Source organism: Photobacterium sp. R1 (assembly GCF_054600795.1).
The window spans coordinates 1-115,343 of sequence record NZ_BAAHZP010000013.1; the positions used below are offsets into that span (position 1 = coordinate 1).

110 protein-coding genes (1 of these 110 running past the window's edge) are annotated in these 115,343 nt (G+C 49.4%); 35 read left to right on the plus strand and 75 right to left on the minus strand.

All coding sequences use genetic code 11. The features are described from left to right. The first annotated feature begins 914 nt into the window (after positions 1–914). On the plus strand, positions 915–1,370 hold the full coding sequence (locus tag ACYP03_RS18560) for a GNAT family N-acetyltransferase (RefSeq protein WP_459781558.1): 456 nt from the start codon (positions 915–917) through the stop codon (positions 1,368–1,370). Positions 1,371–1,611: 241 nt separating this feature from the next. Beyond that, positions 1,612–2,349 carry a hypothetical protein gene (locus tag ACYP03_RS18565; protein WP_459781560.1) on the plus strand — a complete coding sequence of 246 codons (738 nt, stop codon included), beginning with the start codon at positions 1,612–1,614 and terminating at the stop codon, positions 2,347–2,349. 225 nt (positions 2,350–2,574) lie between these two features. Here the strand turns inward: ACYP03_RS18565 and ACYP03_RS18570 are convergent, their stop codons facing one another. From ACYP03_RS18570 to rimK, 12 genes are all read right to left on the minus strand, one after another. After that, positions 2,575–3,231 (minus strand): Qnr family pentapeptide repeat protein, encoded by a 657-nt coding sequence (locus tag ACYP03_RS18570; RefSeq protein ID WP_330961015.1) that lies wholly within the window; start codon positions 3,229–3,231, stop codon positions 2,575–2,577. A gap of 361 nt (positions 3,232–3,592) precedes the next feature. Next, positions 3,593–3,886, minus strand: a complete 294-nt coding sequence (locus ACYP03_RS18575; RefSeq protein ID WP_248142827.1) for an antibiotic biosynthesis monooxygenase family protein — start codon at positions 3,884–3,886, stop codon at positions 3,593–3,595. 81 nt (positions 3,887–3,967) lie between these two features. Continuing rightward, positions 3,968–4,327 (minus strand): hypothetical protein, encoded by a 360-nt coding sequence (locus ACYP03_RS18580; RefSeq protein WP_330961013.1) that lies wholly within the window; start codon positions 4,325–4,327, stop codon positions 3,968–3,970. 70 nt (positions 4,328–4,397) lie between these two features. Continuing rightward, the gene (locus ACYP03_RS18585; protein WP_459781693.1) at positions 4,398–4,769 is read right to left on the minus strand and encodes an ASCH domain-containing protein; all 372 of its coding nucleotides are present in this window, start codon (positions 4,767–4,769) and stop codon (positions 4,398–4,400) included. 236 nt (positions 4,770–5,005) lie between these two features. Next, entirely contained in the window at positions 5,006–5,449 is a 444-nt protein-coding gene (locus ACYP03_RS18590; RefSeq protein WP_459781561.1) for an NUDIX hydrolase, read from the minus strand. A gap of 98 nt (positions 5,450–5,547) precedes the next feature. After that, positions 5,548–5,880: a DUF3332 family protein gene (locus ACYP03_RS18595; RefSeq protein ID WP_330961010.1), complete on the minus strand. Its 333-nt coding sequence runs from the start codon at positions 5,878–5,880 to the stop codon at positions 5,548–5,550. A gap of 181 nt (positions 5,881–6,061) precedes the next feature. After that, entirely contained in the window at positions 6,062–6,457 is a 396-nt protein-coding gene (locus ACYP03_RS18600; RefSeq protein ID WP_248142832.1) for a DUF2391 family protein, read from the minus strand. A gap of 102 nt (positions 6,458–6,559) precedes the next feature. Continuing rightward, positions 6,560–7,954, minus strand: coding sequence for a magnesium transporter (locus ACYP03_RS18605; RefSeq protein WP_248142833.1), 1,395 nt, complete (start codon positions 7,952–7,954; stop codon positions 6,560–6,562). A 20-nt stretch (positions 7,955–7,974) separates the two neighbouring features. Continuing rightward, on the minus strand, positions 7,975–8,556 hold the full coding sequence (locus ACYP03_RS18610; protein WP_248142834.1) for a mechanosensitive ion channel family protein: 582 nt from the start codon (positions 8,554–8,556) through the stop codon (positions 7,975–7,977). Beyond that, a complete protein-coding gene (locus ACYP03_RS18615; protein WP_330961009.1) occupies positions 8,556–9,512 on the minus strand; it encodes a CorA family divalent cation transporter in 957 nt (318 codons plus the stop codon). Before ACYP03_RS18615 ends, ACYP03_RS18610 begins: the two co-directional genes overlap by 1 nt. A gap of 51 nt (positions 9,513–9,563) precedes the next feature. Then, the gene (locus ACYP03_RS18620; RefSeq protein ID WP_248142836.1) at positions 9,564–10,607 is read right to left on the minus strand and encodes a succinylglutamate desuccinylase/aspartoacylase family protein; all 1,044 of its coding nucleotides are present in this window, start codon (positions 10,605–10,607) and stop codon (positions 9,564–9,566) included. Beyond that, positions 10,594–11,499: a 30S ribosomal protein S6--L-glutamate ligase gene (rimK, locus tag ACYP03_RS18625; RefSeq protein WP_248142837.1), complete on the minus strand. Its 906-nt coding sequence runs from the start codon at positions 11,497–11,499 to the stop codon at positions 10,594–10,596. The genes ACYP03_RS18620 and rimK overlap by 14 nt, the downstream gene beginning before the upstream one ends. Before the next feature lie 328 nt (positions 11,500–11,827). Here rimK and ACYP03_RS18630 point away from each other — a divergent pair, with 328 nt between their 5' ends. After that, entirely contained in the window at positions 11,828–12,808 is a 981-nt protein-coding gene (locus ACYP03_RS18630) for a DUF3187 family protein (RefSeq protein WP_248142838.1), read from the plus strand. On the opposite strand, the gene ACYP03_RS18635 is transcribed toward ACYP03_RS18630, so the two are convergent. Beyond that, on the minus strand, positions 12,780–13,691 hold the full coding sequence (locus ACYP03_RS18635; protein WP_248142839.1) for a LysR family transcriptional regulator: 912 nt from the start codon (positions 13,689–13,691) through the stop codon (positions 12,780–12,782). The genes ACYP03_RS18630 and ACYP03_RS18635 overlap by 29 nt on opposite strands. A 117-nt stretch (positions 13,692–13,808) precedes the next feature. Here ACYP03_RS18635 and ACYP03_RS18640 point away from each other — a divergent pair, with 117 nt between their 5' ends. Then, positions 13,809–14,903, plus strand: a complete 1,095-nt coding sequence (locus ACYP03_RS18640) for an HlyD family secretion protein (RefSeq protein WP_459781563.1) — start codon at positions 13,809–13,811, stop codon at positions 14,901–14,903. Continuing rightward, positions 14,896–16,479, plus strand: coding sequence for a DHA2 family efflux MFS transporter permease subunit (locus ACYP03_RS18645; RefSeq protein ID WP_459781564.1), 1,584 nt, complete (start codon positions 14,896–14,898; stop codon positions 16,477–16,479). Before ACYP03_RS18640 ends, ACYP03_RS18645 begins: the two co-directional genes overlap by 8 nt. Positions 16,480–16,572: 93 nt before the next feature. Here ACYP03_RS18645 and ACYP03_RS18650 read toward each other — a convergent pair whose 3' ends face one another. The 9 genes from ACYP03_RS18650 to ACYP03_RS18690 all read right to left on the minus strand — a co-directional run bounded on the left by ACYP03_RS18650 (position 16,573) and on the right by ACYP03_RS18690 (position 25,389). Further along, the gene (locus ACYP03_RS18650; protein ID WP_459781565.1) at positions 16,573–18,282 is read right to left on the minus strand and encodes a hypothetical protein; all 1,710 of its coding nucleotides are present in this window, start codon (positions 18,280–18,282) and stop codon (positions 16,573–16,575) included. Between the two features lie 93 nt (positions 18,283–18,375). After that, complete coding sequence (locus ACYP03_RS18655; protein WP_459781567.1) at positions 18,376–20,088, minus strand: hypothetical protein; 1,713 nt, start codon at positions 20,086–20,088, stop codon at positions 18,376–18,378. Positions 20,089–20,283: 195 nt separating this feature from the next. Beyond that, the gene (locus ACYP03_RS18660) at positions 20,284–20,775 is read right to left on the minus strand and encodes a methylated-DNA--[protein]-cysteine S-methyltransferase (RefSeq protein WP_330961003.1); all 492 of its coding nucleotides are present in this window, start codon (positions 20,773–20,775) and stop codon (positions 20,284–20,286) included. Beyond that, positions 20,772–22,178 (minus strand): DNA-3-methyladenine glycosylase 2 family protein, encoded by a 1,407-nt coding sequence (locus tag ACYP03_RS18665; protein WP_459781568.1) that lies wholly within the window; start codon positions 22,176–22,178, stop codon positions 20,772–20,774. The genes ACYP03_RS18660 and ACYP03_RS18665 overlap by 4 nt, the downstream gene beginning before the upstream one ends. 123 nt (positions 22,179–22,301) lie before the next feature. After that, positions 22,302–22,616: a YbjQ family protein gene (locus ACYP03_RS18670; RefSeq protein WP_248142846.1), complete on the minus strand. Its 315-nt coding sequence runs from the start codon at positions 22,614–22,616 to the stop codon at positions 22,302–22,304. Positions 22,617–22,680: 64 nt separating this feature from the next. Beyond that, positions 22,681–23,382 (minus strand): dienelactone hydrolase family protein, encoded by a 702-nt coding sequence (locus ACYP03_RS18675; RefSeq protein ID WP_459781695.1) that lies wholly within the window; start codon positions 23,380–23,382, stop codon positions 22,681–22,683. Between the two features lie 507 nt (positions 23,383–23,889). Then, on the minus strand, positions 23,890–24,384 hold the full coding sequence (locus ACYP03_RS18680) for a MarR family winged helix-turn-helix transcriptional regulator (protein WP_330961002.1): 495 nt from the start codon (positions 24,382–24,384) through the stop codon (positions 23,890–23,892). 87 nt (positions 24,385–24,471) lie between these two features. Further along, a complete protein-coding gene (locus ACYP03_RS18685; RefSeq protein ID WP_459781570.1) occupies positions 24,472–24,897 on the minus strand; it encodes a DMT family transporter in 426 nt (141 codons plus the stop codon). Between the two features lie 6 nt (positions 24,898–24,903). Further along, on the minus strand, positions 24,904–25,389 hold the full coding sequence (locus ACYP03_RS18690) for a DMT family transporter (RefSeq protein ID WP_248142849.1): 486 nt from the start codon (positions 25,387–25,389) through the stop codon (positions 24,904–24,906). A gap of 244 nt (positions 25,390–25,633) precedes the next feature. On the opposite strand from ACYP03_RS18690, the gene ACYP03_RS18695 reads away from it, so the two are divergent. The 5 genes from ACYP03_RS18695 (at position 25,634) to ACYP03_RS18715 (ending at position 30,645) form a co-directional block, all read left to right on the plus strand. Beyond that, positions 25,634–25,966, plus strand: a complete 333-nt coding sequence (locus tag ACYP03_RS18695) for a YegP family protein (RefSeq protein ID WP_459781571.1) — start codon at positions 25,634–25,636, stop codon at positions 25,964–25,966. 194 nt (positions 25,967–26,160) lie between these two features. Continuing rightward, entirely contained in the window at positions 26,161–26,928 is a 768-nt protein-coding gene (locus ACYP03_RS18700) for a (Fe-S)-binding protein (protein ID WP_248142851.1), read from the plus strand. Next, positions 26,921–28,384, plus strand: coding sequence for a LutB/LldF family L-lactate oxidation iron-sulfur protein (locus tag ACYP03_RS18705; protein WP_459781573.1), 1,464 nt, complete (start codon positions 26,921–26,923; stop codon positions 28,382–28,384). Before ACYP03_RS18700 ends, ACYP03_RS18705 begins: the two co-directional genes overlap by 8 nt. Continuing rightward, positions 28,381–29,037 carry a LutC/YkgG family protein gene (locus tag ACYP03_RS18710; protein ID WP_459781574.1) on the plus strand — a complete coding sequence of 219 codons (657 nt, stop codon included), beginning with the start codon at positions 28,381–28,383 and terminating at the stop codon, positions 29,035–29,037. The genes ACYP03_RS18705 and ACYP03_RS18710 overlap by 4 nt, the downstream gene beginning before the upstream one ends. 645 nt (positions 29,038–29,682) lie before the next feature. After that, positions 29,683–30,645, plus strand: coding sequence for a TDT family transporter (locus ACYP03_RS18715; protein ID WP_248142854.1), 963 nt, complete (start codon positions 29,683–29,685; stop codon positions 30,643–30,645). A 30-nt stretch (positions 30,646–30,675) separates the two neighbouring features. Here ACYP03_RS18715 and ACYP03_RS18720 read toward each other — a convergent pair whose 3' ends face one another. Beyond that, complete coding sequence (locus tag ACYP03_RS18720) at positions 30,676–31,875, minus strand: MFS transporter (RefSeq protein ID WP_459781575.1); 1,200 nt, start codon at positions 31,873–31,875, stop codon at positions 30,676–30,678. Positions 31,876–31,973: 98 nt separating this feature from the next. On the opposite strand from ACYP03_RS18720, the gene ACYP03_RS18725 reads away from it, so the two are divergent. Both ACYP03_RS18725 and dkgB read left to right on the plus strand, forming a co-directional pair. After that, positions 31,974–32,858 (plus strand): LysR family transcriptional regulator, encoded by an 885-nt coding sequence (locus tag ACYP03_RS18725; RefSeq protein ID WP_459781697.1) that lies wholly within the window; start codon positions 31,974–31,976, stop codon positions 32,856–32,858. A 112-nt stretch (positions 32,859–32,970) separates the two neighbouring features. Continuing rightward, complete coding sequence (gene dkgB, locus ACYP03_RS18730; protein WP_459781577.1) at positions 32,971–33,777, plus strand: 2,5-didehydrogluconate reductase DkgB; 807 nt, start codon at positions 32,971–32,973, stop codon at positions 33,775–33,777. On the opposite strand, the gene ACYP03_RS18735 is transcribed toward dkgB, so the two are convergent. Both ACYP03_RS18735 and ACYP03_RS18740 read right to left on the minus strand, forming a co-directional pair. Beyond that, positions 33,774–35,207: an ATP-binding protein gene (locus ACYP03_RS18735; RefSeq protein ID WP_459781579.1), complete on the minus strand. Its 1,434-nt coding sequence runs from the start codon at positions 35,205–35,207 to the stop codon at positions 33,774–33,776. The two genes, dkgB and ACYP03_RS18735, sit on opposite strands and share 4 nt — an antisense overlap. Then, the gene (locus ACYP03_RS18740; protein ID WP_459781581.1) at positions 35,185–35,862 is read right to left on the minus strand and encodes a response regulator; all 678 of its coding nucleotides are present in this window, start codon (positions 35,860–35,862) and stop codon (positions 35,185–35,187) included. The genes ACYP03_RS18735 and ACYP03_RS18740 overlap by 23 nt, the downstream gene beginning before the upstream one ends. A gap of 163 nt (positions 35,863–36,025) precedes the next feature. Here ACYP03_RS18740 and ACYP03_RS18745 point away from each other — a divergent pair, with 163 nt between their 5' ends. Then, positions 36,026–36,508, plus strand: a complete 483-nt coding sequence (locus tag ACYP03_RS18745; protein WP_248142859.1) for a GlcG/HbpS family heme-binding protein — start codon at positions 36,026–36,028, stop codon at positions 36,506–36,508. 95 nt (positions 36,509–36,603) lie between these two features. On the opposite strand, the gene ACYP03_RS18750 is transcribed toward ACYP03_RS18745, so the two are convergent. The 5 genes from ACYP03_RS18750 to ACYP03_RS18770 all read right to left on the minus strand — a co-directional run bounded on the left by ACYP03_RS18750 (position 36,604) and on the right by ACYP03_RS18770 (position 39,769). Then, a complete protein-coding gene (locus tag ACYP03_RS18750) occupies positions 36,604–36,858 on the minus strand; it encodes a hypothetical protein (protein WP_459781583.1) in 255 nt (84 codons plus the stop codon). Positions 36,859–36,954: 96 nt separating this feature from the next. Beyond that, positions 36,955–37,203 carry a hypothetical protein gene (locus ACYP03_RS18755; protein WP_459781584.1) on the minus strand — a complete coding sequence of 83 codons (249 nt, stop codon included), beginning with the start codon at positions 37,201–37,203 and terminating at the stop codon, positions 36,955–36,957. Between the two features lie 263 nt (positions 37,204–37,466). Further along, the gene (locus ACYP03_RS18760; protein ID WP_459781585.1) at positions 37,467–38,210 is read right to left on the minus strand and encodes a carbonic anhydrase; all 744 of its coding nucleotides are present in this window, start codon (positions 38,208–38,210) and stop codon (positions 37,467–37,469) included. Positions 38,211–38,705: 495 nt separating this feature from the next. Continuing rightward, positions 38,706–39,305, minus strand: a complete 600-nt coding sequence (locus tag ACYP03_RS18765) for a pentapeptide repeat-containing protein (protein ID WP_459781699.1) — start codon at positions 39,303–39,305, stop codon at positions 38,706–38,708. Between the two features lie 137 nt (positions 39,306–39,442). Beyond that, positions 39,443–39,769 (minus strand): MerR family transcriptional regulator, encoded by a 327-nt coding sequence (locus ACYP03_RS18770; protein WP_459781587.1) that lies wholly within the window; start codon positions 39,767–39,769, stop codon positions 39,443–39,445. 293 nt (positions 39,770–40,062) lie between these two features. Between ACYP03_RS18770 and ACYP03_RS18775 the strand changes: the two genes are divergently transcribed. The 5 genes from ACYP03_RS18775 to ACYP03_RS18795 all read left to right on the plus strand — a co-directional run bounded on the left by ACYP03_RS18775 (position 40,063) and on the right by ACYP03_RS18795 (position 43,838). After that, positions 40,063–41,229, plus strand: a complete 1,167-nt coding sequence (locus ACYP03_RS18775) for an MFS transporter (protein ID WP_459781589.1) — start codon at positions 40,063–40,065, stop codon at positions 41,227–41,229. 106 nt (positions 41,230–41,335) lie between these two features. After that, positions 41,336–41,869: a hypothetical protein gene (locus ACYP03_RS18780; protein WP_459781592.1), complete on the plus strand. Its 534-nt coding sequence runs from the start codon at positions 41,336–41,338 to the stop codon at positions 41,867–41,869. A gap of 25 nt (positions 41,870–41,894) precedes the next feature. Continuing rightward, positions 41,895–42,659 (plus strand): AfsA-related hotdog domain-containing protein, encoded by a 765-nt coding sequence (locus ACYP03_RS18785; RefSeq protein WP_248142867.1) that lies wholly within the window; start codon positions 41,895–41,897, stop codon positions 42,657–42,659. Between the two features lies 1 nt (position 42,660). After that, positions 42,661–43,332: an HAD family hydrolase gene (locus tag ACYP03_RS18790; protein ID WP_459781595.1), complete on the plus strand. Its 672-nt coding sequence runs from the start codon at positions 42,661–42,663 to the stop codon at positions 43,330–43,332. Further along, complete coding sequence (locus ACYP03_RS18795) at positions 43,329–43,838, plus strand: DUF2165 family protein (RefSeq protein WP_459781597.1); 510 nt, start codon at positions 43,329–43,331, stop codon at positions 43,836–43,838. Before ACYP03_RS18790 ends, ACYP03_RS18795 begins: the two co-directional genes overlap by 4 nt. A 144-nt stretch (positions 43,839–43,982) precedes the next feature. Here ACYP03_RS18795 and ACYP03_RS18800 read toward each other — a convergent pair whose 3' ends face one another. From ACYP03_RS18800 to ACYP03_RS18825, 6 genes are all read right to left on the minus strand, one after another. Continuing rightward, the gene (locus tag ACYP03_RS18800; RefSeq protein ID WP_459781599.1) at positions 43,983–44,321 is read right to left on the minus strand and encodes a hypothetical protein; all 339 of its coding nucleotides are present in this window, start codon (positions 44,319–44,321) and stop codon (positions 43,983–43,985) included. 154 nt (positions 44,322–44,475) lie between these two features. Next, positions 44,476–45,582, minus strand: a complete 1,107-nt coding sequence (locus tag ACYP03_RS18805) for an ABC transporter ATP-binding protein (protein ID WP_459781601.1) — start codon at positions 45,580–45,582, stop codon at positions 44,476–44,478. 5 nt (positions 45,583–45,587) lie between these two features. Then, positions 45,588–46,445, minus strand: a complete 858-nt coding sequence (locus tag ACYP03_RS18810) for a carbohydrate ABC transporter permease (RefSeq protein WP_248142872.1) — start codon at positions 46,443–46,445, stop codon at positions 45,588–45,590. Then, the gene (locus tag ACYP03_RS18815) at positions 46,442–47,362 is read right to left on the minus strand and encodes a carbohydrate ABC transporter permease (protein ID WP_330960983.1); all 921 of its coding nucleotides are present in this window, start codon (positions 47,360–47,362) and stop codon (positions 46,442–46,444) included. Before ACYP03_RS18815 ends, ACYP03_RS18810 begins: the two co-directional genes overlap by 4 nt. 135 nt (positions 47,363–47,497) lie before the next feature. Next, on the minus strand, positions 47,498–48,718 hold the full coding sequence (locus tag ACYP03_RS18820) for an ABC transporter substrate-binding protein (protein ID WP_459781701.1): 1,221 nt from the start codon (positions 48,716–48,718) through the stop codon (positions 47,498–47,500). 422 nt (positions 48,719–49,140) lie between these two features. Next, entirely contained in the window at positions 49,141–49,872 is a 732-nt protein-coding gene (locus ACYP03_RS18825; RefSeq protein ID WP_248142875.1) for a response regulator, read from the minus strand. A 264-nt stretch (positions 49,873–50,136) separates the two neighbouring features. Here ACYP03_RS18825 and ACYP03_RS18830 point away from each other — a divergent pair, with 264 nt between their 5' ends. After that, positions 50,137–50,661, plus strand: coding sequence for a GNAT family N-acetyltransferase (locus tag ACYP03_RS18830; RefSeq protein WP_459781604.1), 525 nt, complete (start codon positions 50,137–50,139; stop codon positions 50,659–50,661). A 48-nt stretch (positions 50,662–50,709) separates the two neighbouring features. Here the strand turns inward: ACYP03_RS18830 and ACYP03_RS18835 are convergent, their stop codons facing one another. Continuing rightward, positions 50,710–51,699, minus strand: coding sequence for an NADP-dependent oxidoreductase (locus ACYP03_RS18835; protein WP_459781606.1), 990 nt, complete (start codon positions 51,697–51,699; stop codon positions 50,710–50,712). 118 nt (positions 51,700–51,817) lie between these two features. Here ACYP03_RS18835 and ACYP03_RS18840 point away from each other — a divergent pair, with 118 nt between their 5' ends. After that, positions 51,818–52,747 carry a LysR family transcriptional regulator gene (locus ACYP03_RS18840; RefSeq protein WP_459781608.1) on the plus strand — a complete coding sequence of 310 codons (930 nt, stop codon included), beginning with the start codon at positions 51,818–51,820 and terminating at the stop codon, positions 52,745–52,747. Here ACYP03_RS18840 and soxR read toward each other — a convergent pair. Continuing rightward, positions 52,742–53,179: a redox-sensitive transcriptional activator SoxR gene (gene soxR, locus ACYP03_RS18845; RefSeq protein WP_248142879.1), complete on the minus strand. Its 438-nt coding sequence runs from the start codon at positions 53,177–53,179 to the stop codon at positions 52,742–52,744. The genes ACYP03_RS18840 and soxR overlap by 6 nt on opposite strands. A 102-nt stretch (positions 53,180–53,281) precedes the next feature. Between soxR and ACYP03_RS18850 the strand changes: the two genes are divergently transcribed. After that, entirely contained in the window at positions 53,282–54,475 is a 1,194-nt protein-coding gene (locus tag ACYP03_RS18850) for an MFS transporter (protein ID WP_459781703.1), read from the plus strand. Between the two features lie 50 nt (positions 54,476–54,525). Here the strand turns inward: ACYP03_RS18850 and ACYP03_RS18855 are convergent, their stop codons facing one another. Continuing rightward, on the minus strand, positions 54,526–55,437 hold the full coding sequence (locus ACYP03_RS18855) for a LysR family transcriptional regulator (protein ID WP_459781610.1): 912 nt from the start codon (positions 55,435–55,437) through the stop codon (positions 54,526–54,528). Positions 55,438–55,547: 110 nt separating this feature from the next. On the opposite strand from ACYP03_RS18855, the gene ACYP03_RS18860 reads away from it, so the two are divergent. From ACYP03_RS18860 to ACYP03_RS18880, 5 genes are all read left to right on the plus strand, one after another. Beyond that, positions 55,548–56,654 (plus strand): alkene reductase, encoded by a 1,107-nt coding sequence (locus ACYP03_RS18860; RefSeq protein ID WP_459781612.1) that lies wholly within the window; start codon positions 55,548–55,550, stop codon positions 56,652–56,654. A gap of 27 nt (positions 56,655–56,681) precedes the next feature. Continuing rightward, positions 56,682–57,701: a zinc-binding alcohol dehydrogenase family protein gene (locus tag ACYP03_RS18865; protein ID WP_248142883.1), complete on the plus strand. Its 1,020-nt coding sequence runs from the start codon at positions 56,682–56,684 to the stop codon at positions 57,699–57,701. 313 nt (positions 57,702–58,014) lie between these two features. Then, entirely contained in the window at positions 58,015–58,785 is a 771-nt protein-coding gene (locus ACYP03_RS18870) for a TIM44-like domain-containing protein (protein WP_459781614.1), read from the plus strand. 55 nt (positions 58,786–58,840) lie between these two features. After that, the gene (locus tag ACYP03_RS18875) at positions 58,841–59,623 is read left to right on the plus strand and encodes a Tim44 domain-containing protein (RefSeq protein WP_459781616.1); all 783 of its coding nucleotides are present in this window, start codon (positions 58,841–58,843) and stop codon (positions 59,621–59,623) included. Positions 59,624–59,660: 37 nt separating this feature from the next. Continuing rightward, positions 59,661–60,377, plus strand: a complete 717-nt coding sequence (locus ACYP03_RS18880) for a Tim44 domain-containing protein (RefSeq protein ID WP_459781618.1) — start codon at positions 59,661–59,663, stop codon at positions 60,375–60,377. A gap of 59 nt (positions 60,378–60,436) precedes the next feature. On the opposite strand, the gene ACYP03_RS18885 is transcribed toward ACYP03_RS18880, so the two are convergent. The 9 genes from ACYP03_RS18885 to menB form a co-directional block, all read right to left on the minus strand. Further along, the gene (locus ACYP03_RS18885) at positions 60,437–61,594 is read right to left on the minus strand and encodes an MFS transporter (RefSeq protein ID WP_459781620.1); all 1,158 of its coding nucleotides are present in this window, start codon (positions 61,592–61,594) and stop codon (positions 60,437–60,439) included. Positions 61,595–61,606: 12 nt separating this feature from the next. Continuing rightward, the gene (locus tag ACYP03_RS18890; RefSeq protein WP_459781623.1) at positions 61,607–63,166 is read right to left on the minus strand and encodes an ABC-F family ATP-binding cassette domain-containing protein; all 1,560 of its coding nucleotides are present in this window, start codon (positions 63,164–63,166) and stop codon (positions 61,607–61,609) included. A gap of 419 nt (positions 63,167–63,585) precedes the next feature. Further along, a complete protein-coding gene (locus ACYP03_RS18895) occupies positions 63,586–63,732 on the minus strand; it encodes a hypothetical protein (protein WP_248143375.1) in 147 nt (48 codons plus the stop codon). A 131-nt stretch (positions 63,733–63,863) separates the two neighbouring features. Further along, on the minus strand, positions 63,864–66,458 hold the full coding sequence (locus ACYP03_RS18900) for an alpha-amylase family glycosyl hydrolase (protein ID WP_459781625.1): 2,595 nt from the start codon (positions 66,456–66,458) through the stop codon (positions 63,864–63,866). Between the two features lie 368 nt (positions 66,459–66,826). Beyond that, on the minus strand, positions 66,827–67,684 hold the full coding sequence (locus ACYP03_RS18905) for a hypothetical protein (RefSeq protein WP_248142890.1): 858 nt from the start codon (positions 67,682–67,684) through the stop codon (positions 66,827–66,829). A 137-nt stretch (positions 67,685–67,821) separates the two neighbouring features. Next, positions 67,822–68,202, minus strand: coding sequence for a hypothetical protein (locus tag ACYP03_RS18910; protein WP_459781627.1), 381 nt, complete (start codon positions 68,200–68,202; stop codon positions 67,822–67,824). 146 nt (positions 68,203–68,348) lie between these two features. Next, a complete protein-coding gene (gene menE, locus ACYP03_RS18915) occupies positions 68,349–69,818 on the minus strand; it encodes an o-succinylbenzoate--CoA ligase (RefSeq protein WP_459781629.1) in 1,470 nt (489 codons plus the stop codon). After that, positions 69,815–70,792 carry an o-succinylbenzoate synthase gene (gene menC, locus ACYP03_RS18920; protein WP_459781630.1) on the minus strand — a complete coding sequence of 326 codons (978 nt, stop codon included), beginning with the start codon at positions 70,790–70,792 and terminating at the stop codon, positions 69,815–69,817. The genes menE and menC overlap by 4 nt, the downstream gene beginning before the upstream one ends. Positions 70,793–70,809: 17 nt before the next feature. Next, positions 70,810–71,676 carry a 1,4-dihydroxy-2-naphthoyl-CoA synthase gene (gene menB / locus ACYP03_RS18925; RefSeq protein WP_459781631.1) on the minus strand — a complete coding sequence of 289 codons (867 nt, stop codon included), beginning with the start codon at positions 71,674–71,676 and terminating at the stop codon, positions 70,810–70,812. 456 nt (positions 71,677–72,132) lie between these two features. Here menB and ACYP03_RS18930 point away from each other — a divergent pair, with 456 nt between their 5' ends. Together ACYP03_RS18930 and ACYP03_RS18935 are read left to right on the plus strand one after the other, a co-directional pair. Continuing rightward, entirely contained in the window at positions 72,133–75,600 is a 3,468-nt protein-coding gene (locus ACYP03_RS18930) for an alpha/beta fold hydrolase (RefSeq protein WP_459781633.1), read from the plus strand. Between the two features lie 46 nt (positions 75,601–75,646). Continuing rightward, positions 75,647–76,852 carry a metallophosphoesterase family protein gene (locus ACYP03_RS18935; protein ID WP_459781635.1) on the plus strand — a complete coding sequence of 402 codons (1,206 nt, stop codon included), beginning with the start codon at positions 75,647–75,649 and terminating at the stop codon, positions 76,850–76,852. 111 nt (positions 76,853–76,963) lie between these two features. Here ACYP03_RS18935 and menH read toward each other — a convergent pair whose 3' ends face one another. The 3 genes from menH to ACYP03_RS18950 are packed head-to-tail and all read right to left on the minus strand — an operon-like array spanning position 76,964 to position 80,869. Then, positions 76,964–77,770 carry a 2-succinyl-6-hydroxy-2,4-cyclohexadiene-1-carboxylate synthase gene (gene menH, locus ACYP03_RS18940; RefSeq protein ID WP_459781638.1) on the minus strand — a complete coding sequence of 269 codons (807 nt, stop codon included), beginning with the start codon at positions 77,768–77,770 and terminating at the stop codon, positions 76,964–76,966. After that, positions 77,760–79,538: a 2-succinyl-5-enolpyruvyl-6-hydroxy-3-cyclohexene-1-carboxylic-acid synthase gene (menD, locus tag ACYP03_RS18945; RefSeq protein ID WP_459781640.1), complete on the minus strand. Its 1,779-nt coding sequence runs from the start codon at positions 79,536–79,538 to the stop codon at positions 77,760–77,762. Before menD ends, menH begins: the two co-directional genes overlap by 11 nt. Further along, positions 79,538–80,869, minus strand: coding sequence for an isochorismate synthase (locus tag ACYP03_RS18950; RefSeq protein ID WP_459781704.1), 1,332 nt, complete (start codon positions 80,867–80,869; stop codon positions 79,538–79,540). Before ACYP03_RS18950 ends, menD begins: the two co-directional genes overlap by 1 nt. Before the next feature lie 241 nt (positions 80,870–81,110). Here ACYP03_RS18950 and ACYP03_RS18955 point away from each other — a divergent pair, with 241 nt between their 5' ends. Next, complete coding sequence (locus tag ACYP03_RS18955; protein ID WP_330960957.1) at positions 81,111–81,350, plus strand: hypothetical protein; 240 nt, start codon at positions 81,111–81,113, stop codon at positions 81,348–81,350. 138 nt (positions 81,351–81,488) lie between these two features. Here the strand turns inward: ACYP03_RS18955 and ACYP03_RS18960 are convergent, their stop codons facing one another. From ACYP03_RS18960 to ACYP03_RS19010, 11 genes are all read right to left on the minus strand, one after another. After that, positions 81,489–82,940 carry a bifunctional 2-methylcitrate dehydratase/aconitate hydratase gene (locus tag ACYP03_RS18960; RefSeq protein WP_330960956.1) on the minus strand — a complete coding sequence of 484 codons (1,452 nt, stop codon included), beginning with the start codon at positions 82,938–82,940 and terminating at the stop codon, positions 81,489–81,491. A gap of 42 nt (positions 82,941–82,982) precedes the next feature. Continuing rightward, the gene (gene prpC, locus ACYP03_RS18965; RefSeq protein WP_330960955.1) at positions 82,983–84,170 is read right to left on the minus strand and encodes a bifunctional 2-methylcitrate synthase/citrate synthase; all 1,188 of its coding nucleotides are present in this window, start codon (positions 84,168–84,170) and stop codon (positions 82,983–82,985) included. A gap of 196 nt (positions 84,171–84,366) precedes the next feature. Beyond that, entirely contained in the window at positions 84,367–85,236 is an 870-nt protein-coding gene (gene prpB, locus ACYP03_RS18970; RefSeq protein WP_248142901.1) for a methylisocitrate lyase, read from the minus strand. Between the two features lie 28 nt (positions 85,237–85,264). Beyond that, positions 85,265–85,987 carry a GntR family transcriptional regulator gene (locus tag ACYP03_RS18975; protein ID WP_459781705.1) on the minus strand — a complete coding sequence of 241 codons (723 nt, stop codon included), beginning with the start codon at positions 85,985–85,987 and terminating at the stop codon, positions 85,265–85,267. A gap of 252 nt (positions 85,988–86,239) precedes the next feature. After that, the gene (locus ACYP03_RS18980; RefSeq protein ID WP_459781643.1) at positions 86,240–87,031 is read right to left on the minus strand and encodes an SDR family oxidoreductase; all 792 of its coding nucleotides are present in this window, start codon (positions 87,029–87,031) and stop codon (positions 86,240–86,242) included. Positions 87,032–87,098: 67 nt separating this feature from the next. Further along, entirely contained in the window at positions 87,099–87,602 is a 504-nt protein-coding gene (locus tag ACYP03_RS18985) for an Mpo1 family 2-hydroxy fatty acid dioxygenase (RefSeq protein WP_248142903.1), read from the minus strand. Between the two features lie 170 nt (positions 87,603–87,772). Continuing rightward, the gene (locus ACYP03_RS18990; protein ID WP_330960951.1) at positions 87,773–88,699 is read right to left on the minus strand and encodes a DMT family transporter; all 927 of its coding nucleotides are present in this window, start codon (positions 88,697–88,699) and stop codon (positions 87,773–87,775) included. Beyond that, positions 88,692–89,879: an ATP-grasp domain-containing protein gene (locus ACYP03_RS18995; protein ID WP_459781644.1), complete on the minus strand. Its 1,188-nt coding sequence runs from the start codon at positions 89,877–89,879 to the stop codon at positions 88,692–88,694. The genes ACYP03_RS18990 and ACYP03_RS18995 overlap by 8 nt, the downstream gene beginning before the upstream one ends. Continuing rightward, positions 89,876–91,093 (minus strand): ATP-grasp domain-containing protein, encoded by a 1,218-nt coding sequence (locus tag ACYP03_RS19000; RefSeq protein ID WP_459781646.1) that lies wholly within the window; start codon positions 91,091–91,093, stop codon positions 89,876–89,878. Before ACYP03_RS19000 ends, ACYP03_RS18995 begins: the two co-directional genes overlap by 4 nt. 12 nt (positions 91,094–91,105) lie before the next feature. Beyond that, on the minus strand, positions 91,106–91,987 hold the full coding sequence (locus ACYP03_RS19005) for a 2Fe-2S iron-sulfur cluster-binding protein (protein WP_459781648.1): 882 nt from the start codon (positions 91,985–91,987) through the stop codon (positions 91,106–91,108). 23 nt (positions 91,988–92,010) lie between these two features. After that, the gene (locus ACYP03_RS19010; protein ID WP_248142908.1) at positions 92,011–92,688 is read right to left on the minus strand and encodes a hypothetical protein; all 678 of its coding nucleotides are present in this window, start codon (positions 92,686–92,688) and stop codon (positions 92,011–92,013) included. Positions 92,689–93,190: 502 nt separating this feature from the next. On the opposite strand from ACYP03_RS19010, the gene ACYP03_RS19015 reads away from it, so the two are divergent. From ACYP03_RS19015 to ACYP03_RS19025, 3 genes are all read left to right on the plus strand, one after another. Further along, positions 93,191–93,772, plus strand: coding sequence for a chloramphenicol phosphotransferase CPT family protein (locus tag ACYP03_RS19015; RefSeq protein WP_459781650.1), 582 nt, complete (start codon positions 93,191–93,193; stop codon positions 93,770–93,772). 183 nt (positions 93,773–93,955) lie between these two features. Then, on the plus strand, positions 93,956–94,561 hold the full coding sequence (locus ACYP03_RS19020; RefSeq protein ID WP_248142910.1) for a LysE family translocator: 606 nt from the start codon (positions 93,956–93,958) through the stop codon (positions 94,559–94,561). Positions 94,562–94,575: 14 nt separating this feature from the next. After that, positions 94,576–95,358 carry a phosphotransferase gene (locus ACYP03_RS19025; protein WP_459781653.1) on the plus strand — a complete coding sequence of 261 codons (783 nt, stop codon included), beginning with the start codon at positions 94,576–94,578 and terminating at the stop codon, positions 95,356–95,358. Positions 95,359–95,445: 87 nt separating this feature from the next. Here ACYP03_RS19025 and ACYP03_RS19030 read toward each other — a convergent pair whose 3' ends face one another. Further along, the gene (locus ACYP03_RS19030) at positions 95,446–95,760 is read right to left on the minus strand and encodes a chaperone modulator CbpM (RefSeq protein WP_459781654.1); all 315 of its coding nucleotides are present in this window, start codon (positions 95,758–95,760) and stop codon (positions 95,446–95,448) included. Next, complete coding sequence (locus tag ACYP03_RS19035) at positions 95,757–96,776, minus strand: DnaJ C-terminal domain-containing protein (protein ID WP_459781655.1); 1,020 nt, start codon at positions 96,774–96,776, stop codon at positions 95,757–95,759. Before ACYP03_RS19035 ends, ACYP03_RS19030 begins: the two co-directional genes overlap by 4 nt. Before the next feature lie 175 nt (positions 96,777–96,951). Here ACYP03_RS19035 and ACYP03_RS19040 point away from each other — a divergent pair, with 175 nt between their 5' ends. After that, entirely contained in the window at positions 96,952–98,793 is a 1,842-nt protein-coding gene (locus ACYP03_RS19040; protein WP_459781657.1) for an MFS transporter, read from the plus strand. A gap of 143 nt (positions 98,794–98,936) precedes the next feature. On the opposite strand, the gene ACYP03_RS19045 is transcribed toward ACYP03_RS19040, so the two are convergent. Together ACYP03_RS19045 and ACYP03_RS19050 are read right to left on the minus strand one after the other, a co-directional pair. Further along, entirely contained in the window at positions 98,937–100,409 is a 1,473-nt protein-coding gene (locus ACYP03_RS19045; RefSeq protein WP_459781659.1) for a PepSY-associated TM helix domain-containing protein, read from the minus strand. 105 nt (positions 100,410–100,514) lie between these two features. Next, positions 100,515–100,886, minus strand: a complete 372-nt coding sequence (locus tag ACYP03_RS19050; protein WP_459781661.1) for a hypothetical protein — start codon at positions 100,884–100,886, stop codon at positions 100,515–100,517. Between the two features lie 840 nt (positions 100,887–101,726). Here ACYP03_RS19050 and ACYP03_RS19055 point away from each other — a divergent pair. Beyond that, positions 101,727–102,140, plus strand: coding sequence for an aegerolysin family protein (locus ACYP03_RS19055; RefSeq protein ID WP_248142917.1), 414 nt, complete (start codon positions 101,727–101,729; stop codon positions 102,138–102,140). Positions 102,141–102,607: 467 nt separating this feature from the next. Here ACYP03_RS19055 and ACYP03_RS19060 read toward each other — a convergent pair whose 3' ends face one another. From ACYP03_RS19060 to ACYP03_RS19085, 6 genes are all read right to left on the minus strand, one after another. Next, entirely contained in the window at positions 102,608–102,898 is a 291-nt protein-coding gene (locus tag ACYP03_RS19060; protein WP_459781663.1) for a hypothetical protein, read from the minus strand. Positions 102,899–103,810: 912 nt separating this feature from the next. After that, entirely contained in the window at positions 103,811–105,271 is a 1,461-nt protein-coding gene (locus ACYP03_RS19065) for a P-loop ATPase, Sll1717 family (protein WP_459781665.1), read from the minus strand. 437 nt (positions 105,272–105,708) lie between these two features. Further along, positions 105,709–108,123: an AAA family ATPase gene (locus tag ACYP03_RS19070; RefSeq protein ID WP_459781666.1), complete on the minus strand. Its 2,415-nt coding sequence runs from the start codon at positions 108,121–108,123 to the stop codon at positions 105,709–105,711. 784 nt (positions 108,124–108,907) lie between these two features. Beyond that, complete coding sequence (locus ACYP03_RS19075; protein WP_330960934.1) at positions 108,908–110,149, minus strand: RtcB family protein; 1,242 nt, start codon at positions 110,147–110,149, stop codon at positions 108,908–108,910. A gap of 205 nt (positions 110,150–110,354) precedes the next feature. After that, positions 110,355–111,242, minus strand: coding sequence for a DMT family transporter (locus ACYP03_RS19080; protein WP_330960933.1), 888 nt, complete (start codon positions 111,240–111,242; stop codon positions 110,355–110,357). Between the two features lie 116 nt (positions 111,243–111,358). Then, positions 111,359–111,859: a GNAT family N-acetyltransferase gene (locus tag ACYP03_RS19085; RefSeq protein WP_248142925.1), complete on the minus strand. Its 501-nt coding sequence runs from the start codon at positions 111,857–111,859 to the stop codon at positions 111,359–111,361. Between the two features lie 150 nt (positions 111,860–112,009). Between ACYP03_RS19085 and ACYP03_RS19090 the strand changes: the two genes are divergently transcribed. After that, the gene (locus tag ACYP03_RS19090; protein ID WP_459781669.1) at positions 112,010–113,032 is read left to right on the plus strand and encodes a GlxA family transcriptional regulator; all 1,023 of its coding nucleotides are present in this window, start codon (positions 112,010–112,012) and stop codon (positions 113,030–113,032) included. On the opposite strand, the gene ACYP03_RS19095 is transcribed toward ACYP03_RS19090, so the two are convergent. The 3 genes in view from ACYP03_RS19095 to ACYP03_RS19105 are tightly spaced (at most 32 nt apart) and all read right to left on the minus strand, a layout consistent with a single transcriptional unit that may run on beyond the window. After that, positions 113,013–113,873: a dienelactone hydrolase family protein gene (locus ACYP03_RS19095; protein WP_459781671.1), complete on the minus strand. Its 861-nt coding sequence runs from the start codon at positions 113,871–113,873 to the stop codon at positions 113,013–113,015. The two genes, ACYP03_RS19090 and ACYP03_RS19095, sit on opposite strands and share 20 nt — an antisense overlap. Beyond that, positions 113,873–115,087, minus strand: coding sequence for a trans-sulfuration enzyme family protein (locus ACYP03_RS19100; protein WP_459781674.1), 1,215 nt, complete (start codon positions 115,085–115,087; stop codon positions 113,873–113,875). The genes ACYP03_RS19095 and ACYP03_RS19100 overlap by 1 nt, the downstream gene beginning before the upstream one ends. Before the next feature lie 32 nt (positions 115,088–115,119). Further along, a protein-coding gene (locus tag ACYP03_RS19105; RefSeq protein ID WP_459781676.1) for an MFS transporter crosses the window boundary here: on the minus strand, positions 115,120–115,343 show its end. 1,021 nt of this gene lie beyond the right edge of the window; only the last 224 of its 1,245 coding nucleotides appear in the window; its start codon lies beyond the right edge, outside the window; its stop codon occupies positions 115,120–115,122.

The window sequence follows — 115,343 nt, forward strand, 5'->3', positions numbered from 1 at the left end:
CAAGTAAATGATGGGTTGTCGCCAGTTAATGCTGAAAATCGGCTTAAATCTGTGTCCGGAATTTGTTGACCACTACAATAACGTCTACAGCTACTAACACACGCCATCTGCTTGTCAACAAAAACCCCCTAAGCCAACAGGGCGATAATTAATGTGGCAACTTCCAAGGAAATAATAAAAAAGATATTCGACTCTGACTTTACTAAATAGTTGTTCCTAATGGCAGCTCTCTCAGGGAAAGGAACTCAGTCCAAATTGCGAAATCTGATCATTTATCTCCGCAGCATTTCAGGGAAGGCCATGCTTCCAGTCAATATCGACACCTCTGGGAAGGATAGGTGACAGTGACTTCTTCCGTTGAATCGTTTGATAGTACACAACTTTGTATCATATGCTCGCTCACCTGATCGCGATTTGACCGTTTTATTGAGTTTGGTTTAGTAGCGTTGGTATCACTTCGCTATCAGTAAGACTTGAAAACAAAAGTTCTGACCAATTGATTTGATGTGTAACTATCAATAACAGGATGAAGCTTGTGACAGACTCGCGCTGTTTTAGGACATGCTATTTCCATTTTCCAATAACCTTCATCGAAAACTGTCAGGCCATTTGCATCAGTAGTCTTATGGCGATTTACATCTCGGGCTACCATTTTAGCGAAGATATCGACAGACCGTAAACGGATGCTCGTAAATAACAGTGAATCATGAGACAAGCTCGGACTCAGTTGTCGAGTATGATTCGCTGAGCATCGAAAAAAGCAACATCCATCTCTGAGTTTTTTAGCGAGTTCGTCTCAGTGGTAGCGGCAGCCATACAATCCAAATAGCGCAATCCAAGGGTCAGAATCCGGAAGACCAAAAGTGGCAGATGTTAAATAATATCCATGCCATGAATGATAAATACAGGACCATGTGAACGAATACTTAAAGTTAGATTTGCTGACTCTGGCGCAGTTATCGCAAGACGCTGGCAAGCCGATTGACGAAGCCTTATATCTGAAATCCCTCCACAAAGCGGATCAAGACGAACTCCTGTTTGAATGCAGAAAACAAGGGTTACTTCAGGGATATTTCACACTCAGAAAACTAGATGAATCAACTTGGTTTATCCCGATGTTCGTCGTCCATCCGAAGCACCGAAATAAAGTTGTATTAACTTCTCTGTTTACGCAACTGGCTCGTTTCATCAAAAAAAATTCCGTTCAAAAAATAGTCAGTAATGTATTCAGAAACAATACATTATCGGTCAACTTTCATCAGCGACTTGGCTTTGTCATCACGCGAGAAAACGAACTGGGGTATGAATTCCAGTTAACCATCAATGAAAAAGTGCACACCCAATGGAAGCACCTCGAAAAAGATCGCTAACTACAGAGTAAGGCAGCTCCCTTTACAAGCAGACTGTATTTTGACCATATAAATGAACTATAAATCAATCGCTTGCCTTAAAGAGGATCTGCATAGATACTAGCGCAACATTGAGCTATGCAATCAACTGATCATGATTTGTTGGCATCTCATCTCTGTTTATCAGACTGTTTGGGGCCGGCTCAAGATGCCGTGGACATGGCTCAGCTTTTTACACTCTTCGAAAGACAAGGTATATCAAGTGAAGATGAAACTTTTTTCTGTTGTCAGTTTAGTCGCATTAGTCGGTTGTGGTGGCACTACAACAGAAGATCTCGGAAATACAGAAACCGTTTTTCATGGAAGCAGCACTGGATATTCCAGTGAGATTTCAGATTGGTTTGACATTGAAGTTGGACTGTACAATCAGATTCAAAACTCGGTAGAGAAATCAAGCATTCGGATTACATTTGACATCAATCAAAACGCAATCTTCGATGACGGGGATATTCGGATCATTGCCGGTAACGCAACTGACTTCACTCAGATACTGGGCTCATGGGCTTATAATTCTGATTACATCGTTGAACTGAACAATGGTGGTTCTCCAGTGATCCTCCGTGAGCCAAAAGGATTCATTATTCGCGATTCGGAGACTCAGTATGTCAGTAATCTGGGAGGTGTAAAAACCGACATTGAAAAAGTTAACGGAAACGTTACTAAGCAGAGTTTAATCCTGCGTACAAACAGAAATATTTCTGGCTCGACTCCGGAAGTCATGCAATTCGTACAGCAAGCGAGATTGATTGATGCAAACACACCAATCAATATTGAGTTAACCGATGGGTTGAGTGATGCGAGTTCTGACTATGTCCCAGAACGTAATCTCTTTACTCAGCAGCCTGTGCTTTCTTTGAAAGACCCTCAACATGATTATGTTGGCAATAGTTCATGGGTTGATATTAAATCCGTAAACTTTACATCCAGCCGAATTGAATAATCAACATACAAGTGATATCAGCTGATATTTAGTCGCTGAAATTCAACGCCGCCAATGGTTCATTGGCGGCATTCTATATCACACCAAACCTGATATGAAATACCGGGACTTTTATTTAAATCCAGAGGTTTTGCTTTACCTGAACGAAGAATCGTTCGTTCAAACACGATTTATCTGATTGACATCAATCTGATTTCAACAGCAAATTTTTCAACAACAAAGCTATCAACATGGTAATACAATCACCCCAAGTGGTTGCAACAACTGCTCTTGCTGCCAGTCGCAAATTTTAACACCGCTTAAATCGACTGTTCTGGGATCAAGACCGTCGAGTTCTGAATGACTGAGATCAGCGCCCTGGATGGAAAATTGTCCCCAGCTGTCTTCTGAAAATACGCTTCTGCTCAGATCAGAGCCTTTGAATGATGCGCCACGCAGGTTGGCCCCAGTCCATTTATTTTCAAATAAATCGCATTTTTCAATACACTGCCGTTCAAAGTTTGTATAAGACAAATTGCAGCCTGTCATATAAGCAGCACAAAAATACATCTGATGACTGACCTGATTCACAAAACTTGCCTGAATGAAATTCGCACCTTTCAGGTCACAGTCTCTGAATTCAATTCCAAAACAATTTGCCCCGCTGAAATTCGCCAGTGACAACTGACAGTTTTTAAAGCTGGCTTCCCTCAAGTCACAATAATCAAAATGGCAGCCTTCAATGGCTCCCTGCTCGATAAAGAGACAATCTTCAAATTGTGTCTCTCTCAGTTTCGCCCGGCTGAAATTACAACGATAGAATTTACAGTGCTTGAAGGATAAATGGCTCAGATCCTGATTTGAAAAATCAACCTGTTCAAATATTTCATTTTCTTTGGTCATGCGTCGTCTCCTGAAAACCCGGGCCAGAGACTAGCACTGAAAAAACGAACGACCAAGAAAAACAACCCCTTTAAAAACAGCAAATTAACACCTCTTCAAATCGCCATTTTAAGGCACCAAATCAACCCACAGAGAAGCGTTTAAAGAGATGTGCGACCGCTTGAATGAAGAAAAAAGTTTTGCCGAATACAGCGCGATACAGGGATTATCTTATTTTCATGATATACAGGAAATTCCGGCCTGCATCTGAAAGGCAGATGGGTACGCTTTTGCCATTGAAACTTGTCATTCACAACGCGAAAGCAAGATAAGGTGCAGTCAGTCCCGCCTGACAGCAACGCTGGACTCAATTGCTGCCCCCTTACTCCTGGAAGCTGTACCGGCGCTTCACTTCCACAACCTCGACCGTATAAGCGGCATACCATTTTTCACGGCCCAGTTGTTGCGCCAGTGTGTGCTGACTGTCCTTGTGCCAATTTTGGATATCCTCTTCAGACTGCCAGTAAGAGATTGCGATTTCCTGTTCACCTTCTGTCACTGCGATAAAATCCTGACAGTCATACTTGGTAAATGCCAGCTCCCGCATCACTTTCACCATGTCCGAATAGTGGCTGTCCTGCTCACCAGTTTTTGCTTTAAAAATGACAGCAAACATCGTGGCTCCATTGCTTTTGTGATTCTATTGCACGATCTACAGTAATCCTGAACGCCTGAATGGCACTCAGGATTCGGTCTCTTACTCTGATTCCAGCCAAACATTCACGAATTCACAGTCTGGCAAACCATGACCACTCGCTTTCGGAATTGTGCTGGAAGTCTTGTAATAAAATCCGACTTTTTTATTTGCAGCCTTGGCCGTTAAGAATAAAGACAATAAATCTTTATCGTCCGCAGACAGCAACACCCGAGGCAAATGATTACTGTCAGCGCGACAATCCCCTGCATGTTGCAAAGCATTTTTCAGCTGAATAAAGTGCCCGCTATTGGTTTTATTGGCACTGACAGCAACCCAGTCAACAACATTATTCCGGGATATTTCTGCATTTGACGTCAACGGGAACAGCATAAATGAAAGCAACACAATCTTTTTCATCATTGAACTTTTTCTCCTTCGTGATTGATATCAAACAATTGGTGCAAACAACTTCATCCAGTGAAACTGAAACTTACCTTTCAACACAAGCTGCCACAGCAGTGGCTTCTGACATTGAAAGCTCATAAAACTTTCTTTTTGCCATTGCTTTGACCGGATGTGATAACTTTCTGATATTGCCAAGTTCCCAGGCGAGATAACCCGCCACAAATTCGGACTCATCACAACCCGCTTGACGGCATTCCGATTGAACCCAGGATTTACAACCGACAATATCAACAATCGCGACCACTTCACCGTTTGGATCTATCTGACCGGCCTGAGTTAAGCGAATCTCATTCTGGACAAGCGCAATATTTTTCATCGGTAATGTGTCAGGTTGCCAGGAACGAATTTCTAACGTCTTCTGACCATTGGCAATGATGTTTCCCCAGGGGGATACCACAGAGAATGCTTTCAATTTTCCTCCCTGAAACAGGCATTATTTTGTCATTTGAAGATCAATGACTTGTAACCGATTCTTCAATTCAACCGCTAAGATACAATACAACATGATTCATATCGACCAATTGTGACTGAATCTGTCATGCTGAAAGCCGGAAATGAATTAATTCCCTTCATGATGTCCGGATCACCTACAAAAAAACGGCGGGAGATCCGCCGTTCATTGGTACTGATGAATTATTCGGACAATATCCGCTGCCGCGCCTGTAATGCCACATCAGCAACCTTTTCAATCAAATCGCTTTGCTGACGGACAATCTCAGAAACTGACATCCATCGGCAATCACTGGCGTCATCACCGGGTTGCAACTCTCCGTTCAGATACCGGCACAGTACTGGAACCAAAATGAAGTGGTGATGACAGTTATCTGCATCAAACTCATTGACTTCTACCACTTCCAGCAATTGCTCTGGCTCAGCCGCAACGCCGGTTTCTTCTCTGAGTTCACGTACGGCTGCATCATACAGACTTTCCCCGGGCCAGACCGAGCCACCGGGAAACCCCCAGCCACCTTTTTGGGGTTCATTTTTACGTTGGACCAAAATCAGCTGATCGGCTTGATAAGTCACCGCAAGGACGGCCACTCTGGGTGTGGAGAAAGGATGGTCTGGCTTTGTCATGACTGGCTTCCAAAAATATCTCAGAGCGCCATGATAAAACATGTTGCAGGACGAGCATACCTTCCGGCCCGTACAGACCGGAAAGTAAGAGAAAAGAGTCAGTTCAGCGGTTTAATCGGGGCAGTTTTAAACTCTGGATCCAGTTGATCATTAATCTTGATGTAATCTTTCCCTTTCGCATCGTAAATTGACGGTTGCTGAGTCACGACGTTTTGACCCGTCCAGAACTCAATTGGATTCAGGACCACATAATCAGCCACCGTTGCGACAGCGTATACCGGAGACATCAGAATTGTCAGGCCGCCCCGGGCGTAACGGTTGTCCACAGCGTCCATATTCAATTCCATTGTTGCCTGAGTGGCCGCCATTTGACCCGCACAGCCCGTCAGCAAAGTCACCAGAGAAACAGCAACAAAAGCCAATTTTTTCATATTGATTACTCTAAAAATAACAGGCCTGAATTGTACCAACCCGCTTTTTTATTGAAATAAAAGAAGTGTCAAATCTCCGCAAAATTCAGCGAAAATTCAGAGAAAAACAACGTTATATTCATGAGAGAAATCTTGCGGGGGGAATACTTTTTCCAGATGGATAGGGTTGACTCAATAGCACCTATTCCTTATCAAAACTATCTACGATAATTGCCCCCATTGAAGCCGGCATGGCAATCACCAGCGCACGTTTCACTGCAACAACCCAATTGTCCAGAATCGGAAATTGATTCAAAGAGAATAAAATTAAGCAAACGACCAGATAAGTGATCAAATAAGCACCAAAAACCCGGGCTAAAAAAACCGGAACACGTCGGTGAATATTCTGACCAAACATTGATTGATAGGCATACAAACCAATAAAGACCAGTGTAATCGAAACGAGTACGGTCAGATTAAGCAGCGGCAGCGTTTCACTCAATTGCCAGGCTTCTTCAGAAAAAGAGATGGGGACCCCTAAGGCAAAAGCACCAATGACAATCTGCCCCAGATCTTCAGTATTGAATTTCCAGTCCATCGCCTGTCCTCCATCCACTTTACCGGCAAATCTGCGGAAGTGGCTGCCTGTAGTTCAGGCCGCCATTTCCCCCTCCGTAATCCCGGAGGGGAAAGACACAGGTTAACCGAGCAAAAACAAGCTGCCCAATCCCAGAAATGTGAAGAAACCGACCACATCAGTGACGGTGGTCAGAATGACTGAACCCGACAGCGCCGGATCGATTTCATACTTATCCAGGATCACCGGGATCACGACGCCAGATATCGCAGCAACTACAATGTTGATGGTGATCGCCGCTGCAATCACACCGCCAATCGGCACACTACTGAACCAAAACGCGGCAATGATAGCGATGACAATCGCCCATAACACCCCATTCAGACAGGCGACCAGCAACTCTTTCTTAGCCAGCGACCACACGTTACCGAAGGTAATCTGCCCCATCGCCAGACCGCGAATGATCAGCGTCAGTGTCTGACTACCGGCAATTCCCCCCATTGAGGCAACAATCGGCATCAGAACGGCCAGCGCAACCACCTGACTCAGTGTGGCTTCAAACAAACCAATGGTCCAGGATGCCAGAAACGCCGTCAGCAGGTTAATACCCAGCCACAAAGCCCGACGTTTCGCACTGAGCCAGACCGGCGAGAACAAATCCGTATCTTCATCCAGACCTGCACGGGCCATTAGTTTCGCTTCATAAGATTCGCGCGTGATTTCCATCGCCAGTCGCAGAGTTGCGCGCCCGACAAAACGCCCGCTTTCATCCACCACGGCCATCGCAGCCTGATCGGAGTGCTCCAGACGTTCTGCGGCGTCATCCACATCCATCTCTGCATTCAGCGGTGCCGCAATGTCGTCCTGCAAGGTATCCACTCTGGCCTGGCCATCTGCGGCCAGCAGCACAGACAACGACACTTCGCCTTTGTACATCCCTTTTTTATCAACAATATACACCCGGTCCAGCATGGCATGCTCCGCACGGCGGACAGCCCGCAAGGCTTCCGCAACCCGGGTATTCGGTGTCAGCATCACCAGATTGTGGTCAACATAGCGGCCGATTTGTTCTTCATTATACTGCTGGCTTTGCTCATACCAGGTTTTCTGATCCTGGCTCATCTTCGCCAGTGCAAAATCCACCAGCTTATCTGACAGGCTCTGTGACAGCTCGATCAGATCCTCGGCATCCAGACCATGCAGCATGGCCCGCAGATCCGGCATGCTGAGGTTATCGATCAGCGTACTTCGCGCATCCCCCCGCATGGCAACCAGAACTTCAACCCGTTGTTCTGGTGCAACCGTTTGCCAAATCGCCAGACGCTCGCCCATTGGCAGAGATTCAAGCAGAAGACCAAGTTCTGAAGTTTCCAGCGCTTCTGACGCTTCATGGAATACCCGTTCCTGCTCTTCATCCTGCGCACGGTTCAGATCCTCAACCCATTGACTGAGTTCCTGCTGAGGAAGCAGATCCTTTACGGCTGCATTTACATCTGAATTGTTTTCTTCTTCCGTCATATTTCTTCTTTTTATCGAGATTACTGCGGGTTGACCTGTACGACTTCCGCCTGCGGAACTCCCTCAGTTTCCGGTTTGGCGGCTTCCGTCAACCGGGTCAGTTTAATCACAGGTTTTTGCAAAATGATGTTATTGGGATAAGTGACCAGACTTCCGTCCGCACGCTGAATCAGCACATGAAACATGGTGATGTCCTGAATCACACCACTGATATCTTCGTCCTTATCCACCACTTTCACCATGTCGCCGATACGGTACGGAAACACAAAAAAGATCAGCACGCTGGCGGTCACGTTACTCAGCATGGACCACTGGGCAAACAGCGCCACACCCAGCACGGCAAAAGCCGACGAGAAAAACAGCGAGATGTCACTGTAACCCAGCCCCAGACTGATCACCGTAATGCTGAACAGCACAAAAAACACCGCCGATGAAAGCACGCGTGAAATAAATTTCACTCTGACTTCGCTGACCATCTTTGTCTTCCCCAGCCGGATCAGCCAGAGATTCAGCACACGCTTGGCTATGGTGTAAACCACCAGAAATGTCAGAATAATAAACAGGTTATACGTGAGCCTGCTTTCGAGAACAGCTTCTAGCATTAAAGAAATTTCATCCTTCTCAACAGAATAATTTCAAACAAGGTAATCGCACCCAATGCGATACAAAAGGCCCAGAATGATGCCGCAGAGTCCACCCCGGGCATGCCGCCGATATTAACCCCCAGCAGACCGGTAAGAAAGCTGATTGGCAGAAAAATAATGGAGATCAGCGAAATCAGATATGTGTTTCGGTTCACTTTTTCTGACTGGATCTGTCCGAGGTGCTGATTGACCACCTGAATTTGTTCAATATAAAAGTTAATGGATTCATTGATCCGGATGACCAGGTCACGACAGTTCAGCAACGGAATACGCCAGGCTTCTAATTCATACATTTCCGACTGGATCAAATCATCCAGCGCATACCGTTGCGGCGTTAAAAATCGCCGGATTTTCAGCAGCCGCTTATTCAGATCGGCCAGCGACTGACTGTCCGCTTCATCCTGATGCTCGGCGTAATACTCGATTTTTTCCTCAATCGGATCGAGGAAGATTTCAATATTTCGGTTGAGTTTATCAATAATGGTGATCAGCAAAGCGATCAGATTTGCCGGCCCTTTGCCTTCTTCATACTGTCGGCGCGCTTCTGCTATCGCCCGAGACGGATACTTCCGTGTCGAAATCAGACTGCCTCTGAAATAAAGAAACCGGATACTCAGCATGTCATCCGGATTGGTGCCTTCGTTCAGGTTGATTCCCCGAAGAATTAACAGAAAAATGTCATCTTCCAGCTGCTCGAAACGCGGGCGGGTATCATCAGAAAGCAGTACCGAAGCAATCGGTGAAGGCACGCCGACGGCAGATAACCATTCTTTCAAACCTGCTGCATCCCGCTGGCAGTGATACCAGCAATTTTTTTCCAGCTGTTCACAATCCGCCAGTGTCAGCTTCTTTGGCGTTTCCCCTAACTGCCAGCCATCGATGAACCATGCACCATCGTATTCAGAAATACCCATAAGGCGCGCCTCCTCTGCGCAAAAATTGAAAGACCTGAATGACAGCTTCGTTTAAGTGATATCAACTTCATCACTGACTTCGTCGAGAAAATTCTCAATTTGTTGTTCCACTTCCGAACTGGCGCCTTTACTGAAAGAAGCCAGATGAAACACCGCATCACCTTCATTGACCAATGGCAGCATTTGCTGGCCAATCACAATACCATCCCTTGGCGCCACCATCGTATCTTCTCCCTGGCCCAGGGGGGCGCTGATATAGGCCAGCACCTGGCCTTTGATCACGCGTTCACCCAGCGCAACCACACAACGGACAATCCCGTTCTGCTCGGCCCGTACCCAGCTGCTGGAGCGGGCGATAAAAGGAGATGCTGTTTCTTTCTTCCGGCTGACCCGGCGAATCATACCCAGCATCCGCATTACGCCGACCACGCCTTTGACCGCCGCGGCAATCACCAACGGTTCGAAACGCAACGCTTCACCGCCTTCATACGTGATCACGGGAATATTTGCAGAATCCGCCACCGCACGTAATGAACCGTCGCGGATCGCAGCATCCAGAATCACTGGGGTTCCGAAAGCATGCGCCATGGCCGAGCTGGCTTCATCTTCCAGATTCGCCCGGACCTGAGGCAGATTCGCCCGGTGGATCGCACCGGTATGCAAATCGATAATATGGGTACATTTCTTCACGACATGCTCACTGAACTGATAAGCCATTCTGGCTGCAGTTGAGCCTCGTTCTGAACCGGGAAAACAGCGATTAAGATCTCTCCGGTCCGGTAAATAGCGTGATTTATGGATAAAACCGAACACATTCACCACAGGCACAGCAACCAGCGTACCGTGCAGTTTCATCGGGTCGACTTTATTCAGCAGTTGCCGGACGGCTTCCACACCATTGAGTTCATCTCCGTGAATTGCAGCACTGACCAGTAACACAGGTCCCTGATACCGGCCATTCACCACATGAACCGGAATGTTCAGCGGTGAATGGGTATAAAGTTGCGCAGCTTCAAGATCAATGGTGGCGGATTGCCCGGGAGGCACTTCTGTGCCCATAAATTCGATGACTTTATTTGATTTAGCCTTTGCCACTCGTGCGCGTCCTTTGCGGTTTTGCAGTTGATTCTATGTATTTGATTATCATACCGGCGATATCCTTACCAGTGGCTTGTTCAATCCCTTCCAAACCTGGGGAGGAGTTCACTTCCATGACCAGCGGCCCCCGCTGAGAACGCAGCAAATCGACCCCGGCAACCCGAAGGCCCATCACTTTCGCGGCCAGTACCGCAGTTCTCCGCTCCTCCGGGGTGATCCGTACCAGTGACGCCGAGCCTCCCCGGTGCAGATTTGAGCGAAATTCCCCTTCTGCCCCCTGACGCTTCATCGCTGCGATCACTTTATCGCCGATCACAAAACAACGAATATCCGCCCCGCCGGCTTCTTTGATGTATTCCTGCACCATAATGTTGGCCCGCAGACCCAGAAAAGCTTCAATGACACTTTCTGCCGCTTTGCGGGTTTCCGCCAGCACCACACCAATCCCCTGCGTCCCCTCCAGCAGTTTAATCACCACCGGCGCACCGCCGACCATTTTCAGCAAGTCATCAATATCGTCAGGCTTACTGGCGAAACCGGTAATCGGCATCCCCACCCCTTTCCGGGACAGTAACTGAAGTGAACGCAGCTTGTCGCGCGAACGGGTAATCGCAACAGACTCATTCACTGGGAACACCCCCATCATTTCAAACTGCCGCAACACCGCACAGCCATAAAAGGTCACAGACGCGCCAATTCTCGGAATAATGACATCGAAACCAGAAAGATCCTGGCCTCTGGCATGGATAGAAGGTTTATCTGAATTGATGTTCATGTAACACCGCAAAGCATCGATCACTTCAACCTGATGGTCTCTCTCCTGACAGGCTTCAATCAGTCTTCGGGTTGAATAAAGTTTCGAGTTGCGGGAAAGGATACCGATTTTCATTGTTACTCCAGTAAAACACTTGTCGTCGTAATGTATGGGACAGCCAGCGCTGAAGGAAAATCACCCGGAGCCGGACCCAATTCGTCATCGCAACATGATTCGTCCGTATCATGACAGTCTCACGACATGAATCCTGCATGGGCCGATAAGGTTGCAAAGCTGAGGCACCGCCCGGTTCAGCTGCTGACTATACTCCCCCTATGCTCAATACGCCTTATAAAGACTGAAGTTCAGCCTCAAAGAAACAATAGCTCTCAATAGCTTAGCTGAAAATAACGTGCCCCGAAGGAATGAAGCACAACCGATTTAATTCTGTGCGTGGAAAAATATGGTCGATTGCTGTGCTCTGAATCTGGCAAGAGGTCTGCTCATCGGCGGCGTCCTTTGCCCATCTGCCTGGGCAACGCCCGATACCGTTCAGCCGGATTTCGGTCCGCTCAAAACCTATGCGCAGTCACCATTGCAGTCCACCAGCCTGAGTCCGCAACTCCGAAGCGGTTTTGCACTGCCTGAAGACAGCCTGGAATTTTATGCCAATGCGACGGCATCCAGCATCTGGGCAGAAACAGATGAGTATCGTGCCGATTATTATCAATCCACTTTCAGCACCGGGCTGATGTGGCAGGCCACAGAAGGATGGCAACTGGAACTGGATGCCAGCTGGCGGATTGCTCTCGATACTCATTTAGATAACCTGACGATTGGCTTTCACAAACTGTTCGGTATCGACCAGAATGGCAGGCAACAAGTGCCGAGACACAGTTTCGATATCGCCATCCCGGAATATGATGTGGCCTATTCAGACTTTGAAGGAGAAACGCTGTCTCGCACTTTTACCCTGTACAGCGGATGGCAAGTGATTGATTACCCAAATGAAGCCTTATCAATTGGCGCCTCACTCTATTACAACTATGTCGGTTCCGGTCCGTTTCACACCCATAATTTTGAACAGGCACTTCAGATCAACTACAGCTATCACCAGGATCGCCATCGCTTTCATGCCATGTTCGGCGGCGTGTACCGGAAAAATCCGGCAGCACTGATCCCGTATAACAAGCTGACCTATGCCGCTGCCGCCGGATGGCAGTACCAGTTCAACGGTCCGCACCGTTTTTTACTGGAATACCATTTTTATGAAGGGGCATCGGAAGCCACCTCAGCCCTGTCACAAGCTTCCAATGAAATTCTGACCGGGTACCGGTACCACTTTTCAAGCAGTGTGCTCGAACTGATCCTGATTGAAAATGTTTTCAATATGGACAACAGCCCGGATGTCGCCATTACTTTGGGCTACCGTCAGCGTTGGTAACCGCTGCAAACTGAGCCAGCAGGAAATCAATAAACAAACGCAATCGCTTCGGAATCAGTTCTCTCTGCGGATAGACAAAGCTGATCGGAACCACAGGCGATTGCCAGTCCGGTAGAATCCGGACCAGCTCATTTTTCTCGAGGTATTCCCGACAGATAAATTCCGGCAACATGGAAATACCCAGTCCGTCGACACAGGCAGAAACTGCCGAGGTAATGGTATTGACCCGGAAACGGTAAGGCAGATCAACCTGCATCTTCTGGCCGTCTTTCTCCAGCTCCCAGTAGGTCAGCTTCACCGCATTGTAAATTTTGATCTGATGATGCGGTGCAACCAAATCAGCAGGGGTCATGATTTCCCCGTGCGCGGCCAGATATTCCGGACTGGCGACCAGTATCCGGCGGGATGAGTGGAACGGCCTCGCGACCATCCCCGAATCATTCATATCCCCCACCTGGATATACAGATCAATGCCTTCAGCTACCAGATCGACTTCCCGGTTACTCAGCTCAAGATGCAGGCTGACATGAGGGTAAAGCTTCAAAAACTCGTTCATGCTTTTCCCGAACACTTTCTGACCCAGCTCGACCGGCATCACAACATTCAACCGGCCTCGGATCAGTTCCTGATTCGCCGAAACTTCCAGCTCCGCCTGATTGGCAATTTCGACCACCTGACGGCAGGAGCGGTAGAAGGTTTCTCCTTCATGGGTCAGCACCAGACTCCGTGTACTCCGCGTCAGTAAACGGACACCGAGATCTTTCTCCAGCTCTGCAATTTTCCGGCTGAGCGTGGATTTGGTGATATCCATCGCTGCAGCAGCCTGCGTGAAACTGCCGCATTCCACAACCTGAGCAAACATCGCCCATGCATTTAAATCCATTCCCCACCCATTCATTCAAATATTGCAACAGTGTTTTCGATTTTTCCTATCTAATAAACCAATTCATATTTTTTTACAATTCTTGCTCAAACATAAATGACAACAATATGAGTTCCCATGGCCGAACAATCATCCAAAAAATCTTCTCGTCTTCCTTTGATTGCAACGCTTGTGCTGGGAGTGGTGGCTGCGTCCGCAGCTGGCTACTGGTATGGCTACGGCCGTTATTTCCAGTCAACGGACAATGCCTACCTGCAAGGCGAAATCACCAATATCAGCCCTAAAATTGCCGGATACATTCAGGAAACCTACGTCAGCGATAATGAGCTGGTAGAAGCCGGTCAGCTTCTGGCCACCATTGATGACCGGGATTACCAGGCTGCGCTGGAAAAAGCCAAAGCAAATCTGGCTGTCACACAGGCCGCAGTCACCAACCTCAAAGCACAGTCTCAGTTACAGAAAACCGTCATTCGTCAGTCCGCCAGCCAGGTTGACTCCGCGCAGGCTGAAGTCGAACGAGCCCAGCAACAGGCCAAACGTGCCCGCTCTCTGCTGGCCAAAAATTATTCCTCTCAGGATGAAGTGGACGATGCCAGCTCACACCTGAAAGTCAGTCAGGCAGAGTTCGAAGCCGCAAACGCAAATCTGCAGGCTGCCCGGGATCAGCTGCAGGTGCTCAACAGCCAGAAAAATCAGGCAGAAGCCTCGGTCAGTGAAGCACTGGCACAGGTCAAACAGGCAGAGCTGAATCTCAGCTATACCCACATTTATGCACCGGTCGATGGCATCATCGGAAAACGCAGTCTTCGTCTCGGCCTGTATGTTCAGCCGGGCATGCCGTTACTGAGTCTGGTACCGACGCATGAAGTGTGGATTGAAGCCAACTTCAAGGAAACGCAGCTGGCCAACATTCGTCAGGGGCAGCATGTGGAAGTTGAGCTGGACGCCTATCCGGGCCAGACACTGGAAGGGATTGTCGATAGCTTTTCTCCGGCCACAGGCGCCAAATTTGCCCTGCTGCCGCCCGAAAATGCAACAGGCAACTTCACCAAAATCGTGCAGCGTGTGCCGGTAAAAATTGTGATTCCGCATCCCGAACAGCTCAATGGTCAGCTTTTGCCGGGACTGTCGGTGATCACCACCATCGATACCCGCGCATCTTTAGTACAAGACCCTGAAACCCTGGCTAAAGCTGAGGTTGCCCATGAATGAACAGGCACTGACACAACCGGTCGCTGCTCCTGCTCAGCAAAACGCCGATGCGGTGCCACGCCGCCATTGGATCGCGCTGCTGGGCGGGATGCTAGGTGCCTTCATGGCCATTCTGGATATCCAGATCACCAACTCGTCGCTGAAAGATATTCAGGGCGCCCTGTCGGCCACACTGGATGAAAGCTCGTGGATCTCCACCTCCTATCTGGTCGCAGAGATGATCGCGATTCCGTTGAGTGGCTGGCTGTCCAGAGCGCTGGGAACACGACGTTATCTGATTGGCACCACGGTGATTTTCACCCTGTCATCCCTGCTTTGTTCTGTGTCCTGGAATATGGGTTCAATGATCACCTTCCGGGCAATTCAGGGATTCAGCGGCGGTGCGCTGATTCCCATGGCTTTCTCGCTGGTCGTCCAACTCCTCCCCATTCACAAGCGGGCAATTGGCATGGCGATGTTTGGGGTCACAGCGACCTTTGCGCCTTCCATCGGTCCGACACTGGGGGGCTGGCTGACGGAAAATCTGTCCTGGCACTATATCTTCTACATCAACCTGCCCCCGGCATTGCTGATGCTCGCCATGCTCCGCTATGGGCTGGATGATGAGCCGATGAATATCGACACCCTGAAAAAAGCAGACTGGACAGGTATCTCGACCATGGCCATTGGTCTGGGAAGTCTGGAAGTTCTGCTGGAAGAAGGCAACCGGGAAGAGTGGTTCAGCTCACAGTTCATCATCGCGCTGGCTGTCATTGCCAGCCTCAGCCTGGTTGCTTTTGTGATTACCGAGCTGCGTCATCCAAAACCACTGGTGAATCTCAGATTACTCCGCAATCCGCACTTTGCCATGTCCGGACTGGCCTATCTGATCCTCGGTATGGCGCTGCTGGGTTCCATTTATGTTCTGCCTTTATATCTGACGCAAATTCAGCATTACAACGCACTGGAAATCGGTAAGGTTCTGATGTGGATGGGATTCCCGCAGTTGCTGCTGTTCCCTCTGATCCCCAGACTGACCCGGATGATCAAACCTAAGTATCTGGTTGCGTTTGGTTTCGTGATGTTCGGGCTGAGCTGTTATGTCAACACCCATATGAGTCAGGATTTCGGCGGACAACAGATGATGCTTTCCATGCTGCTCCGGGCCTTTGGCAGTCCGTTCATTATTGTGCCCCTGTCGCTGGTCGCCATGCAGACGATCGAAAAACCACAGACACCCGATGCCTCAACCATCACCAATGTCCTGCGGAACTTAGGCGGCGCATTCAGTATCGCCCTGATAGCCACTATGCTGGATAACAAAGCCCGGGAGCATCTGGCGCACATCAAAGCCAGTCTGCCCAGCGTCAGTAACGATGCCTGGCATCAGCTGGCACAACAGGCCGGTCAGTATCTGCAACAGGGCACCGATTCGACGACGGCGATGCTCAAAGCCAAAGCCAGTCTGGCGCAAAGCATGCAAACCGACGCTTTCATCATGGCTTATAATGATATCTTCATGATGATGACAGGCTTCCTGGCCTTCGCAGCCATTCTGATTCTGTCGCTGCCGGATGCAGAGCCGGCCAGTGACTAAGTGAATCACCAGCGGCACAACAGCAAAGCGCCTTGCCGGGAATCATTGGCAAGGCGCTTTTTATTTCAGTAAAAAGGGTATCCGGGGTCTTTTTCAGGACGTGAGATGCGCATACCTCCGCTCGGCAGTAAAATAAGCGACAACGCTATACAGCAGCATAAACAGGCACAGCAAATACCAGGTACGGTAGAAGTAAAGTGCCCATGTTATTGCACTGACTTCGTCTTTTGGATAGGGCAACGGCGGATAAACATAGACCACCAGCTCCTGTTCCTGTGGCCTGAAAAAACTGACCGACGCGTGCATCGGTTGAGCCGTTCCGTAAAGATAGCCAGTCAGTGCCCGTTTCACTTGCTGCTGTAATTGTTGCTCGTTCAGTGGCTGCGCACTGAGATAAGCGGACGAGTCAAAAATTTTTGCCTGAACCTGTGCCAGCGAAAATTCTGCGACATCAAAGTGCCTTTCCCCGATCTCAATTTTCAATTTCGCCTGAGACTTCACAGCTTGCTTAGCGGCAACCAGTTGTCGGTAAATCGCACCTTGCTGACGGAGTAACAGCTCACTTTCATCATGCAATTGCTGGAGCGTATTTGAAGCGTCAACAGTCGGTTCAGTCAGCATCGACCTGATTCTGTCTACAATCAGACCTGTTAAACGGCGAAGCAATGTTTCATCCAGGCTGTCATAGGCGTAAAGCACACCGGAATCATCGCTCGAAGTAAAATAAATTTCCTGAAGTTTGATTGTCTCACCGGAATTGAGCGCAGCAAGTTGCTCAAAGTCTATCTGATCAATGACTTGGTAATTCACATGAAAATGAGTGAAATTGTCATATTCCTGGTAGGTCTCAGAGCGATAAAAATTCAATGTCATATAGCCAAAAAGTACATTTACAATCAGCCACAATCCAATGCAATACTTTAACGAACCTTTCTTCTCGGCAAGAGAAAAAGAAAAATTCTTACCGTTAATCAACAATGGTTCAATGTGAATAGACGGTTTTAAATGAATTCTTCCATGAACTGTATAGTGTTCACCCTCTTCAAATACAGCACGATGGCCTTGAATGGGAACACTGGCAATCTCTCCGCTCGTTTGAAACATTGAATCTCTGTATCTTTCTTTACACTGAAAAACACCAGTCAACTCATACAACCTGTGTTGTCTATATATTTCCTGACAGATCACGCCAACCGGAAAAAAAGCAAATAAAACATTACAAAAAGTCAGATATCCATAGGCCACGCCATGTCCATACTCATATCTAAATGCCAGCATCAAAAACATATTTACAAAAGAAGCAGGAATCAGCAAATACGACAAATCATAATGATCAGGATTTACTTTCATGACTCTCGGAAGTGTATAGAATGGCTCAAATTTTGATAATATCTGCACCTGATCAATACGAGTCACATAAAAAGAATTCAAGAATATCACGCCTGATATCTGAACTTGCAACTGACCTGACGTCTGATTTTTTTCAACTTTTCTTATTTTATCTTCAGGCCAATAGACGGAGTGAACCTTCATCTCATCAATGTAATAGCATGAGCCATCTATTTTCAAAGTCCCATGAAGTTCATATAGCCGACGGTCATAAAAAGGTCGTTTGTATATCTTTCTCAGTAATTTCATCTCTTCATTAGATAAGTTTACTCGTTCTTCCTGACAGCGAATTGCATGAATCAGTCCCGCTCGTTTGTAAATATATGTGACTATGCCATAGATAATCGCACCAGAAATATAAAAAAGCATGGGTACAGCAAGAAAAACAAAAATTGATGCAAGAAAATCAAACAAGTCAGCATTCCTGTCATATAGCAAAGCAACGAAGTTCAATCACATTCATCAGGGTATGATTGAACTTCGGCATGTTCTGAAAAAATATTGTGGCTAATGGTTGTTCTGTTCAGATTCAACCCAATGGCCATATCGCTTATCTAACGTCAAATAGACAGAGAGTGAATACAAGAAAAATATAATATACAAAATCACCCAGAAGCGATAAACGCGCATACTGACCGAAATCTGATACACCTCATCAGGCAATTTCTTCGGCTGATAAAGATAAACAACCAGAATTTGTTCATCCGGCAGGAAATAACTGACAGAGGCATGCATCGGTGCGACAGCACCATAAAGATATTGAATCACGGCCTGTTTAATTTTGGTATACAGTGCATTTGACGTGATTGTCTGAGTTCCGGACACATGGAATACTTTTGCTAGGAGCGCTTTCAGAGAGAGTGTTTGTGCTTCAAATTTTTTTTCGCCGATATCAATTCTGATGTGTGGTTGTGATAAGACTTGCCTTTTGGCAGCAATCAATTGCTGCTCTAAATTTCCTTGATGGCTCGTCATATTTTCTTTATGCGTAAAAAATGACTTGAGTTTTCTGATATCTAAACTCTCCCGACGCTGATTCTCAGGGATCGTACGCCAAACTTCACTGAAAATACTTTCGGTAAGTTGTTCAATCAGTGTTTCATTCAGTTCACTGCTTGCCCGTATGCTCCCGGGTTCATTGCCGGGAGAAAAATAGACATCTTCGAATTTAATCGCATCTCCCGAGACATAAGATGATAGCTTATCCGTATCAATCTCTCTCACGATCTGATAATTGGCATGCAGTGTTTTGAAACGCGTATATTCCTGATACATACCCGACTGATAAAACCGGCCGGTCATCACGATAAATAAGTAGCCCATCGCAAACCAGATCAGCATCCCCCAACGCATGATTTTCTTCATATCATTCAGAGAAAATCCTGGTCTTTTCTCATCAATAAATCTCACATCGAGATGAAATTCAGGGCAAAGTTTTATTTGTCCGTGTACGGTATAACTCTGATCTTCCTTGAAATCAAAAGAATATGATTTTACCGGAAACCCATTGATCTCATCCTGACTCGAAAATAAATCATTTGACAGTTCCACTGACCGAAACTTTCCTGTTAGCTCAGAAACCCAGCGATTTTTTCTGAGTTCATTCCAAAGCCACAATAGAAATAAAGTGGCTATTCCATTACAAAAGAACAAGAAATCAGAAGTGCTGTCATAATCCATCGCAGCCAGAATGAATAGATTCAAAAAAGCAACTGGCATCAGGGAAAACAGAAACGCCAATAGACCCAAATTACTTTTCTTCACTTTTGGCAATGCAAAATAAGGTGCTAAAGTTTCAAGAATATTGAAATCATCAACACGAATCACGTAAAAACCATGCTTGTAAACCACACCTTCTAATTTCGTTATTTTCCCACCTTCTTTTTCTAATAATTCTTTCTCTTCAATTGTGTTTGCTTCGGGAATATCTTGATCTGGCCAGTAAATTGATTCGAGCTTCAGCTCATTCAGACAGACTTCCGTATAGCGCTGATACAATTGTCCGTTGAGTTCAAATACACGATTATCATTGAAATTCTTTTGATAGATGTTTTTCAGCAGCTGCATTTGCTGGGTCGATAAATGGGCCTTATGCCTTTGCCTCGCTAGCTTTGAAATTAATGCTCGCTGATGAAAAAAACCTGACACCAAGTTCGCAATGACGCCAACGATCAGGTAAATCACAGCAATGGATAACAGAAAAGTGAATAAAACTTCCATGGAGAGACGAACCAGATGAAATTAACGCTCTGATAATGCGACCAAAATCAGAAATTATAAAATGAGTCGCACAAGGTTCGTTTCATCAAGCGCCTGAATAAAGACAGAAATTCAAGTGCTCAGCTGGATGTTACTCTCACAGGAAAGTACAGTCCAAAACGGGCCATAGTTACCCTATTTACAATGTAAATCCACTTACTTCTTCACGGTCAGTCCTTCGTGTTCAAGCAACCATTGTTTTTTATCTAACCCGCCGGCATAGCCTGTCAGTGTGCCTGAACTGCCGATAATCCGGTGACAGGGAACAACAATCGGAATCGGATTCTTCCCGTTTGCAGCACCGACCGCCCGGACCGCTTTTGGACGCTCAATGCGAGAGGCGATATCAGAATATGAGCAGGTGACACCGAACGGAACGGCCGTAAGCGTTTGCCAGACTTGCTGCTGAAATTGAGTTCCCGGCATCTTCAGCGGCAGATCAAAGGTTGTCCGCTGGCCTGAAAAATACTCCTGCAACTGTGTCACACCGGCTTGCGTGATATTGTTCCCGGCATCATCCGGCTTTGTTTCCGCGTCAAATTCGATGGTGACAATCGCAGACACGTCTGCCACCACCGCCAGCCAACCAATCGGGGTGTCCACTAACTGACGAAACCGCGCTGTTTCTGCTGAATTTCGGGAAGTCATAACATGCTCCATAAATACAAAGTGAGGTAACTGCGCCACGGTGCAGCGGCTGACTCATTGATGGGTTGATCCCATTGCAATAGCGCTTTTTTCACACCTAAATCCCCCGACAAAAAGATATCCGGGTCACTCAACCCACGCATGCGCATATAGTGAAGCGTCCAGGGACCGATGCCTGGCAGCGCCAGCACTTCTTTCTCCGGTGCGTCCAATCCCGCCGGATGCGACAGCGCAAAACGGGCAAAATGCTGCAAGGTTTCACGGCGTTTCTGTGGCATGCCGAGCTGTTGTAAGTCGGTCTCCAGAACTTGCTGCGGCGAAGGGAAAAACTGATGCACTTCACCGCTGTCCGGATTAAGTTGTACCAGCTTTTCGACAAGGTTCCGGGCCGCTTTCACAGAAACCTGCTGACCCAAAATCGCACGGATCCCGGCTTCAAACGGGCTCCAGATCCCGGGCAGCCGGATTCCGGACTGAACGTCAGGAGAATCTGAGGCCGCCATAGCCAGCCCAATCGCTTCAGCGATCCGTTCGCTGTCCGCATCCAGATCCAGACAGCGCCGGATATTTTGGATCACCGGAATCAGGCCGCACAAATGATCGATCTGAATCGTCACATCAAAACAGCATTTTTCAGGGCAATGAGTCGCCGTAAAATATCCCTGATAATGCTGTTCCGGATCTCCGGACCGATGCGAAAACGTCCGGCCGTAGCTGCGATCGGTTTGCCATTCCAGACCGGGAATCAGCCGCGCAGCATAAAAATCATGTACCTGTTGCCAGTGATAGGGCGGCCGATAAGCTAATTGCAGCCGGATCCCCTGTCCCAGCGACTGCTCAGCTTTGCCCTGTCTGCGCAATTGCGAGGGCGACAATGAAAACTGTTTTTGGAAACAATCATTAAAGCGGCGAACACTGTGAAAGCCACTCGCATAGGCGATTTGGGTGATCGGTAATTGCGTTTCATGCAGTAATTTTTTTGCCATCAGGCATTGCTGATACAAACTGTAAGCTTTCGGTGAAAGTCCGGTTGCCTCTGTCACTAACTGCCGCAGATACCGGTCTGTGACCCCTAAACGGGATGCCAGAGTTTCAAGCGACTGATTCATGAGCGTCCCTTCATCAAGCAATCTGAGCGCGCGTTTCACCGTTGCGCCGGTGCCCAGCCATGCCGGTGAACCCGGAGCACTGTCCGGACGACAACGCAGACAAGGACGGTACCCCGCCCGTGCCGCTTCCACAGCCGTCGGAAAGTATTCCACATTCACTTCTTTCGGTGCCGGGGCAGGACAGATAGAGCGGCAATAAATCCCGGTCGTTTTCACGGCGGTAAAAAACAGTCCGTCATAGCGGGGATCTTTGGCAAGTCTTGCCTGCTGACACTGTGAAGGTGATAAATTCATGCACTAAGCCTGCGTTGTGGCGCTATCAGACACGCCATACTTCATCCATGTGCTCAGTGTACTCCGACAGCCAGACAAAACTAGCCAGAATCGGAACTGAATAGGAGGGATTGATGTAAACGTTCAGCTCAGCTTCACTGCAGTCCCGTAAACCAGAATTTCTGAAGCCCCCTGCATGATGGTACTGGTTGTAAAACGGACATTGACGATAGCATCCGCCCCCATATGCTCCGCTTCAGCAATGGCACGATGCATGGCCTCTTCTCGCGCCTCCACCAGCATTTGGGTATATCCGCGAATTTCTCCGCCGAAAATCGACTTGAATCCGGCCATGATATCGCGGCCCACATGTTTGGATTGCACCACACTGCCACTCACTATGCCCAGCACCGATTGAATCTGGCGATGCGCTACATCTGGTGTCGTTACACAAAGCATATTTTCACCCCGGTGTCTTCAGGGCGGAGCAAAAGCTCCGCCTTCAATTGAAATCATCTTAAAATCAGAGTGTTTCACTCAGATATGCCAGAAAGCGCTGCCAGGATTTCCTGTCCGCATCTTCACGGTAACGGTCAGAGCCAAAGACCGTGAACGCATGCGGTGCACCGCTGTAGACGACCATCTCATTTGGAATGCCAGCCGTTTCCAGCGTCTGATTCAGAGCAACAAAATCATCCATTGTCACCGAGGTATCTGCAGCCCCGTGGAAAACCAAAATATTGCCTTGGGTCTGACTGTAGTTCTGTCCCTCTGGTGTGGCCAAGCCCCCATGGAAAGTCACAAATCCCTTCAAATTTGCGCCCGAACGGGCATATTCCAGTACAGCTGTACCGCCGAAACAGTACCCCATCGCTACCGCATCCGACGTATTCCCGCCCGCATGTTTCGCAGCAGCAAGCGCCCCCTGCATCAGGCTCCGCATCTTGCCACGATTCTGATAGAGCGCGCCGGTCAGCTGGCGCTTATCTTCGACGCTTTCCGGACGAACGCCGGCACCAAATAAATCTGCGGCAAAAACTGCATAACCTTTCTCAGCCAGCATCTTCGCCCTTTTCTTCTCGTAATCAGTCAGGCCGTCCCAGTCATGGACCATCAAAATCAGTGGAGCATCTTTCTTCGGAGAAATGTAATACCCCTCATAATCTGCACCATCCACCTGATAACGAATGCTCTGCCCTTCATCCGCCGCAGCTTGCGCAGACATCAGCGTTCCCGCAAGAAACACAACCCAGCCCACCACTGCTGCTTTATTCATTTTTACTTTATTCATCAGGTCGTCCTCATCATCTTCTGACAACAAGTGTAGGACACAGGTTAAATCAACCTACAAAATACAAGCAGTTGACGTTCAGATGCTGCCCACGCCAAATCAGATTATTTTTTCACCAGCATGAACCCCAAACATCCCCAAAGTTACCCACTGTTTTTGTGGATAAACTTATTTATTCCTTCAAAAACAGCCGATTAAAAAATGCAAACGCCATTTTTGCTAAAATAACAATTCAGTTTTTTGTTGAAATTTTCAGGACAGGTGCATTGCATCGCTTGGCGTGAAAAAACGAAACCGCCTGAGATGAAAAAGAAGATTCTTCATCTCAGGCGGTTTTTGTCATTCCGGTCGGTGTACCTCAAATACCCTGAATCCGATTGAAATCAGGCGATTCCGGAAACAGCGGTCTTTTCAGTTTGAGCTCTGAAATTCGTGCACGCCCTACGAGTCGGAATCTTCATGCGGTAGCAACCATTTGCGCAATAAGCCAGCCAACGCTTCCTGTTCATCGGATGTCAGTGGATCCAGAATTTTTCTTTCGTTCTCCACGTGATCTGCCACAGCCTGATCAATCAGCGCTTTACCTGCATCCGTCAGCGTCACACTACAGCTGCGCCGGTCTTCGGCACTTGCGATTCTGTCAATGAAACCACGCTTCACGAGGGCATCAATCCGTGTACTCATCGCACCGGACGACAGCATTAAGGTCTGATAGAGCTCAGTGGGAGTCAGCGCTTCCCGGCTTCGGCGTAATGTAGCCAGAATATCGAATTCAATCGCGCTGAGATCGTGTAATTTAAATGCCCTGAGCAATTGCTTATCAACAATCCTGCTGGCTCGGCTGAGCCGGCCAATCACCCCCATTGGTGAGCAATCCAGTTCTGGTCGACACGCCTGCCACTGTGCCAGCACTTTATCGACATGATCTTGTTTCAAAGGCCCCCCTACATTCATTGTTTTCTAAAAAGTGACTTGAGTGAAAATTTATCCCTGTGCATCTGTAAATGAAAGGACTTTCTCCTCTTACTTCCTGTTGCTCAGATAGATACCGGACAAAATCAGACAAGCACCCAATACCCGGTACAGCCCAGGGACATCACCACGGCTGAGACAATCAATCACCACAGCAGACAGCATCTGTCCGGCAATCACAAAAATGGCAGCCCTCATGGCCCCCAGTCGCGGAAAAATATAGCTGCTGACGGCCACAAACAGCGCACCAAACACCCCACCGAGATAGGCCCAGACCGGTACGTTACCAAATGCAGAAAGCTGCCAGTCTGTTCCCATTGACAGCACTAAAATAACAGTCAGAAAAATCAGCCCGACAATATGGTTCCATAGTGAGGCCCTGAACGCCCCCAAAGACACACTCAACTGGCCATTTATGGTTCTGGCCGTTCCGATCATCACGCCATTCAGCATGGCAACGAATAAAAAAGTCATCATCAGATATCAGGCTCCAAATAAAATCATCGCGCTGCCGGCCAGTACCAGAACAACCACCCCCATATCTTTCAGGGTAATGTTTCTTTTTTGCGTGTTCAGCAGACCAAAACGGTCCGAGAGCATGCCAAACAGGATCTGGCCAACCAGTCCTAACGAAATTGTGCCGGATAACGTCAGGCCGCCATTGATCGCAATTGCCGCAAGAATCACCGTGAACGCACCGGGGATCCCGCCCAGATATAACCACAACGGTATTTTTTCCCGGATTTGCTGGTTACGACGCTGACCTGAGAATGCCCGAATCGCAATCAACACAATCAGTAAAGCCGTCAGGGCGCCTACACCGTGTGCAACCCAAGAAGCAAAAAGAGGAGAAGTATCTCTGGCCAGCAGGCTGTTTGTCTGGATCATCAGCGTTAAAAAACTACCGCCAAACAAAGCCAGACTGATGTTTTTGATGGTGTTCACCATGTTGGTGTGATCAGTACTCATACAACCTTTTAAACTTAACAAAAAGTATCTTTTAAAAAAGATACATCAACAAAGGCGCCCTATCAAGTATCTTTTGCAAAAGCTTTCTTGGCATCACAAGTTTCTTCTGATACACAGCCATTTCCAAAACAGGTCGCTTCAACTCCCGCAATGACAAAACACCCGTGCTTCGACAAATATCACTCTCTTTTACCGAAACAGGACTAATCTTGATCTAAATTCACGACACAACAGGGAGTTGGACATGGGCAGTTACGAGTTGAAGAAAGCGAAAAATGATCAGATTTATTTTGTTCTGAAAGCCACAAACGGCGAAGTTATCCTCAAAAGTGAAATGTATACCACCAAGGCAGCCGCGCAGAATGGGATTAAGTCGGTTCAGACCAATGCGCCCCATGCTGAACAGTTCGAACTGAAAGAAGCCTCAAACGGACAATTTCACTTCAATCTGAAAGCCAAGAATCATCAGATCATTGGCAGCAGTGAAATGTATCAGTCCAAATCCGGTGCAGATCATGGGATCAAATCGGTGCAGAAAAATGGCCCGACGGACAAAATTAAAGATCTGACTGCCTGAACGAATGCTTGAGCCACCTCTTTTACCTGTCATCTCCACTGACCAATGCGGATGGAGATGACATTCCGCCAGTTATGGAATAAATCTTTTTCATGAATGCGCTGTTTGACGGTCTGCGAAGCCGTTACCCTTTGCCGGGAATTACAATTCCATAACATCATTCATGTATCCGCATGTCGAACAGGGAGTCCTGCATGCATATCCGTCGCCTTTATCCCGCCAAGCCACAAAAAGTGTATCTCTACGCCACCTGTCTGGTCGATATGTTTGACCCTCAGGCCGGTCTGGATGCCATCTCGCTGCTCGAACGTGAAGGGATTGAGGTCATCTTTATCCCCAAACAAACATGCTGCGGCCAGCCCGCCTACAGCAGTGGCTATAACCGGGAATCCCGTCAGATTGCCCTGAATCAGATCGCCCTGTTTCCTGAACCCTGGCCGGTTGTGGTGCTGTCCGGCTCCTGTGGCGGCATGATGCATCACCATTACTTACGTCTGTTTGAAGGCAGCAAACATGCACTTGAGGTCAGCCGTTTCTGTGAGCGGGTTTTTGAATTCACGGAATTTCTGATCAACGTCTGCCGGGTCCGCTGGCAGGATACCGGGGAACCCACTTCAGTAGTCATGCACACCTCCTGCGCCGCCAGACGTGAAATGCAGGTTCATGTCACCGCCCGGCAGCTACTCAGCCAGCTTGCGCATGTCGACCTCCGTGAACAGGCTTACGAAAGTGAATGCTGCGGCTTCGGCGGCACCTTTGCTGTCCGGCATCCGAACATCAGCCAGGCGATGGTCGAGGATAAAACACATCATCTTTGCGATACTCAGGCGGAACACTTCGTCAGTGCAGACTGGGGCTGCCTGCTCAATATTAACGGCGCCCTTTCCTATCAGGGCCGAACGTTACAGGGGCAACACTTAGCCAGCTTTCTGCTCAGCAGAACCGGAGGCCAGCATGAGTAAATTTCAGCCGGAACACTTTCACCAGCAGGCCGCCGATGCGCTGGCTGATCCGCAACTCAGACACAATTTTCGGGGAGCGATGGATTACCTGCAGAGCAAGCGAAAAAGCGCATTTGCAGATCCCCAAGAAGAGGCAGCCATCCGAGACCGCGCCGAGGCCATTGGTCGGCGCTGCCTGCGGAAACTGCCCGAACTGCTGGAACAACTGGAAACCAACTGCACCGCCAACGGGATTCAGGTGCACTGGGCCGAAAATGCGGAACAGGCCAACGCAATCTTCCTGGCTATCGCCCAATCCGTCACGCAGCCCGTCTCTAATCCAAAGACGAATCACGCCTTGCTGATGATCAAAGGAAAATCGATGGTCAGTGAGGAAATCAATCTCAATCATGAAATGGCAAAGCATCAGATCACCTGCCTTGAAAGTGACATGGGCGAATACATCATCCAGCTGGATGGCGACACACCGTCCCATATCATCATGCCGGCGATCCACAAAAACAAACAGCAGGTCAGCGACACCTTTTCTGAACATCTGGATCACTTTACCCCCACCACAGATGTCGACAGTCTGATCCGGACCGGCCGGCAGCAGCTCAGGGAAAAATTCCGCACCGCGCAAATCGGTGTTTCCGGAGTGAACTTTGCGGTCGCTGAAACCGGCACGCTTTGTCTGGTTGAAAACGAAGGCAATGGCCGGATGTGTACCACAGTACCTGACATCCACATTGCCGTCACAGGCATTGAGAAAGTGGTGGAATTATTAAGTGATGTGCCGCCCCTGTACAGCGCGCTGACCCGTTCCGCAACCGGGCAGGCCATCACAACCTATTTCAATATGATTTCATCGCCGCGCAAACCCGGTGAGCTGGACGGTCCGAAAGCGGTGCATCTGATTCTGCTGGATAATGGCCGCAGTCAGGCCTATCAGGATGAGGAAACCCGCCAGACCCTGCAATGCATTCGCTGTGGCGCCTGTATGAATCATTGTCCGGTCTATACCCGAATTGGCGGCCATGCTTATGGCACGGTTTATCCGGGGCCGATCGGCAAAATTATCTCGCCGCATCTGCTGGGCCTTGAAGCCACGCAAGACTTAGTCACTGCGTCCAGCCTGTGCGGAGCCTGCGGGGAAGTCTGCCCGGTCCGCATTCCCATTCCGTCCCTGCTGCAGCGTTTACGCCATGATGCGAAACTGCCTCCGGAACAGGAGCATCAACCCTTACGCGGCCAGCAATCTGCGGCCAACACTACAGAATCCATGATGATGAAAGCCTTTGCTGCCGTGGCTTGCCATCCTTCGGTTTATCACACCAGCACCTGGCTGGCCGGGAAAGTTCGCCATTGGATGCCCGACAACATGAGCAATTGGACACAATGCCGTACAGCCCCGAAACCGGCAGCCACTTCCCTGCACCACCTGTTAAAACAAAAACGAAAAGGAACGCAGCAATGAACCCAGCCAGACAAGCCATTCTGGCCCGCTTACGCGCCGGACAATCCACAGCATCAGTCACGGACACACAGGAACCGGCATATACTGCCTGGACAGCCCGTGACCCAACAGAGCAAATGACTCAGTTTTGTGAACAGCTGACCGCCAGCCATGCTGAGGTTTATCACTGCACATCAGACACTCTTTCAGAGCAGCTGGCGGAACTCATCAGTGAGACCGGCGTCAGACGAATTGCAGCCGGAACAGCGGGTGAATATCTTGATCAGATACAGCACGCCTGCCGCACCGCAGAACTTGTTCCTTTCGATGATCCCATAGAAAACAGGAAAGATACGCTGTTCTCTGAGGTGGATGCCGGGGTCACGCATGTGCATGCTGCCATTGCTGAGACCGGCACTCTCGTATTGTGGCCGGATCGCAAAGAACCCAGAACCTTATCGCTGGTGCCCCCTTGTCATATCGCACTGGTCAATGCGTCTCAACTAACCGACAACTTTACGGCCCTGATGCACCAGCAACAATGGCATCAGGGTTTACCCACCAATGTGGTCCTCATTTCGGGGCCTTCAAAAACAGCCGACATACAGCAAACACTGGCGTATGGTGCCCACGGCCCGAGCAGACTGATGGTTTTGATTGTGGTAAACCGGTAAAAACAGTCGTTTCATTCACAATTCAGGGCAAGCCGGAGAAGGAGCACAGATTGGTACTGCGGTGCCGTGAAAATATCCTGGACAAAAAAAGCCGCACGTTGCGTGCGGCTTGTGTTCGTTATCACCTTCAGTCTACCTACTCAGCACACCGATGGTATTTATAACGGGGGCTTCGCCACTCATTACGTTGAGTATGCCGGACTCGATAATCGTCATTTCTTCCAATCGAGCTTTATGGTTTATTGGCGAAGAAGTATTAATTTTGTGGTGTCACTTTCCAAATTGTAACACTAAGTTTTCACAGGCTTAGTGCCTTGGTGGCTGCATCCTCTGAAGCCGGAAACAACCGTGAAGCACAGAACGCAAGACAGTCGAAGAACAGCTTTGATCCTCCAGAAGCTAGAGCATGAAACTCTCTCAGTTCATACGCTTCACTATTACTATGGGATCAAATCCTGTATTTCGCAACTATTGTCCTCACTCTTTCTGTATCCGCTTCTTTGACTCATTAAGTAACGATTGCAGGTATATTTAGCCCGTACCAGAGAATCTTTCTATTCTTAAGCGATTGGCCGGGATCATTTGTCATCATTTCGTGTAAAATCCCCTCTCTTTGATTAGCTGGTCAATTGAAAAGGAGACCCAGTGACACTCGGCAAAGCATTCGCACAAGTTCCTACCGCTCAGGCTGCTTTAGCATTAGCCATCACAGGGACCGGCCTTGCCTGGTCACTCTACTATCCAAGTTATGGCAATTTCATCCGCTCTCTCTGTGCGTTCGTCGGTGCCTGCCTCCTGATCCCGGTCGTACTGAAATATCTGCTGAATCCGAAGCTGTTTCTGTCCGATCTGAACCATCCGTTATACGGCAGTCTGATGCCCCCGATGTCAATGACAATGCTGGTACTGGCCGATTATCTGGCAGGCATTCATCAAGCCAGTGCCCGCATGCTGTGGTATCCGGCTCTGGCCCTGCACTTAACCATGATGGTGATCTTTTTCAGTTGTCAGCTAAAGAAATTTCGTCTGATTCATCTCTATCCCAGCTGGTTCCTGTACCCGGTTGGCGCCATCAGCGGTACTCTGGCCGGTTCACAACTCGGGTACACTGAGTTTTCAATCTTCATGACCAACGCCTGCGTGGCCATCTACTTCTTCATGCTGCCTGTTGTGTTGTACCGGTTGTGCTTTGCCGGACGGCTTCCCCGCGTGGCAAGACCAACGCTGACCATCATGGCCGCGCCGGTGAACTTATCTCTGACCGCGTATCTGACCAATCTGGACACGCCGGATCCCGTTCTTACCGGTGCGCTGGCCGGAATCGGGATCACCATGACGATCTTTGTCTACTTGTGTTACATCGATATTTTAAAGTACCGCTTTCAGCCCTCCATGGCTGCGATTACCTTCCCTTCGGTGATCAGTGCCGTTGCGATGCACCGCCTGATCGAGTGGCTGCCGGACGATCACGTTCTGTCGAAGTACCTCAATATGACGGGAGTGATTGAAATCAGCGTTGCAACCTTACTGGTCCTCTGGGTAGGCGCTAACTACGCTGTCCATTACTGGAACACCTACCTCAGAGAGCCGTCCAACGCCAGTCGCTGATCTAAAAAAGGCCCTGAACGGGCCTTTTTCTCATTGAGCTGATAGTGCTGTTTCTGATGCTGCCGAAGGTTCACTAGACCGATCCAAATACCCCGATAACCAGGTCAACAGGAAAGCCAGCATCACGATCAGTGCCCCGATCCACGGTGCATCCGTCAGCGCCATTCTTTCAACGACCACACCGCCGATGACAGATCCTAAGGCAATCCCCACGTTAAACGCAGCAATATTCAAACCTGAAGCGACGTCGACTGCGTTCGGATTATACTTGCCGGCAAGCTGCACCACATAAACCTGTAAACCAGGTACATTTCCGAACGCAAAGGCGCCCCAAACCAGAACCGTCAAAACGGCCAGTACAGGACTGTGCGCAGTCATGCTGAACACCAGCAAGGTCAGCGCCAGGGCCGCAAAAATCCACAGCAAAGCATTCACCGGTCCCTGCCGGTCAGCCAGCTTCCCGCCCCAGATGTTGCCAACCGCGACGGATACACCATACACCAGCATCACCAGACTGATAGCACCTTCCGCCAGCCCGGTGACCTGCTGAAGGATTGGCGCCAGATATGTGAACGCCACAAACGTACCCCCATAACCCACTGCAGTCATCGCGTAGACCAGCAATAACCGCGGATGGATCAGTACAGCCAGTTGCTGTTTCAGTTGTGCTGGCGGTGATTGCTTCAGATTGGAAGGGACAAGAAGCGCACTGCCGATCAAAGCAATCAGCCCCAGTAACGCCACAATCAGAAAAGTTGCCCGCCAGCCAAAAACCTGACCAATCCAGGTTCCCAGTGGCACACCCGTCACCAGCGCAACGGTCAGCCCCGTGAACATGGTCGCGATAGCGCTGGCTTCTTTTTCTTTGCTCACCAGACTCGTCGCAATCGTCGAGCCGATTGAGAAAAAGACACCGTGGGCCAGACCGGTCAGAATCCGTGCTGCAATCAGGGATTCATATCCGGGGGCCAGCCAGGCCAGAAGATTCCCGCCAATAAACAACGCCATCAGTGCAAGTAAAACCGTTTTGCGCGGCCAGCGTCCGGTCAGCGCTGTCAGCACCGGTGCCCCAATGGCAACACCCATGGCATACAGGCTAACCAGCAACCCCGCAGAGGGCAGGGAAACCGACAAATCCTGTGCAATCGTGGGGACAAGCCCGACAATCACAAACTCTGTGGTTCCGATAGCAAACGCACTCAATGTGAGTGCCCAAAGTGCAAGCGGCATACATCAATTCTCCATGATTTAAGATTGACGGCGAGTATGCCCAGCCTTATTTTTGTAAAAAACATCACCAACAACAAATAACTTTATCGAAAATGACAATAATTTCCCGGACAGAAGAACTGGAGATTTTCCTGGCTGTCGTCGACAGCGGCGGATTTTCTGCAGCAGCAAATCAATTAAACATTCAGGTTGCCAAGGTTTCCCGGGCCATTGCGAGGCTGGAAACAGAACTCAGCACAACCTTGCTGACACGCACCACACGTCGGGTCGAACTCACTGAAGAAGGGCGCTTCTTTGCCGAACACATCCGCCATGGCCTGAGCCAGATTGCCGGTGCAGAAGAAAAACTTCGCCTGCTCAAAGGCAAGCCTGCCGGACGCTTACGGGTCGATTCGGCCAGCCCGTTCATCCTGCATCAACTCGTGCCTCATATGGCAGCATTTCAGGCAGCCTACCCGGACATTGAGATTGAACTGATTTCCAGTGAAAGCTTCATTGATCTGATCGAAAAGCGCACCGATCTGGCCATCCGGATTGGGGAGCTGAAAGATTCAAACCTGCATGCAAAATTCCTCGGACGCAGCCCGCTGCGGATTGTCGCCAGTCCGGGCTACCTGGCAGAGTACGGCACACCAGACAGTATTGAAGCCCTGAGTACACATCGCTGTATTGGCTTTGCCAGTCAGCCGAATCTGAACAAATGGCCCTTTGTGAAAGGCCCCTATTCCCCGCGGATGCACATCCAGGGCAGCAGCGGGGAAACAGTCCGGCAACTGTGTTTGTCCGGGAACGGATTCGCACTGCTGTCAAACTTCATGGTGTGCCGCGATCTGGCCGCGGGCAGGCTGGTATCTGTCCTTGAAGCAGACATTGTGACCCCCAACGACAGAGAACCGATTCATGCGGTGTATTACAGAAACACGGCACTTTCGCCGCGTATTCGCGCTTTCCTCGACTTTATTGCGGAAAGACTGTGCCTTTAGCCACTGATTATTGTGAATTCTGAAATAGTTATTTGTTCGTTGTGGTCTTTTTCAAAGTGCAAAGGGGAGTAACCTGAGCAGCATCACTCACAATCCCAACAAGGAATACAACATGAATCACCCGATGCCGCATCTGGGCTTTGGCACTTTTCGTCTGGAAGGACAAACCGCATTTGACTCCGTCACCCTGGCGCTGAATGCAGGTTATCGCCATATCGATACGGCGCAAATCTATGGCAATGAGCAAACCGTAGGCGATGCGATTCAGGCATCCGGTATTGCCAGAGAAGACATTTTCCTGACCACAAAAGTCTGGACAGATAATTTCAGCCGGGAATTATTCATTCCGAGCGTTCAGGAAAGCCTGCGTCAATTGGGCACATCTGATGTCGATTTGCTGCTGATTCACTGGCCGCTGAAGAATCAGGAAGTCGATATGGCGGACTATCTGGCTTCACTCAAGCAGGCTCAGGATCTGGGGCTGACCCGTCAGATCGGTATTTCCAACTTTACCATGGCTCACATGGAGCAAGCCGTTCAGATCCTGGGGAAAGATGTATTGCTGACCAACCAGATCGAGGTGCACCCGTATCTGCAAAACCGCCAGGTGACTGAATACTGCCGCGCGCTGGGCATGCACGTCACAGGCTACATGCCGTTTGCTTACGGTGCTGTCCTGCAAGATCCTGTCATTCAGGCGATTGCAGAAAAACATCAGGCCACAGCAGCGCAGGTCGTTCTGGCCTGGATGCGTCAGCAAGGATTCGTCACCATCCCGTCTTCCACCAAACAGGCGAATATCGAAAGCAACCTGGACGCTGACAGACTGACGCTGGATGAAACCGATCTGGCGGACATCGCCGCATTGGATCGTGGGCACCGAGTTGCAAATCCTGACTTTGCACCAGCATGGGACTAACGATCGCTGGTCTGGGTCATTGTTCCCGGCAGCCGGATTGTAAACCGGCTGCCTTCTCCCAGCACGGAGTTCAGCTCAATACGACCTTGCAGCGTATTTACCATGGCTGAAACCATGGCGAGCCCTAACCCGTACCCCGGCTGATGACGACTTCCTTCCACCCGGTACAAACGCCTGAAAATCAGCGCCTGATGCTCAGGCGCAATCCCCATCCCCTGATCGGTCACGCTGAACCAGACACCTGTCCCATCGTGACCACAGGCCAGCTGAACTTCAGTGCCAGCCGGGCTGTATTTCATGCTGTTATCCACCAGATTCACGACAATTTGTGTCAGGCGTTTGGCGTCAGAGATGAAAGTCACAGCTTCTAAGCCGTCGGTGTCCAGCCGAATTTCCGCATCTTCAGCGACTTCTTCATACCAGGCCGCGACCTCCGACAATAACTGGGCCAGTTCAATCGGCTGTGTTTCCAGCACATGCCGTCCCACCTGTTCATCATGAATCCGCATCAGGGTCGTCAGCATCTGATTCGCCTGCTGGGCTGATTCAGCACAATCCGACAGGGCGGAACGCAGGGAGGCTTGAATTTGCTCAGGCTCATGCTTTGCTGTGTCCCGGCTCAATGCGGCCTCGGTGGTCAGTATCATACGAGACAATGGTGTCCGGACATCATGAGCAATGGCATCGACGGTTTGATCCATGCCTCGAACGGTTTCTTTCAGCCGATTGAGTACCTGCTGCACACTTTGACTGAGCTGACCCAGCGGGCCGCCCGATTCAAGCTCTGGCAGATCCGTTTCCAGCATCACATCCAGGGACCAGCCCCGGACCTGATCCACCCCTTTAGCAAGGCTGTGCAACGGCGACAGCGTTCGGCTCAGCAACCGCCAAACGATCAACGCAATCAAGGCAACCATCGCCGCCAACGCAACAAACAACCCGGTTCCCTGAACAAGTAGCTGGGTCCGCCTGGGCGTGCCGTCCATAATGAGCCAGTACTGCGAAAGTTTGCCATCCAGTTTCAGACTCAGATAAGGCGCATGGCTGAATAAATGATACCAACGCCGGTTCATGGACTGATATGCAGAAACAGTTTCCGGTAAATCAGGCCGATCAGCACCACTGAGCCACTCTAACTCTCCCGCAGGGTCGGCCCGGACAACGCTGATCGCATTTTCGATGAGCCGGTTGGGATTATTGATGACCACATGTTCCAGTTTGGTATCAGATTCAAAAGTCAGAATACGCTGATATTCCTGCCCGAGTGAACTCAGCAGCTTCCGCTCCTGGTAATCGAGCAGATAGGTCAGGATGAACACCATCACAGCGTTGAGGAAGATAAAACAAATCAGCAGGGTCAGCAGAAAACGCTGAAACAGTGCCCGCTGAGCGGAACGGGAGGCCTGTTCAGCGTTCATGTCTGAGGACATAACCCACCCCGCGAATGGTGTGGAGTAAGGGCGCTGAAAAACCTTTATCGATTTTGCTGCGAAGACGGCAGACCAGCACATCCACGACATTAGTCTGGGGATCAAACTGAAATCCCCACACATGCTCCAGAATAATGGTTTTCGACAGCACCCGGCCCGGCTGGGTCATCAGTAATTTCAGGAGGGCAAACTCTCTGGGTTTCAGTTCAATACGCTGGCCATCGCGGCTGGCCTCCCGCGTCAGCAGATCCAGTGTCAGTCCCTGATAACACAGCGACTCAATACTGGCTGCCGACGACTGGCGCCGGAGCAACGTCTGGCATCGGGCTGCGAGTTCAGCAAAGGCAAACGGTTTGACCAGATAATCATCGGCACCGGACTGAAGCCCCAGCACACGCTCGTCGACTGAATGACGGGCACTTAAAATCAGCACTGGGGTCTGATGGCCTTCGCCCCGTAAACGGCGCAGCACTTCCATGCCATCCATCCCGGGCAACATCAGATCCAGAATGATCAAATCAAAAACTTCCTGACAGGCAAGCTGATACCCCAGTTTGCCATCTGCACAGGCTGTCACCTGAAAATCCAGTTCTTCCAGCCCGTGACGGACGAACTCCCGAATCGACTGATCATCTTCGACCACTAAGATGTGCATCTCTTATCCTGTCTGTATGCCGCTGCGATATACCCAAGCCAGTTTTGATACTAACATGACGGTAAATTATCAAAGATTACAATCTGGTAATCTTCAGGCAAGTCTGTGGCAATTGAGGATACGTTAAAGTCTTTCCATCTCCCATCCCAAAGAAGGATAGAACATGAAAACTCTGACTCCCGTATGCCTGGCACTGTCCGTGTTTGCTGCTTCAGCATCTGCAGCAACGACAGTCGCAGAAACCCACCTTTCTTCAAACGCAGCTTTCGAACTCGCCAAGTCTGCCGTCGCGCAATGCGCAAAAGATAATTACGCAGTGACGGCAACCGTCGTGGACCGTTCCGGAAGGGTTTTAGCTCAGTTGCGACAGAATCAGGCGGGACCGCATACGCTCGAAAGTTCGCGCAAAAAAGCCTTTACTGCAGTCAGCCTGAAGCAACCGACAGCGAACCTGATGAAACTGGTGAATGACAAACCACTCTTAGCGCCGCTGAAAGATATGGATGACAACCTGCTGCTGCTGGCGGGTGGTTTACCGATTAACGTCAATAACCAGGTCGTTGGTGCGATCGGTGTCGGTGGTGCGCCGGGCGGGCACTTGGATGCGGCTTGTGCAGAAGCGGCCATCAAGGCCGTCATCAAATAATTTGTCTGTCTTGGCGATATCAATAACCGGCGGTATCGCCGGTTATTGTAATGAACTGAGCGAGATAGAGCTCTGAGAATGATTCCGTTTGTTTTTCAATCATCAACAGAAAGTACAACCGGAATCGTGAGTGCCTCAATCATGGCAAGCGTTGTGGTTGCCTGGCAATTAAAGTCGTTTTCTTGCTCATACTTTTCCACCGCTTCCTGTGCAGTCTCGGCATCAATACTCTTGATATCTAACTCAAACCCTTGCTCAAATAATTGTTTCTCTTCTTCGTGAAAGGTTTCTGAATTGACATCAAGAAACGTATAAGCTTCATGTTTTGTATAAAAATGAAATGTTTTCATTCTGTGTGCCCTTTTCATCAGATAGTCACGGTGAACCAGATATATCAATGGGATTAAAAATGTTCTTATCATCTGGTCGTCCAGCGATGAAATGGATCAGCGCTCGGATGAAAAGGCAATCTTGTCGAACATAAAATCAAATGCACCGGATTGGTGTTTATGGCGGCACTGCTCGACGGCTCTGAACTTTTGAATCGCTTCAGCGACTTCAGGGGCAGTGATCAGGAAATTTTCTTTCTCAAACCCTTGTTCAAGCAGCTGAGATTCACCTTCCCGATAATCAGGCGCATCAATCTGAAGACAGGTATAAGACTTTTTCCTGGTAAAAAACTGATAGGTAGCCATCGTTACTCGCAGTCCCGTTCATAAAAAATGAAAATAAAAATTGGCTTTTACTGACGTTGACTTACAGGTGAACCCGGCGCTGAGAATCTAATTGATATTCATGATTTTCTGGTAGGACTTTTATCAAATGAAATATTTTTTTCGAGTCACTTCACGGTTCCAAGCCATTCAGTATCATTTGAAATCCCACCAGCAGTTCAAAATGCTTTAGAGAACCGCACCATCAGCACATAAGGCTATGCTGGTGCGGTGATGGCAATCCATCAGGATGAAACAACCAACCGACCATTTACAGGCTGAACCGGACGGTTATTACTATGCCCCAGGACCCGGTATAACGCCTGGATCTGATCTGCCGAAACCGTCTGAGGCTGTTTGAGCACAATCCAGCGAACCCCTTCAGTACACGGCGGAGTCGTCAGCGAACCACTGAAACGGTAATAGTCCTGTTTTGCCGGAAGCATCTGTCGCGCATCCACCTTTTGATTCAGAGAAACGGCTTTCCCGGCTACAGTCGGCATTTGTGTCCATATATCAGCCAGCGTTTGATTGGCTTCACCTTCTTTAAACATCACAGCGATGACTGCCAGATTGCCGTTTTTATCCGCGTGAACAAAATGGCCTTCCAGCGGGAAAGACTGCCCCCGGATATGGTTCTCGCTCGGCGTGTGAAAATGAAACTGCTTCAGCTCAAACTGCTGGCCGTCCAATGTCAGATAACTCCCCGGCGCATAATTCACCTGCACGGTATGTCCATTATCAATAACACTTGCCGACGCCGGCTGATAGTGCAATGAGAGCGGTGGTAATTGGCCCACAACCACTGCAGACAGATCAATCGGAGACTGATTTTTCCCCGTTGCGCATGTTGCAAAATCGCCACTGAGCGTCGCCCAGTGATCCGGTCCATTTGCCCCTTCGTATCCCCATGAATGCTCCGCAGCCTGTGCAACGGAGACAATTTGCAGCCCAATGAACAGACTGATCAACTGAACAACTTTTCGCATATTTCTGTTTTTCCTGTTGAATGGTTCCATAATTCAAAATTTACATTGCTAAAAATTTCAGGACATGACTCAGCCATCCTGAATCAGATATCATCCGCTGCAATGAAACATCGAATTAACTAATAAATACTGCCTGAAGTTCAATCATAAAATTAAAATTAAATTTATTATTTGCTCGTCATCAAACAAACTCATGCAACAGAAAAAATTTAACAATAAATATGCAGAGAGAAGACAAAATCGAATGATTTAACCTGATATTCACCCCAACATGAAAATATATTTACATTGAATGTAAAAAATAAGAATAAATATAAAATCAACCTAGTAGATGTTTCAATTTGTAACAAAGTGAAATAAAAAGAACAATAGTTCTAAATAAACCCACTATTTATTTTTAAACGCTTTGGATAAGAGTTCAGGCTCATATTAAATAACAAAGGAACGAACCATGTGCTGGTTCATTTCCCATAACTCAAATCACAGACTGAAAGCTCAGTCCACCAATTCAACACCTAAACTTTCAAGCAGATGCAAGGCTTCAAATCGGGAAAACCTGGCACCCTCAACGAAGTTCTCCAGCACATGAATATTGTATTGAGTCGATTCAGTGAAATCGACGCGACGCAGATCCGTTCGCATAAACAGGCTATGCGTAAAATCACAATACGTCATTGAGGAATGTTTAAAGTCCCCTTCCCTGAAATCAACATCATGAAGTTTGCATTCATCCAGAACAAGTTCGTTCAGGGTCAGACCAAAAAATGAACCATCATTCAGAATACATTTCCGAAATTTCAATTCATGGTCAATATTGAATGCTGGCCAGTTTGCCTGCGTCCAATCGACACCGACTAATTTACATTCAACAAATGAGACCCCAAAAAAACGCGTCTGCGGTATCTTCAGCAGACTCAGATTACACCGATAAAACTGACAGTTAATAAATTTACAATTTTTGAAGGTCGACTCTGAAAAGTGACAGTCATGAAACTCGCAATCCTCAAACTCAACCCCATTGAGCGCCGACAATGAAAGCAATAGTTTGCCGAAATTTTCATCATAATACTGTTCATGATCGGCAATGCGGTTCACTTGTGCTCCCATAAGCCTTAGTCCTCTGAAACAAAATCATAGACGACGACACGGCCAGGTAGAATTTCGCTTTGGCTGGTGCCCCGTTTCCGTACAACAGGTGACTGAAAATGACTTCAGTCTGTCCGTTTTTCACCTTACTCAGATTCTGATGTTGGCAGCACAAGATCAAACATACGTTTTAACTTATCGATGCGCTGGTTGACTTTGTTCGCAGCCCCATCCAACGTATAACCATCGTCTATCAACTCTTGTATCAATATGATTTTTTTCACATTAATCAGATCATACTGACGCGTCGAACTGTTTCCTGAGGTTGTCTCGATATACCCCTTCTCCTGCCAATAGCGAATCTTTCGGGTTGGGACACCGGTAATATCCGATGCTTCATGGATACCGACTTTCACTTTCTTTAAAAATTGTTGGTATTGATTCTCTGCCCCAAGACTGTCTTCAACGATCATACTCAGCTCACTTCCCTTATCACCATTTAGTCATAGCATCTACCAAAAGCACTCATTGCAGATTATTACTTCTACCTTTATCAGATATTCAGTCAATAACACCAACGACTCTAATTGGTCCGACTTGAGCTCTATAGTAGACCAATTGGTGTTTATGCTCAAAATCGATATTGGACGTAAAAGTGTAACAATCGGCGAATAGCACATACATGCAATGAAACTATTGACATAATGACAAACCTGCAATTACATTAATTGTCGTCAAGTTACAATTAATGAAGCTAGGGTTCACGATGAATACAAAATACAATTACTACCTCATCCTCTTTGTGGTTAGCGCAATCGCAGTTGTCTCACAGCTGTATCTCCTTCTCCCCGTCAGTCAGCTGCTCGCAGATGTCTTTCATTCCAGAACAGAATCAATTGTCTTATTGACCAGTTGCTTCGGGTTCGCCTATGCCAGCGGTTTTCTCTTCTGGGGACCGTTATCAGACCGCTTCGGTCGCAAGGCTGTACTGGTTGCAGGGATGGCAGGATTATCCGTCACCACCATCATTGTTGCCTTATGTCAGCAATATGAATGGGTGCTCACATTGCGCATCATCCAGGGTTTTATGGCCGCTTCTTTCCCGCCGGTGGCCCTGGCCTTTATCGGGGAATCCTTTCCGGAGAAAATGCGCATGAAAGGGATTGCCTGGTTAAGCTCTGCATTCCTTTTATCTGCACTGGTCGGACAAACTCTGGGCGCAGCAATGATTGAGGACTCCCTGCAAAATGTCATGCTGCTTCTTTCCAGCGTCTATATTCTGAGCCTGCTTGCCTGCAGCCGCTTACCTGGCTCACAGAGCCAAAACACGCCCAAGGTGAATGCCAAGGGGTATTTCAATATTCTTTTCAGAACCGTCACCAATCTCCGGTTTTTACGGATCTATCTGGTTGCACTGGTTCTGCTGGGCAGTTTCGTGACCTTATATGCCACACTCACGTCCCAACATGCCGACGGTTTTATTTTTGAGAACCTGCAGGTCAATGATTTAAGGCTCTATTCAATCCCGTGTATGTTTATGCCGCTTCTGATTGGCCGTTTCATCGTCAGACTTGGTGCCCCGACAACCGTTTTTATATCAGTCATCACAGCTTCTCTGACGCTGTTCCTGCAGATGCAAACTTCGGACAGTGTTGTATTCATCATTCTGCACTTAATTTTTGTCTCTTCAATTGCTTCGGCCGTCCCGAGTGTCATCAGCCTGGTCAGCCAGACATCTGACGCGAGTAACCGCGGACTAGCCGTGTCTTTATACACTTTCACACTCTTCATTGGCGCAAGCATTGGCGCGGTCATCCCGATGCACTTTGGAGAAAAAGGCGTGCTCTACTTTTCAGCATGTTTAGTTTTGTCTGCATTACTGAATGTACCGCTGTCTATTTTCAGGAAGGAAAAAAGTGAATATGCGAGCTAATCCGTCGGCTTTTTCATTCGCCTGTTTCGGCTTAGCGTTATTACTGATACCGGCACAAAGCGCAGCAACACAAACACTGAATTCGAAGACAAAGGAATATAAAACCATGACAAACTATCAGGCTTGGATTGAAGAAGATTATGCTCCGGTAAAAACATTCTCAGGCGCTATGGACGGCACAGAGGTTACCGTCACCCGATATGAAGACAACACAGACAACCCGTTCATCCTGGGTGGAGAACACATCACATTTGTTTCAGATAAAGGAGGAAAACTAAAAGGCTTAGCCCGGATTCTTGGTTTATATCAATTGGAGAACACCACATTACCAACTGAAAATGAGTCAAAGAATATTGCGATAAATTTTCTTGAATCAAATGCACCAGACTTACTTCAAAACATGAAAATTCAATGGATTAAGCCGCATGATGAAGAAGTAATGATTGATAACAAAAAAATTATCATCACAGGCATGAAAGTGAAATGCCGTAATCTTGATGATGGAAAATATTTCTGGGTTATTGTCGGACACGATAATTCAGTGATGGTTTTCGAAAGGGACATTGTCTGGGACTTTTTTAAAGCCGGCAGACAAACAGAAAAATGGCTGCATGACAGCTGGTTAAAATCTCAAATATAGAAATTCAAATCGAAAGGGAAAAACAATGGAAAATATCAATACTCTATTTACTATCGTTGGCGATAAATTAACAAACTATAACGCATTCCCACAATGCATTACGTATAGTGAAATGATAGAGTTCATTGACAAAGGGAACTTTCTGGATTCCTACTATCAAATTGGACAAGGATTGTCCGAGGAATCCATTAGCTTTCTGATCGCAAAGTTTGAACGTCATGGCGGATCTCACCTTTTAGTGAATGGCAGAGATAAACTGTTCAGCTATGCATCAAGGAAGGAAACCCATAAATATAAAAAAGAGAATATTTTGATCACCTCTCCGGAGCGGGTCGATGAATATCATTACCATTTAAATCTGGTGATGGATGAAAGAGGTGAATTACTGCAAGATCATCTCACCGGTTACCATATCCAGGGCATGGTTCTGATTGAAGCGGCCAGACAAGCATTCCTCGCTGTCACAGAAAAATTCTTTTACAGTGATGAATTGCCGTCTTCGCACTATTTCGTTATCAATTCAATGAATACAAGCTATCAGGCTTTTGTTTTTGCGGTTGATACTGAGATCAAATACTCAATCATTGAGCATGCGAATAAACCTGGCAGAGATTTTTATTCCGTAAAAATTGAGTTCTTCCAGAATGAAACCGTCTGTACGACAGTTGATGTTGAATTTACAGTTTTTGAATCTGCACGGCTTGAACAAAAAGAGTTTCAGCTCGCACAAAATGCGATTTCATATGCGACGAATCATCTTGAATCAAACATCGTGAGAAAGGCTGGATAATATGACCCGGATTGCAGCTTTCTATGATGTTGATGAAACCATAATTAATATAAAAAGCATGTTTAGCTTTCTACAGTTTTTTTATCAATCATGTTACGGTCAAGATAAAGGACGTTCTCGGTTTGAATCGATGATGAAATCGTTTCAGACCATGGCAAAAGAGCGTTCACGTGCAGAGGTCAATCGTTACTATTATCAGCAATTTAAAGGGTTCAACCGAAATTCATTCATTGACATGACCCAATCCTGGTTTCAAGAAGTTCATCAATCCGATAATTTCTTTATCAATGAAACATTAGAGACGCTTCGTTGGCATCAGGCACAAGGACATCTCATCGTATTTGTCTCTGGTGCAAGTCATGAAATTTTGCGTCCGTTGGCCAGCCTGCTGAATGTACAACATATATTAGGCGTCCAATTGGAAACACAGGATGACCTATTCACAGGTGCAATTATCCCGCCTCAGACAATCGGTGAAGGGAAAGCGGAAGCGGTAAAATCTTTTATGGAAAAACATCAGATTTGTGCTCGCGAAAGCTTTGCTTATGGCGATCATCACACTGACATTCCCATGCTTCAGTGTGTGGGTCATCCTCATGTCCTGCGTGGTGACGATGAACTTGAACAATGGGCATCCGAAAACAACGGTTCTTTTATTGAGGTCATCCATTGAAGTCTTTCTATTTATTTAAAGCTGCGATTGTTACCGGCTTAGCCATGTGGCTGACAATCGCAGCAACCAATAACTTATTGGATAGCGGCACAAATCAGTTTTTGCTGTCATCCATGTTTAAAATGGAAGGGTTGATTGCCGACCCTGTTTTTGGAAATGGTCTTGAGTCAAGAGCGATTCACATCAATGGAATTGAAAAAATAGCGCTTTCGGTCATTATATTGGTTCAATACATTGTCTCGCTCTCTTTATGGTATGCCTCCTATTGTTACTTCAAAGCTTTTGCTTCGAAGGGATGTGAGGTCAAAGCAATCAGTGTGACCAATATTGCACTGTCACTTTTTGCCATGATTTGGGTCTGTTTCCTGTGCGGCGGGTTATATTTTGGTTATTGGCTAAAATTTTCCGGCCCGCAAGGTGTCCATTTCACCTTACTGATTATTTCAATCATCGCTTTTGTGATGAACAACATTCCCTCACTGAAATGGGAAGCCGCACATCAGTAATTGATTTCCAGTCGCACTGATGAGTGCTGATATGACAAAAAAAGCCCGTTCCGGTACACATCCGGAGCGGGCTTTTTATCTCAGCCAAACAATCAGACTGAGCAAAGATCACGATGTTAATTCTTTACTGTTTCGATACAGCCACTATCGATAACTGATTGCGTACAAACGGCAATATTTACCCTCTGAACCAGACCAGATTTCATCCGGTAAACCATAGCTCACTACGGATGTTTTTGCCTGATAGGCCGCGATCACCATCGATAAATTCGCCTGAAAGCCCGGATCGGTCTTCCGCAACCAATAACCACCTGGGCAACTTGATTCAGGTGACGCGAGCTTGAAAACAACATCCCCACCACCTACTTCCGAATACGAGTGCATCTCTTTAATCGTCGTTACAGAAGACCCAACATAATTTTGATTGGCGGCGTAGCTGTGAAAAGACATCAGCCCGAATACCAAAGCAGCCCAAAATTTCATTCCATTCATCCTTAGTCAAACTATCCGAAATAAAACCAAGCGCATATTGAACCGCAGAAGGTTGTCTTGATCATCTGGTTGAATAACATCAGAAGAAAAAAACCACTCTGGTCCAAAACCCGAGCGGTTTTTCATCACAATTGAGCGCTATTCTTTAGACCGCAATCCGTTGTTGAGTCGTGGCATCAAAGTAAACAGCTTTAGACAGATCAATACAAAATGGCAGCGTATCACCAACATTCGCATTGAAATCTGGGGAAATACGACACGCGACCTCTTGCCCATTCATCGTCACCATCGCAATCGTGTCCGGACCGGTTGGCTCCAGAACATCGATCGTCAATGGCAAACTGGCACAGGTTTCCCCTTCTGCCATTTGCTCGGTGATATTCTCCGGGCGCAGTCCGATGACAATCGATTGTCCGTCCCGCTCCCGCAACGATGCCGGGAGTGGCAAGGCATAGGTATCGCTGCCGAGTTGAACCTGCGCGATGGGTTTATCCTGTACGTCTAAATCGACCCGGGTATAAATGAAGTTCATCGATGGTGATCCCATAAACCCTGCAACAAACATATTGCTGGGCTGGGTATAGATTTCTTTTGGCGTACCCAGTTGCTGCAGTTCACCATCCTTCATGACGGCAATCCGGTCTGCCAGCGTCATGGCTTCAATCTGATCATGCGTGACATAAACAATGGTGGTACCGAGCTGCTGATGCAAGCGTTTGATTTGAGTCCGCATTTCGACCCGGAGTTTGGCATCCAGGTTCGACAGCGGTTCATCAAACAAATACAGCTTCGGCTGGCGCGCCAGTGCACGACCCATGGCAACCCGCTGGCGCTGCCCGCCTGATAACTGTGCGGGTTTACGATCCAGGAGGTGATCGATTTGCAGCATGGACGCCACACGGTCCACTTCCTGCGCAATCTTTGCCTTGTCCAGCTTTCGAATTTTCAGACCAAAGGCGATGTTATCGCGAACCGACATGTTCGGGTACAGCGCATAAGACTGAAATACCATGGCAATATCGCGATCTTTGGGTTCGACCTGCGCCACATCGATACCATCAATCAGAATTTCACCGGAACTGATGTCTTCCAGACCGGCAATGGTGTTCATCAATGTGGATTTTCCGCAACCCGAGGGACCAACCAGGATCAGAAACTCTCCGGAATCTATGCTGATATCAATTCCTTTCAGCGTCTCAATCTCAGCATTACGGTAAGTTTTGCGAATCTGTTTTAAAGCGAGTGTCGCCATAATGGTTATCCTTTCACTGATCCCGCGGTCAGACCGCGTACAAAATACTTCCCTGCCAGCACGTACACCAAAAGTGTCGGTAAGGCGGCAATAATGGCGGCGGCCATGTCAACGTTATACTCTTTCACCCCGGTACTGGTGTTCACCAGGTTATTCAGCGCCACGGTAATGGGCTGTGTTTCGGCACCGGAATACACCACGCCGAACAGGAAATCATTCCAGATCGCGGTGAACTGCCAGATCACCGTCACCATGATGATGGGTGTCGACAGCGGCAGCAGAATACGGAAGAAAATGGTAAAGAAGCCTGCACCGTCGAGCTTGGCCGCTTTCACCAGTTCATCAGGCACGCCCACGTAAAAGTTACGGAAAAACAGCGTCGTGAACGCCAGGCCATAAATCACGTGCACCGTCACCAGCCCCGCCGTGGTGTTCGCCAGACCCAGCTTGCCGAGCAGCGCTGCCATCGGCAGCAAAATCACCTGAAACGGAATGAAACAGCCGAACAGCATTAGGCTGAAAAACAGCTGAGAACCGCGAAACTGCCATTTACTGATCACATAACCGTTGAACGCGCCCAGCAGTGTTGAAATCGCAACCGCCGGGATCACCATCTGAAATGAATTCCAGAAATAGCCTTTGATACCGTCACAGCTCACACCGGTACAGGCGCCGGACCAGGCTTTATTCCAGGCATATCCCACCCATTCCTGAGGTAGTGACATCAGGTTGCCGCTTTTAATGTCCGGCAGCGTTTTAAATGATGTCATCACCATCACGACCAATGGCATCAGGTAAACCACACAGAAAAAGAGCAGTCCGCTGTAAATCGCCATCCGGCCAAGCGTGAAATGCTTATTCATGATTTTTTCTCCCGCAATTCCGAATAGAGGTAAGGCACCAGAATCGCCAGAACACCAGCCAGCATCATGATGGCACTGGCAGCCCCCAGACCAATCTGGCCGCGGGTAAAGGAGTGGGCATACATAAAGAGTGCAGGCAGGTCAGAAGAATAACCCGGGCCACCCGCCGTCAGAGCAGTTACCAGATCGAAACTCTTAATCGCAATGTGCGAGGTAATAATGACTGCGCTGAAAAAGACCGGACGCAGACAAGGCAGAATAATTTTCCAGTAGATAACCGGCATGCTGGCACCATCCATTTGCGCAGCTTTCATGATTGAGGAATCAATTCCGCGCAGACCCGCCAAAAACATCGCCATCACAAAGCCGGACGACTGCCAGACCGCAGCAATCACCAGGGTATACACCGCCATATCCTGATCCACCAGCCAGTGAAACTGAAAGTCGGTAAAGCCCCAGTCGTGCATCAGTTTTTCAATGCCCAGTCCCGGGTTCAGAATCCATTTCCAGGCCGTCCCCGTCACGATGAAAGACAAAGCCATCGGATAAAGATAAATCGTGCGAATCGCGCCTTCCTGACGAATGTTCTGATCCAGCAAAATTGCCAGCCCCACGCCAAGTACGATGGCGATGAACATGAACATCAGGCCAAAAATCCCCAGATTGGTGACCGAGGTGAGCCAGCGATCGTTGTCCATCAGTTTTTCGTATTGCAGCAAACCGGCGAAGTTGAAACTGGGCAGAAAACGGGAATTAGTCAGCGACAAGTAAAAGGTCCAGAACATAAAGCCGTAAATACAAACCACAGTGACCAGCATGGTCGGGGCCAGCACAATTTTCGGCAGCCACTTCTGCAATCTGTCCGCCAGACCGGGTCTGGCAGCTTTCTGTTTGGTCAGCGACAAGGTGTGCTCCATAGTGCGTCCTTGATTTGGGTGACATCTCAATCACGTGATTTCCCGGGCAACAACAGCCTGCGGCGCTGAAATTCAGCACCGTGAAGTCACGTGAATCAAAAAATGCGGGCCGGTATTCAGCCCGCTGACGGTTGATTAAATGGCGGCTTTTACGGCTTTGGCCAGTTGTTGCGCGGCTTGTTTCGGATCAGCATCGCTATCGTTGAAGAAGTTAGTGACCACATCATAGATTGCGCCCTGAACATAGCTGGTTGTCGCCAGACCATGCGCCATACTTGGCACCAGATCACCTGTTTTCGCAGATGCCTTGAAGGTTGCCATCGAATCCAGCGCACACTGGTCGAACTTATCCATATTCATATCCAGACGAACCGGAATTGAACCTTTATTCAGGTTAAACACTTCCTGGAAGTCTTTATCCAAAATAGTTTTCGCCAGATGTTTCTGAGCGACTTCATTGTCTTTATTGTTCAGTTTAAAGAAGGCAAAGCTGTCAATGTTGAAGGTAAACTGGTTCGCCGTGCCTGGAGTCGGTGCGCAAATGTAGTCTTTACCCGGCTTTTTCCCGGCCGCAGCAAACTCACCTTTTGCCCAGTCACCCATGATTTGCATGGCGGCATCTCCGTTGATCACCATTGAGGTGGCAATATTCCAGTCACGGCCCGGAGAATTGTCATCAATATAGTTGTGCATGCGCTGGAAGGTCGCGAAGGTTTCCACCATTTTCGGACCGGACAGCACACCCATATCTAAATCGACAAAGGCTTTGTTGTAATCTTGCGACCCCAGCACATCCAGCGCCACGGCTTCAAACAACGTTGCGTCCTGCCATGGCTGCCCCCCATGAGCCAGCGGAATAAATCCGGCTGCTTTGATTTTGTCTGCCGCGGCAAAAAATTCTTTCATGTTCGTCGGCACTTGCGCACCGGCTTTTTTGAATACCTCAGGGTTGGCCCAGAGCCAGTTCACACGGTGTACATTCACCGGGACGGCCACATAATCACCATGGTATTTCATCACTTTCGTCACGACTGCAGGCAGTATGTCATCCCAGTGACCCGCTTTTGCAACATCATCCAGTGTGGTCAGGAAGCCAAGATCACCCCACTCCTGAATATCATGGCCTTTAATCTGTGCCGCAGAAGGCGGATTCCCCGAAACCGCGCGGGTTTTCAAAACGGTCATCGCACTTTCACCGCCGCCACCGGCAACCGCGAAGTCTTTCCAGCTATCTCCCTGTTTTTCTAGCATTTGTTTCAAAACAGCGGCGGACTTGGCTTCACCGCCGGAAGTCCACCAGTGAAGGACTTCAACTTCACCCGCATGCGCCATAGAACTTACCGCTGCAAAGGTCATTGCAATAAGTGATTTTTTCAGTGTAAAGGTACGATTCTTTATCATTATGATGTTCTTCCTTGTGTTCAGGTTGAATGCTGGCGTGCTGGGTACGGCGAGCCAGTCCTCCTGAGTCTACCCATCCAAGGAAAACGCACTGTAACAAAAGGAAACCTAAACGTAACGCTCAAGTAACATTGTCATTTTTAATCTTTAGAAGCAGAGACTTGCAGTGTTAACAAAATGATAAAAAGTGTGAGGTGAGTTGGTGTGAGTTATATAGCTATGTCTGATGAATCAGGAATTCCTGCCTGCGCTGAAATCACAAAGCAGTGGCGGCATCCAAACATCAAACGCCGTCACTCCTGCGAAGGCAGGCGTCCGGAAGAGAAGAAAACACAGTCCGGCCATTTGCCTTAATCCTCAGGCAAACGGCGGGCAGTTCAGTGTTCATACGTCACCGGGGCGGTAAAGATATAGCCGTTTCCGCGCATGGTTTTGATGAATTTAGGTTGTTTGCCACTGTCGCCCAGCCGCTGACGCAACCGGCTCAGCTGAACATCAATGCCCCGCTCGAACGGCAACGCCTCCCGACCGCGGGTGGCGTTCGAAATCGTGTCCCGGTCCAGCACTTCATTCGGACGGGATAAGAACAGCATCAGCAAGCTGAAATCCCCCCCGGTCAGCTCAAAGTCCTGCTCCGTTTGCAGGTTATACAAGCGATGGGACAGCGTCTCCAGCCGCCAGTGACCAAAACGAATGGTGCGCGGCAATGTAGCGGGTTGCTGAAATTCATCCTGTGCAACCGGCCGTGTCCGCCGTAACAGCGCTTTGATTCGTGCCAGCAACTGACGCGGACTGAACGGTTTGGCGATGTAATCGTCGGCCCCGATCTCCAGGCCCAGAATCTGATCCATTTCATCAGACGCTGCCGTCAGCATCATAATGGGCACTTCAGAGGTTTTACGCACAAACTGGCACAGAGTGAAGCCGTCATCCCCCGGCATCATCACATCCAGCAAAATTAAATCCGGGTCGTCGGCCTCCAGCCGTAGTTTCATCGCGATCCCATCTTCAGCCGTGATCACGGCATAACCGGATTTTGTCAGGTACTCTTGCAATAACTCGCGGATTTCAACGTCGTCATCCACAACAAGAATGGTCTTTGTCGACATCTTGGTGTTCTCTTTCCTTGTACACGTCAGATCCCAGACTCCCTTCAGATGCCGGTCCAACGGCTTCTAAGGTGGCTGAGGTTTATTGTTTTTATTGGCAGTGTTATTCATTACAGACATGAAATCACGACTGATACCGCAAAAGTTTGAGGCGGGTAAAGTTTTCCTCTGAGATTGAAAGCAGAAAGTCGCCAACCACTTTCTCTCATACGCCATTCAGGCATAATGTCTGAAAAACTCATAAATAAGAAAAGAAGTGCCTATATGCTGACCATTCAAGACGCAACTTTCGACGATCATCAGGCCATCGCAGATCTGCACATCCAGAACTGGCAGATGGTGTACCGCCACGACTTATCTGAGCAGTACCTGACGCAGGACATTCATCAGGACAGAAAGCAGGTATGGCATCAACGACTCATCCTGCCGATGGAAAAACGACATATTCTGGTCGCAAAGCAGGACAATCAGCTCTGTGGTTTCATCTGTATTGAGCTGGATGCACACCCTGAACTCGGAACGCTGATCGATAACCTGCACGTCAGCCCGCAGACGAAGGGACAAGGCGTTGGAAAGCTGTTGCTGAAAACGGCTGCCGGAATCATTGACCAGAAAGCACAAGGTCAGGGTATCTATCTGGAAGTGCTGGCTTCGAATTTGCCGGCCATTGGTTTTTACCAGCGCGTCGGGGGCACCGAATACTGTGCGCAAACCTGGCAGGCACCGGATGGCACCGTGGTCGATGAGTTTGTTTACAACTGGTCCGGAACAGGCCGGCTGGTATGCTGATCACACTGAGCCGGGCATCTGCCCGGCTCACTATCCGACTGCAATGACTTACAGTTCAACAATCAGTTTGCCCTGATTCTCTCCGGAGAACAGCAGGTTAATGCCTTCAATCGCGCTGTCCAGACCGTGTAGTGTATGCGCGCGGTATTTCAGCTGACCTGCCATCAGATGTTCTGCCAGCTTCTGTCCGTATTCCGCAAAACGGTGGTAATGATCCGGCATGGTAAAACCCTGAATCATTAAACGCTTACGAACAATGTTCATCCAATTTGGACCCGGCAGCGGCGTCGCGGTATTGTAATCGGCAATCATGCCGCACACAGCAACACGGCCATGAGCATTCATCCGGTGATAAATGTGCTGCTGGGCCGCACCCCCGGTGTTTTCGAAAAACAGATCGATGCCATCCGGCGTTGCTGCTGCCAGCTGCGCTGCAAAATCAGGATCTTTATAGTTGATCGCGGCATCAAAGCCCAGTGTTTCGGTCAGCCACTGACACTTCTCATCACTGCCAGCGATCCCAACAACCCGCACGCCTTCGAGCTTCGCCAGCTGACCGACCATTGAGCCCACAGAACCCGCGGCACCCGTCACAACTAAAGTCTGTCCTGCTTCAGGTTTCAGCACTTCATAAAGACCGTGGTAAGCCGTAACGCCCGGCAGTGCCACGACAGACAACAATGCTTCCTGCGGCACTGTAACCGGCACCGGTGAAAGGCCGCCTTTGGCAACAAAATATTCGGTCCAGCCCATCATCCCCATCACACGGGTACCCACCGGAAAATCAGGATGACGGGATGCCACCACATCACCGATACCACTGGAGCGCATCACATCACCCAGTTCTACCGGCGGGATATAACTTTCCCGATCCGCACTCATCCAGCCGCGCATCGCAGGATCCAGCGACATATGGGTCTGCTTGACGAGAAACTCGCCTTCCGCCAGTTCAGGCATTGATTGGGTGACTTTTTCAAATACATCCGGCGTGATACGGGTGTCCGGACGTTTTTTCAGAAGAATCGCGTTATAGCTCATGATCTTGTTCCTCGCTTTGCGTTGAGGCACACTCTAACTCTTGCTGAAAATGAAAATAAGACAGCAGATTTAGGAAACACTTTTGCTTAAACTGGAAAAATAACCAGAGAGAAATCGCATGGACAAACTCAAAGCCATGGAAGTTTTTGCCACAACCATCCAGTGTGGCAGCATTTCCGGTGCCGCCAAACAGTTACAGTTGCCGGTCTCCAGCGCATCCCGTCATCTCAGCTGGCTGGAAGAAACCCTGGGTTCCGAGCTGATGAAACGCAGCACCCGGGCCATCAAACTGACGGAAGTCGGCCAGGCTTATCTGGCCCAGTGTCAGCGGGCTCTCGAGCAGATCCGCCAGGCCGAGGAACTCGTCCAGACCTACCAGCATACGCCTTCAGGTATCCTGAAAATCAGCTGTATGAGCCATTATTTTGAGAATCAGATGCTGCCTCATCTGAGTGAATTTGAATCGCTGTATCCGGATATCCGTCTGGATATTGATGTGTCGGATAAAGTGAATGATCTGTCGCAGGCTGAAATCGATATCGCAATTCGGGGGGGCTATATGCCGGACGAGCGAATTCACGCCCGCTGGCTGTGTGATAACACGCCGCATCTGTGCGCCAGCCGCCAGTATCTCGACATGTTCGGAATGCCCGCAAGCCACGAGGAATTGCATCAGCATCAACTGGCTTTTTACCGGGGTCCAAGCCAGATCCTCCGCTGGGGAATCGTCCGGCAGGGCCAGTGGATGGCGATGAATCTCACGCCCTATGTGGTGACCAACTCCGGCCGGTACATTCGCGAACTGATGATGGCAGGCAAAGTTATGGCGCTGCTGCCGGACTGGGCGACCCAAGAGGACAGAGACAATGGTGAGCTGGTTAAAATTGATTTACCTCAGCCTGTGTGTCTGTCCACCGAAAAACTCGGGATTCACCTGCTCTATTACAAGCCAAGGTATCAGGTGCCCAAGATCAGAGCCGCCGTGGATTTCTTCACCAAAAAACTGCTCACCCAAAAGCTCATTACACAGCCAGATCATGGTTTATGAGGTCTTTGCTTCCAGCAGGACTGCACCTGTCCCTTCTTCGGCCAGCGCATCATCAGGGTTTCGCAGCTGGCATTTTTTCAGCGACAGGCAACCGCAACCAATGCACTCTCCCAGAGAATCCCGCATTTTCTGCAGCTTTATGATCCGTTCATCCAGCTGCTGTCGCCAGAGACTCGCCATCTCCTGCCACTCTTCCTGTGTCGGCGCATGATCTAACGGCAAGTGGGACAATGCCGCGCCGATCTCTTCCAGCGACATGCCCAGCTGCTGGGCCGTTTTGATCACAGCAATCCGGCGCAACACACTGCGGTCATAGCGGCGTTGATTGCCCGGATTTCGCCAGCTTTGAATCAGTCCTTTTTGCTCATAAAAATGCAGCGTTGATATTCTGACGTCTGCACGCTGCGCCACCTGTCCGACCGACATGTCCATTGCTTTTCCTGTCCCCAAGTAAAAATCTGTTTTTCCGCCTTGACCTCAAGTTTACTTGAGGTTTTAAGCTCTGCCCACCATCAAGAAAAATAAAAGGAAATCATCATGTCAGGGACTGTCACCTATCTTACCGGCCGCTTTTTTGACGGAATTTCTTCAGGCATGTTTATGCTGGCGTTACCCTGGGTCATGCTCAGTCAGGGGGATATGGGCGTATTTGTTGCAACGGTTTCACTGGTCTGCACTGCGTTATCATTTTTCGCGACGCCATTCACCGCAACTCTGATCGACCGCCATTCCAGAAAAGCCATTCTGGTCACCATTCAGATCATTCAGTCGTCCACCGCCCTGGCTGTGCTGGTCGCATTTTTGTTTCAGGCCGATTCCCTCTGGCTGCTGGCGCTGGCACAACTGATTTTCTGGCTGACCAACGATATAGCCTGGAGCACCAACAATGCCTTTACCCAGGAAAACTATGACAAAGCCGACTACGCAAAAGTGACCGGCCAGCAGGAAGTCGTGATGCAGCTCACCACACTGGGAGCCGGGGCTGCCGGGATTGTGCTGCTGAGTCTCTGGTCCATGCGAGAATTTGCCCTGCTGGCCACCCTGGCTTCCGGCATTGCTGCAGTCAGTTATCAGCTCACACCATATCGGCGTCAGCTGATGACGCATCGACCTCAGGCATTCTTCCGTCAACTCTCGGACAGCCGCCAGATCTTCGCCCGTCAGCCGGCTTTTTATCTCTTTCTGGCGCTCTCGTGCCTGACATATCCGATGCTGTCTTATCTGGCGAAGCTGGTTCCGGTCTATTTTTCCGAGCAGCACATCAGCGGCAGCTGGTTTGCCTCCTGGTCTCTGAGCTACGGCATCGGCGCCTTGATCACAGGACTATTGGTGACCCGTTTGCTGACCCGGATCAGCCACGAAAAAGCAATGACCGGATCGGTGATTATTATCGGGGGTCTGCTGATGGTGATCTCAGTCTGGCTGACGCCGGAAGTTCTGGTCTGTGTGACCGTCATTCTGGGATTCTTCAACGCCCTGAACCGCATCGCCCGAACCAATAAGCTCAACCATGAAGTCAGTGTGTATGAGCGGGGACGCATTGAAGGGGGCCTGAAACTGTTTTCCGTCCTGAGCCAGGGACTAAGCTTTGTGCTGATTGCCGTCCTGAGCTCTCTGCAAATCACCGAACTGGGCTTTGCCATCATGGCTGTGATCATTCTGCTTGCAGGACTGGGCATGCAGATGCTTTACCAGCGTCAGGCCCATGTCCATCTGACGCCAGCCTGATCTCTGTCTGTGTGACACGCCGCCTTCCGCTGTTTCGGGGCGGCGTTTTTTTATTGTCCGGCCATCCACTCGAGCAAGAAACGGGAAAATGCCTGAACCTGACGGGGCTGAAATTTCCGGCCGGGAAACACCAGATGGATACCGACAACATCGGAATCACCGGGATGGAGGCCAATGATCTGTTCATCAAACAGCACGACCAGCCGTCCATCCATGACATCTTTTCGGACATCCCACCAGGATTTCATGGCGATACCACAGCCATCAACGGCCCACTGACGAACCATTGCTCCATCGGTACTCACCAGTGCCGGGCGAACCTTGACCGACATCTGGCCGGTTTCAGTTCTGAAAAACCATTCATCCATTTCCTGACCGCCCCATGCCATCACCAGACAGCGATGCCTGACCAGCTCATCAGGAGATGCCGGCATGCCCGCCTGTTCAAGATACGCCGGAGAAGCGCACAGCACCCGGCGATTCTGAACCAGTGCGCGGGCGACCAGATTACTGTCAGGCAAATCGCCCATCCGGATGGCAATATCAATCCCTTCATCGATCAGTTTCAACCGGCCGTCTGTCAGATAAAGATGAGAAGAAACGTCCGGATGTGCAGCATGAAATGCCGCCAGTGCCGGGGCGACATACTGTCTTCCAAAATCTGACGGCGCTGTGATCCGCAACGTCCCGGACAAGGCCGCTTTCTCTTCACTCAGTGCCGCCTCGGCCATCGCAACTTCTTCCAGAACCCGCAGGCAGCCTTCATAAAAACGCTGCCCGGCATCCGTCAGCGCAATGTGCCGTGTATTCCGGTTCAGAAGACGCGTTTGATAGTGCTGTTCTATCTGATTCATTCTGGCCGTCATGCTGGCTGGTGACAGCCCCAGTTTGCGCCCTGCGGCAGCCAGTCCGCCCGATTTCACCACCTGGGCAAACAGCGCCATGTCATCAATTTTCGCCATATTATTCAGTTTTTATGAAATGAGTTTTCAGATTCAAGCCAATTATCAATCTATTCTGAATCAATAAACTGAATGCGTCCAATCACTGAATCATTCAACGGAGTTTCAAGATGACGGATCCCAACCTGTTCTCACCGCTTCAACTGGGCGCATTAACACTTTCCAACCGGGTTGTCATGGCCCCGATGACACGGTCACGCACCAGCCAGCCGGGGGATATTCCAAACCTCCTGATGGCGGATTACTATGCCCAGCGCACCAGTGCCGGCCTGATTATCACAGAAGCCACCCAAATCTCACCGCAGGGGAAAGGCTACTCGTTCACCCCCGGCATTTACAGCTTTGAGCAGATTCAGGGATGGCGGGCTGTCACTCAGGCCGTCCATGCCCGGGGCGGCAAAATTTTCCTGCAATTGTGGCATGTCGGCCGGATGTCGCATCCGTCTTTCCATGCAGACGGGCAACCGGTCGCACCATCCGCAATTGCACCGGATGCTCAGGTCTGGGTTGTCGGCGAAGACGGCATTGGCCGGATGCAGGACTGCCCGGTTCCCCGCGCGCTGACGCTCCCGGAAATCAAAAACATTATTGAAGATTACCAGCAGGCTGCGATCAACGCGGTCGAGGCCGGATTTGACGGTGTGGAAATTCACGGCGCGAACGGTTATCTGATCGATCAGTTTCTGCGCCGCACCTCAAATCAGCGGACGGATGAATATGGCGGCTCGCTGGAAAAACGAATTCGTTTTGCCACAGACGTTGTTGATGCCGTCAGTGAAGCAATCGGCGCCGACAAAGTGGGCATCCGGCTGGCGCCTTTCATTACCCAGCGCGGCATGAATGATCCGCAGGCCACCGATGCTATCCTGCTGGCTGCCAGACACTTCGAACAAACCGGCATAGCCTACATCCATCTGGCTGAAGCCGACTGGAGTGATGCCCCTGAAGTGTCCGTCAGTTTTCGTAAAGCCCTGAGAGCCACCTTCAGTGGCAGCATCATAGTTGCCGGGAATTATACGCCGGAAAAAAGCCAGGCTCTGATGCAGACAGGTTTAGTCGATCTGATCGCGTTTGGCCGCAAGTTTCTGGCGAACCCGGATCTGCCCTATCGTTTACAACACCAGCTCCCGCTGAATGAAATCACCGATCCGACCACGCTCTTTGGCGGCAACGAGACCGGTTATACCGATTATCCTTTTTATAACCCAAACCTTTAATCAATCCGCAAGATAGAGGAATCCAGCATGAAAGCTGTCGCACTGACGCACTATTTACCCATTTCGAACCCGGACAGCCTGATGGATATCGAGCTCCCTGCCCCGAATGTTTCCGGCCGGGATATTCTGGTCCGGGTTGAGGCCATTTCCGTCAATCCGGTCGATGTCAAAGTCCGGGCACCGAAAGACAAAACTGAATCTCAGCCACGCGTGCTGGGCTGGGACGCCGCAGGTACCGTAATCGCCACCGGTGAAGATGTCACACGATTCAAAACAGGCGATGAAGTTTATTACGCCGGAGACATCACCCGCCCCGGCACCAACAGCGAATATCACCGGGTCGATGAACGTATTGTCGGGAAAAAACCGCAGTCCCTTTCGATGGCGGAATCAGCGGCCCTGCCGCTCACCGGAATGACCGCCTGGGAAGCTTTATTTGAACGGCTTGGCATCCCGTCTGAAGGTTTCCAAAGCCCCAAAAGCATCCTCATCATTGGCGGGGCCGGTGGCGTCGGTTCGATGGCGATTCAGCTGGCAAATCAAATCTCAGGCCTGACTGTCATCGCAACGGCATCGAGAGAAGAGACCGCCCAGTGGTGCCGGGATCTGGGGGCAGACCAGATCATCAGCCACCGCCAGAACATGGCGGAACAACTGGCCGAGCAGGGTTTTCCGGTTGTGGATTATATCCTCTGTCTCAACGACACTGCCGGGCACTGGGCTGCGATGACACAAATCATCAAGCCGCAGGGGATGATTTGCAGTATCGTGGAAAGCCCCGAACCGCTGGATCTGGAACCGTTAAAAAGCAAAAGCGCCGGGTTTATCTGGGAATTTATGTTCACCCGTTCGATGTTCCAGACCGAAGATATAGATGAGCAAGGTAAACTGCTGAACCAAATCAGTCAGCTTGTCGAGCACGACACCCTGCAAACCACAGTGCGGGAACACCTGACACCCATCAACGCAGACAATCTGCGCAAAGCCCATGCCTTGGTTGAACAAGGCAATATGATCGGCAAAGTGGTTCTGTCCGGCTGGGAGTAATCTGCTCTCACAAGCTGAAAACGCCACCGCTCTGCATTGCAATCGCGATGCAGGGCGGGTATTTCAAAACCGAGTCCGGCGTTGGTCGATCAACAAGCCGTGGGTTTCTCACCAAATAACTTTCTTCACCAATATAGCTTTCTTCACAAAATAGTATTCATCACAGAAAAACTCTCATCAAAAAAAGCTATCAGCCCTCCATTGCTCTTTAAGACACTGAAACACAGCGCTTAATCTCAGCCAGCCACCATCCGCCCTCAACAGTATACCCATAAAAATAATGCCGCCATTCAGTTTGGTTAAGGATATATCGTTGAGAAAACAATCACTTCTTGTCCTGATAACAGTTTTGCTCATCGCAATTTTTGCAGGTTCCGCAGTCGCTGGTCCCGGAGGATCGATTGCATCATCAGGCTCTTCTTCAAGATCATCGTCGAGCACTTCATACAATTCCTATCACAGCACAAACTTTGATGGCGGTGATGGCTCTATCCCTGAATTCCTCCCGTTCCTGATATTTATCGGCATCCCCATCCTTCTGATTCTGAAGCTGTCAAATACACAACAAATTCGTACCCTCAAAAAAACAGCCAAAGCGCGATTAAATGAAATTGCTGAAGATGAGAAAACATTCGAGTGGCAAAAGCTACAGCCTCTTTTTGAACAACTGATGCACAATACCTATCGGGAATGGCAAAACCTGAATATATCCGCACTGTCAAAGTACATGACCCAGGATTTTTTACGGGAACAAAGCGAACCCTATTTACAGGAGTGGAAACAGGAAGGCTTTGTCAATGTTTGCCGTATCATCAAAATTAAAAGTCTCGAGCCTTATCTCATTCATACCGAAAAAGATTTTGATGCTAAAAATGGCATCATCTTGACTGTTGAGCTGGATGCAATTGTCAAAGATTACCTGGAGTTTCCTGAGAACGGAAATATCGTTGAAGGCACAAAAGAAAATGTTCAATCCATCAGATACTGGACTTTTATACTCCGTCAGGGCAAATGGAAAGTGACTGAAATCGCAAGCAGACCGACTCACGTAAAATTCGTCAATCAATACCAGAAAAACAATTAAATCCTTAGTGCATGAAGTCAATTTACACAATCGTCATTGGAAGGGAAAATACACCTTGAAAAAACAAATAACATTATTCATCTTATCAACTTTGGCTGTGGTATTTTTTACCCGATTGGCAATAGCTGAGACCAGCCAACCAACACATTATTCAAAAACTGAAATGTATGCAAATAAAGCCATATCAGCTTATATAGAAGAATCAACCTCTTCTTCTATATCATTCCCTTGGTATATTTTTACATCAGCCATCTTTTTCTTTATTCTCATCAAAATAATTATCACGGTAAGAACATATAAAGTAAATCGATTCAAGAAAAAGGCAAATATTGAATTGCACTCACTATCTGCAATTCACCCTGAATTTGACTTAAATTCCCTCAACACATTCATTGAAGATCGCATCCATGAAATTTATCAGAAATGGGAAGTTTCAGATACAGACGCTCTTTCAAAAAAAATGACAAAAGACTTTTTTGAACTCATGTATAAGCGATATTTCAGAGTATGGAAAATAGAGAATATCCTCAACATCCGCACACTAGAAGAGATCCACTTACTCGAACCCTATTTAGTCCACATTCAAAACAATAAAAACTTAGAACATGGTATCACGATAACGTTCCACTTCCTTTCGACAGGGAAAAATTATTTTATCAGCACCTGTGGTGGTGGCCTGATAGAAGGTGACAAGGAAAGCCAATACTCTGAGAGCTTTTGGACTTTCATACTCCAAAAGGGTAAATGGAATCTCGCTGAAATTGCCGACTCTCCTAAACAGATAAAATTGATTCATCAGCAGATGGACATTGAGAAAATTGATAACCGACTTAAGTAAAACTGCATTCATTCAAATCGACAGAGAAATATAAACAATGAAAAATAAAACTCCGATTCTCATATTAGCCGCTTTCGTTTTCGCATTCGCCGCTGAATCCGCCTTGGCTGCCCCCGGAGGATTTTCATCTTCATTCAAACACGCTCGCTCTTCTGGAAGTGTCGCCCCTTTTGTGATCATACTTGCTGTACCTGTCATCATTATTTTATTCATTTGTGAGTTTTGTAATTCATCCAGCCAAAAGTCTGACCTGCAACAGCAATTTGATTGCCTGATTGCAAAAAGCAATGACTTTGAATGGATCAATCTTCAGCCTGTCTTTGAGCAACTGATGCATGAGATCTATCGTTACTGGCAGGAAATGAATAAAGAAGCCTTGTCAAAAAGAATGACAAATGATTATTTTCATCAGCAAAACGAACGTTTTTTAACGCCATGGCAAAAAGAAGGCGTCATGAATATTTGCCGGATAGAAAGCATCACATCCCTGCAACCATATGCAATCCATATAGCAGATCTGAATGATCTTAAAGACGGGATCACCGTAACCGCTTCATTGAATGCGATGATCAAAGATTATGTCGTCGATAAGGAAACCGGCAAAATCACGAAAGCCAGTGGTCAGTTGAAGAAAGGAACAGAATACGCCAAAAAATCTTCAAGCTACTGGACCTTTACCCGGATTGACGGTGAGTGGAAGCTTGCAGAAATTGCTTATCGTGAAACCGACATCCAGTATATCCATACACTGTAAAATACAGCCTAAAATTTTCCGCCCTGCACGATCAATCCCGTACAGGGCGGACACTCATCTTATGATGCGCGTTTCATTTTCACCGGCTGCAAAACCGTCATTGCCACGCCAAACAGGACAAAGGCAAGTAATGCCATCCCGACCGGACCTGTTGTGTAGACAAACCCGGCAACACCAGACCATAGCGCAACCCCCAAATGCATCATGGTCATTGCCAGTGACATCAGGATTCCACGGTGTGCCGGCGACAGTTCCGCAATATAGCTTTGCAATGCCGGTGAACCCACACCGCCCGCCAGTGACCACAGCAATAATGGCGGAATCAGCACCAGCAGATTTTCTGCGGGGAACAGATAAAACCAGACGCTGACCAGCACACAAACCAATAAGGCAATACGCATGACCTGACGACCGCTTTCCAGATGCGCCGATAGCCGCGGCATCAGAAGATTGCCGACTACGCTGACACAGCCCAGCACCGCATACAGGCTGCCGACTGACCACATGGACAAGCCCTGTGTGTCCCGTAAGTGCTGACCGATCAGGTTAAATAACCCAATCCCGCCGCCAAGACCAAAGCACATGGCCAGCAGCGCCCCGGCCGCACCGGGGATCGCCCAGATTTTGCCGGATGCATCTTCGCGCGTTTCAGATGCAACGACGGTTTTTACCGGCAGATCCTTTTCGCTGAGAGACAGATATCCCAATGCCGCTGCAATAATCCAGGCACAGACACCAAGCACCAAAAAACCAGCCCGCCAGGACAGGCTTTCCGCCAGAAATGCCCCCAGCGCCGGGCTGGCAATCATGCCCAGTGTCAGTCCGGACTGCACCCAGGCGATCCGTTTCATTGCTTCACCACCGGAAGAATCCGCTGCCAGGGCAAAGGCAATCGGCAACATCCCGGCACTGGCAAAGCCTGTCACAACCCGAGTCACCAGACCGGCTTCAAATGTGCCGACCACACCGGTCGCCACCGAAGCCAGCCCGAATAACAAAGATGCTGGGATCAGCACAGTCATCCGGCCATGTCGATCAGAATAAGCACCCAAAAACGGTGCCACACAGGCCAGTGCCACGCTGTAGGTCGTAATAAACAAAGTCACCCGCTCCGGCGCAACCCCCAAATCATTGCCGATAGGGGCCAGAATCGGCCCCAGCATCAGCTCATCTGCACCGACCAGAAAAGCAATCAAAAACAGCAGAACATTCAACATCTTCATCTTTCCTTAAACCAATGCCGCGCTTGCTGACGTCTGAACTGACTGGATATCCACCACCCGGTCCGGCCATCCGGCGACAAAATCCTTTTCGTGCGAAACCACAATCAACGTTCCGTTGTAATCCTTCAGCGCCTGCTTCAGCGCCGATTTCACTTTGGCATCCAGATGCGTGGTCGGCTCATCCAGCACCAGCAGGTTAGTTGGCTGAAGTGCCAGACGGCAGAGCTTCACTTTGGTCTGCTCGCCGCCGCTCAGTGAACGGATCGGTTGAATCGCCAGCTTGCCTGAAACCCCAAAGCGTGCCAAATGCTGTCTGGCCGCTTTGTCATCCGAACCAGGGCAGGCAGATTTCACCAGATTCACAGGCGTTGCCTCCGGATCATCCCAGTGTAATTCCTGTTCGAAATAACCCAGTTTCAGTCCCTGTGACAACGCCACCTGCCCGGCAATGGGCGCCAGTTCGCCGACCAGTGTTTTCAGCAAAGTGGATTTTCCGATCCCGTTAAAACCGGCAATCACCACTTTCTCGCCCCGGGACAGCGTGAGGCCCATTTCCGGCAGCAACGGCCGGGAATAACCAATCACCAGTGACGATGCCGACAGCACTTTCTGTACAGCATGAGCCGCAGTTCGGAAAGCAAACGAAATCGCCTTTTCCTGCTCTGGTGCAGCCAGACGATCCATGCGTGCCAGCTGCTTTTTCCGGCCATTGGCAATGCTCGCATTGACCCCGGCCCCGTTTTTGGCGATGAACTGTTCCAGCCTATCGATATGTTTTTTCTGCGCCAGATACTGCTTGGCATGCGCCGCATCCGCACTGGCTTTCTGGGCCAGCGCCTTATCCACATTACCTTTATATTTGCTGATTTGCTGACGGTCGATATCGCAGATCCCCGTTGCGATCCGGTTCAGAAAGGCCCGGTCATGAGACACCACCAGAAACGCACCCTCAAAGCTGTTCAGATAGTCAGCCAGCCAGTCGACATGCGCGGTATCCAGATAGTTGGTCGGTTCATCCAGCAGCAATACATCCGGCGAAATCAGCAACAGCGAAGCCAGCATCACTTTGTGCCGCTGCCCGCCGCTCAGATCACCCAGCCGGGTGTCCATTCCGAACTGAATGATCCCCAGCCCGTCAGCCACCGCATCAATCCGGCTGCTGATCACGTAAAAAGACTGGCTTTCCAGCGTGGCCTGAATCGTCGCCGCCCGGCTCAGATAGCTGTCCCGGACACTTTTTTCAGGGCAGGCATAAATCGCCATCATTTCCGCTTCGAGAGCATATAAATCAGCAAAGGCCGTTTGCAGATAACCGCGGACAGACAACGCAGCATTCATCTGCGCATGCTGGTCCAGATAACCGATCTGTACAGACGGCTGCCAGACAATATCGCCGCCGTCAGGCAGAATCTCTGCCTGAAGCAGTTTCAGAAAGGTACTTTTCCCGACGCCGTTCTTACCGGTCACCCCCAGATGCTCACCGGGGAACAGCATGAAATCGGCATTCTGATACAGGGTTTTGTCGCCGATGTGGTAAGTCAGATTTTGAATATTCAGTAAACTCATTGTGTTACATCCATAAAAAAACGGGGGGCGGTATTGACATACCGGCCCCCCGCTTCAAGAAGTTTCTTCAAGAAACATCATGCTTTGTTTCTGTCTGCCAGAAACAAAAAAGGCCGGCGATGAAGGTCATCGTCGGCCCCACTCTCTACTTTGTTCAGATACAACACATTCGCCTGTAAAATCAGGCATGCAGGGTTATATCTGATGAAGATTCAGAAGAGTTTCAGCTCCGAGCAACACTTCATCGTGTTAATGCGCGGAGCACACTCGCCTGACAAAATTCTTAAAGAGGATGTAAAACATCGTAGAGAAGTCCAAATTCGTATTCGGCGGAAAGTTACCCAACTTTATTGTCAGAGTCAACTCCGCATCTGTTCGCGATGTTCCGATTCGCAATACATCGGTCAGCGATGTCATGCTCAGCCAAACGCGACCGCCAGCACCACGATCACCACAGCCAGCCCCAAAATTCCCTTCACCAGCAGCCCCAGCTTATTGCTGCCGCCATTCGGTGCCTGATTACAACAGCCCATCGTATCCTCCTCATCAACAACAGCCATCAGCATAAAGCTTCCCGTTGCAGGAAGGTAAAGCAAAAAATCAATTCCGGACCGCAGGTTCTGAAACGCACAAAAAAAACCGGTCACCCTGAGCGGATCACCGGTTTTGAATGTCAGGCCACCTGTGAATCAGAGCCTTACCGGGCCTGCGTAAACACAGTCACCGCTGTCCCTTCAACAACAACGTTGCCGGAAAGTCCGGGCTGGTTCTGAGCACCCGAAGCATCCGCAGCCAGCGTCCAGTTGCCCGCAGGCAGGCTGATGGTCTGATGGTTCCCGCTGTTATACACCACAAACAGGTTATGCGTGTCTTGCGGGTAGGTGATATAACCGGTCACCAGTTGGCCGCCAAACGCATCCGGTCTGGTAACCGTCAGGTAATTGGCAATATCCTGATTCGAGGTCATGCGCAGTCCGGCATGGTTACGTCGCAGTGCGATCAGATCTTTCAGGTAGTCATAGGTAGCAGCGTTGTCAGCGCGACGATGCCACTTGATGCTGTTAAAGCTGTCCGGGGCATTGTACGTATTGTGCGTGCCGCCGTGATCACCGAAGTTCCAGGCGCTGGGGGTGCTCATTTGTTCATTGTCGGTTTTGGTCCGTAAGAACTCATCCCCGGCATGGACAAACCCGATGCCCTGACTGGTCAGCACCATCCCCATACCAAAGTTCACCACTCGCTTGGCGTAATCGAGATTTGCGGGCGGCGTCAGGCTGAGAATTTGGTGGGAACTGTTCTGCACGACATCACTCGACAGACTTAAGTAAACCTTATCCCACAACCCAAAGTTATCGTGGGCAGAAATGTAGTTGATGCTTTGCTCAGGATCAGCCGCATAGTTCCTGAACCAGGTACTGTTCCGGCTGTCGTTCGGGTCGTATGCCGAACCGCGCATCCCGTCATAGATTGACCATCCGGCTTCTGCACTGTCCAGATTGTTGAACATAAAACCGGTACGGGTATCGTCATTCGAGCCCTTCAGCGCTTCCCGATACGCACCGTTGAAGACGCCAACATGTTCATCCGCCATGTTGTGCGTTGTGCCATAACGGACGCGTTGCGCTTCTTTCGGATCACTGGCGTAGCCATTCCACGGTTCACCGTAAATGAGCAAATTGCGGTCCGGGAATTGCTGATTCAGCGTGCGTCCCCATTTTTCAACTTCCCCGTAAGAGAAAATGCCGATCAGGTCGAAACGAAAACCATCAACACCATACTCATCAACCCAGTAAGCCAGTGAATCCTGAATCATCCGGCTGACCATCGGCTGGTCGGCGTCAATGGCGTTGCCAGTCCCGGAAAGGTCCGTTGCGGTGTAATAGCTGCCACTGATGTTTTCAAACATTTCATTGGCAAAGGTATGGTTATACACCACATCCATGATGACCCGAATACCGGCTTTGTGGAATTCATTCACCATGGTCTTAAACTCGTTGGCACGCGCCTCGTAATCGGTCGGCACCTGTGAATAACGCTCTTCCGGTACATTGTAATTGCGCGGATCATAACCCCAGTTGTAACACGGGTCGCTGTCCGGCAGTCCGTCACAAGTCGCGAAATCAAAGACGGGCAGCAGCTGGACGTGCGTCACCCCCAGATCGACCAGATGATCAATCCCTGTTTTCAGTCCGTTATAACGGGTGCCGCTTTCGACCATGCCCAGAAACTTACCGCGCTTGGCCGCGCTCACGCCAGAACTGGCATCGATCGTAAAATCACGGACATGAACTTCGTAAATCACGGCATCTTCCCGATTGACGAGTACAGGCCGCTCAGCCCAGCCCCCTTCAGGACGGGTGCGGGACATATCCATCACAATGTTGATGGCTTCACTGTCTCCCGTACCGGGTTTCACCATTTTCCCGTAGGGGTCCCGGACCGGAATCCCGTTGATCCTGAAGGCGTACTCAGCCAGATACAAATCCCCACTGACTTCGGTCTGATAAACATCGGTGTAACCGTTGAAGTCACTCACTTTGGTGAGCGGGTACTCTGTCCCATTCACGGTGACCGTGACGTTGCTTTTGTCCGGCGACCAGATCGCAAAAGTCGTCTTATCCGGTTGATAGGTGGCGCCGAGTGTCGGCTGAACCGCACAGTCAGTGGTACATGGATTCACAGCCGTCAGACTGTAAGCCAATGTCTGGTCGTTCACCGTGACCACATAATCGCCACTCACGTTTGTGTAAATGTCACCGCCAGCCGCATCCAGCACGCCGTCATTCTGATTGTCACCATAGTTCTGCGACCAGTCCCCGGTCAGGTCAAATTTAAATCGCTGATTGGTCTGCCCGTCAAAATGAATCAGGCGCGACCACGTATGATCACCGGCCAGTGTCATCGCACCTGCGGCCCAGTTGTTGGCCGTGCCGCGAAAATAAAGCACGCTAAAATTTTGTGCATAAGTCTGGCTATCACAACTGGCAACTTGCGTGGTTTGTATGCTGTGGCTGTCGGTATAAAAATCAATTTGATAGCTTTGATCTCCGGTAACCGTGTAATCGCTGGCGGGATAACTTTCCTGCCAGTCAGCGTAGCGGTCAATTTTAAACCGGGCACCACCGGTGGCATCCCCTTGCTGAAAAGTCTGGCAGGTTTGATAGTGGTTGGCCGCGATCTGTGTCATCTGTGCCGCGTTCCACTGGTTCGGCGTTCCCCGGAAGTGCCAGTCGGCGACCGCGGGGGCACTGATCAGCGACGCGCCAATCACGAGTGTAGGTAAGGTTCTCATGTCGATTTCCTTTTGCCGTCCTTTGCGGGAGAAATGACTCCCGAAGGATCACGTTATTGTTAATATTTTCTCTCTCTCCGACGCGGCGATTTGCGCCCGTCAGGTGAGATGTAGATAGCACAAAAAATAACGTCCGAAATTCTGCTTCCGGTGAAATCCAATCGAAATGTGAACCGATTAACCTATTGTATGGCAAGAAAAAATTGAACTGTGATCTTGTTATCTCAACCCCTGCCTACGCCCCCTATTCTACGCCCTGAGGGAGTGTGGGGGCGTTAGAGTTAGAGTCAGAGTCAGAGTCAGAGTCAGAGCATGATTCATTTTCTGCGAATCGGTTTTCAAAAACGTATAATGTGATTGATAGATACTTATCTTCCTAATCTATCCTGCAAAGCATTTATGAATTTTTGATCACCATTTTGCTCGACTGACAAGAAAAGCTTGATCCAATGGTCTGGATCTTCAGTATTCACTTTATAGATACTTTCAGTGAATATATCACCCTGTAATTCCATTTCTACACTGGTGATTTCACTCAGGGGAATTTCATAAACCAGCACCGATTCATTCTCATCTGTCAAATAAAGAATCACTCGATCTTGAGTCAAAACATTCCCACTCTCCATAATTGATAAGAATCCTTGAGAATAGAAAAACTCAACCTTATCGTCATCGTTAACAATACCATTCTGTCTAAGAATAGAGATGTCATTCTTGCTAATCTCTTGATTTGATTGGACTCTTGTAGATGGAATAAATCCGAAAGTTGACATTAACACAAACCCAAGGATTAAAATAAAAACGACAACAGATGGGATACTAATGACATAAATCCATTTCGGTGTTTCCTTATAATCTGGATTATTCTCTTTATCTAATTTATGGTAAACAAACGCTCCCTTGATGGCCTTGCCATAAAAATAGAGAAAAACAAAAGAAATCCACAGACCGTTAACCGATTGAGTTTCAATGGAAATAATTAATTTCGACACAATAAAATGAACCAAAACTAAAACTGAAGCAATTCTTGACTTTTTATACACTCCCAAAGCAAAAACAAGTATCAACCCCACATCGAAAAAATTGGCAGGATCATTCATTATTGCCAACTTCCCTTCTGCATTTGTATTAATGGCAATTAAAATCACAACCAGACTGATAAATGCAGATATCAATGCAGCTATAGCACCATTCTTCGTTGCTCTTATTGCTTCATTCTTATTCAAATTCCCCCCTTCGTCTCATGATATTTTTATGACCGCATTCAGAAATGAACAACGTAACCGAAAAACCCAACCAATGGATGTCTCAGCAACCTTAAATAACTGTTGATAATGATTAAAGCCAGCCCGCCACTATAGGTTCACTCAAAATTTTTCATTCTGTGCTCTCTCACTTTCATCAAATCAGAAAGGAACGCATCTCTGTCGTTGTCATTCAATTTACTCAGCAGCGTTTCAAAGTAACCGATTTCTTCTAAGTTATCAAAAAGATTCACGGAATACTCTGGAATATACCCTTTTTTTAATCCGTATCGATACGACAAAACAACTGAAAAACAATGATCCATTTTGTCAATTCCAATTCTGGAATCGTCATAAGACGGCTCAAGCAATTCTCCAAATGGTTTATCTAACCATTCCTCGACATAAAACCTGCCAAAGGCTCCCTGAATCCCGCTGCTGGGAATTGTTTCTGCCAGCATTTGCTCAATACTTTCAATACATTCCTGATAATAGCTCATCTTGATACTAATCATTTGATTCAACGACACCCGCCGTGCATCTTACGCAAACATCTAAGGTGTTCAAACTGTTACACTTTATATTTATCGCATATCATCACACACCCACAAAAATCAGAGACAAACATTCCGATAAAAAGGCAGCATCACAATGTTTTTATTAGCCGAGCCTCACCAGCGTGATCTGCAAACCAATCTTGCATCGCTTGTCGTGACACTTTAATGCCCGCCTGCGGCAACTTGGGCATGGGGTAAAATGCATCCGGGATTTTGAAGCGGTCGAGTTGACTGGCTAGCCAATGCGGCAGGTTCAGAGTAGAAAGGTCTTCAGCGGCGTCGATCAGGGCGATCGGACGTGCGCCGTATTCGTCGCATGCAACAGGAATGACGATACTTTGATGAATCGCAGGGTGGCGATTCAGCACAGCTTCAATTTCTTCGCAGTGGATATTTTCGCCGCCGGAGATGAACTGATTATCGGCCCGGCCAATGATACGGAGTTCGCCGTCGACCCACAGCCCCAGATCCTTCGTATCAAACCAGCCCTGCGCATCGTTCAGCGGAGTAAGTTGGCCCTGATGATAATAGCCACTGGCGAGTGTCTGGCCGCCAATATAAATCCGGTTGTGTCTCAGTTGCACCAGCCGGTTTGGCAAAACCCGTCCGGCACTTGCAACCGCATCGACTTGCTTGGCGGTAACGGTGGAAGCGGCTTCTGTCATGCCATAGCCCAGCCAGGTCTCAATGCCCCATTGTGCGGCCTGCTGACACAGAGGCAGAGGAACATCACTCCCGCCCAGCAGCACATGGCTGAGTTTCAGTCGCTTGGGCTGCGGCTGCTCCAACTGATCCAGCAGCCGTTTGAGCTGAGTCGCCACCAGTGAGGCATGGGTAGCACCCTGAATATCATCCTCCAGCTTTCCGCTGCCGATTTTCAGACAAGCACCGGCACTCAGCCAGCGATAGAGAATCGATAATCCGGAGACGTGATACATCGGCAGGCTCAGCAGCCAGCAGTCTGTTTGCTGAAACGAAAACACATCCAGTAAACCACGGGCAGAAGCCAGATGCTGCGCCTGCGTATGCGCGACCGCCTTCGGGGCACCGGAAGAGCCGGAAGTGAAAATAATGGACGCGATGGCGTTCACATCCGAAAGGCTGAGAGCACAGTCGGCTTCAGGCTGAATCGCCAGATCCAGCAGTGTGGCGTCTGTCGTCAGCGCTTGCCAGTCCGGTTCTGAGAAACTATTTCGGGCCTGCTCACTGAACCACAGAAACCGTGCCTGTGCTTTTGGATTCAGCTCTTTTGGATTCGGTTCAGTTGCATACAGGACATCCAGCTTCTCCCGCAGGGGCAGCACAGGCTGTGGCATGGTCAGCGCGGTGATAGCGCCCAATTGCAGGCAGGCCAGATGCAGCAGCACCAGTTCCGGGGCATTCTTTCCGACCGCCGTCACCACAGTGCCGGGTTGCACGCCCTGCTGCGACAAACTGTTTGCCAACGCATGAATCCGCACCGTCAGTGTCTGCCAGCTATATGCCGTATCCGGCGTGATCAGTGCAATTTGATCGGGCTGAACAGTTGCCCATGTCTGCCAGAGAAAATGCTCACTCATGACTGCCACACCAAGGTTTGATCATCCAAGCCCTGAAGGGGTAACGGGCTGCCCGGCCAGGAAATTTCAAGTTGTGCCTGAAACAGGTTCAGGGTATCCAGTCCCGGCGTGCTGTCGGGTAACAGCCAGTGCGATAAACGGGCAAGCTGGGTTAAGCCAAGGCTGGACTCAAGACTCGAACTGATGACGGCATCCATCCCCAGTGTTTTCGCCTCACGAATGATCGCGGCGCACTGCTGTACAGAGCCGATCAGACTCGGTTTCACGACGATGGCAGCCGCACCGGACAAATCTTCCAACCGGAATTCCGGCTGCTTCACTGCTTGTTGCAAGGTTTCATCCCAGGCCAGTGGCAGACCGCTGTCTGACGTAAATGCCAGACTGTCTTGCGGCTGTCGGCAAGGTTCTTCGATGAAAACAATACGAGCGGCAAAAGATGGCGTCAGATGGCTGGCAAACTGCCGTGCCTGTTCCGGCAGCCAGGCACGGTTGGCATCCAGACGTAACGTCAGATTCGGATAAGTTGCCAGCAGCTGATTCACCCGGACTGCGTCCAGAGCCGGAGACTCCCGACCCACTTTCATTTTGGCAATCCGGTGTTCCGGTGTCGGGCAGGCATCGGTTTGTCCACTCAACAAAGGCGCAGTCCTGAACTGGCCTTGTGCAGGCAGCTGCCCCGCACAGGTCAGTTCAGCCATCGACAAGCCAAAAGCTACCGAAGGAAAAAGTCCGGAATCCACCAAAGGCAATCCACGGACCCAGCCAGCCAGTGCACCTTTCGCCTGTTGGACCGCCTGATCCGGTGACTCCGCACTCAAGCCGGACAGCGGGGCGATTTCCCCGAGGCCGCTGCATTCCCCCTCTTGCAGCGCGACAACATACCCACGTCGTTCAGTCAGATGTTTACCCCGGAGCACGACCCCGCTGTCCATCGGCAGTTGATAACGGTAAAGTTTTGCCGAGCGCTTCATCATGTCTTCTTCCCGTGCAGTTACGGGTTTCGTTTAAATTTGTTGAAATCCGGCTGACGCTTTTCATTAAAAGCGTTCCGGCCTTCCTGACCTTCTTCCGTCATGTAGAACATCATGGTGGCATTCCCGGCCAGCTCCTGTAACCCGGCCTGACCATCGCAGTCGGCGTTCAGCGCTGCTTTCAGGCAGCGCAGCGCCATCGGGCTGTGCTGAAGCATTTCGCGGCACCAGCGAACGGTTTCTCTTTCCAGTTCAGCAAGCGGGACCACGGTATTGACCAGGCCCATATCCAGCGCTTCCTGCGCATCATAGAAACGACACAGGAACCAAATTTCACGTGCTTTTTTCTGGCCGACGATCCGGGCCATGTAAGACGCGCCCCAGCCACCGTCAAAAGAACCGACTTTCGGGCCCGTCTGGCCGAATTTGGCATTCTCCGCCGCAAGGGTCAGGTCACACATCATGTGCAGTACATGACCACCGCCCACGGCCCAGCCTGCCACGGACGCCACAACCGGTTTCGGACAGGTGCGGATCTGACGCTGAAAATCCAGCACATTCAGATGATGCGTGCCTGCGTCATCCTGATAACCGCCGTAATCGCCCCGCACTTTCTGATCGCCGCCGGAACAGAACGCATCTTCACCCAATCCCGTCAGAATGATCGCCCCGACTTTGTCGTCATACCGGGCATCTGCCAATGCATGCATCATTTCTTTCACGGTCTGGGGCCGGAATGCATTGCGTACCTTTGGCCGGGCAATCGTGATCCTGGCAATCCCATCGTCAGATTTGTGGTACTGGATATCCGCATACTCATGACCACAGTTGATCCATTCAATCGGTGCATACAAGGCTTGTTCTGAAATGCCTGTGGTGATTGTCATATGTACTCCAAAAACAAAGAAAATTTTTAAATTCGCCTGTCCCTGTACGGCGATACTGGTGGTGAGCATAGCACTGCAACCAATCCCCAAACTTTGTTTTTGCGCATAGTTAGAACCAGTTCGTAAGTCTGACTGTATCCACCACATCTTTTTCTGCCTGTTCCAATCAAGGCACAGCCTCTGTACGAGTTTTGTGATCGGCCTGATAAGCGCCCTTCGCATACTCAACTACACTCATTTTGTGGTTCATTCTGCTCTCTGTATCAACAGGTTCACACTCTGTCCCGCCGCAGGATGAATCACATTGCGGGTTCAATCTGGTCTTGCCGGAAGGCACAGATTCAATGGCCGCAATTTCAGCAAACAGAACCTGCCGATGATGCCGTTCGGTAACACGCACAATCTGATGAAGGCGTGAACAGCATGAACCCCGAACGCCGACGGAGAACATTCAGGATGAACCGTATCTCACTTCCGAATACTCAACTGAAAGAAAAGCACCGTTATCAAGTCATCGTCATTGGTTCTGGTTATGGCGGTGCGATTTCTGCCTCACGGCTCGCCCGGGCCGGTCTGTCGGTCTGCCTGCTGGAACGCGGTAAAGAAATACTTCCGGGAGAGTTTCCCGAGACCAGAGAACAAGCACTCGAAGCATTACAGTTTGATACCCCGGACGGCAAAATCGGCTCCGCAACCGGCCTGTACAACATCCATGTGAACCGGGAGCAGAATGTCGTGGTGGGGTGCGGATTGGGCGGCACCTCGCTGATCAATGCCAACGTGTCATTGGAACCTCAGCCGGAAATTTTCGACGATCCCAGATGGCCGCAAGCCCTCAGAGCCGACAAAGACACGCGCTTAAAAGAAGGCTTCGATTTAGCCAGAGACATGCTGAAACCGACGGTTTATCCGGACGATTACCCGAAGCTCAGGAAAATGACTGCACATCAAAAGAGTGCCGACGCGATGGCTCAGCAGTTCTACCGCGCGCCGATTAATGTCACCTTTGCCACACCGGAAAACGGCACCAATCACGTCGGGGTTCCCCAGCAAGCCTGCAACAATTGCGGAGACTGTGTTTCAGGCTGTAATACCGGCGCCAAAAATACAACGCAAATGAATTACCTGCCCGATGCTTTCAACCATCAAGCAGACATTTACTGTGAGATCTCCGTCAGCCATATCGAGAAAAGCGAACAAGGCTGGCTCGTGCACTATCATCTGCTTGAAAACAACAAAGACAAATTTGAACCGGAAACCCGCACCATCGAAGCGGATATCGTGATTGTTGCAGCGGGTACCATGGGCAGTAACGAAATCATGCTGCGCAGCAAACAGCGGGGACTCAGTGTTTCCGGTCACTTAGGCAAAGGTTTTTCCGGCAACGGCGATATTCTGGGATTCGGTTATAACTGCGATGACATCATCAATGGTATCGGCTTTGGCGACCGCGACCCCAGCGAGATGACTCCGGTGGGCCCTTGTATTACCAGTGTCATCGACATGCGTCACGGCGATGACAGGACAAGCCGGATGGTGATTGAAGAAGGTTCAATCCCGGGGGCACTCGGCAAATTCATGACACCGGTTTTAGCAGGTGCGGATGTATTTATGGGCAAAGACCCGCACCGGAGCGTGGCGGAGTGGCTGAAGAAAGAAGGACAAAAACTGAACAGCCAATTGCTCGGCCCTTACCGGGGAGCGATGAACCGGTTGCAGACCTATCTGATCATGAGCCATGACAATGCCGCCGGTGAACTCCGGCTGAAAGACAACAGACTGCGCATCAAGTGGAAAAATGTGGGTGAACAGCCCAACGTCCTCAAAGGGAATCAGAACTTGCATCAGGCCACCCAAGCCCTGGGAGGCGATTACATTCAGAACCCGATCTGGACCAAATTACTGCGCCACAGCCTGGTGACCGTGCATCCGCTGGGCGGATGCAACATGGCGGATTCGGCTGAACAGGGTGTGGTCAATCATAAAGGGCAAGTCTTTGACTCAAGCCACGGCACTTCCGTGCACCGCGGCCTGTACATCTCCGATGGTTCAGTGATCCCCATGTCGATTGCCGTGAACCCGCTGCTGACCATTTCTGCGATCACAGAGCGTTGCTGTCAGTACATTGCCGCGGACTATGGCCAGAGCATTCAATATGACTTTTCAGATCAGCCACAGCGCCCGCCCGTTTCGCGGGATTTCCCAGCTGCGGCACAAACCCCAGGCATCGAATTTACTGAGACCATGAAAGGGTACCTCTCCGCCGAAATATCCGGTGACATAGATGAGGAAAACACATCGCTCTACCACGATGCTTATCAGCTTGGAAAACAGCAACAACAGCCCATCACGTTTACCCTCACCATTCGCTCGGACAACCTGAAGGAAATGATTGCCACTTCAGCACACAAAGCTGGCATCACCGGGACGGTCAGCATACCTCTCTTATCAGAGAACCCCCTGACGGTGGAGCAGGGCTCCTTCCAGCTGTTCGTGACTTATCCGAAAATGCCGAATGCCAAACACATGGTGTATTCAATGATCATGTGCAGCGAAACAGAGGAGCGCTTTCTCTTCAGCGGCTACAAAATGATCCGAGATGACCCGGACTCGCTGGACATCTGGCAGGACACCTCCACCCTGTACGTCACCATCCGGCGGGGGACACAGAAGGATTCCCCGGTGATCGCGACAGGCGTCATGCAACTTGAAGCCGCCGATTTTCTGAAACAGATGACGACGATGAAAGTGCTCAATGCCCCGGACAAGCAGTCCCGGCTCCGTGCACTGACGAAATTTGGCAAGCATTTCGCAGGCGCCCTATGGGAAAGTTACGGCAGCATTTTTGCGAAACCATATCGGTTTAACCCCGAGGCGCCCCCGCGACAAAAACGGCCGCTGAACGCCCCGGCACCTCAGGTGCATTTCTTCAATACGGAAGATAACGTCACCCTGCGTCTGACCCGCTACCCTGCAGGCAGCAAAGGACCGGTCATGCTGGTGCATGGACTGGGGGTGAGTTCAGATATTTTTTCGACCGATCTAATCGACACCAACCTGTTAGAGTTCCTCTGTGCACATCAATACGATGTGTGGTTACTGGATTTCAGGGTCAGTATTGATCTTCCGGCCGCCCGTCAGCAGTCGAATGGTGATCAGGTCGCGCAGTATGACTTTCCGGCCGCAGTGCGAAAAATTCAGGAAGAGACCGGCAAAGATTCCATTCAGGCCGTTGTTCATTGCTGGGGCGCTTCAACCTTTTTCATGGCTTTACTCAGCGGGTTAACCGGCATTCGCTCCGTTGTTTGCTCGCAAATTGCAACCGACGTCGTGGTTCCCACGGCCACACAGGTCAAAACGGGGCTGCATATCCCTGCATTTCTGGAAAAACTCGGAGTGGATTCGCTCACCGCCTATGTCGACAGTCACGAAGGGTGGAGCGAGCGGCTCTGGGATAAAGCGCTGGCGGTTTATGCGCTGGCTGAAGCCCAGGGGCAATGCAGCAATCCGGTCTGCCACCGGGTGACCTTCAACTATGCCCCTTTGTACAGACACGCTCAATTAAACGAAGCACTGCACCGCAATCTGCATGAATTGTTTGCCGAGGCCAATATCGGCGCGTTTCAGCATCTCGCCGAATGCTGCCGGGCCGGTTTCCTGACGGATGCCGGAGGACATAATCGTTACCTCCCTCATCTGGAGCGGCTGCGGCTGCCGATCTGTTTTATTCACGGGGCCATGAACGAATGCTACCTGCCCGAAAGTACGGCGCTCACCTATCAGACGCTGGTGAACCGGTTCGGACCGGCGCACTACACACGGCATGTGATTCCCGATTACGGACACATTGATTGTATTTTCGGGCGCAATGCCAGCCGGGATGTCTACCCGCTCATCGTGAAACACCTGGATCAGACTGCATGAAAGCTGTCTGAACATACTTTATTCAGCACTCATAACGGGGACAATGATGGACGAATCAGCATTAAAGCAGCGCCTGAAAACCGCTTATCAGAACTTTAAAAATCGGGTCTCGGTTGAAGTTCATGATGCAGTCATGCAAAAACTGACCGACATCCACATGCAAGCACAGAGACTGGTTGATGGCCAGGACGGAAAACTTGAGGGGCATGAGTTCGCACATGTCCTGAGTTTGCTGGATCTGGTGCCGGAAGGGGGGCACAAGCTGCCAACCGACAAAAGTCTGTTCCCGACACGAGTCGAATCCGATGGTGAACTGCTCGGGGTCGGTCAATGGGAATTACTGGATCCGAACTGGGCTATTTCATTCGAACAATGGCTGATCCACATTGACGACAAAGCCTCATTTCAAGACCAGCCCCAAAGAATTCCTATTCCCGATGATATTGATATTGCGATTTGCGGCGACTGGGGAACCGGGCCATGGAAACCGGATGCCCCGAGTACAAAAGTTGCCACACAAATCGTGAAATGTGCCCCGCAGCTCACGATCCATCTGGGCGATGTTTATTACGCCGGTACAGTTCAGGAAGAAACGGACAACTTAGTTGAATGCTGGCCCATGGGCAGCATGGGCGGCTTCACGCTCAATTCAAATCACGAAATGTACAATGGTGCGCATTCTTATTTTGAAATCGCTTTGCAGAAGAAATTTGTACAGCAACGCGGCTGCAGCTTTTTCTGTCTGGAGAACAGCCACTGGCTGATTGTTGGTCTGGATACAGCGTATGACGCCGATACCTTTGATTTCTACCTGAAAGGCAAAGTCAACCAAACTCAGCTGACCTGGCTGGCACAGCTGCCCAAAGATAAAAAGGTCATTGTGCTATCGCACCATGAAGGGCTGGCGATCGATGGCCGGAATCACGGCTCCTGTTACCAGCCGGTGGTCGATGCACTGGGACGTGCTCCCACCTTCTGGTTCTGGGGACATCTGCACAACGGGATTGTTTATCAGTCGCAGGCTGGCATGCTGGGTCGTTGTGTCGGCCATGGCGCAATTCCCTACGGTAACGCCAGAATGCTGCAAGGGAATCCGGACATTGCCTGGTACGAAACCCGGAATGCCAACGACCCGAACATCCCGCTGCGCGTGAAAAACGGATTTGCGTTGGTGCAGTTACAGGCCGCACAACTGACTGAATCCATGATTGATGAAGACGGCGGAGTGCCCTTCCATCAGGTCCATGCCTGACCATACATACGCGTGACTATTTGTATGCATGGCCATTTGTATGCATGGCAAAGCGGGCATCATGTGTCGTGACATCACCCCAAAACGGGTGCATGCCACGACACCTCTGGCTTATGCCTGTTCAGATTTCGGCAGCAGAATCCGCCGGTCGATAAGGTCCCGGAGCACCCGGGCAAACACCTGCGGCTGTTCATGATGGGCATTGTGCCCCGCCTCTGGAATCCGGGTCGACGGTAACCCGCTCTCCAGCGCCAGCCGGGTAAATTTACGGTCCTGCGCGCCAAACAGGTAATGTACCGGCACCGGCTGTGTTTTCAGCAGTGCCAGCAGGTCATCCTGCCGGGCCAGAGAGGTTGCCAGCAGCATGTGCGCAACGCTGTCACCACGATTCTCACTTCGCTGAATCACCAGATGCTGTTTTTGTGTCGCCTGAAGAGAAGCAAACACGGGCTGCTGATACCAGTCCTTTAATACCGTACTCACGGGCTCCCGCCTGAAACGGCGTGCCCAGCGTTGATCATGCCGCCAGCGTAAGGCTCTGCAACCCGCTGAAGCCAGCCCGAAGTGCCCGCCTTCGACCACCAGCCCCCGGATATCCAGCGGCGCAAACAGCCCGTTGGCGACCCCGTGCATCGCAATCCGGCCCCCCAGTGAATAGCCGACCAGCAAGACAGGACGGCCCGATAAATTGCCCGCAAGCAGCGTTTCCCTGACCTGACGAACTGCCTCATCGAACGAGCCACACCACACGCCATGGCTCTGACCGTGGCCGGGTAAATCCACCGCCACACACGTGTGCGTCTGCAGATACGCCGTGCAGGAACGCCAGTCATCGCCATTTCCCAGCAGACCATGCAGAAATACCAGAACCGGCTGTTCCGGGTCACTGCCTTCAGCATGAAAGCGGCTAAAGAGCATGCAGCCTCCGGATCAACTGACTGAGCTGTCCGGCAGCCTGTCCCGGCGGCGTTTGCACTTCGACCAGCAAAGCCCCTGTTCCTGAACTGCCTGTCCCCGAACTGAGGTGTTCGCTGACAACCGACTGGTACTCCGCCAGCGTCTCTGCTTTGCAGTAACCTAAACCAAACTGGTGGGCAGCATGCCTAAATGCATAGCCATGGGGCATCTGATACAACCGCTGTTTGTCGTCTTCCGGTACCGGCAGCAAATCAAAAATCGCCCCTCCGTCATTGTTGGTGACCACAATCACGACAGGAACCGTACAATGGCTCAGTAATGCCAGTGAGTTGAGATCGTGCAGCAGCGCGGTATCTCCCAGCATCAGCATCAGGGGCGTACCGGTGGCCCGCTGCACACCAGCCGCTGTGGCGACCAGCCCGTCAATCCCAGATGCACCGCGATTGGAATAAACCGCGCGTCCCCCGAAAACGGTCAGCATGTCCACCAGCCGGGCGATCAGGCTGTTGCCGAGAAACAGACTGGCTTGCTGCCCGCGCTGACTCAGATCCATCGCCAGTGCCATTTCAGTGAGACCCGGCTGTTCTGTACGATCCTCATCCAGCAGCGAGCGGATTTTCCGGGCAGCACTTTGGGTCAGCCCGCTCCAGCTGTTTCGGGCGGCATTTGTGTGTTGTGAAGACATATCCGCCGGTAATACTGCCAGAGCTGCGCGGATCCAGTCGGGGATCTCCGCAACCATCTGTCGCTGCGGCAGGTGACTCTGATTATTCCTGTTGCTATCCGGCGACACATACCAGTAATCACAGGTGCCTTTTCTCACCTGACCGGCCAGCCACTGATTCAGACGCTTGGAAATCAGCCGCGGACCAAATTGCAGGATCAGCCGGCAATCATTCAGCGGCGCTGCCAGCTCAGGGTGCTGCAGCCAGAGATCGTAATGGGCCCAGTCACTGCTGATCCCGGATTGCGGATCACACAGCAGCGGACAACCCAGTTTTTGTGCCAGTTCCGCCACAGCCCGGGCATCACTGGCGGACAAATCACCGGCAATCATCACCACATTTCCGTCCGCCAGTGCAGCGCAATCCGGCGGCAACGCAGGCGCGGCTTTGCCCATGTCATACTGCACATAAGGTGCGGCCTGTGTCAGCCAGTCACCCAGTGCACGCCCATAAGCGCTGTCTTCTGCCAGCCCGGCATCTCCGTAAAGCGGTTCCGGGAAAGGACAGTTGAGATGAAGCGCACCGCCTTCACACCGCTGGCGATGCATCAGCGCATCCACTGAAGTCAGCAACCAGCTCAGCGGCACGTTTTGCGACGGACTGGGCAGTTCCAGGCTGGCCGTCACATGACTGGAGAACAGCCCCGGCTGATAAATGGCCTGATTGGCACCACAGCCAACCAGTTCAACCGGGCGGTCTGCGGTCAACAGCACCAGTTTTTCCCCGGTCAGTCCGGCTTCAACAACGGCAGGTAACAGATTGGCGACAGCCGTGCCGGACGTGACCACCACCGCCACGGGCTGACCACTGGCCTTCGCCAGACCAAGTGCCAGAAAACCCAGTCCGCGTTCATCAAAGTGGGTATGCAAGGTCAGCTTCGGGTTCGCATCGGCTTCCAGTGTCAGCGGCGTCGAGCGCGATCCCGGCGCAATACAAATATGGGCAACACCCTGCCGGGTCAGTTCTTCCAGCAGGATTCTGGACCAGAGGCGGTTCAACTCAGCCTGCGCGATTGGTTTATCGCCTGAAACTTCTGCCACCATCAGGCCACCTCCGATACAGTCAGATCAGATCGAACATCCGTGAAAAGCGCCAGCAGGGTCGACATTTTCTTATCCACTTCCTGCCATTCGCTGGCCGGATCCGAACCCTGCACAATGCCAGCCCCGGCAAATAAATGAAGTTTTTCATCAATCAGATACGCACTGCGCAGGGCGACACAGAATTCTGCTTTGGGCAGGCTGACATAACCCAGCGAACCGGCATACCAGCCCCGCTCAAATGGCTCATGCTTCAGAATAAACTGCATTGCTTTGTGACGCGGTAACCCCGCGACGGCTGCAGTCGGTTGCAAGGCATGCAGCAGTCTGACGCCGCAAACGTCAGGTTTCAGAACGCCGCTGATGTGCCGCTTGAGGTGCTGCACCTGACGCAGCCTGACCAGACTGACCGTATCTTCGGCGGACAGTGAATCGGTATAAGGGCGCAGACGATCAAGAATATCGTCAACGACATACTGATTTTCCTGCAGATTCTTGGCATCCAGACAAAGCCACCGGCCCAGCCGCTGATCGTGGGCTCCGCTTTTGCCCCGGCCAATGGTCCCGGCCAGCGCTTCGGTCTGCAGAGCACGAACTTCCCGGCGGTACAAACGCTCCGGCGTCGAGCCGAGAAATGCCCGTCTTGCATCGAATGCCAGCAGAAAGTGAAAACTGTGACGATTTTCCTGCTGGCTGGCTTTCAGAACCTGAGCCGCAGAGCAGGCCGAATCGAATCCGACTGTGGTCTGACGCGCCAGGACCACTTTATCCATGAACTGTGCCCGGATGTCGCTCAGCGCCCCCCTGACCAGTTTGTGCCAGCCGTCTTGAGCGGGTGCGTGCCGAACCGACACAATCTGCGAGACAATCGGCGGTACCGACGGGTACTCACTGACCAGTTGCTGTAATACCTTAATTGCTGCGTCTTTGCCCGCGTGCAGGTTCACCGCCAGCGACCATTGCTCACCCGACCGGATCAACTCAAGATGCGGCAGAAAAAAGAAAGAAGACTTCGCAGGATCAGGGTTGTCAGCCTGACCATCAAATGCCCGGCATCCCCAGATGCGCTGATCTCCCTGCAGCAGCGCATAGGCGGGCATCGGGTCTGAAAACGTTGCTTGCTGCCCCAGCGCGACCACTTCTTCGACGCCATCCCGGGAATGCCAGTACAGTTTCGGGTAAACCGGCTGCGCATCAAACCAGTCAATGCAAGGATTGACCGAGTCGCCCGTCCGGGATCGTTCACCCACAGGCTCAACCAGACGTACGACGTCTGCAGAAGCCCTTTTGATACGTTCAATCAATGTGGCCGTAGCCTGACAGAAGTGAAACATCTTGACCTCGCTGAACAGATAATCCGACCGATCCATCCCTGCATTCTATTCACAGAGAAAGTTACAAGGCTGAACCAGATCAAAGTTGGCCGTATTTCCGGAGGGAATAAATAGTGTGTCCCGGAATCTTGAAGTTTTTTTCATCGTCCTTATATCCCTGATCAGAAAGCCCCCATTTTCAGCCCGTTTATTTTTTTAGGGATAACAGGAACAGTGTTCCTGCCTGATGAAAGAGGTGAGCATGCTGATGCAATTTCCAAGGCTGCATCTGGAACTGACAGAAAGCCGCCAGACATTCAACCCGGCTGGTCAACCCAAACTCAGTCAACACGCTTGGCCCGCATGTCAGACCTTTCCGGCAAGACCGGTCAATGACAGCACATTTCGTCTGCCCCGGGTACAATTTGTCATGGTCATTGCTGTAAAACGCGAGACGGAGCAACTGAAACCACTGAACAGTCAACCGCCTGTGCTTCATTAACAATTCGCACAACGAACGACTCTGGTTTCAGGAGAAAACGTTCAGAATGCTGCTGCCGGATCAAAGCCATAAAAAACCGGCGCATCATGCGCCGGTGTCAATTTGAAAGTTCTGAATCCGGACTCAGCCGGAATCGGCTCAGTTAATCACAAACAGTGACATGAACTCATGAACCGGGGTGGCTTCCAGTTTGGCCTGATCGCTGCAAAGTTCGAAAATCTTGTCGCAGCTGCCCTGCGGGAAGCGGGTTTGCAGATTCCGTTTAAATTTACGTTCCAGTACCGGAATCCCTTCTTCACGGCGACGGCGGTGACCAATCGGATACTCAACCGACACTTTTTCCGTGCTGGTGCCATCGTTAAAGAAGATCTGAATTGAATTCGCGATCGAACGCTTGTCAGCTTCCAGATACTCCGCGCTATAGCGTTTGTCTTCAATCACTTCCATCTTGCTGCGCAGCACATCAATGCGACTGTCACCCCGGTGGAATTCGTCTTCATAGTGCTCGGCAATCAGATCACCGTGAATCAGCGGCACCGCAATCATGTACTGCAGACAGTGGTCACGGTCGGCCGGGTTCGCCAGATCGCCGGATTTGGAAATAATCCGGATGGCAGATTCATGCGTGGTCACTTCAATCCGCTCGATATCATCCAGACGATCTTTAACCTGATGATGCAGTGCAACGGCACATTCAACCGCTGTCTGAGCGTGAAATTCTGCCGGGAAAGAAATCTTGAACAGCACGTTTTCCATCACATAGCTGCTGAAATCCTGATTGACCTTGAACGGCTGCCCGTTAAACAGCACGTCGTAATAACCCCATTTCGGCGCGGTCAGTACAGACGGCAGTCCCATTTCACCTTTCATCGTGATCATCGCCAGACGCACCGCACGGGACGTCGCATCCCCCGCAGCCCATGATTTCCGGGAACCGGCATTCGGTGCGTGACGGTAAGTCCGCAGCGAACACCCGTCGACCCAGGCCTGAGACACCGCATCAATGATCTGATCCCGGGTGCCGCCCAGCATTTTGGTGACCACAGCCGTTGAGGCCACACGCACCAGCAGCACATGGTCCAGACCGACCCGGTTGTAACTGTTTTCCAGTGCCAGTACGCCCTGAATTTCGTGGGCTTTGATCATCGCTGTCAGTACATCGCGCATCGTCAGCGGCGCTTTGCCTTCTGCGACCGCAACACGGCTGAGGTAATCTGCCGTGGCCAGGATACCGCCCAAATTATCCGACGGATGACCCCATTCCGCTGCCAGCCAGGTGTCGTTGAAATCCAGCCAGCGAATGATACAGCCGATATTAAACGCCGCGGTCACCGGATCCAGCTCATGCGACGTCCCCGGTACCCGCGCGCCGTGGCGCACAGTCGTGCCCGGAACCGTCGGCCCCAGATGCTTGGTACACTCCGGGAAACGCAGTGCCAGCAGACCGCAGCCTAAGGTATCCATCAGACAGTTCCGCGCCGTGTTATAAGCTTCCGCTGAGGTGATCTCGGTCTGCGCGACATAATCGGCAATTTTTACCAGCAGTTCATCAGGTTGCGGGCGTTCATTCAGTTCAACGTTGAGGCTCATTCATCTTTCCTTTTACTTCAGAGTCTTAAATTAGGGTCTAACTTATTTGCGTTTATCAATCGGCAGCCATTCCTGATGATCCGGACCGATATAATCGGCACTCGGACGGATAATCCGGTTGTTGGCGCGCTGTTCATACACATGAGCCGCCCATCCCGTGACCCGGCTCACCACGAAAATCGGGGTAAACAGCTTGGTCGGAATGCCCATAAAGTGATAGGCCGAGGCATGGAAGAAATCGGCATTGGCAAACAGTCCTTTTTCGCGTTTCATCACGGCTTCCACCCGTTCAGAAACCGCATACAGACGGGTGTCGCCTACATCCTGAGACAGCTTGTGCGACCAGGCTTTGATCAGCGCATTACGCGGGTCAGATTCGCGGTAAATCGCATGGCCGAAGCCCATGATTTTTTCTTTATGCGCCAGCATCTTCAGAATATTGGCTTCTGCTTCATCCGGCGTTTGCCAGTGTTCAATCATCGCCATCGCCGCTTCATTGGCCCCGCCGTGCAGCGGACCACGCAGACTGCCAATCGCCGCAGTAATGCAGGAATGCAGATCCGATAACGTCGACGCGCATACCCGTGCGGTAAAAGTCGAGGCATTAAATTCGTGCTCAGCGTAAAGAATCAGCGAGCAGTGCATCACCTGCTTGTGCAGTTCAGAAGGCGCTTTCCCGGTCAGCATTTCCAGGAAGTAGCCGCCGGTGCAGTCCTGATCAGAACCGGCAGTATCAATCCGGACGCCGTCATGGCTGAAGCGGTACCAGTAGCAGATGATGGCAGGCAGCAAGGCCAGAATCGTGTCGGTTTTCTCTGCCTGCTGACTGAAATCCGTTTCCTGATCCAGATTGCCCAGCATTGAACAGCCGGTACGCATCACGTCCATCGGATGGGCATCTGCCGGAATCGCTTCCAGCACAGTTTTCAGCGCATCCGGTAAACCGCGTTTGGCTTTCAGCGTTGCTTTGTACTGATCCAGCTCGGCCTGTGTCGGCAGCTTGCCTTTCAGCAACAGATAAGCGACTTCTTCAAACTGCGCATGGTTCGCCAGATCCGTAATGTCGTAGCCGCGGTAAGTCAGGCCGGTGCCGGTTTTGCCGACGGTGCACAGCGCCGTACTGCCGGCACTCTGACCGCGCAGTCCTGCGCCGCCCAGGGGTTGATTGTGTGAACTGTCCTTGTCTGCCGTGTGTTGATTATCCGCTGTCACTGAATGTGTCGCAGTCATTACAGGCTCCTTTCTTCACGTTGTGTCACGTTATGGATTTGGCCCGGTTCCGGGCAGAGACGCTTACGTCATACGCCTTCTCATGATGATGTTCTTTCTCTGTTGTTTATTCGCTGATGTTCTTTCGCAAATGCTTTGCCGCTGATGTTGCCCGCTTCTCACACCCCGTGAACGGCGAAGCGGCATGTCTCAGGCCTTACCGGCCACTGAACAATTGATCCAGTTTTTGCTCATATTCATGGTAGCCAAGATATTGATACAGCTCCTCACGGGTTTGCATTTGATCCACGACGTTGCGCTGATGTCCGTCTGTCAGCAAATGCTGATATACATTCAGTGCCGCCTGATTCATGGCCCGGAAAGCTGACAGCGGATACAACACCATCTCCACACCCTGTTCTGCGAGCTCATCACAGGAAAACAGTGGTGTCTGGCCAAACTCGGTGATATTCGCCAGTACCGGAACTTTGACCGCATCGACAAACTGGCGGTACTGCTCCAGGGTGTTCATTGCTTCCGGAAAAATCATGTCGGCACCCGCTTCGACACAGGCAATCGCCCGTTCAATCGCCGCATCCATCCCTTCGACCGCCAGTGCATCGGTCCGGGCCATAATGACAAAGCTCTCATCCTGACGGGCATCCACCGCAGCTTTGATGCGATCCACCATCTCACTCTGAGACACAATCGCTTTATTCGGGCGATGGCCGCAGCGTTTTTGAGCCACCTGATCTTCCATGTGCACCGCGGCAGCACCTGAGCGCTCCATCTCCCGAATCGTCCGGGCAATATTAAATGCGCCGCCAAAACCGGTATCAATATCCACCAATAGCGGTAATTCACAGGCTGCGGTGATCCGACGGACATCTTCCGTCACATCGTTGAGGGTGGTAATGCCCAGATCCGGCAGCCCGTAAGATGCATTGGCAATGCCGCCGCCGGAGAGATATATCGCCTGATGTCCCACCTGCTGAGCCATCATGGCACAGTAGGGATTAATGGTGCCGACCACCTGCAACGGGTGATTGTCGGCCACCGCCTGACGAAAACGCTGTCCTGGTTTCATGAGTAACTCCTTGTTTGATTTGGTTCATTCAGCGCGCTGACGATTCATCCTTTCTCAGCTGGCTTTCAATCAGTGTCCGGCTGCGCATGATATGGCGACGCATCAGCATTTCAGCCAGTTCGCCATCACGGTCCCGGATCGCAGACAAGATCTGAACGTGTTCGTTGAGTGCGCGCTCGGGGCGGGCATGTGAGCGGGGCGACTGATACCGGTACATGCGCAGCAGATGATAGAGCTCATCACACAGCAGACTGATCAGCTTGCTGTTGCGGCTGGCCTTGATGATTCGGTAGTGAAAATCAAAATCGCCATGCTGATGAAAATAAGAAGCGCCTTCCACTTCTTCGATATGTTCCTGATGCTGTCTGAGCAGATGATCCAGCCCGTCCAGTTCTTCTTCCGTGATGTGGGCGCACGCCTGACGGGCAGCCATGCCTTCCAGCGCTTCACGAACCGCATAAATCTCTGCCAGTTTGCCCGGGCTGAGCACCACCACCCGGGCCCCCACATGCGGTATCCGTTCAACCAGCCCCAGTGCTTCCACCCGCATCATGGCTTCACGCAGCGGCCCGCGACTGACGGCAAACTGCCGCGCCAGTTCAGGCTCAGAAATTTTGCTGCCTGCCGGGAATACGCCCGTGACAATCCGCTCTACCAGCACTTCCAGCAGGCTGTCCGATTTGGTTGGCTCTTTGGTGTTCTCGGCTTTTCCTGAAGCATCCACCGAAACGACCTTCACATTGTCGACAATATCAATACTCACTGCACTTACCACCAGGCTATAAAAAGCTCAAACCCACACATTGTTAACAATTGGATGTTAATAGAGCAAAAATAGACCGGAAAGCGCAATCCAACAAGTTGATTGTTTAAAGATAATGAATTGCTGGCATTGAGATTGTCGACAATGTGACAGACATCGAGAAAGAATTGAGAAAAGTTCAAGAGAGATTTCAGAAAGGGAGGTTCGCGATATCCGGGGGCATGCACGCCCCCGAATCGATTAACGATAGCTCGTTTTTGCAGTCATCATGTTAAACAGCTGCGGGAAAAATCGTTTGATGGTCGGTGCCCAGCCACTGATCCCTTTGCCGATCACCACCTCATCTTTCCGGGCGGCAATGGCTTTCAGCATCTGGCGAGCTGCATCCGCCGGATCCATGCCATTTTCAATGGAGGCTTCCGGCTTGTTTTGCGCAACGCCCTGTCCGTTCAGCGAATTATGACCAATCGCCGTTTTCACGGAGCCCGGGCAAATCGTCAGGCAATGAATACCGTGCTGACTCACCTCAGCCCGCAAGCAATCCATAAAACCGACCACGGCATATTTCGAACCGGAATAGCCCGTCCTGAATTTCGATCCGACTTTTCCGGCCACACTGCTGATTGCCACGACACTGCCGCCCCCGGTTTCGATCATCCGCGGCAACACGGCTTTGGTCATTGCCACCAGACCGAAGTAGTTCACCTCCATCAGCTGGCGGTACACTTTGAATTCATTTTCCAGAAACAGGCTGCGTTGTGAAATCCCGGCATTGTTCACCAGAATGTCGACACGACCCACCTCGTCCAGCACCGCCGGAATGTCCTGCATCAGCCTTTCCGGCTGCGCCATATCCAGCGGCACGACTTTGTGATTACCCGGCGCAAGATCGGCTTTGATCGCCGCTAACTTCTCTTCATTCCGGGCCGAAAGAATGACATTTGCCCCTTCCTGAGCAAACTGCACCGCTAACTCGCGTCCGATTCCGGAAGAAGCACCGGTGATCCAGACGGTTTTATTCTTAAACAGCATGACATCTCCTTGTCTTGATTTGCTATTCAGAGTTTCAGGGTCTGATGACCCTAGCCTTTATCCTTGATCATGGCTGAACAGGACCTGCATGCTGATCAATATAATCTGCTAAAGACTGGTAATAACCCAAAAGAAACAGAGCCTCGGCCAGTACAAACAACGGACCAATGATCAGTCCGACAAGATCATCCACAAACGCCGGTTTCCGGCCTTCAAAATAGTGCCCGATAAACTGAAACACCCAGCCGACAATGAACAGGCTCAGACTGATCCCCAGCCAGCCCGACATTGGCAGCGACGCAACAGGCATCGCTGCTACCGTCATGACAATCAAAATGGCAGCCATGATGGCTCCCAGCGACCCGCTGAGACGGAGATAAAAAATCACGCACAGTGCCACAGCAATATAGGCGCCATTCAGCACCACGGTACCGAGAACAAACTCGGTTCTGGCCAAGAGGCAAATTGCCGCAAATACGATGGCAGGAATCCCGACAAAATGGGTCAGAATATTCCGCCTGGAACGGTGATAACGCGCGTAATTCGTCAATTGCTCTTCCAGTGTCTTCATGCATCCTCCATGGCGTTTACTGTTACTTGAGCGTCCGCTGCCTTTAAGCTTTTACTCTAATGCTAGGTAAACAACATGTGAAAGTGCCGATTCTGTGATGCCGCCGATAAAAGAAAGAGACAAAAAAGCCAGCCCGCAGGCTGGCTTCAAACGATGGCACACTCGCAAGCTTATTTCACTGATTCAGAAGCCAGCTTATTTTTCCGCCATGATTTCAATTTCGACAATTTCACTTCATGAATCAGAATCGCGGCCAGAATGCAGGCACCACCCAGCATCTGCATGGACGTGACCAACTGCCCCAAAAACACAAAACCCAGAATTAAGGCAAAAATCGGCTCAGATAATTCGACCAGCTGGACGGTCTGGCTTTTCAAAATGGTCAGTGATTTGGTGGTACACCAGAAGCCGCCAATCGTCGGCAGCAAAGCCAGCAGCAACAGTGTCAGCCAGACATCATTTTCCACACCGACAACACCAGACATGGAGAATGGAATCATCAAATAAACCAGACCAAACATCAGCAAACCACAAACCGGAATCAATCCGCCGCCAATATCCAGCTTTTTGTTCAGCACCAAGAACAGTCCGTAACCGACACCCGCCAGCACCGCAAACAGGAAACCGGTTTGATCTGAATTGGCAATATTTTCATTTTCCAGAAAGATTAAATACAGACCCAAAACAGCAAACAGTACCGACATCCATTCCTGACCTGTCAGGTTTCGTTTTTCAAACAACGCGTTCGCAAAAAAAGTCACCAGCGTCGAAACACCAAACAGTAAGAAAACGACCACAGCAACATTGAGCGTTTCATAAGAAGCCGTTTCGAAAAAATACAACATAAAAAAGCCGAAGAAACTGCACACGGCCAGGGATTTCCATTTCGATTTCAAATATGTCATCAACGCCGGTAATTTTCCGGTCACGCCAAGCACCAGAAGAATGATCACAAATGCAACCACGCATTTATAAAACGCAACCGCTTCAGAGGGCAGGCCAGACTGAAACAGATTCACACTCAAAATACCAACCATGCCGTTAAAAAATGCCGCCAGTAATGCCAGAACGACACCAAATATGTGTTTCTTATCCATTAGAATTTCCTGTTACTGCGAGTGGAGTAATTGATGAGCTTACCAGAGACATACATTGAACAATTGCGTCCCGGACTTCAATAGAATTCTCTCCTTCGAAGTGAACTCTTGCGGGTATCTCATCATAGGAGAACTCCGTACTTTCACCACTTGAATTAAATTCCTGGAATGTAACATTCGGATGTTCTAACTGAAATCCATCGGCCAACTGACATCCGGATTCAAACGGATTCGGAACCATCAGAAATCCGGTTACTTTCGTTTCTACCGCTTTCACGGTCTCTCCAAGTGAAGCCTTCGTCCACAAATCGAAGAGATCTACACCCTCATTATTGTAGGCAACAAATGGTATTTCACCACCGCCCACTCTTCCGCCAATTTCCAAAAAGTAAAAATCATCAACATTTTCAATGACTTCTAAATGGACGGCTTGATTTTTAATGTTCAGTAAGTCCGCGACTTGATACGTAAATCGTTTTAATTTTTCATTGACGGATTTATCGTCAATGGTAAATGAGCCAAGCGGGATTTTATTTCTAAAATCAAGACAGGTATTGATATATTTGGAAACTTTGAAATATGGCATCTCATCATGAGAAAGAACGGCATCAACATGATATATCTCACCTTCTATAAACTGTTCAATCTGATACCCTTCAAAGCGCTCCAGAGATGGAATATCTTCGCTTGAAAAAATCTTCTGAACACCTTCAGATGCAGCACCGACTTCCGGTTTGATGATGCAGGGATAACCATATTTCGAGATGAAATCCGTGATATCCTCATGCCGCTTCACCGCCAGAAACATCGGGAACGGAATATCCGACTGCATGAGAGCAGATTTCATCAGTACCTTATTTCGATACAGATCATTATCCTCAACTTTAGCGCCTGGTATCCCTAATGCGTCCCTGATCATGGAAGCACTATCCAGATCATACTCTGAATGTGCGATAACCAAATCAATCCGATCAACCTGATTCATTTCAATCGCAGCGGATAAAACATCTTCACTCTTTAATGCGTCCAGCGCCTTAACATGCAAACAAGTCTTCGGATCGATATATTTTGTTTTATTCTTCAGAGTCACGAATGACACTTGAAAATCATTGTGATCAATATATTTTTTGTAATCTGAAAACATATCATCATAACGATTGATAACTAAGACATGTTTCATAATAATCCCACCTCAGTATTCACTTCATGTACGACACTTTTGATTTCATGATAATCATCGCCGGAGAAAATAAAGTAACCAACGCGTGAGGTCCAATCCTGATGACTACCTAATACATCCCCATGATTAAAGTATATTTCATGCTTTTTGAAAAACTTATGACTCATATACTTTTCAATCGAACTCAGCTCAGTGAAAACCTCTTTGTTCCCTCTGGGGATAAATGAAATTGCAGAAACCACTTTCGGCAAATCAGATCGGGTAATATTCCGGTTTGTATAGGCTGCAATGGTCATCTGTGCTAAGTCGACACCATAAGACTGCTTGATTAACTCAACAATCTTGTCGCCGGGCATCCTCGCCGCCATTTCGATAGCCACAGGCTGACCTTCTGGGCGAACTCTCAGTTCCAGATGGAAAGGACCAATATTGACACCGATAGCGTTCACAACCGCTTCCGCATACTGGCGGATTGTACTCGCGATTGATTCACAGATGTCATGCCCGACAATATGGCCAAACTCGACAAAGTAAGGCTCTTGTCCCAGTACTTTTTCAGTAATGGATACAATTTCTACCTGATTATCAATGACGACACCTTCAACACTGAATTCATGCCCCGGAATATATTCTTCAATAATGAATTTTCCGGACGATACAAAATCCAGATCGTTAAGCGCAGACTGAGACAACCTTGTGACCACTGCAACGAACTCATCAATATTGTCCACTCGTCTGACTTCGGTACTTCCCGACATATCAACCGGCTTGATAACCGCAGGAAAAGTAAAACCATCCGGCAATTCAAGCGGCTGAAGCTCCGTCTCTTTATCGATTGAAAAGTAATGAATATGGCTCAGCTGAGTTTCTTTCAATTTAGTTCTGAAAGCATACTTATCCCGAACGAAATCAATCACAGGTTCGTCCAGATGTGGCAAACCAAAATATTTTGCTAACTGAGAACAGACCGGAACTGTATATTCAGAACCAGGGAAAATGGCTTCTACGTCGCCAAGATATTCAATGGCGTCCACCAGCGCATTCATATCCCTGGAGTCGACTTTAATAACCGATTGAACCAGGCTTCTTAAATCGTGGCTTAGCTTTCTTTCTCCTTCATCAAGACAAAGGATATGTAAATCGATTCCCATTTCTGCTGCCGCATGGATATATGCGGTTCCAGATGATACTGGATCTATGACGACAATACTCACATGACCTTCCTGCTAACCAAAATATTCGATTTCTTTATTATCAAGTATTGAAACTTTCTCTGTCACAGCCGTTGAGCCGACAGAAACTGTAAAAAAGTCTTTCGAGATAAATCTATCAATATCATTAGCATCCCAGTCAGGAAAACGGACATTCTGGACATGAACACTGCAATCAACTCTGCTTGTGAACTCGCGAATGCAATTTTCATGATAAAAACTCAATGACGATCTGTTGATTGCAATCACATTGATGCCTTCCAGTGCGTGTTTCTCTGAGAGTTCTAATGCTCTGGAGAGAGCGGCCCCCATCCCACTCCCACCGGATATAACATTGATAGATCGACTCATTTCCTCATACCTTGGCACAGGAATATTCACGATTTGATATCGAACTTCATCACCGGGATTTAACGTTAAGAACCAGTTCGAAAAAACGCCGTCTTCTTTTAACTTCACATGGATACGTAAAAGATCAAATCCATCTTTATACATAGTGACCAGAGAATAACTTCGGGTGACTTTCAAATCATGGCTAAAAATATTCACGATAGATTTAGACGTGAAGAATTGTTTTTTGATTTTAATCTGAATTTCTATGATTGATTTATCTAAATATTCAATCTGACGAATAGCACCAATTGAATAATTACTGACATAAGGTTCAATCGTTATATCAGTCAAGGCTTTGCTGACACAGGGTAAAAACATGTTTGGGGTGTTTACCATCTTACCGTTTTCCATCACTTGTCCAGCAACCAGCTTACAGCGACAGACCCGGCATACACCATTTAAACACCCCTTTGTGATGTAATCACTTGGGATATTATTGATTAAATTATCTTCAATGTCAGAAAATATCTCGATGTCAGATATTTTAATTTTTATCTCAGGCATATTACATCACTATTGATTAACAACTATAGCGTATTTGCTCTTAGCTCTGTGAAATATTCACCGACCATAGGAATAAAGGCTTCAATATGTTGAATTGCCAGTTTTACATCATGATCGTTTTTAATCACAGTTGACAGCATCTCTGTCATCATACCGCTATGATCTTCTGCTTCATCAAAGGCAACGTGAGAAGCAGCACCACTGACTTCTTCCTGCCCCAAATAAGAGCCAGCTTTTTGAGTGATGAATGGATTATAATTATCGCCATAATACTCCAGGAACCAATCCCAGATAATCGCGGCTAACGGGCCAAAACGCTCGACACTATAGGTCAGATAACCCATTAATTTAATTGTTGATGGAAAAGCATTTTCATCTTTTACATCTGCCATTGTATAGCCATATTTGATCAGGTCCTGAGCAAACATCTCATCATGACCTAACTCATCATACAGATAATAAGACAATTTCTTTGCCGCTGGAATATTACCCTTACATGCAATCGCAATTGCTCTCGCATCCAGCTCATTATTCATATTAATGCGGATGACACATTCAAGAATATGACGTTTATAATATTCTTTGTTAAACCAGTCGCTTTTATGAAACTCACCCGTTACAGAGTCTTTTTCAAACTCTTTCTCCAGAAGTTCATTGACTTTATTTTCTAAGCTTTTAATAACATTTTCATTGATAAACATGATCATGCTCACTATTTGTAATAAAAGTTACCACTTTCAAAAACAAAATTTTGAAAGTCACTTATGTAACAAAAGAATCACAATGCAACAACATACATATGACCTGCACGCAAAGTATCTAACAGTTTATTGCCAAACAACGCACTAATTATAAAACCTCGAGACACTTCACAGTCCTGAAAAATTTAACTTTCCATGCTTTTTATTGATATTCAATTCAGTAACAAGGTAATCAATCACTTGAAATGTCTTTCAGGTAAAACCCGGGAAATATAATGCTTAAAAGGATTTTTAAACCATTGAAAATTCATTTGGATGTCATACTGAACAGCAGGTATAGCAACACAAACATCCGGCATCCGTTTATTTTTCGAAAAAGAAAAGCTCTCTTTTTAAATGAGTCACTGATAACCCATCACTTCCCGTAAAAGCAAAAAGACAATATTTACAGAAACCGATACGATGGAGCACATTCAACTGTGTAAAGGATATATAAAAACGCATGGACATCATCTTTCTCAACGGCCCCAGCAGCTCAGGCAAAAGTGCAATTGCCAAAGCGTTACAAGACGTGATAGCGGACGATTACCTTCATATCGGGATTGATACTTTCATCGCAATGATGCCTGCCAAAGCCAATACCCTGAATGAATCCGACACACCGGCTCATGGCTTTTACTGGCGGACCACCCTGCTCAATCAGCAGCCCGTCAATCGCATTTCCTCGGGTCCGTACGGCAAGGCTGTCAATGATGCCTATCGCACCACAGTCAGGCATCTGGTTGATACCGGGCTGAAAGTGATCGTGGATGATGTGCTGAATGGTTCGGAAGAAATGACTGTCTGGCAATCGGTGCTGGCTGGCAAAAACTGTCTGTATGTCGGCGTGACCTGTTCAGCAGAAACCCTGATTCAGCGCGAACAGCAACGGGGAGACAGACACATCGGCTCGGCCATTGAACAGGCATCCCGGGTGCATTGCGGCATTGTATATGATCTTCTCATTCATACAGACGACTGTTCCCCGTATGACAGTGCAAAACAAATTCATGATTTCATCGTCAGTCATGATTCAGCCCGATGAGATTGACTGATATATTTCAGCAAATAGCTCGCCTGCCTCTTGATAATATTCGCAACCATCTTCATATCAGAAAGATGTTCATTCTCTGAGCAGTCTCAGCTGCGTTTTTATGCCAACCCGTTATGCATTCACAGTATCGCTGAGAGACATTCGCTGACAACCGAACCCAAGGAGCGCTCTCACATGGATTACCTCTACGCGATGATACTGTTCGCCGTTTCATCCTCTGTCACCCCGGGCCCGAACAACATCATGGTGATGACTTCGGGTCTGAATTTCGGCGTCAGAAAGAGTCTGCCGTTGCTGAGCGGCATTTGTATGGGCTTTGCCATCATGCTGTTGCTGGTTGGCGTGGGGTTCGGACAGCTGTTCGAACTGTTCCCCAGCCTGCATTTCATCATTAAATGTCTGGGTGTATTGTACTTACTGTATCTCGCCTGGCTGATTGCCCGTTCCGGCGACATTGGATCATCAGATGCGCAGGCAAAACCGATGGGCTTCATGAAAGGCGCCCTCTTTCAATGGATTAACGCCAAAGCCTGGGTGGTCGCAACCGGGGCCATCGCCGCATTTACCACCGTGGGTGCCGACTTCCACAACCAGAACATGATGCTCGCAATCACGTTTCTGGTGGTGTCTTTTCCCTGTGTCGGCGTGTGGCTGATGTTCGGCTCCCTGCTGAAAAAAGCGCTGACCCAGGCAAAATACCGCCAGTGGTTTAATTACACCATGTCAGGGCTTCTTGTCGTTTCAGTTTTACCTGTCATTCGGGAAATCCTGAATCATTAAGAGGCCATGCGCTCATGACAGAACTCACGCAAATGGGTCATGCGCAGGTCTTTCTGAAAGAGACCCGCGGCTTGCCCTATATCGAAAAAAGCAACGCGACAGATGTCGAGATGCATTTTTACCGCAACATCGCGCCTCAACTGACCATGCTGGACGTACATACCCCACGGCTCTATCATTGCGACACGAAAAATCACGTGCTGCATCTTGAATACATCCCGATGCCAGTCACACTGGAAGCGTTGCATGAGGATCCACGCTGTTTTCAACAGTTAGCCGCGATTCACCACTTTTCACTGCATTCAGATCATCCCAGATACGCTCACCAATGGACAGAACAACACACCATTCAGGCCCTGAACCATCTGCAACTGTCGGGCAATGCAGAAGCACATCTGCACCAGCTCAGAGAACAGTCCGAAGGGCTGTTTTATCCGCATGCCTGCCTGTCGGGTGACAGTAACGCCGGCAACTGGGGAATTCGGGACAACGGTGACCTGGTGTTATTCGACTGGGAACGGTTCGGCGAAGGCAGCCCGGCCATTGATCTTGCACCCCTGGTCAAAGGCATGGGCGATCGGATGTCTTATCAAGCCATCGCAGATCGCTATCTGGCGCATTCGTCTCTGTTACCGAAACAGACCCTGCTCCGGCACCTCATTCTGGCGAAAGCCTGGATCGTGGTCGACGTGGTGAACATTCTGAAAAACAGAAACAAGCCCGATGCTGAGACCTATCTCAACTGGTTCCGACAGGTGTTTCCGGCATGGCTCAAAACGCACAGCAGTTACCGCTGACTTCACGACTGAACACCAGATATCAAAAAGCCTCCGGACGGAGGCTTTGAATTGCAACGATCAGCACCTGCAATCGAATCAGATGCACTATTCGCGGCGTTCCAACTGACGCCGCAATCGCTCGATTTCATCCAGCAGATCAAGCGCCACCGCAATGCCAGCCACATTCAACCCTAAATCTTGCTGCATGCGACCAGCGCGCAGTGCCCGGCGCAGGTTGACGGTTGCAAATCGCCAGTGAATGGGCCGATCTCCCTCAGGGTCGAGGACGCCTTCTTCAACGAGCGTGATGACCCATTCAGCAGGTTGGTCACAGGCCCGGCAAAACTCAGCCATACTCAGCGTTGGCTCATGCTCTGAAATCACAGTAATGCTCAGCTGATCTGAAGTAACTTTCTTCATGATTCAAAACCAAATTGGCTGCGGGGGTTAAAGGACATCAGATCCTGCATCTGACGGTACAGTGCTTTTTCCTGCTCAGTTTCGACCTTCGGCTGGACAATATTCAGGGTGATCAACATATCCCCGGGGGTGGTTCCGGGAAGGCCCCGTCCGCGAAGCCGGAGTGTTTTTTCAGAATCCGAATTGGCCGGCACCTTCACTTCAATGGGCCCCGTGGGAGACGGTATCTTTATTTTAGCGCCCAGGGCCGCCTCCCATGGCGTGACCGGAAGCGTCATGCACAGATTTTTCTGTTCGAGACGATAGAGCGCATGCGGACGAAAACTGACTTCGAGATAAAGATCGCCTGCTTCACCGCCTGAGTGACCAGGCATGCCCTTTCCGCGGAGACGAATATGCTGGCCTTCTCTGACGCCTTTGGGGATTTTTAAATTCACCGTCTGAGGTTGCGTGCCGTCCATTCGAGATGACGGCAGGGTGAGTGAACGCACCGCGCCATGAAAGCTGTCTTCAATATCAATCAGCACCTGAGCGTGTATATCTTCGCCCTTGGCCTTGAAATGAGCGTTTGCGCCGTGAGCCCTGTGAGCGCGCTGTGCCCGATCGGGCCGGTGACCAAAGTGACTGCCAAAAAGCGATTCAAAAAAATCAGAAAACGCACCTGCATCGCCTCGGGTGAAGCTGTCACCGGAAAACTGAAACTCACGCTCCCAGTCTGGCGGCACATCAAAGCTCTCCCCGGTATGCCAGTCTTTGCCCAGCTGATCATAAGCAGCCCGCTTCTGGGGATCTTTAAGCACTTCGTAAGCTTCTTTGGCCTGAATAAATTTCTGGTGAGCATCCGTTTCCTTCGACACATCCGGATGAAATTTCCGCGCACTTTTTTTATAAGCACGTTTGATATCCGCCTGCGTCGCATCGCGGGGAATCCCAAGAATGGCGTAATAATCACGATATTCCATAACACCACGATCCAGGCTGAGAATTGAAATGGGCTCTCCGGGGCTGTTCGCCATACGCTTTGCCGGCAAACATCTTTGAATTGCGGTTCTGGCGCGACAGGAGCCCATATCAGTATAGGCAAGTGAAAAAAAACATGGGTTTCAATGGAAAGACTGCACACTTGATTATGCTTAGAAGCAATCATGAGATGTTCATTCATTATTGTCCGGCATCGGAGGAGACGACATTTTGTCCATTACCGCGACACTACAACCGCTGATACTCCTGATCATCAGCTCTTTAATCCTGATGACAGGTCATGGATTGAGCGGCATTCTGCTGCCTGTTCGACTCGCAACCGACAACATCAGCCTGCCCGTCTCCGGCTTCATTTTATCCATGTACTCCTTCGGATTCCTGCTCGGGGCAACGGTTGCCAAACGCATCCTGAAACAGATTGGCCAGGTGCGCACCTTTGCCATGTGTGGCAGCCTGACAGCCACCGCGATTTTGCTGATGGGATTGCGTGATGACATGTTCATCTGGGCATTGATGCGTGGCCTGATGGGATTCTGTATTGCCTGTGCCTGCGTGACCCTGGACTCCTGGTTCGGCAGTGTTTCTACGGAAGAAAACCGCGGACGGATACTGGGTATCAATCAGGTCGTGATCTTATCTGCAATCACCCTGGGCCAGTTTGCCCTGCTCATCGCGCCCCCAACCGAGAGCACCCTGTTTGTCCTGTGCGGCATCCTGTTCAGCCTGTCGATTACACCGCTGGTGTTTGTATCTCATTACGAACCCAGCATTGAGCAGACCCCGCACCTCCCGCTACGACAACTGTTTGCCTTGTCCCCTCTGGGGATGGTCACCGGATTTTTATGCGGCATGCTCTACTCATCGATGGTCAACTTGCTGCCCTTGTATGCGAGCAGTGAACACATCACCGGACTCAGGCTCTCCCTGTTCATGGGCGCCGCGATGGTGGGTGGCATAGTGCTGCAATTTCCCATCGGCTATTTATCCGATCGGTTCGAGCGCAGAAAAGTGATTCTGGGCTGCTGCCTGCTCCTGTCACTGACGACCATTGCTTTGCCGGTGACCGTCACAACAGGGCAATTTGGCGCCATGCTTATCTGCAGTGCATTCACCATGGGGATCATCGCCTGCCTCTATCCGCTCAGTATCTCAGAGACCTTCGACCAGGCTCAGAAAGGACAACTGCTTTCCGTGCTGTCCGGGCTGCTCGGTATCTATGCCACAGGCGCAATGATCGCGCCCTATACCGCGACCGTGGCAATGCAGCATCAGGGAGAAGTGGCGGTATTCGGATTCATGCTGGCCATAGAGCTGCTCCTGATCGGCTTTACCCTGTACCGGATGAGAGTCGCGCCCCCTATTGCGGTGGAAGCGCAAGAAACCTTTGTGATGCACACCCCCAATATGATCTATGAAGAGCTGGATCCGCGAACAGCATACCGGGAAACATCCGCAGACTTCGAACACGCCATGAGCGAATTCGAAAAACTGGCTGCCGAACATCCGAACAATGCCATTGCCTTTGTCCGCGCGATATCGGCAGCCCATCCGGACTGGGCAGCCATGCTGGCAGAGAAAGCCACTCAGTTCCCTGATATTGATACGGTGCTGCTGTTTCGTGCGCTGACCATGCTCAATTCTGAGCTGGCCGTTGATATCGCCAGCCGTCTTGCTCAGGGAACACCGGAACAGGCCGAAGCTCTGGTGGACTGGTTACTTGAGAAAGAGCCCGAGAATGCTTTAACCCTGCTGGCGAATATTGCCTTCATCGCGCAAGAGCAACAGGCAAAAGTTGTCGACGCCCTTGCCCAGAGCAGCCCGGAAAAAATACAGGCATTCAGCCAGGAATATGTCGACTCAATGACTGAAAATCTCGCGAGCCTGCGCGCCCCGGACCGGGAAGAAGTCAATATCGAACACTGTGTCACGGGATTGCTGGATTCCGTCACAGCCGCCGCCCCCGAGCAGATGAAACAAGTCGCAGCCATCGTCGACGAAGGTGTGGGTGACTGGATGACGGATCAAAATGAATCCGAAACAAAAAAGGAATAAGCCCGGGTCGGGGCGGGCCGAGTCTTAATGGCAGTGGAACCTTCTGAAACAGAGACACACCCGATCCTGAATTCTGGGCTGGGCACAGACTAGTAAAAAGCCTCCGAACGGAGGCTTTATCAATCACCAACAATGACCAGCCGTTAACTGAAAAATCGGGCCAGCGTCGGTACCCGGGTCAGGATCAGACGGTCGGCCAGCAACACCGTCACCATCGCGATACCCGCCAGCGGGAAACACACTCCCAGCACAGCAATCACGACCGTCGCGCCCTTCCACAAAGCCATATTTTTCGGTGCCGGCGGTGCGGAAAGCACTACTTTTCCTTTCGGACGGCGCAGCCACCACATCACCACCCCACTGACACTGATCAGAATAAAGGACAGGCAAAGCACGGTATTCACCGCTTTGTTCCAGCCGCCAAAGTTACCCTCGTGCAGCGCAATCCCCCAGGCCATCGCTTTCGCCATGGGCGAATACTGACTGTATTTGATGTCCGCCAGCACTTTACCGGTGTACTGGTCGATGTGCAGGGTGCGATCCTGCGTTGCATCCGTGGTGTCATTCCCCATGGTGCTTTGCAGAATGCTGTAGGAACCCAGCTCTCCTTTGGGCAGATTCACCCGAAAGGCGGTGAAACCCTGCTGCTTAGCAAACGCCACCACGGAATCCAGATTCACCTTGCCCTGAATTCCTGTTTTTTGAATCTCCGTGCCCTGAATCTGTGCTGGAGCCCCATGATGCCCTGCATGCGAACCGGACATCGGTTGTGAAACCGGCATCGCGGTCTGTTCCAGATTCCACGGCACTTCTTTCAGATTGCCATGGTTCATCTCAGCATGTTTGACATCGGACAAAGGCACATCGCCAAAGACACCGGTCGGGAACGTGTTCCACGCCTGCACCATTTTACTGCCCCAGACACCGGACCAGGACAGACCGGACAGCAAAAACAGCAACAGAAACACCGCCGTGACCACGCCCAGATTGGCATGGAGGTCGCGCCAGAACGTGCGTTTTCCGCTCGCCAGACGAACCCGGAACATCCCGGCTTGACTGGCATGGTCCCGCGGCCACCACAGGTAGGCACCACTGACAATCAGGATCACAGCAAAACTGGCCGCCAGTTCAATCAGGCGATCACCAGCATCTCCCATCAGCAGCGTGCCATGGATCGACTCTGCCCACGCATACAGGTTGTTATCCCGGTCCAGACTGCCCAGCACCGCTGCGGTGTAAGGATTGACGGTCACGAAAAGTCCCTGTCCTTCAGCGGTGACTACCGCAAAACGACTGGCCTCTTCGGGTTGTTTCGGCGTCAGATATTGCTTGATGGTGGCATCGGGATACGCCTGCTGAACAGCGTTGAACTGCTGCGTGACAGAGACTGACTCACCCGCCGGTTCCACAAACAGGAGGTCTTTCAAACGAATTTGATCGAGAGATCCGGCATACATCATCATCAGGCCGGTCACCGCCAGCATGATTAAAAAAGGCACCACATACAGGCCCGCATAAAAGTGCCAGCGCCAGGCCGTCATATACCAGGCCCGCTGTTCCGTACACTGTTTTGGCAGCTGCTCCTGCTGCGATATTGAATGGTTCTGATGTTTCATGGTCTTCCTTCCGGTGCGCAAATCACGCGCACAAACAAAAAGCCGCTGTCCGCAGACAGAGGTATCAATATGATTTCTTACGATTCTGAGAAATGCAGGGACGGTTTACGCGCGGGCGAAAACCGGTAACGCCAGCGGCGGCGCACGGGAAGGAAGAAGAAAGTAGTCCCACTGGCGTGGCGAGAACTGATAGGCGCTGAGCGGGTGTTCGCGAAGTTGAGTGCCCAGCCCCAGCCATCGGTCATCAGTATGAGCCAGGCTGAACATTCCGATGGGACAGTGCCCCTGAAGATCATGCTTAAGCTGATCCTTGCCATCGGCCAGTTTGACCAGTTTGAAACCACCGAGTGTACAAAGGCTTGCCCAGGTGCCGGCCGGTTGGTTATGAGCATTCACCACCGGCATCGCAACGATCAATAGCCAGCTCAACAGGCTGGCGATGATCATCATTCTGTGCAGTGAATTCCCTGGGCGCATTCGTTTCAGTATCCTTGGTTGCACGAGCATACTAGTGCTTTGCGCATGGATTCACAAGATCATTAATAAGGGTATTGATTAAGATAGGGTTGGTATGTCGCGCTTGTGTTCAGTACACATCTCAACATTTTCTCATGCGCGCCAGATACTCTTTGCTGGCACAAAGCGTATCCAGAAATGCCTTTTGTTCTCTGGTGTGGGCCGGGCCGCTTGTAGACGCTCCCGGCGTCGACAACCTAAAAATTCATCCATGAATTTTTCCCTGGGATTGGGGATCATTTTTGCTTTGCAAGATATTGGCTACCGCAATCCCGTGTTGGTAATCAATCCAGATGATGGATGCAATCATTCAGATGGTATTGGTATGTCGCACTTGCATTCAGTGCACATCTCAACATTTTCTCATGCGCGCCAGATACGCTTTGCTGGCACAAAGAGTAACCAGAAATGCCTTTTGTTCTCTGGTGTGGGCCGGACCGGTTGCAGACGCTCCCGGCGCCGACAACCTAAAATTTCATCCCTGAATTTTTCCCTGGGAAGGTGGAAAAAATTAGCGTTGAATTCGTTATCTCAATCTACTTCTGTTAAGAATTCTAAATACTTTGATTGTTCTTGAGCGAGAAAAAATGAGTGAGCTGTGACAGCCAATGTGTAAATAAGCTCGTGACGAATTACCCGAATTTTATCCCAAAATCACAGTTCACAAACATGCTGTTGTTTCTTGATTTTCCTGTACTAACTTTACGCTGACTCGCTTAGATTCATCGCCAGTCAGTGCTTCTGAGATGTCAGCGATACCTCTAGGCTCTTTCACTCAATTGCAATTTAAGGAGCTCTTCAATGGCTTACGCACAATGGGTCAGCTATACCGTCATCGCAGATAATTGCACCCTGCAAGTGAAAAACGCACAACACAGCTGGGGCAAATTCTATTTATACGACAATAAAGATCATGAGCTTTCTCCAGAGGAAGTGGATGGTCAGATTGTCGAGATTGGTCAGGAAGGTTTTAACATCGTCAGCTCTTGCGGTCGTTCTGACGCGTCTTCAGGCACACAAGGTTCTTTCGACCTGTACGACGGTTCGACAAAGGTTGTCACTTTAGTGTGGGATTGTCCGTGGGGCAGTAAATCGAACAGCTGGTCTCAAACGTCTCAGAACCGCAACTATGTTGTCTCTGTGACTGGTGGCTCGATGAATTCAGGCGCCATTGGTGTACTGACTGTAGAAGTCATTAAAAAACACGTCGGCTAACAACGAAGGCAGTGCGGGATTTATATCATCCGCACTGCCTTTCTCTTATTCCCCCACATGACGGCACCTATTCGCAATCACGTCTTGTCCTTCCATTCAATCAACCTTCCTCACACAACTGCCACATATTCAAGATGATGAGGTTCATTTCGGACAAGGTGATCATACGAGGATTTCTCGGAACACAGGCCGATACGTATTTAGTGGATGAAGTGCATCTGTTTGTCGCGCTTCGAGTTCAGTGCCTATCTCAACTGTCTTTTCAGCGCGCCAAGTACTCTGTGCTGGCACAAAGAGTACCCAGAAATGCCTTTGGGTTCTTTGGTGTTGTCCGGGTCGGTTGTAGGCGCTCCCGGCGCCGACAACCTAAAAATTCATCCGTGAATTTTTCCCTGATTTGTGTGAAAATTTGGACTCGTGATCGCTGTCGGAAAATGAACGATTAAGATGACTGTCCCAGTATTAACTTAGAAATATTTTTCTCGATAGATAAACTCAATACTTTGCCGAAGATATTGCAATTTAATCGCAGCAGCCATATGAAACTCTGCTGCCGCTCCAGAATTACCCATATACTTTCTGTGCTCGAATTCATCTTTTTTAAATGGTTCCAGGAGTTCTTTCATTTCCTTCAACAGCGTATCACTGGTATGTATTTTAAGCATCTCTCTGAGTGATTGAATGATTACATCGGGTAATCCATCAAAACTTAACACACGTACACTCATGATTTGAATAATTTCATTTTTCAATAACAACTTGATCCTCCTGAAAGTTGTACGAGCTTTCAACGTTCAAACTTCTTTTTATTCTGACACTATGAAAGCAGTTCAATATAACTTTCAATCTTAACCAGATATATGCATTAATCTACAATATTTTATTATTCTCAATTGAATCATGAAGCGTTATCACAACTATCCATTATTATCTCACTTCTCATTTTAAACGAATCAAATTGTTTAACTACCTTTCGAATTTCAGTTTATTTGAATGCGTTTATTTCAGAATAATTCGCCTTCATACCCGGCAATCCTGCGAAAATTGTAAACCATATAGAGTGAAATTTTTAAAGAATAGTTAATCTATCGCGCTTACGTTCAGTGCCTCTCTCAGCATTTTCTCATGCGTGCCAGATACCTTTTGATTTTTTTGTATGGGCCGAGCCGGTTGTCGGGGCCCGGTACCGACAACCTAAAAATTTGTCCGTAAATTTTTTAGGTTGTGTGATAAAGGTTAGGTTCGAAATTATTATCAAAAAATAAATTTTTAAGTGGCTGTCCCAGTATTTTCCTGAATAACTGTGCCTAATAGTGCTACATTTGACGATCAAAGCCACTTTCTGTGTTTCATATGTAGTTTTTACTCAGATCCTGCCATGCAAGACTTATGGCTAAGACTGAACTATCCCTTGTTGGATAAGGGGTACCGCGAAGTGACCTACATTTAGGAACAGTTATTTAGATTCACGCTAATTAAACACTATTTTAAGTGGCTTTAATATAGATAGTAAAAACCCTAATTGATATATTATCTTCAACTCAACTTTACTAATCACTTAACGACAACATAAGCCGCGACCAACCAAAGTACTTTGTGGAACTATACTGATGCTATCTCCTAACCCAACACACTGTGGAAGATCGTCGGCTTGAGGGTTTTATTAGCTTTTACTTAATATTTAAGAATGTCCTATAAGCTGGATGTATAGACCATATAATATTATCCTTTCTATTTTCAACAGAACGATATAAATCGGGATCATCAGTATAATGCGTGAACTTTTTTCCATCCTCATGTATCCTAGAAATCAATCCCAACTTATACAAGAAGTCACCAAGATCCTCATAATCAACATATTTTTTTCCATCTACTAGGGGAATTTCATCGTAACTCCTGCCCCGAATGAAATTATCATCTAATGTAGAGTGCAACTCCGTATAATTAAACTCCTTTTGCGTGGCCCTTAGCGAATCTATAAGATTACTCAACTCACTGAATTGATGATTATGTTCCTTTATCAAGTCATCTCTTCTATTTGCACCAAATTCAGACAAAATAAATTTTATATGATCAAGATTTATTTTCTTCAACCGAGTATTGTCTCCCATTTTCCCCGCAGCCATCCGACACAGCTGTCCCATCCATCTTGGACGTCTATTAGAGAAGGCGCTAATTGCATCAAATAACTTAGCATTTCGGTCTCCTCTCCACTCAATCGGGGAATTGAAAGCCAAGTCGAGTATTTTATTGTAATCAGATTTCAACGTATACTTAGCTTCTCGTGAACTTGGAAACTTCTTCTGAATGTACACTAATATTTTTTGAGCTAGCATATCTCTCATATGCCTTTTCGTCCAAAAGATCTCAATGATGTATTGCTGTAGCTTATCTAAATCTTCCAAATGGCGAAGACAAGACCAAACATCACTGCGAACTGTCGCACGAAAATTAAGGTTGTTCATATCAAACGACAACGCTCGAATAGCGCTAAAAAAGGAACCAACCCTTGCCTGATTTTCAGATACATTCTGGAATTTTGCATCAATATCATCGATCAAAATCCATACGTTAGAACCTTCATTTTTCTCTTGGAAATTTTGTAACAAATTACCTAAGTTTTCAGGCAAAGTACTCTTTACTTCTGTAGATATAAGCGGAATTTTTCCTTTTACCCGAGAAATTAGTCCACCAACAATATTCTTGCTTTTTAGACCATCAAGTTCTGACAACTCAACCATAGACATCTCGTCACTAGTCAGAGCAAAACCAATTCGATCACCGATTTCCACTATGATTTTCTTACAAATAATTTGTTTCCAGTAATTTTCCAAATAGGCGTGATCAGTTCCAGAAAATTCACCTAGACCTAATAGTTCATTTCCTTTCACCCTAATAACTACTGGAGATTCATAACTTATATCGTTCCGCAGTTTATACTCAAGCCTTGATAGCAAGGCTGATTTTCCCATTCCCTTTCTAGCACTCACGATAGATAACTTTTCTTCAGAGTCGAAGAAATCATCAAAATCCCTGTGATCAATATAGTATGAATTTAAAACCTCTAAGTCCTCATCTTCACCTGCTTCATTACCAAAAATTCTTTTCTCTTTAAGATTTAGCGAAATCATAAAATATCCCTATCAAGATCACCTCAGGAGCTTATAACGAATCGAACGGTATATATTAGGCTGAAGTCTTATTAACATACTTCAGCCATAAAATTTGTCCTGCTGCTTTACTCATAACATCATTACTTAATGAGTTGTACTAGTGATTGATTTTGTAACATTGACTATAGGAACAATCGAAAACTAGTGTTTTAAGGAAACCGCATGAACATCCCCGTCATGCAAGGGATCCTAGAGAAATATTGGGACAGTCACTTTAAGAATTATAATATGCAGCAATACTTGCTCCTGCTCCAAGTAAAACCACATGTGGAGCATGATTAACGTTTCCATCCATAGGAGGTAATGTATTCATGTTTGTTACCTTATAATTCTAACGCTCGCATTTGCGGCTGGTTTGGAGCGCAGCGGAAAACCTGTCCGGCAACATGCGCTTGTTAGGCATTTCCTACCCCAATACTTTGAAGTAACGCCGAATACTGATCTGGATCTTTTTCTTCAATTTTCCGCAATATAAAACTTGCCGTTGTCTTCATCTCGGGCACATCAATAGGCAAAACACTTCTCTCAAATACACCAGCTAAATGGGAGAACTCATTATTGATGCGATCCGTTAGTGACGCAGCCAATGCATCATCTCCGAAAAAACGCGCTAGCTTGTCATCTTTTTCTAATGCATTGGGGTACTTGTAGTACAGGAATGCCTCAAGAAACTTCCGGGCATTGTTCCCGAAATTGTAGTAGCAATCGTGATTTTCATCACATTCGATCTGAGCGTGGGCGCATTTATAAATTTGATGAAACAGGAAATTAAACTCTGTGACGTAGTCCCTTAGGTACCGAGGCATCAATGTAATGCCACTTGTTTGATCCGTTCGGGTAATGATGAAGTATTGAGACTTGTTTTTGTTCAAAGCGCCGGGAAGCCGCTTCAGATACTTCAAGAAGTCCAAGTTGTGAGTCGAAATGAATAGCTGCTTAAAACGGTCACGTTCCTTTTGTTCACCGCCATCTTCATATTTCTCCGGCGTTACAATCTCGGCATTAATAAGGCTGTAGACAAAAAAGATATGGTTTGCATCCAAGCTGGAAATGGGATCATCGATCCAGATGATCGGCTGGTTACCTTTAGTCTCTATGTCTTCAAGCTTGGCCATGAAGTAACAGAAAGCGATCAGGCTGCATTCACCCTCGCTGAGATGGAATGCTTTTTTGTCGTTTCGAGTTACCTCAAACCTGTATCCAGATGATGCTTCCCCCGGGGTTTCTTCAATGGCTTTGAGTGAGAGAGATTGATGTCCAAAAAAATTGTTCAGATAGTCGTTTACCCGGTCAGCTCCTTTGCTTTCATCTTTTAACTGGGCCTTCAGTCCAGCGATCTTTTCTCGTTTTAAATCAACTTTTTCTTTTGTTTCGTTTTTAGTTTTCTCTGCTTTACCCATAGACTCATTCAGTGCCTCAATGGCCGTACACTCGTCTCCATACTTAATGTCGTTTATGAATGTATAGACTTCATGGAGGCGGAGAGCCGCACGAGCCTCCGATTGCTCGGCGCTTAGTGAAGCAGTGAACTGGTTTGATTCGTTTCTGAGTTGCTCATACGAATCCCTGACTGCATTCAAAGCATCTTCAACAGACTCTGGTGCATCAAATTCCAGAGGCGTAAAAATGTCATTTTTCCGTTTTTCGACCTGCTTTTTTATGGAGTCCAGGCTTGTACAGTAAGAAGTTGATCGGGTTGATAACTGTTCTGCCAGTGAATCCAAGTCAACTGTATAGTTAGAGTAGAAATCCGAGTTTTTGATTCTCAGTAGATTAGGAACTCGGGATCGCTCACGTTCAATCGATCCAAGCAGGGTTTCCAATAATTGACGAAGCTCTTCAGACTCCTGATTAAAATGCTTGTCCAGCTTCTCCCACAAATCTTGAGGAAGGTCGCTGCCACAAAATGCGCACTTATCTCTTTTCGCTTGATGATGGCCCCGACCAGTTCTCACCCACGTTGCCAGAGCAGCATCGTTTAGCAATTCCTGAATTGGATCAGATGCCTGAATCTTTTTCTCGATTAACTCTTTAGCCTTTGAAGCGATTGTGGCGTATTGAAGATTGAAAGTTGTTGATTCAGTAATTTCCGATTTGGGTTCTTCTCTTAGGAGGTCATGAAACTTTCCAACCTGCTCATCAGAAAGCGAAGAATAGGTGTCTTTGTTAACAGTCGCGATGTCTGTCTTTATTTTGGTAACATTGTAGTTGGCATCACCAAACGTTTTATTGTGTTTGATTCCAGTGCCTGCCTTATTGGCTTTATCGCGTAACTTTCCCTCCAATTCTGACGACTTGTCGCCATAGTCTTTTCGGGCTTTTTGGAAATGCTTCTCAGCACCAAGGAGCTCCCCCAACAGTCCAGATTTATCCTCTTCACTGCCAAATTCGGCTTCATGCTTCTCGATTTCTTCCTCAAGCTTTGTGTTGTCTTCACCCAAGATAGCGAATGAATTAATCGTCTGCTCGTCATCAACAATGAACCGAAGGTTGTCCCGGACAAAGTCCTCATTGAAAACCCGAACGACTTGACCATGATTAGTTAATGAGCTTTGCGTGGCAGTGCTACCACCATCAAAAGACAATTGAAACTCTGGCGAACTATATTTGTCTGATATTGTGCCGGTTTCGAGAGCCCTGAAGATCCGCGAGAGTGTTGTTTTGCCAGAGTAATTTCGGCCATATAGAATGTTTAGGCTTTTAAATTCTGCGATGTTATTACCAGCATCTCGCATAGATGATGACCACTGAAAATCATCATAGACCGCCATACCTTTAATTGAGTCTATTTTTTTGATGTGTCCGCTCATGTATGTCCTTTTTAATGATGCCTAACGCCCGCATTTGCGGTTGGTTTGTAGCGCAGCGGAAAACCAGTCCGACAACATGCGGTTGTTAAATTTTGATTGCACACAACTAGAAGAACTTGACATTCTCCTGATCCAGCCTGTCGTCTAAATAACTGTTCCTAAATGTAGATCACTGGAAAGCAGAAAATGAAGGGAACGCGGTAGAGTTTGTGCGATCTGATCAGTCGCCAAACATACAAACCCACAAAACAATAACGAGTCCTATGATTTTAACATTACCTGACCGGAGAAATATTGGGACAATCACTTTAAGAATTCCAAAAGGCACTGGATTCCCGTCTGCGCAGAAATGAAATAAGTAATTGATTTAAATGAAAATACAACCACAAAAGACAAGATTCGGAAAAGGTCATTAGCTTAGGGAAAAATTCAGAACGAATTTTTAGGTTGTCGGCGTCGGGAGCGCCTACAACCGACCCGGACAACACCAAAGAACCAAAAGGCATTTCTGGATACTCTTTGTGCCAGCAAAGAGTATCTGGCGCGCATCCCAAAATGCTGAGATTGGCACGAAACGTAAGCGCGACATACCAACCCATCTCAATCAATTCACCTGAAATCGGGACTCAAGAGATCCCCAACCCACGCTACCGCCGGAACGCACATCATTGCATACCCTGAAAACCTTCCCGTCTCAAGACTAGAACACGGTTTCAGGGAGACTGTATTCAATCTGTCACAGTGTGACTTCAAGCTACAAATGGTTGCGACTGCATTGTTTTGATTAGCCTTTCACGCAGACGATCTGCTTGAGGGTGTGCACCACTTCGACCAGATCTTTCTGGGCGGCCATGACGCAATCAATGTCTTTATAGGCCATGGGAATTTCGTCGATCACGCCTGCATCTTTGCGGCATTCCACGCCTTGGGTCGCCGCGACCTGATCGGCGATGTTGTACACCTTCTTGGCTTGTGTCCGGGACATCACGCGGCCTGCGCCGTGGCTGCAGCTGTTGAAGCTGTCGGCATTGCCCAGCCCGCGGACAATGAAGGATTTGGCGCCCATACTGCCCGGAATGATCCCCATCTCCCCTTTCTGAGCGCGCACGGCGCCTTTTCGGGTGACATAGCAATCTTTCCCGAAGTGATGTTCCCGCGAGACGTAGTTGTGATGACAGTTCACCGCCAGTTCAGCCGCAGAGAAATGCACACCCAGTGCCTGTTTCAGCGCGCTGATGGCGTTCATCATCATGATTTCCCGGTTCTTGCGGGCGTAATCCTGCGCCCATTCGACGGCTTCGACATAATCGTCAAAGTACCGGCTGCCTTCTTTTAAGTAGGCTAAATCCTGATCCGGCAAGTGGATCTGGTGCCGGGTCATTTCTTGCTTCGCCAGTTCGATAAAGTAAGTCCCGATACGGTTACCGACGCCCCGGCTGCCGGAGTGCAGCATGATCCAGACGCTGTCGTACTCATCTAAACACAGCTCCAGAAAGTGGTTCCCTGTTCCCATGGTGCCCAGATGATGAACGTTGTTGGTTTTGCGGATCGCCGGGTGTTTTTCACAGATGCGTTCAAACCGGCTTTGCAGGGTCAGCCACTCACTGGCGACCCGATCAGGAATTTTGTCCCACGCACCGATATCTTTTCGTCCGCGTCCGATGGTGCGGCCATGCGGTACCGCGGCTTCAAAAGCACTGCGCACGCCTTTTAAGTTATCGGGCAAATCGCTGGCCTTCAGGCTGGTTTTGGCTGCCACCATGCCGCAACCGATATCGACACCCACTGCCGCCGGGATCACCGCGTTCACGGAAGGAATCACACTGCCAATGGTGGCGCCTTTGCCCAGGTGAACATCCGGCATCACCGCAATATGGTGATGCACGATATCCATGGCCGCAATGTGCTTCAGCTGTTCCTGCGCCTTGGGGTCAAAAGGCACGCCCCGGGTCCAGGATTGAATCGGCACATGCCCTTTGCTGGTCAGGGTGTCGTACTGCTTTTCGTGTTTCCCATTGTGTTTCATGGTTTCGTTCCTTCTGCTCTGTACGAGCAATAAACAGGGGCGGAATCAATTCGAGCAGCTTGCGCAAAGCGATATCTCACCCGATCCCTCTTTAGAAATTATCGTACTGATCTCATCTGACGGTCTGGGCTTTCAAGGACAGAAAAACAAAAAAGGCAGCGTTTCCGCTGCCTGAAAATAAGAAAAAGTTTAGATTCGATTTAACTTAAGCCGCCACCAGCTTGCTGCGGCGCGCTTTCAGTTTAAGCTGCGCAACCGCAACACCACATAGCACCATGGCGCCGCCGATCAGATGCACCGCTTCCAGCTGTTCGTTCAGTGTGATGCTTGCGATGGTTGCGGTAATCACCGGCATCAGGTTCATGAACATCGCCGTTTTGTCTGCACCCAGCATTTTAATGGCTTTCATCCAGCACCAGGGCGCAACCACGGAAGCCGGAATTGCAGCAAACATAATCAGTGGCAGCGACTCGCTGGTGACTGAAATCCGCTGGCTGATAAACAGCATCGGCATCAGGAACAACACGGCAAACACGCCCTGAACATACACCGACTGCCAGTTACTCAGCGGCATGTCCCAGTGCTTGAGCAGCACGCAGTACAGCGCATACACAAAGGCCGCCAGCAACAGCAAGCCATCCCCCTGATTGATCCCCTGCGCCATCAGGCGGGCCGGATCCCCGTGGCTGAGCATCAGCACTAAACCGCCCAGCGAGAACACCGCACCGATCACCGCCATAGGCGATAACTTTTGCTTCAGAATCGGCACGCTCAGGAACATGCTCATCAACGGCACCAATGAGGTGATCAGCGCCATATTGGTGGCGGTTGTTGTCGAAGCAGCAAAATAGCCCAGCGACTGGTTGAGCACCATGCCCAGCAAGGCCAGAAATGCCAGTTTGGACAAATAAGGTCTGATGCTGGCCCAGTGACGAATCACAGATTTCAGGACAAAAGGGGTCAGCGCCAGCATGGCAAAAAACCAGCGATAAAATGCGATCGCTCCCGGATCGATTACGCTGTGAGAAAGTTTGTTTACAATGGCATTCCCTGCCCAAATTGAAACGGTCAATAAGGGTAATAAGTAGATCATGCGCTGCCTTAGATTAAGCTCGTAGAAAAATACGCTGAACGTATGTATTCATTGTCTCAGGACAGCTTAGAAATACATATCTCTAATCGGACATCCGACCCTTACTGTCGGACATATCAGCCAACCAAGGGTGATAACTCAAAGCACAAAAAGTTTGTCTGGGTTTCTTCATTAAAATAGTGCTTCAGCAAACGTCCCCCGTTCCGTTCGATCACCTGACGGGAAAAGGTGTTTTCCGCATCACAGGTAATACGCACAGGTGCTTTGATCACATGCCTGCAAACCCATTGCAGCATCTGACTGGCCACTCCCTGACGCCTGGCGTTCGGCTGGGTTTCATACCCGATATGGCCCAGAATATTCTCGACACGTTCATTCGTACCGGTCCTGACCCGGATCGTTCCCAGAATTTCGCCATCCCGGATGCAGAAATAGGTGGTTACAGGTACCCAGCCTTCAGGCAAATTTCGTCCTTCTGCATAATCGACCCAGTTTCTGAGATACGCTTCCGGTGCATCCGCAGCGGACTGATAGTGTTTGATGCCACTTTCGGCACACGCTTTCACATAAGGAACATACATCTGCTCATGCCGCATGGCTGCCTGGACGATTTCCATCCTTTCTCCTTTTCAATCAATCCGCTTTATTCTGAATAAAATCAGTCAACTACCGTCCTTAATCTAACATACTCATTTTATTGCACTAGCCTCTGAGACAAACGGGGTGATACATTGAGTGAAGACTTAATTTCAAGGGACTCAGTGGCAATGGATACTGCCAACCTCAATGAATCACCGAGAGATATTTATTTCCTGCTGACGCCGGAAGTGCACCTGCTCGATCTGGCGGGCCCCTGTCAGGCATTCCACGAAGCCATGAACTACGGCATGAAGCTGAACTTACATTTCATTGGCGATCAGTCTTCTTTCAGCAGCTTTCAGGGATTAACCATTGGCGGTATTCAGCCGCTGCCACCTGCCTTGCCTGACCATGCCATCGTCATCGTCTGTGCTTCGAAGTATCACAAAGCGATCTATCAGAATCAGGCCAGTCAGACCTGTATTGAATGGCTCCGGCGGATGCCGAAAGACAACACGCGTATTTTGGGGATTTGTACCGGCGCTTTCCTGCTCGGACTGGCCGGATGGCTGGATGAGCGGGAATGCACAACCCATCACAAACTGACGCAGGCGCTTTCAGATCAATTCCCGGCGGCCAAGGTGATCCCAGAACGTATTTTTGTCCGCGACGACCAGATTTACACCACGGCAGGTGTCACGGCCGGGATCGATCTGGCGCTCCAGCTCATTGAAGAACTGAACGGCAGCCCGTTGGCTCTCGAGGTGGCACGTGAACTGGTAGTCTACCGGCGCAGAATGGCCAATGACCCGCAAATTTCCCAGCAATTGTGTTACCGCAGCCACATCTCACCCCTGGTGCATTCCATTCAGGATTACCTGCAAGCCCGGTTAAACGAGAAACTGACATTAACTGATATTGCCGAGGTGTTCCGGGTTTCTTCCCGCCATATGCAGCGGGAATTTAAAAATGCCACCGGCGTGACGATTCGGGACTATCTGGTTGAACTCCGGCTGGAAGAGGCGAAAGGCTATCTGGAACACGGTGAAACCGTTGAAGTGGCAGCGTTCAAATCCGGCTTTCCGCAGGCCAGTTCTCTTCGGGCGGCCTGGAAGAAAAAGTATCAGTCCCTGCCAAAAGAATCCGCCGCTAAGGGGCACGCGGCGGCCGAAAGTACAGGGAGATACCTGTTTAGTCGCTCAACCGACTGACAAAAAACTGAGATGCCAGTTGGAGTGCATGCTGGGTTGCTTCCGGGTTATAGCGGATCGGAACATTACCGCCCTTCCCTCTGAAAGCGTACGGGTCAAAGAAAAGACTGTCGGCTCTGGGCAGTTCAAAGGCATGGGTTGCCCCGGCCAGCGTTTCCAGTGTCACCCGGGACTGGCTGTCGGTGGGTAATTGCTGCACCAGATGCTCACAATCGTCCGGCCCATCATATTTATCCTCGGCGCCGGACAGAATCATCAGCTGGCGGCCTGCCGCAATCCGGGTAAACGGATACCCCGGAACCTTGTTATACGCCCAGCAGACCGGATAATTCGCGACCATTGCTTTGAGTGGCGCAGTCTGTTGTTCTCCGGCCATCAGCATCGCGACGACCCCGCCCCAGGAAAACCCGATCAGACCGATATGGTCGGCATCAATATCCTGACGTGATTTCAGATAATCAATCGCCGCATAAACATCCGGCAACGTGTCTTTGACATGCTTGGGCCGGGAGAGACCGCCGTCCAGACCGCGGGCCGCCCACATATCAATTTCCAGTGTCGCAAGTCCCCGGCTGCTTAGCGCCTGACTGTAAAGCGTCCCGCGCTCATCTACGCCACCGGAACCATGCACGATAATCACCGCCGGCACCGGCGCCTGAATCCCTGCCGGTTTGGTAAACCGGGCGGCAATGGTCAGCGGTGCCGTGGTCCCGGAGACTGACGGGAACGCGACATAGTTCTGTTTTAGTACAGTTTGCGGATCCAGTTTCGGACCGGCATTGGCAAGATTCGCAGCCAGCAGACCGGCGATCCAAAACGAGGTGTATAAAATACGGTTCATCATGACTGCAATACCACTTCCTTGGGTGACTGCTCTTTTGAGGATTGCTGATTCTGAGAGGCGGCCAGTGCCTGTTGCAGATCGGCGATGATATCTTCACTGGCTTCCAGCCCGACACATATCCTGACTAGGCCGCCACAGATCCCGTATTGTGCTTTCTCTTCAGACGAATAGCGGCAGTGCGTTGTCGATGCAGGATGCGTGACCATCGACTTGGTATCGCCGATGTTGGTACAGCGCGACACCAGCTGCAAAGCATCGATACATCGCCAAGCTGCTTCCTGTCCACCATCGACCACAAAACTCAGGACCGGACTGTGTCCGCTTTGCTGCCTGGCGATCACCGCGGCCTGCGGATGATCGTCACTGAATGTGGCGAAAACCTGCCGCACACAAGACTGCTCGCGCAACCATGCCGCCACCGTTCTGGCATTTTGCTCATGCAGCGTCATTCTGGCTTTCAGAGTATCCAGTCCGTGACTGAGGACCCAGGCAGTGAATGCATTCATGCAGGTGCCAGAGCTGCGCAGATAGCCTTTCAGCGGCTGAATCATCGCTTTGCGGCCCGCAATCACTCCGCCGACGGTCCGGCCCTGCCCGTCAATGAATTTCCCGGTTGAATGCAGTACCAGATCCGCGCCATGGGCCAGCGGACGCTGGTTCACCGGAGACAGCAGCGTATTGTCCACCACCAACAGGGCATCATGGTGCTTCGCCAGGGTGGACAGCCAGGATAAATCCGCCACCTTCAGCAAGGGATTGGTGGGCGATTCCACCAAAATCATCCGGGTATTCAGCTGCATCGCATCCTGCCAGGCATGCGGGTCATCCAAATCCACACAGGTTGCCGTAATACCGAACTGTCCGAAATACTGCCGGAACAGATGCGTCGTGGTGCCGAAAATACCGCTCGCCAGCAGGACATGATCGCCCTGTTTGAGAAACGTGATTGCCAGTGCCAGATAGGCAGCCATACCCGAGGCAAAGGCAACCGCAGCTTCTGCATTTTCCAGGGATGCTAGCTTCTGTTCAAAATATTCCACGGATGGATTCGTAAACCGGCTGTAAATGTTGCCTTCTGTGACTCCATTGAACCGGTCACTGGCTTCCTGCGCGGAGTTAAAATCATATGCCGACGTCATGGCAATGGCAGCGGCATGCGAATCTTCCAGCGACGGAAACCCCATGTGAATTGCTCGGGTGGTTTGTTCCATGCGTAATAGTCCTTTCATCCTTGAAAAGGTGATTAAGATGGCGAAGCCATCTGAGATTGCGGCTTCTCTTTCAACACATCAGAGAAGTAGAAAACCAGCCCGGTTGCCACAGACACAAAACACAGCCCGGTTACCGCCAGCGTGATCAATGAATAACTTTGTGTCGCATCAAAAGACAACCCGCCCAGCCAGACCGTGCCGAACACAAAGACCTGATGGACGGTGAACAGGCAACCGAAAATCTTACCTTTCACTT

Excerpts from the sequence above, each read along its gene's own strand:
- ACYP03_RS18570 (WP_330961015.1), bottom strand. The coding sequence starts at position 3,231 with ATGACCAAAGAAAATGAAATATTTGAACAGGTTGATTTTTCAAATCAG.
- ACYP03_RS18575 (WP_248142827.1), bottom strand. The coding sequence starts at position 3,886 with ATGTTTGCTGTCATTTTTAAAGCAAAAACTGGTGAGCAGGACAGCCAC.
- ACYP03_RS18580 (WP_330961013.1), bottom strand. The coding sequence starts at position 4,327 with ATGATGAAAAAGATTGTGTTGCTTTCATTTATGCTGTTCCCGTTGACG.
- ACYP03_RS18590 (WP_459781561.1), bottom strand. The coding sequence starts at position 5,449 with ATGACAAAGCCAGACCATCCTTTCTCCACACCCAGAGTGGCCGTCCTT.
- ACYP03_RS18595 (WP_330961010.1), bottom strand. The coding sequence starts at position 5,880 with ATGAAAAAATTGGCTTTTGTTGCTGTTTCTCTGGTGACTTTGCTGACG.
- ACYP03_RS18600 (WP_248142832.1), bottom strand. The coding sequence starts at position 6,457 with ATGGACTGGAAATTCAATACTGAAGATCTGGGGCAGATTGTCATTGGT.
- ACYP03_RS18605 (WP_248142833.1), bottom strand. The coding sequence starts at position 7,954 with ATGACGGAAGAAGAAAACAATTCAGATGTAAATGCAGCCGTAAAGGAT.
- ACYP03_RS18610 (WP_248142834.1), bottom strand. The coding sequence starts at position 8,556 with ATGCTAGAAGCTGTTCTCGAAAGCAGGCTCACGTATAACCTGTTTATT.
- ACYP03_RS18615 (WP_330961009.1), bottom strand. The coding sequence starts at position 9,512 with ATGGGTATTTCTGAATACGATGGTGCATGGTTCATCGATGGCTGGCAG.
- rimK (WP_248142837.1), bottom strand. The coding sequence starts at position 11,499 with ATGAAAATCGGTATCCTTTCCCGCAACTCGAAACTTTATTCAACCCGA.
- ACYP03_RS18630 (WP_248142838.1), top strand. The coding sequence starts at position 11,828 with ATGGTCGATTGCTGTGCTCTGAATCTGGCAAGAGGTCTGCTCATCGGC.
- ACYP03_RS18635 (WP_248142839.1), bottom strand. The coding sequence starts at position 13,691 with ATGGATTTAAATGCATGGGCGATGTTTGCTCAGGTTGTGGAATGCGGC.
- ACYP03_RS18640 (WP_459781563.1), top strand. The coding sequence starts at position 13,809 with ATGGCCGAACAATCATCCAAAAAATCTTCTCGTCTTCCTTTGATTGCA.
- ACYP03_RS18645 (WP_459781564.1), top strand. The coding sequence starts at position 14,896 with ATGAATGAACAGGCACTGACACAACCGGTCGCTGCTCCTGCTCAGCAA.
- ACYP03_RS18655 (WP_459781567.1), bottom strand. The coding sequence starts at position 20,088 with ATGGAAGTTTTATTCACTTTTCTGTTATCCATTGCTGTGATTTACCTG.
- ACYP03_RS18660 (WP_330961003.1), bottom strand. The coding sequence starts at position 20,775 with ATGACTTCCCGAAATTCAGCAGAAACAGCGCGGTTTCGTCAGTTAGTG.
- ACYP03_RS18665 (WP_459781568.1), bottom strand. The coding sequence starts at position 22,178 with ATGAATTTATCACCTTCACAGTGTCAGCAGGCAAGACTTGCCAAAGAT.
- ACYP03_RS18670 (WP_248142846.1), bottom strand. The coding sequence starts at position 22,616 with ATGCTTTGTGTAACGACACCAGATGTAGCGCATCGCCAGATTCAATCG.
- ACYP03_RS18675 (WP_459781695.1), bottom strand. The coding sequence starts at position 23,382 with ATGTCTGCGCAAGCTGCGGCGGATGAAGGGCAGAGCATTCGTTATCAG.
- ACYP03_RS18685 (WP_459781570.1), bottom strand. The coding sequence starts at position 24,897 with ATGATGACTTTTTTATTCGTTGCCATGCTGAATGGCGTGATGATCGGA.
- ACYP03_RS18690 (WP_248142849.1), bottom strand. The coding sequence starts at position 25,389 with ATGAGTACTGATCACACCAACATGGTGAACACCATCAAAAACATCAGT.
- ACYP03_RS18695 (WP_459781571.1), top strand. The coding sequence starts at position 25,634 with ATGGGCAGTTACGAGTTGAAGAAAGCGAAAAATGATCAGATTTATTTT.
- ACYP03_RS18700 (WP_248142851.1), top strand. The coding sequence starts at position 26,161 with ATGCATATCCGTCGCCTTTATCCCGCCAAGCCACAAAAAGTGTATCTC.
- ACYP03_RS18705 (WP_459781573.1), top strand. The coding sequence starts at position 26,921 with ATGAGTAAATTTCAGCCGGAACACTTTCACCAGCAGGCCGCCGATGCG.
- ACYP03_RS18710 (WP_459781574.1), top strand. The coding sequence starts at position 28,381 with ATGAACCCAGCCAGACAAGCCATTCTGGCCCGCTTACGCGCCGGACAA.
- ACYP03_RS18720 (WP_459781575.1), bottom strand. The coding sequence starts at position 31,875 with ATGCCGCTTGCACTTTGGGCACTCACATTGAGTGCGTTTGCTATCGGA.
- dkgB (WP_459781577.1), top strand. The coding sequence starts at position 32,971 with ATGAATCACCCGATGCCGCATCTGGGCTTTGGCACTTTTCGTCTGGAA.
- ACYP03_RS18735 (WP_459781579.1), bottom strand. The coding sequence starts at position 35,207 with ATGTCCTCAGACATGAACGCTGAACAGGCCTCCCGTTCCGCTCAGCGG.
- ACYP03_RS18740 (WP_459781581.1), bottom strand. The coding sequence starts at position 35,862 with ATGCACATCTTAGTGGTCGAAGATGATCAGTCGATTCGGGAGTTCGTC.
- ACYP03_RS18745 (WP_248142859.1), top strand. The coding sequence starts at position 36,026 with ATGAAAACTCTGACTCCCGTATGCCTGGCACTGTCCGTGTTTGCTGCT.
- ACYP03_RS18750 (WP_459781583.1), bottom strand. The coding sequence starts at position 36,858 with ATGAAAACATTTCATTTTTATACAAAACATGAAGCTTATACGTTTCTT.
- ACYP03_RS18755 (WP_459781584.1), bottom strand. The coding sequence starts at position 37,203 with ATGGCTACCTATCAGTTTTTTACCAGGAAAAAGTCTTATACCTGTCTT.
- ACYP03_RS18760 (WP_459781585.1), bottom strand. The coding sequence starts at position 38,210 with ATGCGAAAAGTTGTTCAGTTGATCAGTCTGTTCATTGGGCTGCAAATT.
- ACYP03_RS18770 (WP_459781587.1), bottom strand. The coding sequence starts at position 39,769 with ATGATCGTTGAAGACAGTCTTGGGGCAGAGAATCAATACCAACAATTT.
- ACYP03_RS18775 (WP_459781589.1), top strand. The coding sequence starts at position 40,063 with ATGAATACAAAATACAATTACTACCTCATCCTCTTTGTGGTTAGCGCA.
- ACYP03_RS18780 (WP_459781592.1), top strand. The coding sequence starts at position 41,336 with ATGACAAACTATCAGGCTTGGATTGAAGAAGATTATGCTCCGGTAAAA.
- ACYP03_RS18785 (WP_248142867.1), top strand. The coding sequence starts at position 41,895 with ATGGAAAATATCAATACTCTATTTACTATCGTTGGCGATAAATTAACA.
- ACYP03_RS18790 (WP_459781595.1), top strand. The coding sequence starts at position 42,661 with ATGACCCGGATTGCAGCTTTCTATGATGTTGATGAAACCATAATTAAT.
- ACYP03_RS18800 (WP_459781599.1), bottom strand. The coding sequence starts at position 44,321 with ATGAAATTTTGGGCTGCTTTGGTATTCGGGCTGATGTCTTTTCACAGC.
- ACYP03_RS18805 (WP_459781601.1), bottom strand. The coding sequence starts at position 45,582 with ATGGCGACACTCGCTTTAAAACAGATTCGCAAAACTTACCGTAATGCT.
- ACYP03_RS18810 (WP_248142872.1), bottom strand. The coding sequence starts at position 46,445 with ATGAATAAGCATTTCACGCTTGGCCGGATGGCGATTTACAGCGGACTG.
- ACYP03_RS18815 (WP_330960983.1), bottom strand. The coding sequence starts at position 47,362 with ATGGAGCACACCTTGTCGCTGACCAAACAGAAAGCTGCCAGACCCGGT.
- ACYP03_RS18820 (WP_459781701.1), bottom strand. The coding sequence starts at position 48,718 with ATGACCTTTGCAGCGGTAAGTTCTATGGCGCATGCGGGTGAAGTTGAA.
- ACYP03_RS18825 (WP_248142875.1), bottom strand. The coding sequence starts at position 49,872 with ATGTCGACAAAGACCATTCTTGTTGTGGATGACGACGTTGAAATCCGC.
- ACYP03_RS18830 (WP_459781604.1), top strand. The coding sequence starts at position 50,137 with ATGCTGACCATTCAAGACGCAACTTTCGACGATCATCAGGCCATCGCA.
- ACYP03_RS18835 (WP_459781606.1), bottom strand. The coding sequence starts at position 51,699 with ATGAGCTATAACGCGATTCTTCTGAAAAAACGTCCGGACACCCGTATC.
- ACYP03_RS18840 (WP_459781608.1), top strand. The coding sequence starts at position 51,818 with ATGGACAAACTCAAAGCCATGGAAGTTTTTGCCACAACCATCCAGTGT.
- soxR (WP_248142879.1), bottom strand. The coding sequence starts at position 53,179 with ATGGACATGTCGGTCGGACAGGTGGCGCAGCGTGCAGACGTCAGAATA.
- ACYP03_RS18855 (WP_459781610.1), bottom strand. The coding sequence starts at position 55,437 with ATGGCGAAAATTGATGACATGGCGCTGTTTGCCCAGGTGGTGAAATCG.
- ACYP03_RS18860 (WP_459781612.1), top strand. The coding sequence starts at position 55,548 with ATGACGGATCCCAACCTGTTCTCACCGCTTCAACTGGGCGCATTAACA.
- ACYP03_RS18865 (WP_248142883.1), top strand. The coding sequence starts at position 56,682 with ATGAAAGCTGTCGCACTGACGCACTATTTACCCATTTCGAACCCGGAC.
- ACYP03_RS18880 (WP_459781618.1), top strand. The coding sequence starts at position 59,661 with ATGAAAAATAAAACTCCGATTCTCATATTAGCCGCTTTCGTTTTCGCA.
- ACYP03_RS18885 (WP_459781620.1), bottom strand. The coding sequence starts at position 61,594 with ATGTTGAATGTTCTGCTGTTTTTGATTGCTTTTCTGGTCGGTGCAGAT.
- ACYP03_RS18890 (WP_459781623.1), bottom strand. The coding sequence starts at position 63,166 with ATGAGTTTACTGAATATTCAAAATCTGACTTACCACATCGGCGACAAA.
- ACYP03_RS18895 (WP_248143375.1), bottom strand. The coding sequence starts at position 63,732 with ATGCTGATGGCTGTTGTTGATGAGGAGGATACGATGGGCTGTTGTAAT.
- ACYP03_RS18900 (WP_459781625.1), bottom strand. The coding sequence starts at position 66,458 with ATGAGAACCTTACCTACACTCGTGATTGGCGCGTCGCTGATCAGTGCC.
- ACYP03_RS18910 (WP_459781627.1), bottom strand. The coding sequence starts at position 68,202 with ATGAGCTATTATCAGGAATGTATTGAAAGTATTGAGCAAATGCTGGCA.
- menE (WP_459781629.1), bottom strand. The coding sequence starts at position 69,818 with ATGAGTGAGCATTTTCTCTGGCAGACATGGGCAACTGTTCAGCCCGAT.
- menC (WP_459781630.1), bottom strand. The coding sequence starts at position 70,792 with ATGATGAAGCGCTCGGCAAAACTTTACCGTTATCAACTGCCGATGGAC.
- menB (WP_459781631.1), bottom strand. The coding sequence starts at position 71,676 with ATGACAATCACCACAGGCATTTCAGAACAAGCCTTGTATGCACCGATT.
- ACYP03_RS18930 (WP_459781633.1), top strand. The coding sequence starts at position 72,133 with ATGAACCGTATCTCACTTCCGAATACTCAACTGAAAGAAAAGCACCGT.
- ACYP03_RS18935 (WP_459781635.1), top strand. The coding sequence starts at position 75,647 with ATGGACGAATCAGCATTAAAGCAGCGCCTGAAAACCGCTTATCAGAAC.
- menH (WP_459781638.1), bottom strand. The coding sequence starts at position 77,770 with ATGCTCTTTAGCCGCTTTCATGCTGAAGGCAGTGACCCGGAACAGCCG.
- menD (WP_459781640.1), bottom strand. The coding sequence starts at position 79,538 with ATGGTGGCAGAAGTTTCAGGCGATAAACCAATCGCGCAGGCTGAGTTG.
- ACYP03_RS18950 (WP_459781704.1), bottom strand. The coding sequence starts at position 80,869 with ATGTTTCACTTCTGTCAGGCTACGGCCACATTGATTGAACGTATCAAA.
- ACYP03_RS18955 (WP_330960957.1), top strand. The coding sequence starts at position 81,111 with ATGCTGATGCAATTTCCAAGGCTGCATCTGGAACTGACAGAAAGCCGC.
- ACYP03_RS18960 (WP_330960956.1), bottom strand. The coding sequence starts at position 82,940 with ATGAGCCTCAACGTTGAACTGAATGAACGCCCGCAACCTGATGAACTG.
- prpC (WP_330960955.1), bottom strand. The coding sequence starts at position 84,170 with ATGACTGCGACACATTCAGTGACAGCGGATAATCAACACACGGCAGAC.
- prpB (WP_248142901.1), bottom strand. The coding sequence starts at position 85,236 with ATGAAACCAGGACAGCGTTTTCGTCAGGCGGTGGCCGACAATCACCCG.
- ACYP03_RS18980 (WP_459781643.1), bottom strand. The coding sequence starts at position 87,031 with ATGCTGTTTAAGAATAAAACCGTCTGGATCACCGGTGCTTCTTCCGGA.
- ACYP03_RS18985 (WP_248142903.1), bottom strand. The coding sequence starts at position 87,602 with ATGAAGACACTGGAAGAGCAATTGACGAATTACGCGCGTTATCACCGT.
- ACYP03_RS18990 (WP_330960951.1), bottom strand. The coding sequence starts at position 88,699 with ATGGATAAGAAACACATATTTGGTGTCGTTCTGGCATTACTGGCGGCA.
- ACYP03_RS18995 (WP_459781644.1), bottom strand. The coding sequence starts at position 89,879 with ATGAAACATGTCTTAGTTATCAATCGTTATGATGATATGTTTTCAGAT.
- ACYP03_RS19005 (WP_459781648.1), bottom strand. The coding sequence starts at position 91,987 with ATGCCTGAGATAAAAATTAAAATATCTGACATCGAGATATTTTCTGAC.
- ACYP03_RS19010 (WP_248142908.1), bottom strand. The coding sequence starts at position 92,688 with ATGTTTATCAATGAAAATGTTATTAAAAGCTTAGAAAATAAAGTCAAT.
- ACYP03_RS19015 (WP_459781650.1), top strand. The coding sequence starts at position 93,191 with ATGGACATCATCTTTCTCAACGGCCCCAGCAGCTCAGGCAAAAGTGCA.
- ACYP03_RS19020 (WP_248142910.1), top strand. The coding sequence starts at position 93,956 with ATGGATTACCTCTACGCGATGATACTGTTCGCCGTTTCATCCTCTGTC.
- ACYP03_RS19025 (WP_459781653.1), top strand. The coding sequence starts at position 94,576 with ATGACAGAACTCACGCAAATGGGTCATGCGCAGGTCTTTCTGAAAGAG.
- ACYP03_RS19030 (WP_459781654.1), bottom strand. The coding sequence starts at position 95,760 with ATGAAGAAAGTTACTTCAGATCAGCTGAGCATTACTGTGATTTCAGAG.
- ACYP03_RS19035 (WP_459781655.1), bottom strand. The coding sequence starts at position 96,776 with ATGGCGAACAGCCCCGGAGAGCCCATTTCAATTCTCAGCCTGGATCGT.
- ACYP03_RS19045 (WP_459781659.1), bottom strand. The coding sequence starts at position 100,409 with ATGAAACATCAGAACCATTCAATATCGCAGCAGGAGCAGCTGCCAAAA.
- ACYP03_RS19050 (WP_459781661.1), bottom strand. The coding sequence starts at position 100,886 with ATGCGCCCAGGGAATTCACTGCACAGAATGATGATCATCGCCAGCCTG.
- ACYP03_RS19055 (WP_248142917.1), top strand. The coding sequence starts at position 101,727 with ATGGCTTACGCACAATGGGTCAGCTATACCGTCATCGCAGATAATTGC.
- ACYP03_RS19065 (WP_459781665.1), bottom strand. The coding sequence starts at position 105,271 with ATGATTTCGCTAAATCTTAAAGAGAAAAGAATTTTTGGTAATGAAGCA.
- ACYP03_RS19070 (WP_459781666.1), bottom strand. The coding sequence starts at position 108,123 with ATGAGCGGACACATCAAAAAAATAGACTCAATTAAAGGTATGGCGGTC.
- ACYP03_RS19075 (WP_330960934.1), bottom strand. The coding sequence starts at position 110,149 with ATGAAACACAATGGGAAACACGAAAAGCAGTACGACACCCTGACCAGC.
- ACYP03_RS19080 (WP_330960933.1), bottom strand. The coding sequence starts at position 111,242 with ATGATCTACTTATTACCCTTATTGACCGTTTCAATTTGGGCAGGGAAT.
- ACYP03_RS19085 (WP_248142925.1), bottom strand. The coding sequence starts at position 111,859 with ATGGAAATCGTCCAGGCAGCCATGCGGCATGAGCAGATGTATGTTCCT.
- ACYP03_RS19090 (WP_459781669.1), top strand. The coding sequence starts at position 112,010 with ATGGATACTGCCAACCTCAATGAATCACCGAGAGATATTTATTTCCTG.
- ACYP03_RS19095 (WP_459781671.1), bottom strand. The coding sequence starts at position 113,873 with ATGAACCGTATTTTATACACCTCGTTTTGGATCGCCGGTCTGCTGGCT.
- ACYP03_RS19100 (WP_459781674.1), bottom strand. The coding sequence starts at position 115,087 with ATGGAACAAACCACCCGAGCAATTCACATGGGGTTTCCGTCGCTGGAA.